We start from the raw sequence: 115,343 nt of genomic DNA, 5'->3' as shown, positions 1-115,343 counted from the left end.
GCTCTAAAAGCTGATTTTCTGTATCGTTTTGTAGATTATGTTTATTGGAAAAATTATTCTAAAAAACAAACTTTCAAGATTGCTGTTCTGGAGGAAAGCCTAATTACTACTTCATTACTTGACATTACTAAAAACAAAAAAATTGAAGTCAAGGAATATAAAAATTTGAACGAATTAGGTTTTTGCAATATTCTGTTTATTCCTTACAATTGTACCATACCAATTGAAACCATTCTTTCTAAATTTTCCGGTAAACCAGTACTGATTGTGACAGAACAAAATGGTTACGGAAAAAAAGGCACACACGTGAATTTTGTTACAGTCGACAATAAATTAAAATTTGAAGTAAATCTAAAAGCAATAAATAAATCCGGAATAGGAATCAGTTCCTTCTTGCTGAAACATGCAATTATTGTGCAATAATAGTATCAAATTACAAATTTAGATCGTTCAATTTGTGTGTGAATTTGGGTAAAGAAGGAAAAACTTACGAAAAAGTGCATTTACAGTATTAGAAAACAAAAAAAATGATGAATCTACGCAACATTTCCATTAAAAGTAAGCTGGTACTCATGCAGGTCTTCACCTCTGCATTTGTATTAGGGATTTGTATTACCGCTTTTGTATTAATAGATATAAAAGGATTTAAGGACCGGAAGGTCAAGAGTTCCTTTGCCATTGCGCAAGTGGTAGGATTTAATAGTATTTCTTCTCTTGAGTTTATGGATAATGCTTCCGCAAAAAAAATCCTGTCGGAACTAACCGCGCAAAATGATATTTTGAATGTAAACATCCTTGACAAAAAAGGCAACGTTTTTGCGTCCTATACGAAACCTGGCTCCGACCCCAGATATCGGTTTTCAGTTCCTGTGATGGGTGAAAAAAGCTTTTTATTTACCAATCAAAATCTCTTTGTGTACAGCAAAATCAAAAAAGACAAAGAGACTATAGGATTAGTCTGTATTCGCTTTGAATTGTCAGAATTGAATAAAATAAAAATGGATGTTTTACGTATGGGCATCGTATTATTAATAGTCGGAATCGGGCTCGCTTTTTTAATCGCCATTTTCATTAAAAAATACATTTCGAAACCCGTATTGAATTTGGTAACAGGGATACAACAGATTAAGGATACCGGCGATTATAAAATCCGCATGGCTGTTGAAGGGAAAGATGAAATCAGCATCCTTTCCTTGGGGCTTAATGATATGCTTTCAACTATTGAAAAAAGAGACAATGAAGTGGCGCAATCTAAAGAACAACTGAATGAACAAAACGCCCTTTTACAATCTGTTATACAAAACATGGGTGACGGGTTGATTGTAGTTGATGAGAACAGAAAATTCATTTTTTGGAATGCTGCTGGGGAAAGAATAATTGGGATTGGCCCCATGGATATTCCTCAAGAGAGATGGGCTCAAACTTATGGCTTCTTTCTGCCCGATACCAAAACAATTTTTGATACTAATGAATTCCCCTTAGTAAAAGCATTAAATGGTGAAGAGGTGGATAATATGGAAATATTTATCCAAAATTATAAAAAACCCGAAGGTCTTTTTGTTATTGTAACTGCCAGACCATTAAAAAGCCCCTCTGGGGAGATCACTGGTGGGGTTCTGGTTATTCACGACATTACGGAACTAAAAAATTCGGAAAACGAGATTAAAAAACTAAATGAAGAACTGGAACAAAAAGTAACAGAACGCACCGCCCAATTAGCAGAAGCGATTGAAACCCTCCGTAAAAGCGAAGAAAAATATCGTGAAATAGTAGAGAATATAGGCGATGTGGTCCATACATCGGATTATAAAGGTTTTTTTACCTATATCAATCCTGCTTCTATAAAACTAACGGGTTACACGCCAGATGAACTTATAGGGAAACATTTTTCAGAACTTGTAGCTCCGGAGTGGAAAGACCGTGTGGCTGAATTCTATTTAAATCAATTTAAAAATAAAATAGATGAATCCTTGTTTTCATTTCCTATCATTACCAAATCTGGAGAACAAAAATGGGTGGAGCAAACGGTCATGCAGTTACGGGAAGGGAATAAGATAACCGGGCATAAATCTATTCTGAGAGACGTTACGGAACGGAAAGCAGCTGAACAAAAATTGAAAGAAAGTGAAGGTCAATTGCAAACCATATTTAATGAAGCTCCAGATGCCTTAATTGTAATAAATGATGAAGGAATTATCATCAGATGGAATCCGCAAGCCGAAAAAATCTTCGGATGGACATTAGGAGAGGTTCTAGGAAAACCCATGCGAGATTTAATTATTCCTGTGCAACACAGAGAAGCGCATACTAAAGGTTTTGAAAATTTCCTTATAACAGCCGAGGGGCCCATTATTAATAAAACAATTGAAATTACAGCCCTTAACAAACAAAATGTCGAATTTGAGATTGAGTTAACCGTGTCACCGGCAACTATTTTAGGACGATATATCTTCATTGCTTTTATCAAAGACATATCGTTGAGAAAAAAAATGGAAAATGAAAAAATAGAAGCCGACAAATTAGTGCGTCTTAACGAGCTAAAATTGAAATTAATTCTGGAAAATATTGGCGAAGGAATTATTGTAACTGACAGCCAGAAAAGAATTGTTTTATCCAATCGCATGGCAGAAGAAATTATAGGGATAAAACAAGATTCCGCAATGCCAACCACTCTGGATTGGTCAACTAAATATGATCTCTATTATCCTGACGAAGTAACCGTTTTTCCTGCCCAAAACCTTCCATTGGAAAAAGCGTTAAAAGGTGAATCAACGGATGATGTTGAGATAATAATTGAAGATACCGAAACTAAAACCAAAAAACGGGTTGTCATTAGCGGCAGGCCCATAATAGATGAAAACAACTATGTTATAGCCGCCGTTGCAAATATAAAAGATATTACCTATTACAAAGAGCTTGAGGTCGCTTTAGAGGAAAGCGAGCAGAAATATCGGAAATTAATTGGATTTAAAAAGGGATAAAAAAAAGTATTTACTGTACTACTTTTTTAAACTTAAATGAACTTATATACCTTATATGTTAAGAAATTTAAGCCATATAAGGTATATAAGTTCATTTAAGAAAGTGCAATCATTCGCTTTTTTTGCAAGGTTTATTTTATATGAATGTCCGCTGAGCGGGTTATAGTTTTTTTACACACGAATTTTCATATTGAAATAAAAAGCTAAACACTAATTTGTGGAATTCGTGGCGAAATTTTTCTTTGGTATTATTCACGGATAATTATGTTATTTTATATACCCGATTTTTACATAATAATTTTTCGGATTGATTTTGCCCCCTTCTTTTGGATAAGGAAAAACACTAAAGCTTTTTATCTTTTTTTGTTTTTCCGGCAAATATTTAGAAAACCACTGCTTATTTTCTTCTTCGTTTTTCATCGAAAAAACCATCGTGTGATCCTCAACTAATTTTGAATCTTTGTAAACCGAAACTATAACCGAGGCTTCTCCAGCCCAAATACATGTCACACCCTCCGGGCAGCGGGAATCAGAAACGACTGCTGCCAAAACCAAATTAAATCCCTTTTTCTTAAGACACTTTTTCTGGGTTATCTTTAGGGATTGAACGTTTTCTGTTTTGGCGTTTTGTGCGAAAGTTATCGTACCAAGGATCAAAAGAAACAACAGCAATGACTTTTTCATGTTCTTTATTTTTTAAATAGTTTATCCAAAGATAACTCCAAAATAGTTACGTTAATTTTACAAAAAGGTTACTGGCAATTTTATTTGAAATGGTTAAATCTTTGTTGTCCACTTTTATTTTCAAAGACAAATCGAAACTTTCTTTTCCTATTATTTCAATTTTAGAACCCAGTGCGATTCCCTGTTTGTCCAAATATTTTAGAAACTCTGATGAGGTATCTTTAACGCCAACACATATTCCTGCCTGATTTTCGTACAATTCCGAAAGCAATTGTTTTTCGATTTTAACGATTTGACCATTTGCATCAGGAATAGGATCTCCATGTGGATCTTCGGTGGGATTGCCCAGAAAATCATCTAGTTTGTTGATGAGTTTTTCTGATTTGATATGCTCTAATTGTTCCGCAATATCATGGACCTCATCCCAAGAAAAATCTAGCTTATCTACTAAAAAAACTTCCCATAGACGGTGTTTTCTTACGATCATTTTTGCTGTAATTTTTCCGTGGTCAGTCAAAGAAACACCTTGGTATTTTTTATAATTAACCAAGTCTTTTTCGGCTAATTTCTTGAGCATATCAGTCACTGAAGAAGCTTTGGTTTCCATTTTTTCGGCAATAGCATTGGTGCTTATTTCTGAATCTGAAATAATAGTAAGGTGATATATGGTTTTAAGATAATTTTCTTCTGAAAATGTCATTTTTTTATTTTTTTAGCCCTGATTACTTCACTTATTTTTTATTTTTATTGGAGTTCAGTGAACTTCGTTTGAAGCGGTATCCTTTTCCTGCTTTTTTAAGCAGGAAAAGATATAGCGAATAGCAGGAAATAGCTCCTGAAAAATTTAATTTTTTACAATAAGTAACGGAATAGAAATTTTGTGGCGCAATTTGTCAACCGTGGTTCCAAAGACTAAATCCTTGAATCCCGTATGACCGTGAGTTCCCATAACCAAAATGTCAAATTCCCCTTTATTGATGATCTCCGGAATCACTTTATTAGGTTTTCCAAATCCTAATTGTGTTTCAACTTTAAATCCCTTTTCAGTAAGCATTACTTTGTATTCCTCTAATAATTTTTCGTCAATTAACGTTTCGTGATCATCCGTATTTTCACCATAAATCATAGCTCCAACGGTTTCTACCACGTGAATCAAAGTGTATTTTGCTTCTATTCCGCCTAATTCAAAAGCATTATTTAACGCTACCTCATCTGCACTGGAGAAATCGACGGAGACCGCAATATTCTTTCTAGTATAACTTCCCGATTTAGAAAATTGCAATTTTAAACTATGTGGCGAATGATTCTGAATATCTATTTTTGTTTTGGCAACAAAAGGATTAAATACAATATAAAGCAACAAAATCAAGAAACCTATGGCTAAGGGAACTACCGTTAACCATAACAAAAGTGGATTTTCGGAAGTTTCAAGCCATCCTGTTATTTCATCAAAAACCAGTTTAGCATTTAGTGAAACAATAATTGTTGCAATAATCCACGAAGCGATTTGGGTAATTTTACCGATATGAAATCCTTTCATCTTTGATTTATCACTTACAAAATGAATCAATGGAATAATGGCAAAACCCAGTTGCAAACTCAGGATAACCTGACTCAAAATCAGTAATTTTCCCGTTACGCTTTCTCCATAAATCGTAATTACAATAACGGCAGGGACAATGGCGACTAAGCGTGTGATGATTCTTCGAACCCAAGGCTGAATACGTAAATTAAGATAACCTTCCATCACAATTTGACCCGCCAGTGTTCCTGTAATTGTGGAACTTTGTCCGGCAGCAATCAAGGCTACCGCAAATAATATAGGCGCAAATTTGCTTCCTAAAAGCGGTTCCAAAAAGCGGTGGGCATCTTGAATTTCAGCTACATCAAACATCCCGTTTTTATAAAATGTGGCTGCAGCCAATATCAAAATAGCAGCATTCACTAAAAAAGCTAAGTTTAATGCAATCGTAGAATCTATGAAATTGTACTTCAAAGCTTGCTTAATCCCAGCTTTGCTTCGGTCGAAGTTTCTAGTTTGTACCAAAGAGGAATGCAGGTATAGATTGTGTGGCATCACTGTAGCTCCAATAATTCCTATAGTGATATACAATGCGGCTTCATTAGGCATGGAAGGAATTAATCCAAACAGTACTTTGTCGAGTTCTGGTTGAGCAAAAATCATTTCAAAAATAAAAGAAAATCCAATGATAGCAACCAATACAATAATAAAAGCTTCCATTTTACGAATGCCTTTGTTGATTAAGAACAACAACAAAAAGGTGTCTAAAACTGTAATTAACACCCCTTCGATCAACGGAATATCAAACAGTAAATTGATACCGATTGCCATTCCTAAAACCTCGGCGAGATCACAGGCAGCAATAGCAATTTCGGCAAGGAAATACAATATATAATTGATAAATGGCGAATAGGTTTCTCGGGAAGCTTGCGCCAAATCACGTTGGGTAACAATCCCCAGTCGGGCACTTAAGCTTTGCAACAACAAAGCCATAATGTTACTCATCAATAAAACCCAAAGCAAGGCATACCCAAACTGGCTTCCACCTGCAATGTCCGTCGCCCAGTTTCCCGGATCCATATAACCAACACTAATTAAATAGGCCGGCCCAAAAAAAGCAAGGATTTTTCGGAATACTGATTTCTTGTTTAGTGTGGAAACCGATTGGTTTACTTCTTCTAAGGATTTAGTCATATTATTAAGTTATTGATACAAATGTAATTAAAAAATTTGTTTTGCAAAATATAATTTTTAGCTTTGCCTAAATTTAATTTAAGTATAGTGAAAAAATTATATGTGTTATTTGTTTTTCTGATGTTTAACTTCGGCTATGCCCAAGAAAAAAGTAGTCTTTCGGGATTCGTCTCATCAGAAAAAAAGGGCGTTTCGGATGCCCGTGTGTTTTTAATTGGAACAAAATACGCCGCCCAAACAGATAGTTTAGGGAAGTATAGCATCGAAAATATTCCTCAGGGGGATTACAGAATTCAGATTACAGCAAGCGGTTTTCAAACTTTAAAAAAGAACATAACTGTCAAAATTAATGAAAATAGCATTCTGGATTTTGAACTTTCAAATACCGAAAATCAACTCAACGAAGTAGTTGTTTCGGGAACATTAAAAGCGGTAAAAAGACTAGAAAGTGCCGTTCCAGTTGAGGTTTATTCTCCAATATTTTTCAAGAAAAACCCAACGGCCAGTATTTATGAAGCCTTACAAAATGTAAATGGCGTAAGACCACAGCTTAATTGTGGCGTTTGTAATACGGGCGACATCCACATCAATGGACTGGAAGGCCCGTATACTTTGGTTCTAATAGACGGAATGCCAATCGTGAGCAGTTTATCAACAGTGTACGGGTTATCCGGAATTCCAAATTCATTGGTGGAACGAATTGAAATCGTAAAAGGTCCCGCTTCGTCTTTATACGGTAGTGAAGCCGTTGGCGGTTTGATTAATATCATTACTAAAAATCCAACAAACGCGCCCCTATTTTCCGCTGATGTATTTTCTACTTCTTGGTTGGAAACCAATGTTGATTTAGGAGTAAAACTCAATGTTGGCAAGAAAGCGACGGCACTTTTAGGTTTAAATTATTTCAAATACAATCAAAAAATAGACAACGATAATGATAATTTTACCGATGTTACTCTTTCTGACCGAATTTCCCTTTTTCAAAAATGGACTTTCAATAGAAAAGAAAATCGATTGTTCACCATTGCGGCACGTGGCGTTTATGAAGACCGTTTTGGCGGAGATCTGCGTTGGGAGAAAAAACACCGTGGCGGAGACGAAATCTATGGCGAAAGCATTTATACCAAACGGGCAGAATTATTAGGAAGTTACCATTTGCCTTTTCAGGAAAAACTGATGCTTTCATTTTCAGGAAATGTACATTTTCAAGACAGTCGGTACGGCATCACAAGCTATATTGCCAATCAAAAAATTGGGTTTTTACAATTGACTTGGGACAAGAAAATAGGAAAAAATGATCTGCTTACCGGAATTGCCGCCCGATACAATTATTACGATGACAATACGCCGGCAACTTCAAAACTCGGAAACAACAACCCAGAAAAAACCTGGTTACCGGGAATTTTTATTCAAGACGAAATTACGTTCACTGAAAAACACAAGCTGTTACTGGGAATGCGTTACGATTACAATTCTTTTCACGGAAGCATCTTAACGCCAAGACTAGCCTATAAATGGAAATTGGACGACAACAACATTATTCGTTTGAATGCCGGAACAGGTTTTAGAGTGGTAAATTTATTTACCGAAGATCATGCAGCATTAACTGGCGCTCGTGAAATTATAATCGCAAATAACCTGAAACCGGAACAATCCATAAATGCCAATTTGAATTACATCAAAAAAATAAATTTCGACAACGGCACCTTTATAGGAATTGAAACTTCCTTTTTTCATACCCGATTCAGCAATAAAATTGTTTCGGATTATGATACTGATCCAAACCAAATTATTTATGACAACATTAATGGCTATGCGATAAGCCAGGGAATCAGTACGAATATCGATTTCAATTTTCCGAATGGATTAAAAATAATCACAGGTGCTTCTTTGTTAGACAATAAAAACGTTGAAAATGGCCGAAAAGAAACACCTTTTCTAACCGAAAAGTTTACTGCAACTTGGAGCGTTTCATATAAAATTCAATCTATCGATTTAAATATTGATTACACTGGAAATGTTTACAGTCCAATGCAATTACCTCTTTTAAGTTCTTTAGATCCTCGTGCTTCAGAATCGCCATGGTACAGTTTGCAAAACATCCAATTCACGTATTCTGGTTTAAAAAACTTTGAATTTTATGCCGGAATAAAAAACCTGTTGAACTTTTTACCTAAACAAAATAACCCATTTTTAATTGCAAGAACAAATGATCCTTTTGATAAAAATGTTACGTACGATACTAACGGACAAGTGCTGGCAACGCCTGAAAATCCATATGGATTAACGTTTGACACGACTTATGTGTATGGACCCAACCAAGGAATCAGAAGTTTTTTCGGACTTCGCTATACGTTGAAATAATGAAAAAAAAGCTTGCCATACTGTTGCTTTTATGCTGTGCAATTCCTACTGGATTTGCACAGCTACATTCGGCTTCATTGGAACAAATAGACAGTTTACAAAGTGTTGAAAAGAGAAAAACGATTGTTTTCATTCAAACCGATTGGTGCCAATTTTGCCATGCGATGAAAAACACTACTTTCAAAAACGAGGCAATTATTACCGAACTCAACACTTATTTCTATTTTGTTGATTTCAACGCCGAAGAAAAACGAACGGTAGTTTTCAACAAAACCACTTTTCAATTCAAGCCCACAGGAAACAACTCCGGAACACATGAACTGGCCATAGCATTAGGGACGGTAAATAAGCAACTGAACTTTCCTGTTTTGTGTGTTTTAAACAGTGAAAATGAGATTATTTTTCAACACAGCGGATACTTAAAACCAAAAGAATTTAAGCTGATTTTAGAGAAACTAAAAGAATAAAATTGTCTATTTTTGGGAAAATATCAAATTCCCAAATGAAACACTACGATTATATTTTTACCGGTGCCGGATTATCTGCTTTGATGACCGTGTATAAAATGGTGCAATCCGGTACATTTAAGGATAAAAGTATTTTGTTATTGGATGAAAATACTAAAAAAACCAACGACAGAACCTGGTGTTTCTGGAAAACAAATGACTCAGTTTGGGAAAATTCAATCTCAAAAAAATGGGATTCGGCTTTGTTTGCCAATGAAGACTTTCGCAGAAATTTAGACTTGAAACCATATCAATACAACATGGTGAAAGGGCTTGATTTTTACACTCAAGTATTTGATTTGCTTTCGAAACAAGACAACATCACTTTCCTCCATCAGAAAGTATTGGAAATTGAAGAATCCGAAACTATAATTCTGATACAAACCGAAAACGTATCCTTTTCGTGCTCGAAATTATTTAATAGTATTTACAACAAACAAAAAGCGGAAAACCAGACGAAATATCCTTTGCTGCAGCAACATTTTATTGGTTGGTTTATCAAAAGTGAACAGCCTGTTTTCAATTCGAAACAAGCGACTTTCATGGATTTTTCGGTGGAGCAAAAAGGAAATACCCGTTTTATGTACGTGTTACCCACTTCTAAAACTGAAGCTTTACTGGAATACACCTTGTTTTCGCACAACCATTTAAAGACGGAGGAATACGAAAACGGAATAAAGGAATACATTCAGAAACTTGGCATTACCAAGTATGAAATCGTCGAAAAAGAACAAGGCAGTATTCCGATGACGTGTTATCCTTTTTGGAAAGCGAATACTAAAAACGTACTCAATATTGGGACCTCCGGCGGTTGGACGAAAGCCAGTACCGGTTATACTTTCAAAAATTCCGATAAGAAATCAAGTCAATTGATCGCATTTCTTCAAAGGGAAACCGACTTCACAAAATTTCATAAAAGAACCAAATTCTGGTTTTACGATTTGCTTTTGTTAGACATTTTAGACCGAAAAAATGAATTGGGTTCCCCTATTTTTTCTTCGATGTTCAAAAAAGGAAATCCAAGCTTAATTTTTAAATTTTTGGATGAGGAAACTTCACTTAAGGAAGACATTCAAGTGATTTTAAAATGCCCAAAATCATTATTTATTAAAGCCCTGTTTCATGTTGGTTTCAAAACAATGAAATAACAATCAAACTATAACAAAACTTTATAATTGAACTCCTGTTCTTGAATGTAAACTTTGTAACTTTGCAACTTGAAGTTATTATTGATTTAAAATAAAAAAGATATGTATCCAGAAGAAATGGTAAAACCAATGCAAGCGGAATTAACAGCTGCAGGTTTTCAAGATTTACATAGTGCTGAAGCAGTAGAGAACGCAATGAAATTAGAAGGAACAACACTTGTAGTTGTAAATTCGGTTTGTGGTTGTGCTGCTAGAAACGCACGTCCAGGAGCAAAAATGAGTTTAGATGGCGCTAAAAAACCAGACCATTTAATCACTGTTTTTGCAGGAGTTGACAAAGATGCAGTTGATGCCGCAAGACAACACATGTTCCCTTTTCCTCCATCATCGCCAAGTATGGCTTTGTTCAAAAACGGAGAATTAGTGCACATGCTAGAGCGTCACCACATTGAAGGTCGCCCCGCAGAACTAATTGCTGAAAACTTAAAAGACGCTTTCAACGAGTATTGCTAATTAGAAAAGGTTCAAAGAAACAAAGGTGCTTAGGCACAAAGTTTACAAAAAGCACTATTAATTTAGTGCTTTTTTGCTTTTACTCCCTTTCTTCTCTTCCCTTCTTAAACCTTTGCCTCTTTCTCCCTATCCTTCTTTGAACCTTTGCTCCTCTGAAACTTTTTCTCTACTTTTGCAAAAAATAAATTTCTCAACTTAAACTGTTTATAGCATGCAACTGTATAACACATTAAGCGCAGAGGAAAGAGCCATCATGATTGATGATGCCGGAAAACAACGTCTTACGCTGTCTTTCTATGCTTATGCGCAAATCTCAAATCCAACACAATTTCGTAACGAATTATTTCTGGCGTGGAACTCACTTGAAGTTCTGGGTCGAATTTATGTCGCCAGTGAAGGAATCAACGCCCAACTATCACTTCCTGCCGACAATTTCTATGCGTTTAAAGATGCTATTGAAGTCTATGATTTCATGAAAGGAATCCGATTAAATATTGCCGTAGAACAAGATGATCACTCGTTTTTGAAACTCACCGTAAAAGTGCGTGACAAGATTGTGGCTGATGGTTTGGTCGATGAAACTTTTGATGTGACCAATATTGGAATTCATTTAAAAGCAAAGGAATTCAATGAACTTCTGGAAGATCCCAACACGATTGTGGTCGATATGCGAAATCATTACGAAAGCGAAATTGGACATTTTACCAAAGCCATAAAACCAGATGTGGATACTTTTAGAGAAAGTTTACCCATTATCGAAGAACAACTTGCGGAACACAAACAAGACAAAAAACTATTGATGTATTGCACCGGAGGAATCCGTTGCGAGAAAGCCAGTGCCTATTTCAAACACAAAGGTTTTGAAAACGTGTACCAACTCGAAGGCGGAATTATTGAATACACGCGCCAGGTAAAAGCTGAAGGATTAGAAAGTAAATTCATTGGAAAAAACTTTGTATTTGATCACCGCTTGGGCGAAAGAATCACTGACGATATTGTTTCGCAATGCCATCAATGTGGCGCACCTTGTGACGTACATACCAATTGTGTGAACGAAGGCTGTCATTTGCTTTTCATCCAATGTGATTCTTGTGCAGCGAAAATGGAAGGCTGCTGTTCTGCTGAATGTGTAACTGTAATTCACTTGCCTGAAGAAGAGCAAAAAGCCATTCGCAGAGGAATCAAAAACGGAAATAAGATTTTCAAAAAAGGAAAATCAGACGTTTTGACTTTCAAAAATCAGGAAGAAACACATGGTGTTTTTGTTGCAGAAAAACCAAAAACTGCCGTTAAAAAAGAACCAAAAGTTAAGAAAGTTTATATTGGAAAAGGAACGCATTTCTTTCCAAAACCAAGTATCGGTCAGTTTTTAATCGAAGAAAACGAAATCAAAATCGGCGATACCATTCTAATTAAAGGTTCTACAACCGGCGAACAAAAATTAGTAATCGAAGAAATGCTTGTTAACGATTTAGCACAAGAAAAAGCAATTTCTGGAGACACTTGTACTTTTAAACTGCCGTTCAGAATTCGATTATCTGATAAATTATATAAAATCACAGATTAAATATTAGGATAAAATCCTATAAAATTAACTCATTACAATCTGATTTGTAATGAGTTTTTTTTATTTAAAATTTATGATTTTTTGGCGCAGATAGGCATTGTTCCGTAAAATTAAAAAATACTATCTTTACACATTAAACGTTTTAAGAACTTAAGTTGTGCTCGTCGCAACACTAGATATAAGATTATGGCATGTACAAGTTGTTCAACTTCTGATGGTGGCGCACCTAAGGGTTGTAAAAATAATGGGACTTGCGGCACCGATAGCTGCAATAAATTAACGGTTTTCGATTGGCTTTCTAATATGAGTTTACCTAATGGCGACGCCCCTTTTGACTGTGTTGAAGTACGTTTCAAAAACGGACGAAAAGAATTTTACCGCAATACAGAGAAATTAACGTTAAGCATGGGCGACATCGTTGCTACTGTTGCTTCTCCGGGTCATGATATAGGAATTGTTACTTTGACAGGTGAGTTGGTTAAAATTCAAATGAAGAAAAAAGGAGCCAATTACTTGGGTAATGAAATTCCAAAAATTTATAGAAAAGCATCCCAAAAAGATATTGATATTTGGTCCGCCGCAAGAGATCGTGAAGAGCCGATGAAGGTTCGCGCACGTGAACTGGCGATTGCTCAAAAACTGGAAATGAAAATTTCTGATATTGAATTTCAAGGTGACGGATCAAAAGCTACATTTTATTATACCGCAAATGACCGTATTGACTTTCGTGCTTTAATTAAGGATTTCGCTAAAGAATTCAGTACCCGAATCGAGATGAAACAAGTAGGTTTCCGTCAGGAAGCAGCTCGTTTAGGCGGAATTGGTTCTTGCGGAAGAGAGTTGTGTTGTTCTACTTGGTTGACGGATTTTAGAAGTGTAAACACCTCAGCGGCACGTTACCAACAACTGTCTTTGAACCCACAAAAACTGGCAGGACAATGCGGAAAATTAAAATGCTGCTTGAACTATGAGTTGGATACATACATGGATGCCCTGAAAGATTTTCCGGATTTCGAAACAAAATTGGTGACTGAAAAAGGAGATGCTATTTGCCAGAAACAAGATATTTTCAAAGGACTAATGTGGTTTGCGTACACCAATAATTTTGCTAATTGGCATGTTTTAAAAATTGAACAAGTCAAAGAAATTGTTGCCGAAAACAAACTAAAAAACAAAGTTTCTTCGTTAGAAGATTATGCTATCGAAATCATTGCAGAGCCAGAGAAAAACTTCAATAATGCAATGGGCCAAGAAAGCTTGACTCGTTTTGACCAACCAAAACCAAAGAAAAAAGCAAATAAAAAACGCAAACCAGCTGGTGAAAATGCAATTGTAGCAAATAACAACAAGCCCGCAAACAACAACAATAATAATCGTCAGAATCCAAATGACAAAAAGCCTGCGGAACCAAGAAAACCAATAATTATTACTAAAAATGTGGATAAAAAATAGCGCTTTACTTCTTTTAGTGGTGATCCTCTTTTCTTCATGTGATAAAAAAAGAGTTTTTGATGAATATAAATCTGTAGGTAGTGCGTGGCACAAAGACAGTATTGTAACGTTCAATTTACCGGAATTAGACTCCACAAAACGATATAATTTATTTGTAAACTTGAGAGCGAATAACAATTATCAATACAATAATCTGTTTTTAATTGTGGCATTGGAATTACCAAATGGTTTTACAAAAGTGGACACGCTTGAATACCAAATGGCAGATCCGGACGGAACACTTTTAGGCGATGGATTTTCGGATATAAAAGAAAGCAAACTCTTTTATAAGGAAAATGTACGGTTCCGATCTAAATACAAAGTCTATATCAAACAAGCGGTTAGAGAAAACGGTAAAGTTCCCGGCGTAACGGCTTTAGACGGAATTACAGAAGTAGGTTTTAGAATAGAAAAAAAAGAATAAAATAGTATTATGGCTATCAAAAAAAATAACAATCCAGCAAGAGGTAATGTGAAAGACATTGCGCACTATCAAAAGAAATTTTGGAAAATCTTCTTTTATGGAATGGGCGCTGTCGGTTTGTTTTTCTTATTTGCTTCATGGGGACTTTTCGGTTCGATGCCTTCTTTTGAAGATTTAGAAAATCCAGATTCAAACTTAGCTACTGAAGTCATATCGGCTGACGGAGTGGTTTTAGGTAAGTATTTCGAAAAAAATAGGTCTCAATTACGGTATTCTGACTTGCCAAAAAACTTGGTACAAGCATTAATCGCAACTGAAGATGCTCGTTTTTATGAGCATTCCGGCATTGACGGAAGAGGAACTTTGAGAGCTATTTCCAGTTTAGGAACTAGCGGTGGTGCAAGTACATTAACACAGCAATTAGCCAAACAATTATTCCACGGAGAAGGATCTAAATTTCTGCCTTTTAGAATTGTACAAAAAATAAAAGAATGGATTATCGCTATTCGATTAGAAAGACAATACACTAAAAATGAAATCATTGCCATGTATTGCAACGTATATGATTTTGGTAATAATTCTGTTGGAGTAAGTTCAGCAGCAAAGACCTATTTTTCTAAAGAACCGAAAGATTTAACCATCAGTGAGTCGGCAATATTAGTCGGTATGTTTAAAAACTCTGGTTTATACAATCCTATTAGAAATCCACAAGGTGTAAAAAACCGCAGAAACGTGGTGCTTTTGCAAATGGAAAAAGGAAAAATCATTTCAAAAGAAGAGAAAGAAAGACTTCAAAGTTTACCGATTAAGTTAAACTTCAAATTAGAAACACATAAAGACGGGACAGCTACGTATTTCAGAGAATATTTGCGTGATTATATGAAAAAATGGGCCGAGGAAAATAAAAAACCGGATGGTTCAGATTATGACATCTACAAAGACGGTCTGAAAATTTACACCACCATTGACTCCAGAATGCAATTGCATGCTGAAGAAGCGGTTACTGCTCACATGGCAAACCTTCAAGAAGAGTTTTTTAGTCAATCTAAGGGTAATAAAAACGCTCCTTTTGTTAATATTTCTTCTGTAGAAACACAACGAATTCTTAATCAGGCAATGAAATCATCTAACCGGTGGGCTGTGATGAAATCAATGGATAAAAGTGATGAAGAAATTATAAAATCGTTCAGCGAAAAAACAGAAATGACCGTCTTCTCTTGGAAAGGAGATAAAGACACGATCATGACACCAATAGATTCTATTCGATATTACAAACACTTTTTGCAATCCGGATTGATGGCAATGGAACCACAAACCGGCAATATAAAAGCTTGGGTTGGCGGTATCAATTACAAATATTTTCAATACGATCACGTAGGACAAGGAGCCAGACAAGTAGGTTCGACTTTCAAACCATTTGTCTACGCAACTGCTATCGAGCAATTGAACATGTCTCCGTGTGACTCGATTATTGATGGACCATTTGTAATCAGAAAAGGACGTCATCATGTTACTGAAGATTGGGAACCTAGAAATTCTGATAACAAATACCGCGGAATGGTTACCTTAAAAAGAGGTTTGGCTAATTCCATAAATACAATATCTGCAAAATTAATTGATAAAGTTGGTCCGGAAGCAGTAATCGACTTAACCCACAAATTAGGCGTTAAATCCGAAATTGTAAACCAACCATCCATTGCTTTAGGAGCTGTTGAAATAACCGTTGAAGACATGGTTGCCGCTTACAGCACCTTTGCCAATCAAGGTGTTTATATGAAACCTCAATTTATATCAAAAATTGAAGACAAAAGCGGCGTTATCATCTACGAACCAATTCCTGAATCGCATGATGTTTTAAATAAAGACATCGCTTATGCAGTTATCAAGTTACTGGAAGGTGTAACCGAAGGTGGTTCTGGAGACCGTTTGCGCACCACCGGTGGCGGTAACGGCGACAATCGCTGGACCGGTTATCCTTATTCGTTTAAAAATCCCATTGCAGGAAAAACAGGTACTACTCAAAACCAATCTGATGGTTGGTTTATGGGAATGGTTCCTAATCTTGTAACTGGAGTTTGGGTAGGTTGCGAGGACCGTTCGGCGCGTTTCAAGAGTATTACTTATGGTCAGGGAGCCACAGCCGCATTACCGGTTTGGGGTTATTTCATGAAACTGTGTTATGCTGATCCAGCCCTTAAAGTTTCTAAGGAAGGCTTTGAAAGACCTGCAAATCTTTCCATAAAAGTAGACTGTTATGTTCCTAAAAAAGTAATAGACACCACTGCGGTTGAACAGGATACCGAAGAATTTGAATTGTAAAATTCTTTTTAGGAGCTAATCCAGCTATCCGCTATATCTTTTAGTCTCATTAAAAAATGAGACTAAAAGGATGTCGCTTTTATCTGGGCTAGGGCGCTAGTTTTCAAAACAAAAATAACAGCAAAAATGAAAAGAATACCCGTGTTTTTAACCCTGTTTTTATTGATAAATTTAAACATAAATTGTCAAACAAAAAACAAGCATTCTAAAAATAGTCCAGAAAAAGAAGTTGTGGTTCCTGAATTCAACAAAATTTTAGATAGATTAAAAGTAAAAGGGGCAATTTTAATTTACGACGTTGCGAGTAAGACTTATTATTCCAACGATTTTTCTTGGGCAAAAACGGGATTTATTCCAGCATCGACATTCAAAATTCCAAACTCAATTATTGCACTCGAAACGGGAGTGGCAAAAAACGATTCCACTATTTTTAAATGGGATGGTGAAAAAAAATGGTCTAAAAACTGGGAAAAAGATTTAACCCTCAAAGAAGCCTATCACGTTTCTTGTGTGCCTTGTTATCAAGAAATAGCTCGAAAAATAGGATACGAAGGAATGAAAACTTATTTGAAAAAATTAAATTATACTGGGATGGTCTTTGATAATAATACCATCGATAATTTTTGGCTAGAAGGAGATTCAAAAATAACACAATTTCAACAAATAGCCTTTTTAAAAAGGCTCCACTTTTCAGAATTACCGATTTCAAAAAGAACGGAATCAATAGTCAAAAACATAATGATAATGGAGCAAACAAATGACTATGTTTTAAGAGCAAAAACAGGTTTGTCGGTAAAAAACGGAGTCGATAATGGCTGGTATGTTGGTTATTTTGTAGTAAAAAACAAAGTCTACTTTTTTGCTACAAATCTAGAGCCCAAAAAAGGCACTAATAGAGACGAATTTATATTGACTCGACTTAACGCAACAAAAGCAGCGTTCCAGAATCTTAAAATATTGAACTAAAACAACCTCTCAATTGTTTAAAATTAGAAGCTTATTATTATGATCAACAAAAAAGTAAACAACGTTAAGGATGCCCTTCAAGGAATTGAAAACGGGATGACCATCATGCTTGGCGGTTTTGGATTATGTGGTATTCCGGAAAATTCCATCGCCGAATTAGTAAAAAAAGAAACTACGGATTTAACCTGTATTTCAAACAACGCCGGTGTAGATGACTTCGGACTTGGATTGCTTTTGCAAAAGCGTCAAATCAGAAAAATGATCTCTTCTTATGTAGGTGAAAATGCGGAATTTGAACGCCAAATGCTTTCTGGAGAACTAGATGTTGAACTTATTCCTCAAGGAACTTTAGCAGAGCGTTGTCGTGCAGCACAAGCAGGAATCCCCGCTTTTTTCACACCAGCCGGTTATGGAACTGAAGTAGCCGAAGGTAAAGAAGCACGCGAATTCAATGGAAAAATGCATGTTATGGAACACGCTTTCAAAGCTGATTTTGCCATTGTAAAAGCCTGGAAAGGCGATACTGCCGGAAACTTGATATTCAAAGGAACGGCAAGAAACTTCAACCCGTGTATGGCTGGAGCAGCAAAAACAACTGTTGCCGAAGTAGAAGAATTAGTTGAAGCCGGAACTTTAGATCCAAATCAGATTCACATTCCTGGGATATTCGTTCAACGCATCTTTCAAGGAGAGCAATACGAAAAGAGAATTGAACAGAGAACCGTAAGAGAAAGAAAATAGACAATAGACAAATAGATAATAGAAATAGCGCTTTATTTATTAAACTTAATAAACCTTAATTTCTTAATGGTTTAAAAATTCTAAAACAGTTTTATTTATGTTAGACAAAATAGGAATTGCAAAACGAATTGCACAAGAACTTAAAGACCGTTATTTCGTGAATCTCGGAATCGGAATTCCAACATTAGTGGCAAATTATATCCCAAAAGGAATTGATGTTGAATTTCAAAGCGAAAACGGCGTTCTTGGCATGGGACCTTTCCCTTTTGAAGGAGAAGAAGATGCTGACATTATCAATGCCGGAAAACAAACGATTACCACCTTACCGGGCGCATCCTTTTTTGACTCGGCTTTGAGTTTCGGAATGATTCGAGGACAACATGTTGACTTAACAATTCTTGGTGCTATGGAAGTGGCCGAAAACGGTGATATTGCCAACTGGAAAATCCCTGGCAAAATGGTCAAAGGAATGGGTGGCGCAATGGATTTAGTGGCTTCAGCCGAAAACATTATCGTTGCCATGATGCATGTTAACAAAGCCGGCGAATCTAAAATTCTAAAAAGATGTACGCTCCCGTTAACCGGCGTGGGTTGCGTTAAAAAAGTAGTAACAGAACTGGCCGTTTTAGAAGTGACACCAAAAGGTTTTAAACTTTTAGAACGCGCACCGGGTGTAACCGTTGAATATATAATCGCTTCTACTGAAGCTGATTTAATTATTGAGGGTGAAATTCCTGAAATGGTTATCGACTAAACATTTTCGGTTCTGAATCGATTGAAGAAATAGGCTGTCCAAATGGACAGCCTATTTTGTTTGTTTTACATTCCTGAAAAAAATAAAACCAGGAAAAAACATCTCATCTTTTGTTAAAAAAAAACAAAGTTAAAACCCATAAAAATTAAATTATAAGTTATTTTTTTAATTAAAACGTCATTTATTTTTTAATCCTGTACTCCAGCTGTCATTGAGTTTATTTCTATTTTTTATATAAAATTGCACAAAAAAATCAAAATAAATTAAAAAAATATAACTTTTTAATGATTTTATGTTAAATTTGAAAACCCAAATTTTAATAAATAATTAACACTTAACCAAAACAAATGAAAACAAAATTACTCGGAAAAATTGCTCTCTTTGCTTCCGTTTCTTTTCTGGCATTGGAAACAACTGCTCAAGAAACTGACAAAAATGTAAAGCAAAAAATCACAGATGAAAAAGGAAAACCTACTTTAATCCTTTTTAGTGATAAATCTACCTACAAGGCTACAGATTCTCAAAAAGTACTAAAAGAACAATTAGGACTGAAAGAAAATTCAAATTTTTCAAAAGTTAAAACTGAAACAGATGATTTAGGTTTTCTGCATGAAAAATTTCAACTATTCCATAAAGGATTAAAAGTAGAATTTTCAACGTACTCGTTGCATTCAAAAAAATCAAAATTGGAATCGATGAATGGTGAGTTTTACCAACTTGAAGACATCAATACCAACCCTATTTTAACAAAAGAACAAGCCCTTAACAAAGCAATTTCTCAAATTGGAGCTAAAGAATATCTTTGGGAAACACCAACAGAAGCAACCGCAATTAACTACAAAAAACCTTCTGGCGAATTGGTTTTACTTCCAATGATGGATGACGAGAAGTCTGGTAAAAAAAACAACGACATTCGACTAGCTTATAAATTTGACATTTATGCCACAAATCCCGTAAGTCGTGGTGATGTATATGTTGACGCCATAACTGGAGAAACATTATTCTACAATGCTACCATTAAACACCTAGGCAAATACAGTCATGGAAACCATAACCTAGCTGAAAAATCAGATGAAAAAATAGAAAATTCACTATTTGTTGTCGCAAATGCAGCAACTCGTTACAGCAGTGCACAAACCATTCAAACATTATTAAGCGGTTCGTCTTATATTCTTTCTGACAATACGCGTGGTAACGGAATAAACACTTTCAACATGAAAAAAGGAACCAGCTACACAGCAGCGGTTAACTTTACAGATGTTGATAATAACTGGACTGCAGCTGAATTTGACAATACAAACAAAGACAACGGTGCTCTTGATGCACATTGGGGTGCAGAAAAAACATACGACTACTTTTCTACCAAACATGCCAGAAACAGTTATGATAATGCAGGAGCTATCATAAAAAGTTATGTCCATTTTGATAATGCATATGATAATGCATACTGGAATGGAAGTGTTATGACGTATGGTGACGGAAGCGGAACATACTTTGACATTCTAACTTCTTTGGACGTAGCAGCACATGAAATAGGGCATGCGGTATGTGAGAAAACAGCAAATCTGGCTTATCAAAGAGAATCAGGAGCCATGAACGAAGGATTTTCTGATATCTGGGGCGCTTGTGTTGAATATTTTGCAGCACCTGCAAAGTCCACGTGGTTAATTGGTGAAGATATCGAAAGAAGAGCCGGTAAAACAGCTTTGCGCTCCATGAGTAATCCAAAATTAGAAGGACAACCAGATACGTACGGCGGAACAAACTGGAAAGTTATTAACTGCGGTACACCAACTCAAACCAATGATTATTGTGGGGTTCATACTAATAGTGGGGTTTTAAACCATTGGTTTTATATTTTATCCGTTGGGAAAACAGGAACAAATGATATTGGAAGTTCATACAATGTTACAGGAATTACAATCGATAAAGCAGCTAAAATTGCCTACAGACTAGAAAGCGTTTACTTATCTGCTAACTCTACTTTTGCGAATGCTAGAACATTTGGAATTCAATCAGCTGTTGAGTTATATGGAGCCGGTTCTGCCGAAGTCATCGCCACTACAAATGCATTTTACGCAGTTGGTGTTGGAGCCGCTTATTCAGGTTCAACTGATACCGTTGCACCAACAGCCCCGGCTAGTTTAGCTGCAACAGGAACGACTTCATCTTCAACAAATTTATCATGGTCTGCTGCTACAGATAATGTAGCTGTTACCGGATATACTATTTATAACGGAGCAACTTTGGTGACAACCGTAACAGGATTGACTTACTCAGTAACAGGATTAACAGCCAGCACTGCTTATACTTTCACAGTAAAAGCGAAAGATGCTGCTGGAAATTTATCAGTTGCAAGTAATGCCGTTGCCGTAACTACCAGCGCAGCTACAGCAACGTATTGTGCTTCAAAAGGAAATAGTGTAGCTGATGAATATATCAGCAGAGTACAATTGGGAACTATCAACAATACTTCAACTGGAGGAACAGGTTATAGCGATTTTACAGCTACTACAACTAATTTAACAAAAGGAAATGCTACTGCTATAACCATTACACCAACATGGACAGGAACTGCTTATGCAGAAGGATATGCCGTTTGGATTGATTTAAACGGAGATAAAGATTTTGCAGATGCAGGTGAATTAGTTTGGAGTAAAACTGCTTCGACCACTACTCCGGCTACAGGTTCATTTACTGTACCAACAACCGCTGTTACAGGTTCTACAAGAATGAGAGTTTCTATGAAATACAACGCAGTCCCTACTTCTTGTGAAGCAATACCGTATGGCGAAGTAGAAGATTATACTGTTAATCTTGTTACCGCAACTGTCGATACACAAGCACCTACAGCTCCAACAAGCCTCGCTTCTTCAGGAACTTCATCTACAGCAACAACTCTTTCTTGGACTGCTTCTACAGACAATGTAGATGTAACAGGATACGATGTGTACCAAGGCGCAACATTAAAAGCCTCTGTTATAGGAACCACTTACGCAGTTTCAGGATTGACAGCCAGTACAGCATATACTTTCTCTGTAAAAGCAAAAGATGCAGCCGGAAACATCTCTGCTTCCAGCAATGTGGTAAATGTAACTACATCAGGAACTGCCCTTACCTATTGTGCATCTAAAGGAAACAGCGTAGCTGATGAGTATATCGATTATGTTTCAATTGGAGGAATTGCTAATACAACAGCTGGAAATGCAGGATATGGTAACTTTACCTCTCTAGTTGGTAATCTGCCTTATGGTTCCAATACAATCCTATTTAGTGCTGGATTTAGTGGTACAGCTTATACTGAATTCTGGAAAGTTTGGATTGATTACAACCAAAATGGTACTTTTGAATCTACCGAAGAAATGGTGTCTGGATCTTCTTCCAGCAGTGCAAATCTATCGGGTGCTTTTACGGTTCCTACATCAGCTTTGGCGGGACCAACTCGCATGAGAGTTTCAATGAAATACAATGCTGTACAAACGGCTTGTGAAACTTTCTCTTACGGTGAAGTAGAAGATTATACCGTTATTATTGGCGGAACTGCAATTAGCGGCTTAACTACTGTTAAAAACCCTAATGCTAAGATTGTGAATGAATTAGGAAACGAAAATTCAATTTCTGATTTCTCAATGTATCCAAACCCTACCAACAGCATTCTAAATATTAGAATGGCCGACAGTAGAAATAGTTCTTACAAAGTGTATAACTTTCTGGGTCAACAGGTTGATGCAGGTAAAGTTTCTGAAAACGGAATAAATGTTAGTAAATTAGTATCCGGAGTTTATATCCTAGAAGTTAGTGACGGTCAAAAAACTGAAGCTAAGAAATTCATTAAAAACTAATACGTTCCAACCAAAAGAAAAGCCTCACAATATTGTGAGGCTTTTTTATTTTATACCTAATCTTAAATTCCGAATGAAATCTAACTTAAACTACTCGTATTCTTAAAAAAACCAAGTCGCAACAAAAATAGCCGTAATCACACAAATCAAATCGACTATAAGCATCGTTCCCAGGGCATACCTCGTGTTTTTAATATTTACGGAACCAAAATAAACGGCTATCACATAAAACGTACTTTCGGCACTGCATTGAAAAATGCTACTCAATCTTGCTGTTAAGGAATCGGCCCCAAAAGTATTCATCGAGTCAATCAAAAATCCTCTTGATCCGGCAGAACTAAAGGGACGAAGTAAGGCAACTGGTAAAGCATCCGTAATTTGCTTGCTTACTCCCATATTAGAAAAAATAAAAGCGATCCAATTGCTAATAATTTCAAATAAGCCACTGTTTCTAAATAAAGAAATGGCAACCAGCATGCCCAATACATAAGGAAAAATAGTCACTCCTGTTTTTACACCGTTATTGGCTCCTACTACAAAGGTCTCAAAAACGGTTGTGGATGCTTCTGTAAATTTCTTCTCATGAATAAATGAAAAGATCAAGGTAAAAGCGATAATTCCAATTAATATTAAAGCGGAAAGATTAGATGTAAAATAGTTTTTTCCGATTAAGTCTAAATGATTTACATACATCAACAAACCAATAATTCCAGCTATTAATGTGATCAATACGATAACCAAAGAAGCACTTTTGAAATTGATTTTTTGTTTAACTCCAACAATTAAAAAGGCAGCAATCGTACCGATAAAAGAAGTGATAATACAAGGCAACATCACATCCGCAGGATTGCTTGCATTTGCAGCTGCACGGTATCCTATAATAGATGTAGCGATCAAAGTAAGGCCCGAAGCATGCAAACACATGAACATAATTTGTGCATCACTAGCCTTGTCTTTATCTGGATTTATTTCTTGTAAACTCTCCATGGCTTTTAAACCAAAAGGAGTTGCTGCAGAATCTAATCCTAAGAAATTGGCAGCAAAATTTAAGGTCATATAGGATATCGACGGATGGTTTTTGGGGATACTGGGAAACACTTTTACAAAAACAGGACTCAATGCTTTAGCAAGCTTTCCTGAGGCACCAGAAATGATTAAAAGTTCCATCAATCCACAGAAAAAAGCCAAATAAGCAATAAGCGGAAGGATTAAATCTAGCAAAGTGCTTTTACAAGTTGGCAATAAACCATCTGATTTTTGAACACCACTATATATTTTTACGGTTTTGTTTTTATAAACATAAGTCGTGTCAGCATTTAGCGTATCATGATCGATAATCATGGTTTGTTCTGGTGCTTTTTTGATGCTGTCTTTAATAAAGGCAGGAAGTTGCTCTGCAAATTTCTCCGAAATCAGAATTGGATCATCTTTCTTTCCGTTCAAAACGTGGTCAATAGTATAATTGTCTCCAGAAAACAAACTAAACACTACAAATACAATTGCTGAAATAAAAATGACCAACCAAAATCTACTCAATACCATAATCTATAATTTTTGTAAATGTAATTATTTAAGCATAAAAAGCATAAAAAATTCAAACACAGATTGCACGGATTAACCCAGATTAAATTTGTGTAAATCTGCGCAATCTGCGTTCCTTCATCTATACATGAATAATCTCGTCCTCAATCAATAAATCTTCTCTTCGCAATCGGAGGAAAATTTGCGCCACGGCAATGGTGTCTTTTTCACAATAGGTTACAATGCGGTCAATGTCTTTGTCTACATAAAATACATGTCCCACCTGACTGCCGTTGATGTCACCTTTTGGAGAAGGAATACCAAGGACTTTACACATTAATTTCAAAGACGTATAGTGTTTGTAATCGCCAAATTTCCATAATTCTAAGGTATCCAAATGTGGAATTTCCCATGGTTTTTTTCCAAATAAATTCAGTTTGTTCGGAATGGCAATTTGGTTAATAATCATGCGTCTGGCAAGGAACGGTATATCGAATTCCTTGGCATTGTGCCCACACAAAACATGTTGAGGCTGATTGAAATGAGTGTTCAGCAAATTATTAAAATCCAACAATATTTTCTTTTCTTCTCCAAAGAATGAAGTCACCCGAAAATTGCGAATATCGCCTTTAATCGTAAAATAACCCACCGATATACAAACAATTTTTCCAAACTCGGCCCAAATTCCTGCCCGGTCATAAAAATCCTCGGGAGTGTATTCGTCTTTGCGTTGGTACTGCGTTTTGTGTTCCCAAAGGTCTTTCATTTCGGCATCCAAAGCACTGAAATCTTCGGCTTCCGGAACGGTTTCTATATCGAGGAACAGAATGTTATTGAGGTTTATTTTTTCTATCATTAGCTAGATTTGTTAGATTTTTTGACTTCTTAGATCTTAGATTGAATACAAAACCTAAATTAGTAGACTTGATCGATTTTTTTGAATCTATGGCAATCTAAATTTCTAACAATCAAAGAAATCTAATGTGTCTAACCCTCTAAAAATCTAAGAAGTCTATTTTTAAAATAGACTTTGTTGTGTCGTTGGATTCTCATGTTCTAACAACCATTTTTTTCGCCACAATCCTCCTGCATATCCGGTGAGCGATCCATCTGTTCCAATAACTCTGTGACAGGGAACAACAATCCAAAGCGGGTTTTTCCCGTTGGCAGAAGCGACAGCCCGAATGGCTTTGACATCACCCAAAATTTTGGATTGTTCGAGATATGTTCTGGTTTTTCCATATGGAATATCCAATAATGCTTTCCAGACTTTTTGTTGGAAAGCTGTTCCTTTAGGATTAAGTGCAAAATCGAAATCCGTTCGCTTTCCCTCGAAATAGCCAGTGAGTTGTGAGACAGCTTCTTGCAAAACTGCAGGAATTGTGCTTAAAACTGTTCCTTCTTCGGCAACTGAAATTACGGATATCCCATTTTCATCGCCTATGATTGTGGCAATTCCTAAAGGCGTTTTGATGTATGCTGTTTCCATATTTTAAAGATAAAAAAAATACCCACATTGTCCTAAAGAAGTAACAAAGTTCAGAAATAAATACGCTAAAAACGTTTTGAACATAAAAAGAACCATTCGCAGAGACGAATGGTTCTTGTATGTTAGCCCCGATAGCAGCGGCATCCTTTATGTTTTTCCTTTAAAAACATAAAGATATAGCGTAGAGCGGGATTAGCTCCTGAAAAATACCAGGATTATTTCAAATTAGAATACACATACGCTTCTAAGGCTTTCAATTCGTCATCTGACATGGCTTTGGTAACTACGAAGTTTGTTTTCATCACTTCATATTGACTTGGGTCAACAATAGGCTCGCCTTCCCCTTTTAAAAACGTTACGATACTTGCGTTTTTATCTTTATAAATTTTTGCAATATCCTGTATACTTGGCCCTATCACTTTCTTGTCTACTTGATGACAGGCAAAACAATTTCCTTTTCCTTTGAAAATTTCGGCTCCCAATTCCTCTGGAATTTGGGCAACCTCCTCGGTAGAAGTTGGGTATAAAGGTTCTTTTTTGACCTCTTCTTTTTTACAAGAAGCTACCGCTAAAACGGCTAATAAAAATAGCGTCTTTCTCATGTTAATTTCTTTAATTGTAGGCGTCTCAATGACTAAAAATTACCAGCCGATATATTTGGGTGGCTGAATTTGATTCAGATTCAAATATACTAAAATTTGTGCTCTGTGATGGGTAACGTGGTCTTGCATCAAATTAAGTATTTGTAATTTTGATTTTGGACCGGCAAAAAAGTCTACTTTTTGGGATAATTTAACATCCTTCGTTTTTTGTACAAATGTCTTTGCTGTATCAAAAGAGGCTTCTATTTCTTGAATTATTTGCGCTTTTGAAAGTCCTTTTGCTGCTTCTTTTTTCACATATTTCTCTTCAGAAAAATGAGTTGTGCTCAACCATTTCATGTTGTCTTGTATGTGAAATAATTGTTCTCTAAAGGACATTTCTTGCGCTGTAGGCTTGTAATCATACTTATCCTCCGGCATGGCTTGTGCAACAGCTATTAAATAATCTTTGGAATTATCCCACTTTTCGATGAAAGTGGAAACTACCTCAACTTGTGCAAAAATGCTGCTTGAAAGCAACAAAACAGTTATTATTAAATATTTTTTCATTTTCTATTTGTTTAAAAGTATCGCCGCTTCTTTGGCAAAATAAGTTGAAATCAAACTTGCCCCTGCTCTTTTGATACACATTAATTGTTCCATCATAATTTTGTCATGATCGAGCCAGCCTCTTTCGGCAGCGGCTTTAATCATCGCATATTCCCCCGAAACATGATAAACCGTAACGGGAACATTTACCGCATTTTTAACTTCACGAACGATGTCTAAATAGGCAATGCCGGGTTTTACCATGACCATATCGGCACCTTCTTCTACATCCCACAACGCTTCTTTGATGGCTTCAATGCGATTGGCATAATCCATTTGGTATGTTTTTTTGTCTTTTGGAATTTCAGTCGCATCAACAGGAGCACTATCTAAAGCGTCACGAAACGGTCCGTAAAAAGCAGATGCGTATTTTGCAGAATAACTCATGATGCCTACATTATGAAAACCCGCAGCGTCAAGACCTTCACGCAAACGCAATACACGTCCATCCATCATGTCCGATGGCGCTACAAAATCGGCACCTGCTTGCGCATGAGAAACGGCCATTTTTACCAAGGCGTCCACAGTCGAATCATTTTCTACATCGCCATTTCCAATTATTCCGTCATGTCCATAAATAGAATAAGGATCCAAAGCTACGTCTGGCATTACAATCATTTCCGGACAAGCAGCTTTGATGGCACGAATGGCATTTTGCATCAATCCGTTTGGATTCCATGCTTCCAGTCCCGTATTGTCTTTTAAATTTTCACTGACTTTTACATAAATGTTTACCGCACGAATGCCTAAATCAAATAATTCTTTGATTTCTTTTACGGTTAAATCGATAGAACGACGAAATATACCTGGCATAGAAGGAATTTCCACTTGTACATTTTCGCCTTCAGCAACAAACATAGGAAACATAAAATCCGATGGACTTAAACTGGTTTCACGAACTAAACTTCTAATAGATTCGCTCGTTCTTAATCTTCTGCCTCTGTGTAATGGGAACATATGATTTGTGATTTTAGATTAGCGATTGCTGATTTATGATTTGAAACGAAATATTGATATTGATGTCAGAAAATCTGAAATCAAAAATCGTTAATCATCAATCTGCAATCCAACTTTTTGGATTTTCTAATACGTTTACTAATTTTTCTTCGTCGCTTCCTGCTTCTGCGTGATGATCGTATACCCATTGCACATGCGGCGGTAAACTCATCAAAATACTTTCGATTCTTCCGTTGGTTTTTAGACCAAATAAAGTGCCTTTATCGTGAACTAAATTGAACTCTACGTAACGACCGCGGCGAATCTCCTGCCACATTCTTTGTTCTGGAGTATACGGTAAATCTTTTCTTTTTTCAACAATGGGAACATACGCTTGCAGAAAACTATTACCAACTTCGGTTACAAAGTTGTACCAATCTTGCATTGACATTGTATCTGTTGCTTTGCAATAATCGAAAAACAATCCGCCAATTCCACGCGCTTCATTCCTGTGAGCGTTCCAGAAATAGGCATCACATTGTTTTTTGTATTTGGGATAAAATTCTGGATTATGTTTGTCGCAAGCTGTTTTACAGGTTTGATGAAAATGGATTGCATCTTCTTCAAACAAATAATACGGTGTTAAATCTTGTCCACCGCCAAACCATTGCTGAATCACGTTCCCGTTGTCATCGTACATTTCGAAATAACGCCAGTTGGCATGAACAGTTGACACCATTGGGTTTTTTGGATGCAACACCAAACTCAATCCGCATGCAAAAAAATCAGCTTCACCCACGTTAAACATCTTTTGCATGGCTTCGGGTAATTTCCCGTGAACGGCCGAGATGTTGACTCCGCCTTTTTCAAAAACTTCGCCGTTCTCCATCACGCGGGTTCTTCCGCCACCACCTTCCGGACGTTCCCAAAGATCTTCACGGAATTTGGCTTGACCTTCAACTGCTTCCAATCCTTTACAGATTTGATCTTGAAGGTTTTGTATGTAGGTGTAAAATTGTTCTTTCATTATAAATTAGTTTTCAGCAGCAATTTTTTAATTCCAAAAATGGAAAGTAAAACTGTGACTGTGACTGACTACTGATTGTATTCCTTCACTGCATCAATAAACGCTTTCGCGTGATCCACAGGAATATTCGGTAAAATTCCGTGACCTAGATTTACAATATATTTATCTTTTCCGAATGCGTCAATCATTTCGTGCACCATTTTCTTAATCACCGGAATTGGCGATAATAATCTAGACGGATCAAAGTTTCCTTGCAACGTAATGTTTCCGCCCGACAAGTATCTTGCGTTTCTTGGCGAACAAGTCCAATCCACACCAAGTGCCGAAGCTCTACTTTTCCCCATTTCACCCAAAGCAAACCAACATCCTTTTCCAAAAACAATTACAGGTGCATCATCTGCCAATGCTTCAATGATTTGGTTAATGTATTTCCAAGAGAATTCCTGATAATCAACCGGAGACAACATTCCGCCCCAAGAGTCAAAAATTTGAACGGCGTTTACTCCCGCTTTTACTTTTTCTTTTAGGTATAAAATCGTGGTATCGGTGATTTTTTGCAATAAAACATGAGCAGCTTCTGGATGTTGGAAACAAAATCCTTTGGCCATGTCAAAACTTTTAGAACCTTTCCCTTCCACGGCGTAACACATAATTGTCCAAGGAGAACCTGCAAAACCAATTAATGGTACCTCATCGTTCAACATTTCTTTAGTCAATTTGATAGCGTCAAAAACGTATCCTAATGTTTCATGAACATCTGGAACGATTACTTTTTCCACATCCTGAATCGTACGAATTGGATTTGGTAAAAACGGACCAAAATTTTCTTTCATCAACACCTCAATTCCCATTGCTTGTGGAATTACCAAAATATCCGAAAACAAAATCGCAGCATCAGGAGCAATTCTTCTTATTGGTTGTACGGTGATTTCGGCAGCTAATTCCGGAGTTTGACAACGGGTAAAAAAATCATATTTATCACGCAAAGCGATAAATTCCGGTAAATATCTTCCCGCTTGACGCATCATCCAAACTGGTGGGCGTTGTACTGTTTCTCCTTTTAGTGCTCTTAAAAATAGGTCGTTCTTAATCATGTATTTAGATTTTAGCAGATTGCTAGATGCTTTCCGTTGTATAATATTCAATAACTTCCAAAATCACCTCTTCGATAGTTGGCGTTTCGGCAATTACTATGTTTTTAATTTTCTTTGTTTCTAATGCTGATGCTGTAGTGGTGCCTACGCAAAAACAAACTTCATTCTTGATTTTATTATTTGTCAAATAACTTTCAACGGCAGATGGGCTAAAAAAAAGAATTCCGTCAAAATTTTCTTGGTCTGATATTTTAAAAGGCGCAAGTGTTGTTTGATACACTTCGATTTCGTTAAAAGTTATTCCAGCGTTTTTTAATGCTTCAGGCAACGTTTCTTTACGCAAATTTCCGCTTAAAAAAGTATAGCTTTCCTTATTGTAAATTAAAGTGATTATTTCGGCTAATTCAAATGCATAATCCAAGTAAACATCCACAGTAAAGCCATGCGATTCCAGTAATTCTTTGGTTTTAATACCTACACAAAAAACAGGTTTAGTCTTTAAAACTTCCCAACCGTTTTGTTCTATCAAACTTAAAACAGCATTTTGACTACTAAAAATCAAGTTGTTGTTGATTGTATTCAGTTCAAAAAGGTTGTTTTTAATTTCGATAAAATCTTGTTCTAAAAGATCAAAATTAGCATCAATAAATACTTGCCTTTGCTCTGCCGACAATGTTTTGGTGGATAAAATGCTTGTTTGGCTCATTATTTCTTCAAATTAATTTTAATTTCCCTCATCAATTCTGCTCCGCCATTCTCTAAAATTTCTTGGGCTGATGCAAATCCTAATTTTTTCCATTCTTGCAAGGGAACGGTTTTTTCTATTTCGATTTTTTGTTTTCCATCAATAGAAAACAAAACGCCCTTAAACACTATTTCATCTTCTATAAATACGGCCAAACCTCCAATTGGTGCCGTACAACCACCTTCGAGTGTTTTTAGAAACTGTCTTTCGATATGGGTACACACTTCAGTTTCGATATCATTCAATTCAGAAACAGCTTCTCTGCAAAAATCATCATTTGCCATGGCTACAATCACCATAGCGCCTTGAGCCGGCGCCGGAATCATCCAATCCAGATCGATATAATTTGAGGGTTTCAAGTTGATTCTTTCCAATCCTGCTGCCGCAAAAACAGCTCCATTCCAATCGCTGTCCTGCAATTTCTGCAATCTCGTATTGACGTTTCCACGCAAATCAACTACATTGTGATTGGGATATTTATTGAGCCATTGTGCCTGACGGCGCAAACTACCTGTCGCAATTGTGCCTTCTCCATTAAGAAAATCAAGGTTTCCTTTGTGTACCAAAATATCTAACGTATTCGCTCTTTCCAAAACTGCTGCTTGCACAATTCCTATTGGCAAAGCCGTAGGAACATCTTTCATCGAATGTACTGCAATATCCACTTGACCATTAATCATAGCGATATCCAGTGTTTTAGTAAAAATTCCTGTGATTCCTAATTCGTAAAGTGGTTTGTCGAGAATAAGATCTCCTTGTGATTTTACCGCTATAATTTCGGTTTTATACCCTAAATCATTTAGTTTTTTTTCGACGTTATGGGCTTGCCAAAGTGCGAGTTCGCTGTCGCGGGTTCCTATGCGTATGGTTTTATTCATTATTTTGTAGTCACTCCGATTTTAAAAACTTTTTCAATCCATTCGATACTTTCATCCACCATCGTATCATCATCTTTCAAATGGTTGGCAAAGTGTGTCGTTATTTTTTGAATAATTCTATTGCTGATTATTTCGGCCTGTTCTTCGTTGAAGTTTGAAATTTTCTTGCTTTGGAAATCCAATTCGGATGTTTTTATCGCATTCAATTTTGCTTTTAAAGCATTGATTGTCGGGGCAAATTTTCTGCCTTTGGTCCAGGTAATAAATTCTTCTTTGATTTCTTCAATGATGGCTTCAGCAGCAGGAATGTGTTTTTTTCTGTTTTCTAAAGTTTCGTCTGTCATTTGAGACAAATAATCCATGTGAATCAGCGTAACGCCTTCTAAATCCTGAACATCTTCATTTACATTTTTCGGAATGGACAAATCTAAAATCAAAAGTGGTTTCTTCAAATTCAGAATCGCTTTGTCAATAGTTGGATTTTGTGCACCGGTAGCTACCACAACAACATCTGCTTTTTGTAATTCCAAATGCAGTTCCGAATAATCTTTTACAATTAAATTCAATTTTCCGGCTAATTTTTCTGCTTTCTCTTTAGTTCTGTTAATTAGCGTAATATGCTCGTTTTTAGTATGTTTAACTAAATTTTCACAGGTATTTCTACCAATTTTACCAGTACCAAACAATAGAATATTTTTGTTTCCAATGTCTTCTACATTCTTGAAAATATATTGAACCGCAGCAAAAGAAACCGAAGTTGCTCCCGAACTAATTTCCGTATCGGTTTTTATTTTTTTACTGGCTTGTATAACGGCATTCACCAATCGTTCCATAAAAGCATTGGCTAAACCCAACGATTTTGATTGTGAAAAAGAATTTCTTATTTGGGCGATAATTTCAAAATCACCTAATATTTGGCTGTCCAAACCTGTCCCTACACGAAACAAATGACTGATTGCTTCTTGATTTTTATAGACAAAACCTACTTTTTGAAATGCTTCAACAGACCCTTGACTATTCTCACAAATTAATTTGATTAATTGAAAGGGATGTTCCGCATACCCATAAATTTCAGTACGGTTGCAGGTAGAAGTAACTATTAAACTCTCTATTCCTTCATTCTTAGCTTGTTCGAGTAAACGCGTTTTTGCAGCAGCGTCTAAACTAAACTTGCCTCTAATCTCAGCATCCGCTTTTTTATAGCTCAATCCAACTGCGTAAAAATAGTGATGCTTTAATGTTTTATTGTTTTCCATATTTGCACTTTTCCAGAAAGTGTGACAAAATTATGACTATAGTATTTATAAAAGTAACGCTAGAAGTTCTTTTTGTATCGCTAAGTGATTTTTTGGTTTTAAATCGTTGTTTTATTATAAAAACCCTTATTTTTGTAGCAGAAATGGGTTTTTTTAATCGCTCTATTTAGAGTGTTTCTAAATAAAACAATCTGATAATTATCATTTTTAAGTAAAAAAAACATCGCTATGAGTTCTCAAGAAATTATAAAAATTGAAGATGACTTTACCTTAATTCGCTTTCAGAATGACGGCACCGATGTCTTTCAAGCCCAACGCGAAGTAAGCAGCGGATTGATTCAATTTCATTTTGGATTAAAAGGAAGTGCCAAGTTCATCTTCAATCAAGGGAATTATGCTTTGGAATTAAAAGAAGAAAAATCATTGCTTTTATACAATCCTCAGAAAGAATTGCCTTTAAATCTGGAGTTAGCGCCAAATTCCTGGGTGATTTCTGTGATTATTTCGATCAAGAAATTCCACGCTTTATTTTCGACAGAAGCAGATTATATCACCTTTTTAAGTGCCGATAATAAGGACAAAAAATATTACAACGAAGGAAATATCAGCCCGTCGATGGCAATTGTTTTATCTCAATTGTTTCATTACAGTTTGCATCCGTCCATAAAAAACCTATATTACAAAGGCAAAGGATACGAATTATTGAGTTTGTATTTCAATAGAACTGAAGATCCAAACGCAGAACAATGTCCGTTTTTAATAGATGAGGATAATGTAATGAAAATTAAAAAAGCCAAAGAAATTATCATTGCTAATATGGCTGAACCGCCAGGATTACAGGAATTAGCAGATGAAATAGGGTTGAATCTAAAGAAGCTAAAAATGGGTTTCAAACAAATTTATGGCGATACCGTTTATGGGTTTCTGTTTGACTACAAAATGGATTTTGCCCGAAAATTGCTCGACAGCGGTTCCTATAATGTAAACGAAGTGGGATTGAAAATTGGATACAGCACCGGAAGTCATTTTATAGCAGCATTCAAAAAGAAATTTGCTACCACGCCAAAGAAATATTTGATGTCAATCAACCCAAATATGCAGTAAAGAATCGATTCCTTATATTAAACAATAAATAAAAAATAGTTAATCACAATTTATAAAAAAGTAAGTTTATTTACTTTTGTACCAACAAAAACCAGAAACATGAAAGGTGTATTATTAGTTAATTTAGGTTCTCCGGAAAGTCCAACTCCTAAAGATGTTAAACCGTATTTAGATGAATTTTTAATGGACAAATACGTAATTGACGTTCCGTTTTTGTTGCGAGCATTGTTAGTTCGTGGAATAATTTTACAAACAAGACCTAAAAAATCAGCCGCCGCTTACGCAAAAATATGGTGGGACGAAGGTTCCCCACTTGTGGTCATTTCCAAAAGAATGCACGCCAAAGTAAAGCAATTAGTTGATATTCCTGTTTCCTTAGCGATGCGTTATGGAAATCCTTCTTTATTGTCTGGTTTACAAGAATTGCATGACAAAGGCGTAAATGAAGTGCTGCTTTTTCCATTGTACCCGCAACATGCGATGGCGTCTACAACTACAATATTAGAACTGGCCGAAGAATTGCGTAAAAAGCACTTCCCGGAAATGAAATTCACCATCGTTCCCGCATTTTATAACAAACCTGATTATATAAAAAATCTGGCCGATTCTATCAAAGATCATTTAAAAGGTTTTGATTATGATCATTTATTATTCTCCTACCACGGAATTCCGGAGCGACACATTCGTAAAACGGATATCACCAAATCGCATTGTAAAATTGACGGTTCTTGTTGCAACACACCTTCACCGTCACATGAGTTTTGTTACCGTCACCAATGTTACGAAACTACCAAACAAGTAGTAAAATTACTGGGAATCCCAGAAGGAAAATACAGCCAGACTTTTCAATCACGCTTAGCAGGAGACAAATGGCTAACGCCTTATACTGATGTGGAAATAAATAAAATGCCTGACCGCGGTATTAAAAATCTGGCAGTTGTAACGCCGGCATTCGTATCAGATTGTTTGGAGACTTTGGAAGAAATTGCCATGGAAGCCAATCATCAGTTTAAAGAACATGGAGGTCAAGAATTTTTAGCAATTCCCTGTTTAAATGATGGTGACGACTGGTGTAAAACTGTAAGCAATTGGATTTCAAACTGGTCGAATGCCTCTTCATCCATTAAAGTTGACTCAGAAAAAATAAACGCTTAAATGGCTGTTACCGCCGATGAGTTAGGAACTCAGGACATCAAAAAACTCTTGATAAAACAAGCGGTTCCATCTTCTATTGGGATTTTATTCATGTCAGTTAATATTTTAATTGACACCATTTTTGTTGGGCAATGGATCGGAACTTTAGCTATTGCAGCGGTAACAGTAGTCTTGCCTATCACCTTTTTGATTTCTTCTTTGGGAATGGCGATTGGTGTGGGCGGAGGTTCTGTACTTTCCAGGGCATTGGGAGCCAACCACAAGGAAAAAGCATTGCATACTTTTGGCAATCAAATCATGATGACTTTTTTATTGGCATCTGTTTTTGTGTTATTTGGTCTTTTTTTTAGCGAAGAAATGTTGATGCTTTTTGGTGCGAAAGGAGTCATAATGGAACCCGCAAAAGAATTTTTCTTTCCCATAATTATAAGCGTTCCGTTTTTAGCACTTTGCATGATGGGAAACAACGTAATTCGTGCAGAAGGCAAGGCAAAATTTGCCATGGTAGCGATGATTATTCCCGCTTTTATAAATATTTTACTAGACATTATTTTTATAAAATACATGGATTTAGGAATGTTTGGTGCTGCTTTGGCTACAGCCATATCCTATTTTACGTGCTTCTTATTTGTGTTTTGGTTTTTTTATTTTAAAAGTGAACTAAAACTAAAAGCCAGACATTTCAAATTCAACATTCCTATTGTAAAGGAAATAACCGAATTGAGTTTTGTAACTTTTTCTAGACAAGGTGTGGTGAGTATTTTAGCCATAATATTGAATCATACTTTATACACGTACGGCGGTGAACATTCCGTTGCTATTTATGGAATTATCAGCCGAATGTTGATGTTTGCTTTGTTTCCAATTCTGGGAATTACGCAAGGATTTCTACCAATTGCAGGTTTTAATTACGGCGCAGGAAATTATGAAAGAGTCAAAGAAAGTGTGCTGCTTTCGATAAAATATTCAATTTTTTTAGCTACTGTTATTTTTGTGGTTATTTTGATTTTTGCCAAACCTATAGTCGCCATTTTTACCACAGATCCACTCGTGATTGCCCAAACTCCGGAAGCGTTGCGTTACGTTTTTGCGGCTTCACCAATCATAGCCGTACAACTAATTGGCGCGGCTTATTTTCAAGCGGCGGGAAAGGCGAAAAAAGCACTGCTTTTGACCTTAAGCAAACAAGGATTTTTCCTGATTCCGTTAGTGCTGATTCTACCAAATTTTTTAGGTATTTTTGGAGTGTGGATTGCATTCCCAATTGCTGATATTTTATCAACACTATTGACTGGCTATTTTCTAAAAAAAGAAATGAACACAAAATTGATTCAAACTAACGATGGAATACTATAATTACCTTAAATCCTTACACCTCATCTTTGTAATCACATGGTTTGCAGGATTATTTTATATTGTTCGCTTGTTTGTTTACCAAATTGAAGCGGCTCAAAAACCATCGCCAGAGAAAGAAATTTTACAAAAACAATACAAAATAATGACCTATCGCTTGTGGTACATTATCACTTGGCCATCAGCAGTTTTAGCCAGTATTTTTGCTTTTTGGATGTTGTTTTTTACTGATTTAGGACGTTCTTGGTTACAAATGCCTTGGATGCACGTAAAACTTGGCTTCGTATTTGTGTTGTATTTATACCATGGAAAATGCCATCAAATATTTAAGCAATTGCAAAATGACGAGGTGAAACATTCAACAAATTTCATGCGAATGTGGAACGAAGGCGCGACAATTATCCTTTTTGCAGTGGTTTTTTTAGTAATTTTAAAAAATGCTGTCAACTGGATTTATGGTGTAATTGGAATCTTTCTCTTTTCCATTTTAATCATGCTAGGTTTTAAATTTTATAAAAAAATCAGAGAAAGAAATCAATCTTAATATGTTTAAAAGCTTCAAAATAGCAATGCTTTCATTACGAATCAGGATTTTCCTTTCGATGATTGTATTGATAGTAATGGCTTCCGTTTTATTGGCTTCCATTTCTATTTTTCAGTTTAAAAACGAAGCCAAGGAATACCATCAAGAACGTCTGGAGCGAAAAGAAAATGCTGTAAAAGAGCATATCTATTATGTGCTTTCCACAACTACATATCCGTTGACATCAGGGAATTTAGATTTAATTTTTAAAGATAAAATTCACGAATTAGCACAAATTCATAACATTGAAATCAACATTTACAGTCTGGATGGAAAGTTACTAAAATCCTCCAAAGAATCGTTTTCTGTAGATAAAGTAGCTCCTCCTATCCCAAAATACATCCTGAAATTAGTTCGTTCCTCTATTGAAAAAAGATACGTGGACATTAAAACCATTGATGGGATAAAGAGTCTTTCCTCTTACAGCCAAATAAAGGACGACAAGTTTAAACCGCTTGGTATTTTAAATTTACTCTATATTGAAGACGATCAATTTTATAAAAATGAGTTAAATAGTTTTCTTATCAGTTTGGGACAAGTATATTCTTTTATGCTAATTGTAGCTTTTGCATTGGCCTATTTTCTCTCTTCTTACATTACTAAATCGTTGAAAACAATCTCAGACAAATTAAGCGAAACGAGTTTGAATCAAAAAAACGAAAAAATTGTTTTGGAAGCCAGCAGCAAAGAAATTAATCTTTTAATAAAAGCATACAACGGAATGGTGGATGAACTGGAGAAAAGTGCCATCAAACTAGCGCAAAGCGAACGTGAAGAAGCTTGGCGCGAAATGGCGAAACAGGTGGCGCATGAAATCAAGAATCCGCTTACGCCAATGCGATTAACAGTGCAGAGTTTTCAGCGGAAATTTGATCCGACTGATCCCAATGTAAAACAGAAAATGAATGACTACTCCGAAACTTTAATTCAACAAATTGATACGATGAGTGCAGTTGCTTCGGCTTTTTCGAACTTTGCATCGATGCCGGCCCAGCAAAATGAAACCTTAAACGTAGTGGGAGTAGTAGAACTTGCAATGGATATTTTCAACGAAGAATACATTGAATTTCACAGTGATTCTCCCGAAATTATTTCGAAAATTGACCGAACACAACTTATCCGAATTATCACGAATTTAGCAAAGAATGCCATTCAGTCCATTCCGGAACAACAGGAAAACAAGTCTATCATTGTATCGGTAAAAAAAGAATTAAACAACGTTCTAATTACTGTTGCTGACAACGGGATTGGCATTCAACCCAAAGACATAAGCCGGATATTTGAACCAAAATTCACCACTAAAAGCAGTGGAATGGGTCTTGGTCTTGGTATTATAAAAAACATTATTGAAAATTATAAAGGAACAATTACCTTTGAAACTGAATTTGGAAAAGGAACTACTTTTATTGTATCACTTCCAATAATTAACACTTAAAAATACAATTATGAATTACGAAAGTATTTTAATTTCTACCGAAAACAACATTGCAACGGTTACCATTAATCGTCCGACTAAACTAAATGCTTTGAATGTTGCAACCATTTCTGATTTGCATAAAGCTTTCAAAACATTAGGAAAAAATGATGAAATTCGTGCTATTATTCTAACTGGAAGTGGTGAAAAAGCTTTTGTGGCTGGAGCAGATATTTCTGAATTTGCTCATTTTTCGATTGAAGAAGGGATGCAACTGGCAGCTGAAGGGCAAGAAAAATTATTTGATTTTATAGAGAATTTAAAAACTCCGGTTATTGCGGCTGTCAATGGTTTTGCATTGGGTGGCGGATTAGAATTAGCGATGGCGTGTCATTTCAGAGTGGCTTCGGAAAATGCAAAAATGGGATTACCTGAAGTTTCTCTGGGTGTAATTCCCGGTTATGGAGGAACACAGCGTTTGCCACAATTGATAGGAAAAGGACGCGCAATGGAAATGATAATGACCGCAGGAATGGTAACCGCGCAAGACGCTTATAGAACTGGGCTGGTGAATCACGTAGTCCCAGAAGCAGAACTTCTAGATTACTGTGTGAGCGTGGCAAATAAAATAATAAAGAACTCTCCGTATGCTATTGGCAAAGCCATAAAAGCAGTCAATGCTAATTTCAAAGAAGGCAAAAACGGTTATGAAACCGAAATAAAAGCTTTTGGAAAATGCTTTGGAACCGAAGATTTTAAAGAAGGAACAACGGCTTTCTTGGAGAAAAGAAAAGCAGTGTTTACTGGGAAATAATAACAAAAGAGAGCCACATTGGTTCTCTTTTTAGTTTACAAGTGATTGCATTTAAAATAATCTTTCCTCAAAAACGGATTGTTTGCTTTACAACACTTAATTTTACAGACCCGTTTCGAAATATAACACACCATCTAAAATTAAACTTATGTCCTTCCAACCTGTATTTGCACTTTTCTGGGAAAAGGTAAAAGAAAGCATCCAAAATGGAACTTACGCCAAATTAACACTTGCCAAAACCATTGGTGATACGGAACTGAAAAATATTTATGTGCGTCCCGTTTTACTGGAAAATGACGTTTTTAGTCTTTCGGTTACGGCGCGTTACAAAACCGAAGAAGTAGAAAGTTTCCATTCGCTTGACGAAGCTTTTATCATATTGGCTCCGTATATGAATAACCCGTTTTTAACCGCTTTGCTGTTTACAACAGAGAATGATATCACCTTTAAGCTCAATAAAAAAAGAGTGGGAACTATTATTGAGCAAGCACCAACTTTTAAAAACGCTTCGGATGTGATTCTTGAAATGAAGGCAAAAGGGATTATATAAAAAAATGATTCACGTTGTAGAGACGCACTGCAGTGAGTCTCTACGGTGCGTCTCTACAACACAAATACCTATTTCTCCCCTTCCCATTCCGCATAAAACTGCGCCAGAAATCTTTCCATATAACGGTGTCTTTCTTGTGCGATTTGTTTTCCGGTCTCGGTATTCATCTTATCTTTCAAAAGCAATAACTTTTCATAAAAATGATTGAGTGTTGGAGAATCATTCTTCTTGTATTCTTCCTTGGTCATGCTGGAATTTGGAGCAATTTTAGGGTCGTAGAGCGCTCTGTTTTTAAATCCGCCATAATTGAATGTTCTGGCAATTCCAATGGCACCAATAGCATCTAAACGGTCTGCGTCCTGAACCACATCCAATTCTATGGATGAGAATTTCTCTTGGAAATTACCGCCTTTGTACGAGATGTTTTCAATGATATTCACCACATGCGTTATAATTTCTTTGTCAACATTTTCTGATTCCAAAAATGCTCTTGCTATTCTGGGACCCACGGTTTCATCACCATCGTGAAACTTACTGTCGGCGATATCGTGCAGCAAAGCCCCAAGTTTAACAACAGTAGTATCACAAGCTTCATTTTTTGAAATCAGAACAGAATTTTTAAACACTCTTTCGATATGAAACCAGTCGTGTCCGCCTTCGGCATTTTCTAGTTTTGCTTTTACAAAAAGAATCGTTTTGCTTATTAAATCAGGGTTTATCATTGTTTATATACTTTAAAAAAAATGTTGAATTTCAAAGTTCTACAACTTCAAAATTCAACATTTTTATTCTTTATTTAGAACTCAAAATCTATCTTACTAAAGCTGGCTCTACCCATTTGAAGATATGTGACTCTTGTGGAATTACCAATCTTTCTGAAATTCTTGCCATTCTACCCGGTAATTTCATCAAGTAATCACGGGCTTTTTCTGCTTCATCTGTCAAACCGGAAATTTTGTCAATTTCCCATTTGTCGATTAGTTTTTGCATTATATCCACATAATCCGCTGCGGTATAAACCCCAATTCTTTGTGCCGAATCAGAAAACTGTTCGAAAGCAGTACTGATTTTTTCACCGGATTCTCTCAAGAAATGCGCAGGCATAACGATTTTTGCTTTCATCATGTATTGAAACGCAAGCATCATTTCACTTGGATCAACCTGAAAAATACGAGTTACAAATTCGCTGTACGCATGATGATGGCGCATTTCGTCACCAGCAATCATTTTACACATTTTAGACAATTTGTTATCGCCATATTTCTTAGCCATTTGCGCCACTCTGTTGTGAGAAACATAGGTCGCTAATTCTTGAAAACTGGTATACACAAAGTTTTTGTATGGATCTCTTCCTGTTCCAATATCAAAACCGTCGTTGATCAGGTGTTGAGTTGTCATTTCTACTTCACGCATGTTTACGCGGCCTGATAAATACAAGTATTTATTCAGTAAATCACCGTGACGATTTTCCTCTCCAGTCCATTGTCTGATCCATTTAGACCAACCGTTTCGCTCTACATTATCAATTCCGTCTACGTCCATTAACCAGGATTCGTAGGTTGGTAAAGCTTCCTCAGTAATGGTATCACCTACTAAAGTTACCCAGAAATCATACGGTAATTCTTTTGCGATTTCACGTAATTCTTTCACCTCATCAAAAAAAGTATCACTTTGAGAATTAGGCAAAAAATCCGTTGGTTGCCATATTTTTTCTACTGGAATTAGATACTGATCGACAAAGCTGTCTACGTTTTTTTCCAAAAACTGCATTACTTCTAATCGAATGTTTTTTATTGACATTATATATAAATTAAATTTTTATTCCTTGAACAACTGCTTTTTCTGTTTGTGCGATTAAGTCAGCAAAAGCATAATCTTTAACCGCCAATGGTTTATGAACTACAAAGGTAAGGCGATTTCCTAAACCTAAAGGGAAAAACCCGTATTTAACTATTTTCCAAGAATTGTTTATGCTTACTGGAACTACGTATGCCGATGGCGCATATTTACATAAAATTTTCAAACCGCTTTGAGCAAACTCTTTTGGTCTACCAGTCTTACTTCTTGTTCCTTCCGGAAAAATAACTGCGGAGCGGTTGTGTTTTTCAATATATTCTGACAATCCTTTGATAGCCGGAATGGCTTGTTTGGGATCTTTACGATCGATAAGAGCAGAGCCTCCATGACGCAAATTAAACGATACACTTGGGATTCCTTTTCCTAATTCTTTCTTACTGACAAATTTACAATGAAATCGGCGGAAAAACCAAATCATAGCAATAATATCGTACATACTTTGATGATTGGACACAAAAATCAACGGAACATTTTTAGGAATACTTCCTATGTTTTCAAATTTGTACGTTGTTCCCAAAAGATTCGTGCATTTCAATAAGAAAAAATTCAAATAATCGACACTTTTTTTATGGGCTTGATAACCAAAAACATTGAAGCAAACCCATTGAATTGGATGAAAAATAACCAATGTAAGACCGAAACATAAATAATAAATTACGGAAATGGGATACGAAATTAGTTTTTGCATGCTTTAAAAATTTGCCACAAAAGTAAGAAATATATTTTTAGCCCGATTTAAATCCGAAACAATATACAGGCTCAACGTTTAATCGTAACTTTGCCAATCAAAATCTATGTCTTTTTTCTATTAAAATGAACTTCACTTACCCAAAAAACGAAAAGCTAAAAAGTAAAATCACCATTGGATTATTGTTTACCGAAGGGAAATCAGTATCTAAATATCCGTTGCGATTGGTATATAAAGCCGGTTCCTTTGACAAAAGTGAAAAAATAAAAATGGGCGTTTCGGTTTCCAAAAAGAATTTTAAGAAAGCCGTAGACCGCAATTATTTCAAACGTGTGTTGCGCGAAACCTACCGTCTCAACAAACACTTATTGATTGACAATCTGGACCAACCATATTCCTTTATGTTTTTTTACCAAACTAAAGACCGGTTGGCATATGAGGAAATTAATACCAAAACCATTCAATTGTTCGAGAAGTTTTTGCTTCAAATAAAAAAAGAAGAGTAGCAATTCTATTTTTTGTATTTTTAGCATTAAAATTTAATGTTTATGAAGTCAATAGCCTTGTTTTTTCTATTAATACTTTCTTTTTCCAGTTGTAAAAAAGCTGAGGCTGATTTAGATATGAAAGTATCGGCTATCAAACTTCCTCCAAAAGAAGCTTCGGCCGGCAATGCTCTTTATGACAAAGCCGATTTAAATGCGCCGGCAAAAGAAACTCCTCAAAGTATTGAACAAAAAATCATCAAAGAAGGCAGTCTTCGTTTTCAAACCAATGATTTAACAGCCACTTATAATCAAATACAAAATGCAGCAAAGAGCCATAATGCTACTATTCAAAATGATACCGAAGGCAAGGATTACGAGTCAGTTTTTAGAAAATTAATCATTAGAGTTCCTAGCAAAAATTTCGACTTGTTTTTGAAAGACATTTCAAAAGGAGTTGCTTATTTTGACAATAAAGAAATATCATCTCAAGATGTAACTGCTGAATTTATTGACATTGATGCTCGATTAAAAGCTAAAAAAGTACTGGAAAACCGTTATCTCGAACTTTTGAAAAAAGCAAATAAGGTTACAGAAATGTTGGAAATTGAAAAACAATTGTCCTCCATTCGTGAAGAAATCGAAGCAAAAGAAGGACAGTTGAACTATATGCAAAACCGAGTTTCATTTAGTACAATTACTGTAGAATTTTATAAATCCATCGCTGAAGAAAGTGGCGTAACAGCCTCTTATGGAATGAAAATTTGGACTGCTATCAAATCGGGATTCAATAGTATGTCGAGTTTATTTATAAATTTACTCAGTATTTGGCCGTTTATCATTATCCTGTTTGCTATAGGTTACTTTATTAGAAAAAGATTTAAGACAAAAAAAATATAAAACAATGTATTCTTTCTTCAAAAAAAAATTCATAATTCCCGTTGTCGCTTCGGCATTTCTGTTCATTGGTGCTAGTTTCAAAGACGATTTTTTTGAAATCGCAAAGCAAATCGAGATATTCACAACCCTTTTCAAGGAATTGAACAGGAATTATGTCGATGAAACCAATCCCGGTGAATTAATGGACAAAGCCATCAAAGGGATGTTAGCTAATTTAGACCCTTACACCGTTTATTTCAACGAGCAGGATGTCGTGCGATTCAAGATAAACAACACTGGAGAATATACCGGAATAGGCGCTTTATTGACTCGAAAAGAAGATAAATTAATAGTCAAGGAAGCGTATAAAAATTTCCCTGCGGATAAAGCGGGTCTTAAAGCGGGTGATGAAATTACTCAAATAGGCGATGTATTACTATCTGATTTCAAAGAAGATGCTTCACAGCTTTTTAAAGGTGCGAAAAACACTAAAATCGACATCAAATACATCCGACAAGGAAAAATGAACACTACTCAAATTGTCCTTGACGAAGTCGAAATCAAATCGGTTCCCTTTTTCGCAAAAATAGACGACAAGACCGGATATATTGTATTGTCTCATTTTAACAAAAAAGCGTCCTTCGAAACCAAAGAAGCATTGGAACAATTAAAAAAAGACGGTGCTGAACGAATTATATTGGATTTAAGAGATAATCCGGGTGGGCTTTTGAATGAAGCGGTGAATATCTGTAATCTCTTTGTTCCAAAAAATGAAATCATTGTTACTACAAAATCAAAAATAGAAAAACACAACAGCACCTATAAAACGAGTAAAGACCCTGTAGACACTGACATTCCTTTGATCATTATTGTCAATGGCAGAAGTGCTTCGGCATCAGAAATTGTGGCTGGCGCCTTGCAGGATTTAGATCGCGCTGTGGTGGTAGGAAGCCGAAGTTTTGGAAAAGGATTAGTACAAAGGCCGGTGGATTTAACGTATGGAACGCAACTAAAAGTAACCATTTCGCGCTATTACACGCCATCAGGAAGATGCATTCAAGCCTTGGATTACACCCGAAAAGACATAAATGGCAAAGCTGTAAAGACAGACGAGAAAAATTACAATGCATTTAAAACCCGAAAAGGAAGAATGGTTTATGATGGCGGTGGTATTCAACCCGATGTGGAATTGGAAGAAGCAAAATCAAGTCCAATAACCGATGCTTTGATAAAAAATGACGGGATTTTTAATTACGTAACTAGTTATTATTATAAAAACCCCGATTTAGGGAATCGTATTCCTACCATTTCTGATGCGGATTTTCTGGATTTCAAGCAGTTTTTAAAAGTGCAAAAATTCTCCTTTGACACCGAAACAGAACTCGCGTTGAAAAACACTTTGGCTGTAGCCAAAAAAGAAAAAATAGAGGAATCCATCCTTGTCGAATACCAACAATTGCTTACTGCACTTCAGAAAAGTGAGAATGCTTTATTGGATAAAAACCAAAAAGAAATTAAAAATCTGATTTTGGATGAAATCATTAAACGCTATCAATATCAAGAAGGATTGTATCAGTATTACATAAAAAATAACTCCGAAATTAAGAAAGCCGTAAGTATTTTGAACAACAACTCCGAGTATAAGACTATTTTAAAAATATGATGAAAAACTTATTTAGTCTACTATTCCTGTTGTTTTTTGGTTATCTATCGGCACAGAGTAAAACTGCAGAGACCGTATATTTTGAATTTGACAAATACAATCTTTATAATGACCAAGTACAAATTATAATCGATTTTATAAAAAAAGTAGATACCTCAAAAGTCGAATCCATACAAATTTATGGGTATTGTGACGATAGAGGCGATAATGATTACAATTATAAATTATCGGACAACAGAGTAAAAACCGTCCAAGATATCCTGACTTCTAATGGTTTTAATAAAAATAAAATTGTTATTATCGAGGGTAAAGGTCGGGTGATTTTAAAAAATGATGCTTTTGAAAATTTAAACGAAACCCGTTCCAAAAATAGGCGTGTTGACTTGTTTCTTGTTAAGAAAAATAGTTTTGGAAAAGGAATTTATAACTCTTTTCAGGATAATCATAAAGTTGGGGATCGAGTCTACTTAGACAATATTTTATTTCCTTTGGGAAGCAGTAAATTAACGGAACAATCCAAACTGGAATTAGACAAAATTTCAAAAATCCTACAAAAGCAAAAAAATGTACAATTTGACATTAAAGGACACGTATGTTGTACTCCCAATTATTATGATGATGCCGTCGATAAAGACAGTCACGAAAGGAAACTATCTTTGAATCGAGCCAAAAGCGTATACAAATACCTAATATCTAAAGGCATAAACAGTCTTAGAATGAAGTATATTGGAAGTGGTAACAAATTCCCTACGGGTCTGGGGGAAGCGCTAGACCGAAGAGTCGAATTTCTTATTATGAAAATTTAATTACTCTCTTTTCATCTCAATATGCGGAATATCATCTTCCAGATACATTTCGCTGGTTTGTACAAATCCGTGGTTTTCGTAGAATTTTTTTAGATACAATTGCGCTCCAATAGTGATTTTGTTTTCGCCAAAATGCAAAGCTATCCCGGCAATTGATTCTCGCATTAAGTCATGACCCCATTTTCTGTCACGGTAATTTGCATCAACAGTTACCCTTCCGATAGAAGCATTATCAAAACTGATTCCGGGTTTGAATAATCTGGAATGAGCGACAATTTTACCGTCAAATTCGCCTATAAGATGTAACGCTACTTTATCTTTGCCGTCAAGATCAAGATAAACGCAATTTTGCTCCACTACGAAGATCTCACTTCTTAATTGCAACAAATCGTATAGTTCGTGAACCGTTAATGCATCAAACGCCTTAATTTCCCATTGTAATATCATGCCTGTTTTTATGTTTTTTGTATCGTACAAATAAAAGAAAATAAGATTATCTTTTCAATACATTTACTGATTTTATAATAGATTCGAGTTCATGCATGAGATCGCGTTTTTCTTTGGATGGCGCGTAACAAAATCCTTCTAAAACCAGAATTCGATTGTATTCCTTATCGATAATGGCATAATTGATAAAAGGACCTGACATGAAATCATTATTTAACTCCCAAGTTCCCTTCGTTTCAAAGGTTTCTTTATCATCAAGAGTAATCTTGAAAAGGTAAGGAGCATACGCCTCTTCAGTAGTCATATTAGTATCAGGCTCCGTTCCCCTAATGTATAATTTACCAATGGAATCTCGCATTTTAATAATGTTGGATATTAAATCGGCGTCTTTATTAATCGTGTTTAAAGGAACTTGATAAATTAAAAGACTTGTGTTTCCTCCGATAATTTCCTTTTTTAACCACATAAAATTGCTTTTGTGAAGCACGTATGCGTAACCGGAAGGCACCTGCAATGTGAGATGGAATTTATTCGAAATTACCTTCGGATCAATATGAGATTGGCTATTGATTTTCTGGCTTTCGGCTATTTCTGCCTGCTTGATAAGCTGAATCATTTTAGGCGCATTTTTTTCCATGGTTGTTATAATATCCGTACTTGTTTTGCCGGAAATATGAAATACATTCTGAGGAGATGCATATTGGTCTTTAACAATCTCAAATTTATTTATTTCCCCTTTTTTTACCACAATAATCGCTCTGGTATCGGTCATAAAACCTTCCAAAAGCTTAACTGGATATTGATTTATGTTGAACAATGGTTCTTCTTGTGGCAAACCAATTACTGGCGATGCAAACTTGTTTCGAATGCTGTCTCCCACATCACCATTCCATAATTGATCGTCAATAATGACCGAAATAGTATTGATTTTTCCCGAAGTTTTTCGTGGCAAAGATTCATTTTCCTTTTTACAGGAAAACAACATCAAAGAAATCAGAAGAAATAAAAAATGGGCTTTATTCATTACTATACAATTATAAAATAAAACCCAAATTTATAGAAGTTTATCGTATTATCCGTTTATTTTTAACTTCATTCCGGGCTTGAGTTCTTCACTGCGAATACCGTTCCATTTTTTTAAGTCCGAAATGGTTACTCCTGGATATTTTTTAGAAATACTATACAAGGAATCTCCTTTTTTCACATAGTAATCAATTGCTTCTTTTTTATAGGATTCAGCGATATTTGTTTTTCTCTTAAATGAACTTACCGTTGCTTTATTTGTATTGATAACTATTTCATCTTTGGCAACAATCAAAGTGGCACCTATGCCAATAGTATTGTCCGGTAAATTATTCCATTGTTTTAAATCCGCTAATGAAGCGCCGAATTTCTTACCTATACTCCCTAAATTATCTCCTTGCAGAACAACATATTCAATGTCTTTTCGTTCGGGAACTGAAACTAATTCTTCTTTACTGTCTGACGCTTTTTTTACAACTTGCAATGTAACTCCTAACTGTACATTATCATTTGAAAGGTGATTCCATTCTTGGATTTCGGCTACGGTAACATCATATTTATTAGCAATGCTTCCTAAATTATCTCCTTTTTGAACCACGTAAAATGCTGTTGCATTAGAAGAAAATGTGTTTGGTTCTACCGTTTTTTTCGTTTTATCATCCTTATTTGCTTTCATTTCAGAAGCAACTACTCTTTGATTGCTCGAAATTTTATCTGAAGGAACTTGATCCATTTTAGGCTCTTTCTTAACGGCCGCTACATCAGTTTGACCCATCACTATTTTTAAACTTTTACCATAAGCCAAAGCATTCCCTCTGAGTTTATTCCATTTTTTTATATCAGCAACATCAACGTCATATTTACCGGCAATTATACTCAGATTATCTCCACGTTTAACTTTATAATATGTTGTTTTGGCAAGCGCAACTCTTTGAGCCATATAATTAGCAGTGTCCTTTACGACCATTGTTTTTTCAACCTGAAATGGCTTTTCACGTTTGCTTAATTCATATTGAGTGTAGGCGTAAATCTGGTTTTCATTTGACACAAAAACGGCTATTTTTTCTTGTGGTAATCTCAAATAATGATTTTCATCGTGATAAAATGGAATCACATTTAGCTTATAAGATGGGTTCAAAACCTGCAATTGCGCCACCGGAACATCTAACAAATCCGATATTTGCTTGAACGTCATCTGTTTCTTAATCATAATAGTATCCGTGGCAAAATGTTTTACTGACGCTCTGTTAGGAATAATTCCGTGCTCTTTGTGGTATTCATAAATGTACATTGTAGCGAGAAAAGCGGGTACATATCCTTGAGTTTCTTTGGGAAGATTTTTTCTGATATTCCAATAATTCTGTTGCCCTCCAGAACGTCTAATGGCTTTAGCAACATTCCCAGGACCAGAATTATAAGAGGCCAAAACTAAGTCCCAATCGCCAAATATTTTATACATATTTGTCATGTATTGCGCCGCGGCTTCACTGGCTTTCAATGGGTCGCTACGTTCATCAATATAGGAGTCAATTTTCAACCCGTATTGTTTTCCGGTTTGATACATAAACTGCCAAAGTCCTGTGGCACCCATTTTAGAAACTGCTTTTGGATTTAAAGCCGATTCTACAATAGCCAAATATTTGATCTCCAAAGGAACATTTTGTTTCGCCAAAGCTTCTTCAAAAAGCGGAAAATAATATTCTGATGTGCCCATCAAGCGCTCAAAAGATTTCTTTCTGTTTTTTAGAAATGACTTAATGATATTTTCCAGACCTTGATTGTACTCAATATTGAAAGGTGATTTGGCATCCATTGCCGCCAATCTTTCTTTCAAAAGCGCAGTAGGTAATTCATAATCCACCATTTGGTCCATATTAATGTTCTTAATATCATCCGATAGGTTGTTGTATAAATCCAGATTTGTTAATTCTTTCATCCACAAACTGTCAACACAAGATGCTAAGTCATCTTTTACGAAGGTATTCTTGATGGAATCTAAATAAGATAGTTTTGTTTCTACTTTTGCGAAGTCTTTATTTACAACTGTTTCTTGCGAAAATAAATGCGCTGATGCTAATAGAAAAAACGATAAGGCGGTATTTTTTATATTCATATTTTTACGATCAATGACCTATATTTCAAATGATTACAAAGCTTGTTTTTACAAACTTAACAGGTTTAAACTAAAAAATTCCATAAATATTGTTAAAAGTGCAATCTTTCACGCATTTGTAAAGAATTTTCATTGATTTTGGAGGTGAAAATCCCTTTAAAAAAACAATTCTTAAAATTTAATGTAAAAAAACCTCAGCGATAAATAGTATCACTGAGGTTTTCATTTAATTCTGATACCGTTTTTGTATTTGAAATCATTACAAATCAAACGGTTTTTATTTGTTTAGCAATGCCTTTATTAGTCAAGAATAGCTGCTATTCCTGGCAATACTTTACCTTCGAGCATTTCTAACATAGCACCACCACCAGTTGATACGTAACTCATTTTGTCCTCCAGACCAAATTGTTTTACTGCTGCTACAGAATCTCCACCACCTACAAGTGAGAAAGCTCCGTTTGCCGTTGATTCAGCAATGAAGTTCCCCAAAGCGATCGTTCCATTAGCAAAATTTTCCATTTCAAAAACGCCTAATGGGCCATTCCAAAGGATTGTTTTAGAATCCATAATTACTTTTTTGAAGTTTTCCAACGATTTTGGTCCTGCATCAAGTCCTTGCCATCCATCAGGAATTGCTGAAACGTCAACAATTTGAGTATCGGCAGTATTTGAAAAAGCATTTGCTGCTACAACATCAACAGGAATGTGAATCTGAACTCCTTTTTCCTTAGCCAATCTCAAGATTTCCAATGCCAATTCTTGTTTGTCATCTTCACAAATAGAATTACCAATTTTACCTCCTAATGCTTTTACAAAAGTAAATGTCATTCCACCGCCAATAATCATGTGGTCTACTTTGTCCAAAATATTCTCGATAACCGTAATTTTAGAAGAAACTTTAGACCCCCCAAGAACTGCTGTTACTGGTTTTTCACTGTTTTTCAAAACTTTGTTCAAGCTTTCGATTTCTTTAGCTAGTAATAATCCGAAACATTTTTCAGTAGGAAAAAATTGTGCAATTATTGTAGTCGATGCGTGTGCTCTGTGTGCTGTTCCAAAAGCGTCGTTTACATAAATATCACCAAGTGACGCTAATTCTTTTGCGAAAGCAACATCTCCAGCTTCTTCTTCATCATGGAAACGTAGATTTTCTAATAATAAAACTTCACCTGCCTGTAATTTTTCAGCAGCAGTTGCAGCTTCTGAACCAATACAATTCGAAGCAAACTGAACTGGTACTCCAAGCACTTCAGAAGTTGTTTTCAGAATGTGTTTCAATGAATATTTCTCTTCAACACCTTTTGGTCTGCCTAAATGTGACATCAAGATTACGCTTCCGCCTTGAGCAAGAATGGCGTCAATTGTAGGTTTTGCCGCTTCGATACGAGTGGCATCCGTTACATTGAAATTTTCGTCCAAAGGCACATTAAAATCGACACGTATTATTGCTTTTTTAGCTGCAAAATCAAAATCATTTAAAGTTTTCATCAGGTATTTTTTTAGTTTGTTTTTTGAAAGAATAACAAATATAGAACTTTTAAATTATTAATAAATTTGAAAAAAATAGCTTTTGTCAACGAAATCGTTGTAAACCAACAATTAATTCGCTTTTTTAACGCTTTAACTATTTTTAATCCCATAGAAGTTAAAATAAATTTGAAAAAAAAACGTGTTTGATAGCATTTTGAAACGTGCTTTTCCTGAAACTTTGCATCCGAAAATTTTAGACTAAACCATTTTCTGCTATCTTTGCTTTATGCAATTTTCAGAAATTTTAGGGCAGGAACACATTAAAAGTCATTTGACAAGAAGTGCTGATTTGGGAAGAATTCCACATGCGCAGTTGTTTGTTGGCCCTGAAGGAAGCGGTACTTTACCCATGGCAATTGCTTATGCACAATACATTATTTGCAGCAATCAAAACGGGGAAAACTCCAGTTTAAACGAGGCCTGTAACATCAAATTTCAGAAAACTTCGCATCCTGATTTGCATTTCATTTACCCAACCGTAAGTACTGAAGATGTAAAAACAAAACCCAAAAGCATCGATTTTATCACGGAATGGAGAGCATTTTTAAACCAAAACCCGTACGGAAGTTTGTTTGATTGGTATCAAACTCTAGGCGTTAAAAATAAACAAGGCGAAATTAGGGTTGATGATGCTCAGGAAATCTTGAAATCTCTCGCTTTAAAATCCTACGAAGGCGGATACAAAGTAATGATTATTTGGATGGCCGACAAATTGAACATTGCCGCTTCCAATAAATTATTGAAACTACTCGAAGAACCTACGGACAGAACGGTTTTTATCCTGATTTCAGAAAACGAAGAAGATATAATTCAAACCATTCGTTCCCGATGCCAAGTCCTGCATTTTAACGGATTAAGTGAAACCATTATTGCAGAGGCTTTGGTTTCAAAAGAAAATACGGATTCTAAAATAGCTTTAAAAATAGCACATCAAGCACAAGGAAATTACAACAAAGCATTGCAATTATTACAACCGGACAGCGAATCTGTTTTTTTTGAAAAATGGTTTGTTGATTGGGTTCGTGCTGCTTTTAGAGCCAAAGGAAATGCCGCCGCCATTCAGGATTTGATTCAATGGAGCGAGCAAATTGCAGGTTTGGGAAGAGAAACCCAAAAGAAATTTTTACATTTTTGTATCGATATGTTCCGTCAGGCATTGTTACTGAATTACCAAACTCCAAGCTTAGTTTACATGGAGCCACAAGTAGAAAAATTCAAATTGGAGAATTTTGCCCCTTTTGTAAATGGCAACAATATAAATGATATTTTTAAAGAACTTTCGGATGCCATGTATCACATAGAGCGCAACGGAAATGCTAAAATTATTTTAACCGATTTATCTATAAAACTCACGCGTTTAATTCACAAAAAATAAAAAAATGAACAACATTACTTCGATTTTAATTTTAATTTTTCTAGCCATTACTTTTCTACAATCCGGTTACGACAAACTGTTTTATTGGAAAGACAATGTAGGCTGGTTAAAAGGTCATTTTGCCAAAACTCCATTAAAGAATCATGTGCCATTAGCATTACTTAACATTTTAATTTTAGAATTAATCTCTGGTATTTTATGTGTAGTTGGCTGTATTGAATTATTCATAAACAACGGAAGAATATTCGGTTTTTACGGAGCAGTATTCTCCTGTATCACTTTATTGATGTTGCTTTTCGGACAAAGAATGGCTAAAGATTATGATGGCGCCAGAACAATTGTCATCTATTTTATCCCTGCAATATTGGCCGTTTATTGGTTAAACTAAAACTATCATTATACAAAACAACAATTCCATTTTATATAAAAATATGAGTCCAAAACATCCTTCTGAATCCCTGACGATATTAACTGATTTGGTTTTACCAAGTGAGACCAATCCTTTAAATAATCTTTTTGGTGGTGAATTATTGGCCCGTATGGATCGCGCAGCGAGTATTGCGGCACGAAGACATTCCCGAAGAATTGTAGTTACGGCTTCGGTAAATCACGTAGCCTTTAACAGAGCCATTCCGCTGGGAAGTGTCGTTACTGTTGAAGCAAAAGTTTCAAGATCTTTCAAAAGTTCTATGGAAATTTTTATTGATATTTGGGTAGAAGACCGAGAATCTGGTAACAAAACTAAAGCCAATGAAGCGATTTATACTTTTGTTGCAGTTGATGATACCGGAAGACCTGTAGAAGTGCCGCAAATAGTTCCGGAAACAGAGCTGGAAAAACAACGTTTTGATGCTGCATTAAGACGCAAGCAACTCAGCTTACTTTTGGCTGGAAAAATAAAACCTGAAGATGCTACAGAGCTGAAAGCTTTATTCATATAACAAGTAGGATTAACTTATTTTTTTACTGAAATTTAAAATATTTTTGAAAGAGAAAATTCACATTAAAAAAAGAAGTATTTTTACGAAAACAAATATTCGTACACAAATAAAATTTTCAAGATAATTATTCATCCTGTCAGTTTTTAGAGTTATAAAATAATACAAATCGATGAAAGAAAAGGTAAAAGAGAAGATGAGTACAGAGAAAGAATCCAAATTAAAAGCGCTACAGCTTACGCTTGACAAACTAGACAAAACGTACGGAAAAGGAACGGTGATGAAAATGGGCGATAAAGCCATTGAGGAAGTGGAAACCATCTCATCAGGATCTTTAGGAATCGATTTAGCCTTAGGCGTTGGCGGGTATCCAAGAGGTAGAATTATTGAAATATACGGTCCGGAATCTTCTGGAAAAACAACCTTAACACTTCATGCCATTGCCGAAGCTCAAAAAGCGGGTGGAATTGCTGCTTTTATTGATGCAGAACACGCTTTCGATAGAAATTATGCAGAAAAGCTAGGCGTAGATATCGAAAATCTAATCATATCGCAACCAGATAATGGGGAACAAGCTTTAGAAATTGCAGAAAACTTGATTCGTTCAGGCGCAATTGACATTGTAGTAATTGACTCGGTTGCCGCATTGACTCCAAAAAGTGAAATTGAAGGAGAAATGGGAGATTCTAAAATGGGTCTTCACGCTCGTTTAATGTCTCAAGCATTACGTAAATTAACAGGGACCATCAGCAAAACAAATTGTACTGTTTTCTTTATCAATCAATTAAGAGAGAAAATTGGTGTAATGTTTGGTAATCCCGAAACTACTACGGGAGGAAATGCATTGAAGTTTTACGCTTCGGTTCGTTTAGATATCCGTCGTTCTACGCAGATTAAAGATGGTGATAATGTCCTTGGAAACAGAACCAAAGTAAAAGTGGTGAAAAACAAAGTCGCTCCGCCTTTTAAAATTGCTGAATTTGACATCATGTATGGTGAAGGAATTTCAAAAACAGGAGAAATTTTAGATCTTGCAGTAGAATTTGAAATCATCAAAAAAGCGGGATCTTGGTTCAGTTATGGTGAAACCAAATTAGGACAAGGCCGTGATGCTGTTAAGTCATTAATAAAAGACAATCCAGAATTAGCCGATGAGCTTGAAGCAAAAATTAAAGCTAGAATAAAAGAATTAGCAGAAGCATAAAAACTAAAACCCGAAAATTTTCGGGTTTTTTTGATTTATAACGCAACCTTTTTAAAAAATTTCATCTATTAAGAAAACCGTCACTAAAAACTTTTAAACTGACGGAATAGTATTAACTTTTAAATTATTAAAGATGAAAAAAATTGTTTTACTCACCCTCTTTTTATTGACCCTAACGGGTTGTAGTATTGACGATGATCAACCTAATTACAGTTATGAAGTACTCCCGATAGACAGTTACATATTGCCTCAATCTTTCACCTTAGGACAAACCTATGAAATAAAATTGAAGTACAAAAAACCTTCAGATTGCCATTCTTTTCAAGGAATCTATTACGATAAAAATTTGAACGTAAGAACAATTGGTATACAAACTACCGTTCTTGAAAGTACAAATTGCAAACCTTTAACTACGGAGCCAATAGAGGTTTCTTTCAATTTTTACGTAACCAATACCGGCTCCTATATTTTTAAGTTTTATAAAGGTGAGGACGCCAATGGTCAAAATATATTTGAAGAAGTTGAAATTCCAGTGACTAATTAATATCGGTAAAAACTGTGGTATTGGATCAAATAATTAATCAATGTAAAAAAAACTGCCCCAAAGCGCAAGAGCAATTGTACCAATTGTTTTCTAAAAAATTCTTTGGGGTATGTTTAAAATATTCCAGAGATTATGCAGATGCCGAAGACAATCTACAGGATGGGTTTTTAATTATTTTTGGTAAAATTGAACAATATAATTTTAAAGGTTCTTTTGAAGGATGGGCAAAGAGAATATTAATTAACAACGCCCTTCAAAAATTCAGAGGCGTTAGATATATGGAGGTTATAAACGACAATATTCCTGAGGAAGAAGTCGAAATTGAAGACGAAAATATTTCTATCGATTATCTCATGCAAATCATTCAAGAGTTACCAGACCAGTATCGATTAGTTTTCAGTCTCTATGTACTTGATGGATATTCCCATAAAGAAGTCTCCGAAATGCTCAAAATAAGTACTGGAACCACAAAGTCAAATCTTGCGAGAGCAAGAACTATTTTGAAAGAAAAAATTGATCATCATACAAAAATTAAAATAAATTCATTGGCAAAATGAACGATAAAAAAAATATAGACCGATTGTTTCAAGAGCGATTCAAAGATTTTGAATCAGAGCCAAGTAAACAGGTTTGGATAAATATTCAGGCCTCTTTAAAAGAAAAAGAGGAAGACAGAAAAGTAATTCCGTTTTGGATAAAATCTTCTGGGATTGCTGCTGCTTTTCTTTTAGGTTTTTTTGCATTGAACACCGTTGTAAACAATACCATTGAAATAAAAAACGGTGTCGTTATAGACACGAAAATTTTAAAAAATTCGTTTGATGGAAAGGATTCTACTCTTGATAAAACAAAAAAAGAGCGTAATCCTTTAGAAGTGAAAACAATTCCCCAGGTCGTAGTAAACAAAATTAAAACAGGAAAAACAGATGAAAAAGAAATTATATCTCCTAATAGATTTAAAATCAATTCGAACAAAGAGAAGAATCAGAACGGTTCTGTTGTTTATTTCCAAAAAAATAATTCACCGCTAAAACAAACAGCAGCAAATACTAACAACCTAAAATTTACGGCTGTTAACGCTGAAAAAAACAGCACAAAAACCCATGATCCATTTGAAAATATTCCGCAAAATCAAACACTCGAAAAAAGTGGTTTAAAAGAGGGTGAAAACTCTAAAATTGCCATCATAGATTCTAAAAAACAACCATCAAATAGTGTTGAAACTCCAAACGAATTAGAAGAAATCCTTAAAAATAAAAAAGGAGAAGAAAAAGAAGTTGTGGTTCTTAACCAGAAAAACAAGTGGCAAATTACGCCAAACATCGCAGCTGTATATCTGAATTCGAATTCAGGCGGTTCCGCCATTGACCCTCAATTTTCAGAAAATCAAAAAACAGCCGATAACAGCTTAAGTTTTGGTATTGGGGTAAATTATGCTGTTTCTAAAAAAGTAGCCTTACGAAGCGGAATTAACAAGCTCTCATTGGGATATAACACCAATAACGTAGTCTACTCAACCGGTTTGGCAAACAATAATCTTGCAAATATTAATTATTCTTCAAATGCATTAATTGAGATTAAAAACAAATCCGCTCTGAACGGCTTAATCACTTTTGAAAAAGGCTTGCAAAAAACGAATACAGGTGCTATCAACCAAAAAATGGGCTATTATGAAATCCCTTTGGAAGTTTCCTATGCTGTTTTGGATAAAAAATTTGGAATCAACATTATTGGAGGCTTAAGTACTTTATTTCTCAGCCAGAATAAAATATCGTTAGTTTCATCTGAAACCAATGTAAAATTAGGAGAAGCAAAAAACTTGAATCAAGTCCATTTTAGTACTAATGTGGGTTTAGGATTTAAGTACCAAATTATAAAATCATTCCAAATTAATGTGGAACCAATGGTTAAATATCAATTGAATACATTTTCAAACAACTCAGGTGACTTTAAACCACTATTTATCGGATTGTATTCCGGTATTAGCTATAGCTTTTAATTGGATTAGAATCGAAAGCTATTAGTTGATTGTATATTATTTCGCGTACTTCTTCGCGAATTTCTTTCCGGTCAACGCCAGTTTTCCCCAAAGTTTCTATGTGTGAATGCATTTTTACACGCATAATCCCTGGGCTTCCGCTGAAAAAAGTATAGGAAAATCTTTTCTTATTGTCGGCAAAAGTAATAGGAACGATGGGAATTTCATGTTCTATCGCCAATCGGAAAGCACCGTCTTTGAAAGTGTCCAACAAAACCGATTCGTCATCTGGAACACCGCCTTCTGGAAAAATACAGATACTCAATCCTTGATTGATTCTTTTTTGTGCCCGATTAAAGACTTCCATTTTACTTTTAGAACAACTTCTATCCACCAAAATACACGTTCTTTTGTAGAAAAATCCAAACAAGGGAATTTTTGACAATTCTTTTTTACCTACAAAAACAAATGGATTTTTAATTGTGACAAGCATCAGCATAATATCGGCCATTGAGGTATGATTTGCAACAATCATATAGCTTTTATGAGGTTCCAGTTCTTCACTTTTATCTATTTTATAATAAAATCCCATCCCGAAAAGAATACATTTTGCCCAAATACGAGCCATCTTAAAAAAATAAGGATAACCGCTTTCCGTCAAAATAGACAAAACCAAAAAAGGAAACATCACCAATATGGGAATGGCCATCAAAATATAAAACCATATCCGCCACAGTACCCAAAAAACAATTTTTAATCCTCTCATAAGTTCAAAAGTAAGAAATCGTAGGCGAATAATAATAAAAGAATTAAATTTGCTAAAAAACTTTGCGTCTCGATAGCTATCGGGATTACGGTTAAGAAAAAATAAATAATGGCAAAAATACTTACAGGCGTTCAAAGTACAGGAACACCGCATTTAGGAAACTTACTTGGTGCAATCATTCCCGCAATAGCATTATCAAATAAACCTGAAAACGAATCGTTTCTTTTCATTGCCGATTTACATTCGATAACACAAATAAAAAACGGCGAAACCTTACGAACCAATACCTACAGTACCGCTGCAGCTTGGCTTGCTTGTGGTTTGAATGTGGACAAAGTAGTTTTCTACAGGCAATCAGATGTGCCACAAACAGCGGAATTATCATGGTATTTGAGTTGTTTTTTTCCTTTTCAACGCTTGACATTAGCGCATTCTTTCAAAGACAAGGCGGATAGACTGGAAGACGTAAATGCCGGTTTGTTTTCGTATCCAATGTTGATGGCTGCCGATATTTTATTATACGATGCTGAACTGGTTCCGGTAGGAAAAGACCAATTGCAACACCTTGAAATTACTCGTGATGTAGCATCCCGTTTCAACCATCAAATGGGAGAAACATTCGTAATTCCCGAAGCCAAAATTCAGGAAGACAACATGTTGATTCCGGGAACCAATGGCGGGAAGATGAGTAAATCAGCCAATAACATTATCAATATTTTTTTGGACGATAAAACACTACGCAAACAAGTGATGAGTATTGAAACAGATAGCACACCGCTGGAAGATCCTAAAAATCCGGATACCTGCAATGCTTTTGCAATTTATTCATTACTTGCTAATCAAGAACAAATCGCAGCGATGAAAGCGAATTACCTTGGCGGAAATTATGGCTACGGTCACGCCAAACAAGCGTTGTTTGAATTGATTACTGAAACTTTCAAAACCGAAAGAGAAAAATACAATTACTACATGAATAACCTTCCCGAAGTAGATGCTTTACTCAAGAAAGGAGCCGAAAAAGCAGCCGTTGTTGCCAATGGCGTTTTAGCAAGAGTGAGAGAGAAATTGGGGTTTGAGGTGTAACAATAAATTTTTTAAACCATATAAGTCATGTAAGTTTTTTTTAGCTACTATATCATTATTTTCAAAAGCTTATATGACTTATATGTTACAATTATATCGCCTCAAACAATTTTCCCGGTAAAGGTCGAATCACGCCTTTCAGTTCCATATTCAACAGCATTCCTGAGATTTTATAAATAGGAAAATCACAGCGCAAAGCAATAATATCCATCAGTTCTTTTCCAGTTTTTAACAGGTAATCGTATACTTTTTGCTCGTCTTCCTCTAAGCTTACAAACAATTGTTTTTGTACTGGTTTTGTTTCCTTCTGAATGTCCCAATTCAAAATATAAATCAAATCGGCAACACTCATCAAGACATTTGCTTTTTGGGTTTTTATCAGATTGTTGCAACCCTGGCTGTACTTATCCGTAACACGTCCCGGAACCGCAAAAACATCACGGTTGTAGTCATTGGCCATATTTGCCGTGATTAATGAACCACCTCTATCGGCTGATTCAATAACGATTGTCGCTTCAGACATACCAGCAACAATTCGGTTTCTTCGAACGAAATTTTCTTTATCCGGATTGGATGAACTCCAGAACTCAGTCATAAAACCACCGTTTTGTTCTACTTTGGCAACATACTTTTTATGGGTTTTCGGGTAAATTTGGTTCAAACCATGTGCCACCACTCCTATTGTCTGCAAATTATTTTCCATCGCCGCTTGATGTGCGACAATATCAACACCATACGCAAATCCGCTTACGATTATAGGATCCAGCGGAGCCAAATCTTCAATTAGTTTTCTACAAAATTCAGTTCCATACGACGTAATTTGTCGCGTTCCTACAATACTGATTATTTTCCTGTTTTTTAAATTGATATTTCCTGAGGTGAATAATAAAAGCGGTCCGTCAATACAATGTTTCAACCGTTCCGGATAGTCGTAGTCCTGAAAATAAACCACATTGATTTCATTCGCTTTTATAAACTCCAATTCCTGTGTTGCTTTTTCGAAAACTGATTTATCCTTCAAATTTTTCAGCAAAACAGATCCTACTCCATCAATAGCAGTAAGTTGCGATGCCTTCACATTAAAAACGGCTTCTGCACTACCAAAATGGGTAAGCAGTTTCTTGGCCATGATGTCGCCTACTCCATCTATTCTTTGCAATGCCAATAAATAAAATAAATCCTGCTCTTTCATGCTAATTATTTGAAAGTGAAATGTATAAATTTTTATGCGGATTGTTAATAAAAATTGTGAATAAAATTTTGATAACTATTTTCGTTGTATAACTTTGTAAATATGAAAATCGAACTATACATCGCGCAGCTTTTATACCGTTATCAATGTGTAACCGTTCCGGGTTTCGGAGCTTTTTTGACCGAAATTCAATCGGCTCAGTTAAACGAAAGCACGAATTCGTTTTCTCCACCCAAAAAAATGATTGCTTTCAATGCTAATTTGAAAAACAATGATGGGTTATTAGCCAATCATATCGCTTCAGCAGAGAAAACTTCTTATGAATATGCCGTAAGCGCGATTCAATATGAAGTTTTTAATTGGAAAAAAGCATTAGAAGAAAACGAACTTTTTTCTATAAAAAATGTGGGAGATCTTCGTTTGAATGCGGATAAAAATATAGTTTTCACTCCGTACGATCAAACGAATTATTTAATCAGTTCTTTTGGATTGGCACCTTTTGTTTCCCCACTTGTAAAAAGAGAAATCTTCGAAAAAGAGTTAGAAGCAATTGAAGATAAAGCGCCAATCGCTTTGGTTCCTGAAACTAGAACAGCAAATCCGTATTTAAAATACGCCGCTATTTTTGTATTAGGATTAGGTCTTGCAGGAAGTGTTGGTTATCCAATGTATCAAAACCAAATCGCCTCAGAAACGATTCTTGTTGAAACTGCCGTTCAAAAACAAGTTCAAAATAAAATTCAGCAAGCCACTTTCTTCATCGAAAGTCCAGTTCCGGCTGTAACACTATCCGTTAAATCGACTACCGAAACAAAAATGCCGTATCACATTATGGCTGGTGTGTACCGAGAAGAAAAAAATGCCAATAAGACGTTGCGAATTTTAAATCGCTTAGGATATGATGCCAAACGTATTGCTCCTAACAAAAACGGTTTTTTTCCGGTTTTATATGGTAGTTATTCTACAATTGCAGAGGCCGAAAAAGCAAAACAAGAAATTCAAGAAAAACACAATCCAGAAGCTTGGATATTGATTGAGTCACTATAAAAACAAAAACCCTATTCTTACCGAATAGGGTTTTTTAGTTTTAGCGCTTTCCGGTTTTTAATTCAAACTCGCTTTATACATTCTGGCTTCTTCCCAAGAGAATTTATGACCGTGTTTTTCCATCATGGTATTCAGTGATTCTTCTTTATATCCTGCAAAAGCAGCTGCCAAATCCTGCATTTTATCCTCCGGTAAAACTTCCGAAATGGATACTGCTTTGGTTTGGATCAGTTTTACAAAATGCGAGTAAATCGTTTGTTTCGTCAACACTCTGATTATCGCAATATCCGCAATTGATTTCTTTTCCACCCACAATTCATAGGTTTCCTGAACCGTTGATTTTTTAGGTGCTGCTGTTTTGGATTTTTTCGAAGTATAACGTTCCACGTCTTTATCGTCTTCAATCAGCGTGATATTTACTTCCTTGAATTGATTTTGTATGGCTTCCGTTTTTCGGCTGATGTATTTTTTTATTTCTGACGAAGTTAATTTCTCTTTCGAAATGGTTTCTCCAGCAACAACGGTTTCTATCAATAATTTGGCTTTCATTAATCGCAGAACGGCTTTGGTTTGCAATTCTTCCAGAACGATTAATTCATCATAAAACGCTTTTACTTTCTTGATGCGCTTTACTTCTTCCAGTTTCCAAAGGATTTCAAAAACCAAATCATCCATAGGTTTTAAAAAATAACTGAATGCGGCTTGAATGCGTTCAGAAACATGATTTAAATCGACCGTTTCCTGACCAAAAAGGGTATTCAATTGCGAAATAAATTTCTTGGACGGGTCCAAAAGCTGTTCGATGATTTCCGTTTGCTTTTTGGCCCAAACGGCATGTTTGGATTTTTCTGAAATTTCTGATTTTTCGTTGTAACTGAATTTATGATTGCGCCATTCCTGAGCCAAATCATTCCAATCAAACGTGTTTATCAGATAGTTATGAATGAAATTTTTGGTTTCAAAATGCAAGGCACTCTCTAAAAACGAATCCGAGGCTTTGTTTAATGAATAATCCATCACATCCTGATCGTTTGAAATGCCATTCATACGCAACGGAGAAAGCAAAACAAGCCCTTCTAACGAGCGCAAACGCGATAATGCGACATAAGCTTGCCCCGGAAGAAAAACTTGCGAAACATCAAGTGCCGCTTTGTCAAATGTCAATCCTTGGCTTTTATGCACCGTAATTGCCCATGCCAATTTGATGGGATAATGCACAAAAGTACCCAAAACCTCTTCTTCAATTTCTTTAGTGGTTTCATCTACTTTGTAGCGGATGTTTTGCCATTCGTATTTTTCGACTTCTATGGTTTTGTTTTCTTCCGGAAAATGAACCAGGATTTCCTGACTCGAAAGCGATTTAATAATTCCCATTTTTCCGTTGAAATAGTGTTTATCAAAGGACAAATCGTTTTTTACAAACATAATTTGTGCGCCTACTTTCAACTGCAATTGTTGTTCCACAGGAAATATCTTGTCCGGAAAATCTCCTGTTATTTCTGGTTTGTACGTCACCAACTTTCCTTCTAAATCTTCCAAAGCCTGCGCATTCATCGTATCGGCTTTGTTGTTATGCGTGGTTAACGTGATGTACCCTTTATTTGCTTTTAAATCAAAATCGGGTTTTACGTATTGGTTTAAAGTTTGAATGTCTTGCTGGGAAATCTGATTGTTACGTAGATTATTCAAAACCGAAATAAACGTATCATCCGTCTGGCGAAAAATCTTGGACAGTTCAATATATAAAGGCGGATTTTGCTGTACCACATGCGAATGAAAAAAGAATTTTCCTTTGTAATACGTTTTCAGCGTACGCCATTCTTCTTCCCGAATTACCGGTGGCAACTGCAATAAATCGCCAATATACAAGACTTGGACGCCACCAAAAGCACTATTTTTTTTACGTACGGTTTGCATCATATAATCCATAGCGTCCAGTAAATCAGCGCGAAGCATACTGACTTCATCAATTACCAACAATTCCATATTGCGAATCACTGATTTCTTCAAACCGCTCATTTTGAAATGCCTGCGCAACGTGGCTTTGGTTTCAAATTTGGTGTTCTCGGAAAATTGAGGCGATGAATTATCCGGAATAAATCCTCCAAACGGCAACTGAAACATGGAGTGAATCGTAACGCCGCCGGCATTTAACGCGGCTATTCCCGTAGGTGCCACAACAACGGTATTCTTGTGCGTGGTTTGGATAATTTCCCGTAAAAGGGTGGTTTTTCCCGTTCCTGCTTTTCCGGTGAGGAAAACCGATCGATGGGTTTGATTGATGAATCGTAAAGTATAAACGGCGGCTTCTGAAATGGTTTGCATTGGGCGAGTATATATAAAGCTAAAGTATCGAAAATTAGGAATACTATTTTAATTTATGGAAAACATTTTAGAATTGTAATTCGAATGTTTTTTAGCCCCGATAGCAACGGAAATCCTCGAAATTTAGAAAATGATTTTTTTCTGGCCGGAAAATAGCGACTAAAAGAAGCTCCTTTTATGGGTACGAAAAAACACTTTCTAAAAGAGAGATTGAAGCAGAAGCGGGAAATAGCTTTAAAAAAAATGCCTTCAATCTAACTATAGACGAAGGCAATTTTTTGAATTAATATAAAAATTTATTTTTTAGCAGCTGCTTTTTCTTCCGTTTTAGCAGGTGCTTTGTATTTGTCGTTCAAGGCTTTGATGATTTCTTTTGTGATATCAAATTTGTCTTCAGCGTATAAAATTGAAGCTGCGTCACCTGTACCGTAGATGTATGCGTATCCTTTTTCTTTACCGTACACTTTGATGAATTTTTTCACTCCGCTTACTAAAGAATCCATTTCTTTTCCACTTTCTTGTTGCAATTCTTGAGACAACGCTTGTTGCGCGTAACTCAATTGTTGCTCTCTTTTTTGCAATTCAGCACCTTTTTGTTGTGCCCAAGCCTGACCGTTTGCTTGTGCTTGAGATTGAAAACTTGCCGCTTCTTGTTTGAAACGATTAATTTCAGCTTCTAATTGTCTTCCTTTTTCTTCTGCTTTTGTTTTATATTTTGCTTCAAGGTCTTTTGCCTCTGTATATTCTTTCATTAATTCAGAAGTGTCTACGTAAGCTGTTTTTACTTCCTTAACTTCTGCAGATTTATTACAAGCAACAAGTGAAATTGAAAGTGCGATAATTACTAATGCTTTTTTCATTTTGGTTAATTTCTAATTTTTAAGTATTGGTGACAAAAATATAAAAAAATAAATAGCATTGACATAAAGTTTAAAAAATGCTGCTTTTTTATGATATAAGATTTTATTATTGTGATTTATAAATGCATAATTTATGCCTATTAAAAACAACTTACATATCTTTTAAGTAAACGAATTAGTTCAAAAAACCAACAACTACCCTCGATTTCATCAAAAAATACGCTTAAATACGCTTAAAATGATTTTTAGTTGTTTTTCAGGATGTAAATGTGTGAAGAATACTCAAAATTCTTCTTGGCTTTCCAATTTGATTGCAATCCAACATAAAAGGCTGTTATATAATTCATTTTACCAGTTTTGTATTTTTCCGAAAGTAAGCTCACATAAAAAGAATCAAATTTCATAGGAAGCACTTTAACCAATTTCATTTCTTCTTTTTCGAAAAGCATTTTTATAGCCGTTTTTGAAAAATGCCAAAAATGAATCGGCACATCATAAGCAGCCCAAAACTTTCCGTAATGTTTTGCATCGAAAGATTTGAAATTTGGGACAGCAATTATTAAAGTTCCATTTGGTTTTAATAATCGTTTCAATTCTTTGATTTGGTTATCCAAATTAGGAACGTGTTCCAAAACATGCCACATCGAAATTACATCAAAAGAATGATTGTCTAATTCACTTGTTGCCCCAACAAACGAAACGCCTTTCTTTTTTGCAATGGCTTTTGCTTTTTCGCTTGGCTCCACTCCTGTGGCATACCAACCGTTTTCTTTGGCCACAGACAAAAAATCTCCTGTTCCGGCACCAATGTCTAAAATACTTCCTTTATTAGATTGCAATGAATTAATTAGATTCAACTTATTTTTAAGTGCAATAGTTTTTACAAAATGATATGCTTTTTCAAATAGAGACCTTTTGCTGTCTGTGTGCGAAATATAATCAACGCTTTCGTAATACTTTCCTAAATTTTCTAAACTGGGTTGCGGAGACGTAATCAGCATGTCTAATTTCTCATCATGGTATAAATCGAAAATTTCCTGAGAGACAGAATAATCTTTAACGGTTAAAAAAGGCTGTTGGTTTAAAATGTCCATTAATTAATAGTGCTTTTATATTTTAATTTTAAACTAAACCCTGAAAACACCGACAGATACTTTCAGGGCTGAATTCTTTATTTTTGTGATTCTTCAATTGTAACAAGGCTTCACAGCGTAGTTTCACGTGGAACAAATTGATTGCAGATTGAGGATTAACGATTTTAGATCCCAGATTTAAATCTAAAACCCTAACGTCCCATATAAATTAACAACACCGAAACATCACTTGGCGAAACACCACTGATTCGTGAAGCTTGAGAAATAGTTACCGGACGAATCTTGCTTAATTTTTGTTTAGCTTCAATCGACATGGACTTTATTTTCTCATAGTCGAAATTATCCGGGATCTTTACATCTTCCAATCGAAGTAATTTATCCGCATTATTTCTTTCCTTTTCGATATAACCAGAATACTTCACCTGAATTTCGGCTTGTTCTAAAATCTCCTGGTCAACATCATTTTCCGCAATATAAGCTGCAACCTTTTCAAATTTTATCATGTCGTCCAAATCAATTTGCGGACGAGAAAACACTTTGAACATTTTATCCCCTTGCGAAATCAGTGCCGTATCTTTAGATTCTAAAATAGGATTTGCTTCCGCAACAGAAACGCTTGTTTCTTTGAAGAAAGCGACCATTTTTTCAGATTCCTTTAGTTTGTGTTCCATTCTACGCAAACGCGCTTCTGAAGCCAAACCAATTTCATACGACATTGGCGTCAATCTGAAATCGGCATTATCCTGACGCAATAATGTTCTGTATTCCGCACGAGACGTAAACATCCGGTATGGCTCTTCTGTTCCTTTCGTAATTAAATCATCAATCAGAACTCCGATGTAGGCTTCGTCTCTTTTTAAAATTAATGGCGCTTTTTCATGCACTTTTAAATGCGCATTTATTCCAGCCATCAATCCTTGAGAAGCCGCTTCTTCATATCCCGTTGTTCCATTTATTTGTCCGGCGAAATATAATCCTTCAACCAACTTTGTTTCCAAGGTGTGTTTCAATTGTGTCGGCGGAAAATAATCATATTCGATTGCATAACCCGGACGAAAGAATTTTACTTTCTCAAATCCAGCAACAGAACTCAACGCTTTGAATTGAATGTCCTCAGGAAGTGACGTAGAAAATCCATTTACATAAACCTCGCACGTATTCCATCCTTCCGGCTCCACAAACAATTGGTGTCTTTCCTTATCTGCAAAACGATTAATTTTATCTTCAATTGACGGGCAATATCTTGGCCCAAGACTTTTTATTCTTCCATTGAACATTGGCGAACGATCAAAACCTTCTCTCAAAATATCGTGAACCTCAAGAGACGTATAGGTCATGTGACAAGACTTCTGATGAATCAATGGCGACGTCACATCCGAATATGAAAATTTATCCGGCTTAGCATCTCCTTTTTCTTCGTTCATTTTCGAATAATCCAAAGAACGTCCATCGACTCTTGGAGGTGTTCCTGTTTTCATTCGTCCCGATTGAAAACCAGCAGCAACTAAATCTTCGGTAATTCCATACGCAGCACTCTCGCCTGCTCTTCCGCCACCGAATTGTTTTTCGCCAATATGAATCAAACCATTCAGAAAAGTTCCATTTGTCAACACAACCGATTTAGAACGAATCTCTACTCCAAGCGAAGTACGGATACCTTTTATTTTTCCGTTTTCAAGAATCAAACCTTTGACCATTTCTTGATAAAAATCAAGATTTGGAGTTCCTTCCAGCATCATTCTCCACTCCTCAGCAAAACGCATACGATCACTTTGAACGCGTGGCGACCACATTGCAGGTCCTTTGGATTTGTTCAGCATTTTGAACTGGATTGCAGTCCTGTCCGAAACAATTCCAGAGTATCCACCCAACGCATCAATCTCACGTACAATTTGTCCCTTGGCAATTCCACCCATCGCTGGATTGCATGACATTTGGGCAATGTTCTGCAAGCTCATTGTAACCAGCAAGGTTTTTGAACCGAGATTTGCAGCAGCAGCCGCAGCCTCAGAACCAGCATGTCCTGCGCCCACAACGATTACATCATATTCATCTAGAAACATTTTCTTTTATAATTTAACCCCTATTCAGGATTGTAATTTTGAAATCTATTTTTTTGTTCCACGTGAAACATTGCATACATATTCTTCAAACCTAAACGATATGTTCCACGTGAAACACTTTAGGTTTGGAATTTAAAAACCGTATTATTGTTCCACGTGAAACATAGCAATCTTTTCGTCTTCTTTAGAACGCATCAAAAGCTCTTCGGCTTCCCCTTTGTCTTTATAGCCGCAGTAGTGCAAAATTCCGTGTACTAAAACGCGCTTTAATTCTTCCTCAAAAGAAACCTTGAAATCAGCAGCATTGTCTTTTACTCTTTCGACAGAAACAAAAATATCCCCATGCAATTCATTACCCATAGAATAATCAAAGCTGATGATATCCGTTAATGTATCGTGATCCAGATACTCAACATTAATTTTGTGCAGATACTCATCATCACAAAAGATGTAATTTATCTCTCCTTCTTTCTTGTTTTCCGAAGCAATAACATTCTCCAACCAAGTCGTAATATCTTCTTCGTTGTCTAAATTAAAGTCGGTTTCGTAATTAAAATTGATCATTTTTTATTAAAATATTCTTGAACCTTTTGATTAAAATTCGAGCGCAAAGGTAAGGATTGTCTATTTAATATTTCAATGCTATTTAAATAATCTAATAAAGCAGCTGGCAGCGCATTAGATTGATTATTAAACTCCTTCTTGTTCGTTTCAGACTGACGCTTGTTTTCTTCGCCTTGTTGTTGAATGGCGGAATTCAATTTCAATAATTCCTGTTTCACATTCAGTATCTTTTGAAGCGTTTCGTTCTTAAAACCTTTATTCAATAATTGCTTTTCAATTTGCTTCATTTGTTCCAAAGCACTTTGTCCATTACCGCCCAATCCTTGTTTATTCAATTCGTTTTGCAATGCTTCGCGTAATTGCTTTTGCTCTTTATAAATTTCCATTATAGCTTGCGCATCACCTTCGCCACCCTCTCCGTCTTGACCCGATTCTCCAGGCTTACCTTGTTTCCCGTTTTGACCTTTTTCACCATCGCCCGGCTTCTCTCCTTTTTTAATTCCGTCCTTCATTTTCTCGCCAAGACCTTCTTGCTTTTTAATAATATCCGGCAGTTGCATTCCTTGACCTTGACCCGGCTTCGGTTTCCCAGAACCCATTCCTGACATTTGCATTTGCATATTGTTAAGCATATCGCTTAGAAAATCCGCTAGTTTATTAGCTGCTGAGATAGTGTATTGTTGGTGTGACAAACCTTTTGGCACTTGAGCATCAGTTAAACTGGACAATGATTTATCGACGTTGTAAATTACATTGCCAATTTCTTTGGTGATGTCCTCCGCAATTTTTGGATTACGTAATGACATCGCAAATAAACTGTCGTCAACATGCTTGAACTGTTGTTTTAAATCCTGTTGAATTTTAATGTTTTTATTAAACGCCGGAGATCCGGATTTGTGCTTTTTAAACTGGTTCATCAAGTCTTCCTGTGATAAAGAAAACGCTAATAAGTTGTCAAGAATTTGTCGCAACATTGCAACGTCTTCCTGCAACTGTTCCATATCTCCATCCTCCAAAGTTTGTGCCATTTTTTGCGCCATCTCTTTCATTTTTTTGGAAGCGCTTTTTTGATTTGGCTTGGCCTTTTCTTTTTTATCTTTCTTCAATTCCTCAGAAGCTTTCTTTAAATCTTCATCAATGCTTTTTTCTTTAGCATCATCTTTAGGCAAGTCCAAAGGTGATTTCAATTCCTTGTTTTCTTTTTTTAAATCATTTAAATCATCTTGGATTTTGTCAAACTCAGCATTGATGTCTTCTTGTTTGTCTAGTTTATTTTCCTTTTCTTCATCAGATAATTTATCTTGTTTTTCAGAAAGCTTGTCTAGTTTGTCACCTAATTGTTCTGCTTTCTTTTCTATATAAAACCTCTTGGTCAATTCCACTAACTGTTCTAAATTCTTGGTTTGGTTTTTACTGTTTTGTTTGAATTTATCCAATTTAGACAACAACTCTTCATTCTGAATTTTATCGTTCAGTTCTTTCAGTTCGTCTAAAAGCTTCTGGTTTTTTTCCAATTCTTTTTCGGCTTTGTCCATTCGTTTTTGAAGCTCCTCTTTTAACTCATCCTTTTTGTAGGTTTTGAATTGCTCCAAATTATCATTCATTTTTTTTGTAAATTCTTTCATCATCTCATCCTGTTTCATTTGACGTTTGATGAAATCATTTACTTTTTGCTGGTCTTTGAAATCCAGATTTTCTTTCTCTTTTCCGGTTTTTTGCAATTTCTCCATTTCAGAGATTTGCTTATCCTGGTTTTTTAAAGACTTCTCTAAACTGTTGATGTTGCCATTTTGCTGTTGCAAAATTTGATCTTCCTTCTCTTCATCTGTAGCCACCCGATTAGAGAAAACGGAAGACTTCGTGCTTTTGAAATTATGTATCGCATCATTATCAAAAACTTCAAAATAATAATCATACGATACGCCTTGCTCTACCGGAAGATTACTTGGAAACGAAAATACGAATTGGTCAAAAGCACTTTTCTTAATAGCAATTGTTCCACGTTTGGCAGTTTTAGGTTTCTCTCTTTCGTAATACACAATCTGAAGCCTAGACAAACCATAATCATCAGAGATTTGACCTAAAACATAGTTCTTAGCCACCTTCAAACTGTCCGGTGCATTGTTCACATTAATCGTAGGGAACTGATCTTTAACAATAGTAAGCTGATAATTGAGTTTTTCGTAGTTTTTTACCTTCTCATTTGAAGTAAGGATTTGATAATCTGTATTTTGTAGTATATTTTTGGACAAAATAAAGGTATTTTCTGTTTTCGAAAAAGAAGCTTTTGAAATTCCGTCCATCCACGCTACATTTTGTGTCGCTTGCGTATTCATTTTCCAAGTTACACGCGTTCCTTCCGGAATAACCGCATTTCCTGTTCCTTTGATTGTTTCCGGTTTTTTATTCAAATACGATGGAAAGTTCAACTGCATTTCAAAATTAGCTATCGAAGGAACGGTTATCACTTTCAATTCATAATCCGGAGAAGAAATAGCATTTCCCTCCACGTGGAACAAAATGTTTTCTGAAGGCTTCCCAATCTTAAATTGAAATTCACCCGCTTTAGCCGATTCCATAAAATAACTTTCGTCATCAATAAAAATCATTGCATTCTCAGGAACTATTTTTCCTTCGGTTTTAATTCGAAGTATAAAATCCTTTCCTTGTTCCGTTTGTAAATTCGGATTTAGAATCACAAATTTAAAAGGAGCCGGCGGTAGAAAAGCCGAATTGAAATGCACTACTCTATTCAAACTTTGTGAAATCATGCTGCTGTTTCCGGAGAAATAAAAGAAAGCAAACAACAATATTGGAATTAAAGCCAAAGGAAAATACTTTTTGTTTCCGTTATAATTTATGGCATTCCCAAAAGGGATTGGTTGTAATGCGTTTGCTTTTTGCTCAATTGATGCGACTAATAATTCCGATTTATTCTGATGAATATCAGAATCTGATAATTGCAAAAAGTTAGTCAACTTGTCACTCACTTCCGTAAAATGATTTCCAATAATTGCAGAAGCCTGGTTGTAATCTATTCCTTTTTGAAGTTTGAATAATTTAAAAATTGGAAACAAAATAAAACGAAACAACAAATACACTTCTACTCCAACGAAAGTCCAAAATAAAATGGTTCTTCCTATTGGCTTGAGCCAAAGAAAATATTCGACAAAAAGCGTAAATAGAAAATACAACAATCCTAAACCGATAAAGAAAATAGTTCCCCGTATCAATTCGTTGGTATAAAACTTCCTGATGAAAGCTTCTAATTTTTGATAAATAAATTGCTGATTTTCCAAAATGTATGCTTTGTTTTTTGTAACCAATAAAAGTAATAATTTATATGACTAAAGAAATGTTAAAAATCATCAAACTCATTAATCTTACATTATCTCATTTTCAGATAATCCAATTGAGTAATCGAATTTGTATCTTCGCAAAAAATTTACAGCAATGTCTAAACAAGTTCGGGTGCGTTTTGCACCAAGTCCAACTGGACCTTTACATATTGGCGGAGTTCGTACCGCATTATTCAATTATTTGTTTGCCAAAAAAAACAATGGTGTTTTCTTCCTGAGAATTGAAGATACCGATCAAAACCGTTTTGTTCCAGGTGCCGAAGAATATATCATGGAAGCGCTGGAATGGTTAGGAATTGCACCAGATGAGACTATTGACAAAAATGAAAAATTTGGTCCATACCGTCAAAGCGAAAGAAAAGATTTGTACCAACAATATGCTGCTGAATTAATAAATTCCGGGAATGCTTATTATGCTTTTGATACGGCCGAAGCTTTGGATGCAGCAAGAAAATTAGAAGAAGAACAAGGAAAAACCTTTATATACAATCACCATAACCGAGAAAAATTAGACACTTCGTTAGTGATTTCTGCAGGCGAAACTGCTAAAAGAATTGCTGATGGCGAACATTATGTAATCCGTTTTAAAACTCCGGTGAATGAAACGTTGCATTTGCATGACATTATTCGTGGCGATGTGAAATTTGAAACGAATCTTTTAGACGATAAAGTATTGTTCAAAAGTGACGGAATGCCAACCTATCATTTGGCTAATATTGTGGATGATCATTTAATGGAGACGTCGCATGTAATTCGTGGTGAAGAATGGTTACCATCGATGCCTTTACACGTTTTATTGTACAGAGCATTTGGTTGGGAAGCACCGGAATTTGCACATTTACCATTGATTATGAAGCCTGTTGGAAACGGAAAATTATCCAAACGTGACGGTGACAAAATGGGATTTCCTGTATTTCCATTGGATTGGAAAACCGCAGAAAGCGTTTCATCAGGTTACAGAGAAAAAGGATTTTTCCCGGAAGCCGTAATCAACTTTTTAGCATTATTAGGTTGGAATGACGGAACGGATAAAGAATTATTCACGCTGGAAGAACTAGTTGCAGCATTTGATTTAAACAGAGTTCATAAAGCTGGCGCTAAATTTGATCCGGAAAAAAACAAATGGTTCAATCATCAGTATTTAATCAAACAGGAAGATATAACTTTGGCGAAAACCTATGCTCCTATTTTGGCTGAAAAAGGTTTTTCTGTAGCTGATAATGTTCTAACAAAAGTGGTTTCTTTAATCAAAGAACGTGCGCATTTTGTTTCTGAATTTTGGGAAATGAGTGATTTCTTTTTTGTGGCTCCAACAGCGTATGATGAAAAAGCCAGCAAAAACTGGAAGGAAGAAACACCGGCATTAATGCAGGAATTAATCTCTGTTGTGGAAGAAATAACCGATTTCACTTCTATGAATATCGAAACGATTGTAAAAGACTGGATGACAAAAAATGAAATTGGAATGGGAAAAGTAATGCAACCCTTTCGTTTGAGTTTGGTTGGCGCGCTGAAAGGTCCTCACCTATTTGATATTGTTGAAGTAATTGGAAAAGACGAAACTATTCAAAGAATTCAAAAAGCAATAGCTGCTTTGTAGTTTTTAAATACAAAGTTCATCAAGAAGCCTCAAAGTTCACTAAATAAACGTAGTGAACTTTGAGCCTTCTTACTTTCATTCTTATGTAATTCGTTACAAATAAATAATCAAATTTCCATTTACTATTCCAGGATTTCCCTTGAAATTGACCCCTAAATTCTTGTTATTTAAGTTTTCAAGCATGTTATTAACTCCATATTGATAGGAAACATTGGCTCTGAAATGACGAACTCCAAAAGTGATTCCTACTGTTGGATAAAAATTAAACTTGGAAATATCTACAATATCTTTGGCTAACAAGGTTGTCCCAGAAATAACATTGTTTGCGTCATTATTATCGATATTTAATTTTCCGTTTACTTGAACAATGGGTCCAAACTCCAAACTCAAATGATTTTCAATAAGTCTGTAACTCACTTGTAAAGATACTTGAGCTGACGCCAATTTATAGTTCACATCTTCCTTTGCCAAAGTCAAAGTGTTCGTAGCAACAGAAAAATTATTCTCACTAAATTGAATAGTATATACCATATCCCAATCATTATAGAAATTTCCTCGCATAGAAAGTCCTGCATTCCAACCCAATTCAGGTTTAGTTTGAAAGTTATTCGTGTTTAAAGTAAATTGATTGATTCCGAAACTGATTCCTATCCTATTTGAATCCCTATATTCATATTGAGAAAAGGCTGTGATGGAAATGAAAACAAAAAGTAAAGTAAGCAATATCTTTCTCATATATTTAAAATTTACAAAGACAAACCTAAAGTTTTTTTGTAAATTGTGAGATAATTTTTAACTAAAAACAAAAATATTATGAACATTGCATTAATTATCCTACTGGTCTTTGGACTTTTCATTTTGCTGTCTTCGTTTTTTACGGTAAAACAACAAACAGCTGTTGTTGTAGAACGATTTGGAAAATTTTTAAGTATCAGACAATCCGGTTTGCATTTGAAAATTCCTTTAATAGATCGAATTGCAGGACGTGTGAATCTTAAAATTCAACAATTAGATGTTATCATTGAAACAAAAACCAAAGACAACGTTTTTGTGAAACTAAAAGTTTCAGTTCAATTTATGGTAATTCAAGAAACCGTTTATGATGCTTTCTATAAACTGGAATATCCGCACGATCAAATTACTTCTTATGTGTTTGATGTGGTTCGTGCCGAAGTTCCAAAATTAAAACTGGATGATGTTTTTGAAAGAAAAGACGACATTGCCATTGCGGTAAAAGGGGAATTAAATGAGGCTATGACTACGTATGGGTATACTATTATTAATACTTTGGTAACGGATATTGATCCGGATATTCAAGTAAAAAATGCCATGAACAGAATTAATGCTGCTGATAGAGAAAAAACAGTAGCTGAATTTGAAGCGGAAGCCTCCAGAATTAGAATTGTAGCCAAAGCCGAAGCTGAAGCTGAAAGCAAACGATTACAAGGACTAGGTATTGCCAACCAAAGAAGAGAAATTGCCAAAGGTTTAGTAGAAAGTGTGGATGTTTTGAACAGAGTTGGGATAAACTCCCAAGAAGCCTCGGCTTTAATCGTAGTAACACAACACTATGATACGTTACAAGCCATTGGTGCTGATGCAAATTCAAATTTGATTTTATTGCCTAATTCTCCACAAGCCGGAAGTGACATGCTCAACAATATGATTGCGTCCTTCAGTGCTTCCAATCAAGTAGGCGAATTGATGAAAAAAAGAAATGGAAAAAGAGTTTCCAAAAGAGAAAATAATATAGAATCACCTGAAAAACCGGAAGCTCCAGAAGCCCCGGAAACGGAAGAATAATTTACTTGAATTCATAAAAAAAGAGGCTTAATTGCCTCTTTTTCTTTTTGTTATCCAATTTTTAATAAATGGAACTGCTTTATTCAATATAAAAGGAACCGCTGTAGAAACGATTGCTCCATAAGGAATAGCAGAACTATACGATCCTATTAAATCACTTACAATATGCTGAGGCGAAAAGCTTTCTTTGGTTTTCTTTACTCCAAAAACCAATTTTTGATAACTGATTTCTTTTTCAATCTTTAAAATCTCAAGTTCCCTATCAATTTGAGCATAGGATGAATATTTTTTTGTTTCCATAATTTAGTCGTCGTTAAAAAATATTTCAGAAAATTTCTCCAATACTGATCCTTCAAAAAATTTATCTCTAATTGTGAATAAAAGGCCCGATAATAAAAGGTATATTCCTCCAATAATCAAAAATCCTAAACAATAACTATCTAAATATTTACCAATTGCTAAAGCTCCAGCAATAGAACAAAATAATAAAACCATGCTCAAACATAAAAAAATCAAGGTAAACTTAAGAATCATTGTGGTTGATTTCATTGCTACTTTGAAACCCCATAATTTATAATAAGATACATTGCTCTGGATATAAGCTTGTATTTGTTCTTGTATATCCTCTGTATTTTCTTTTAATTCTTCAAAAGCCATACGCTTAGTTTTAAGATTTGTTAGATGGGTAAATCAAGATTATTTTTGAAGCTTTGCGTTTTGTCTTTTTAACTCCGCTAATTTTTCTTCCAAAAAAGAAATTACATCTTCGGTCTTGTGACTCATATTTGAAACTAATTCTTCGTATGTTCCCTCTAAGTCATATTTTGCACTTGTGAATTTATCTTTCAATTCTAAAGATGCAGTATCCAATTTATTTTTCAATTCACATTTAGCATCATCAAAACCTTCTTTTAATTTCTCTCTTGTTTTTGAACCTTTATCTGGTGCAAACAAAATTCCTATTCCAGCTCCAATAGCTGCTCCAGTCAAAAGAGCCAATAATGTATTTCCTGAATTATTCGACATGATTCTTAATTTTAAAAGTTTGTTTCATAAAGATACAGATTTATTAACAAGAACCCGTTAACAACTCGTTAAAGTGCAATTTTACAAGACAAAAAGCAAATAAAAGCAAGCTATCGCGCGTTTATTTGAATTTTGTATTGAGTGTTGTTTATTCCAAAAAATTGTCTTAAAATCAATTTATGGACGTCATTTTTAATTGAAAAAAAATATTAAAAACAGTATTTTTATAAGAAATTACAATAATAAAAAAAGCCCTCTAAAAAGAGAGCTTTTGATTGATAAAATCTATTTAAAAAATAAACCTTATATTTTAAGGTCATTTAATAATTGTAACACTTTTTCGTTTTTCTCGTTCGTTTTTAATTCTGAAAGTTGAACTTTAAAAAGATTAAAATTATTCAAATCATTTTGTAAATTTTCAATGGCTAAAATTCTAACGGCTGCCATTTGACTTTTTAATGACATCGTATATAATTTTGTCAAAGCTTCTTCTTCGATATCTTTTACCTGCACTTTATCTGAATGATGCAAAATCAAATTAGAAAACAACAACGAGTTATTATCATTCTTGATATTTTTGACAATAGTCTGAATGATTAAACTGTAATTATCAATACTTTTAATGTTCTCAACAATACTGTTTAGAATCAAATTAGCATTATTTTCATCCTTTTCTTTTACATATTTATTGATTTCTTTTTGAGTATTCATCAATAAATTTTCTTCTTTTTTACCTTTTTCTTCCCATGCATCTTTCAATCCAACGGTTTTATTAAAGACAATTTTACCTTCGGTTGTATCTTTATCAACATTGAAATAACCCAATCGTTGAAACTGGAATTTCTCTCCGGATTGAACCGTTGCCAAACTTGGTTCTACAAATCCTTTTACAATTTGTAACGAACTAGGATTCATGAATTCCAAGAAGTTTTTCTCTTTATGACTGTCCGGTGCTTCATCGATAAACAAGCGATCGTAAAGGCGAACTTCTGTTTCTAAAGCATGTTTTATAGAAACCCAATGCAAGGTTCCTGCCACTTTACGTTGACTCGCTTCACTCCCACTTCCGCTTCTGCTGTCTTCATCATATGTTACATGAATTTCAGTGATATTTCCAGCGGCATCTTTTATAACACTTTCTCCTTTAATGATATAGGCATTTTTTAGACGTACTTCTCTGCCTAAACTCAATCGGAAAAACTTCGCCGGAGCATCTTCTAAAAAGTCTTCTCTTTCAATAAATAATTCTTTTGAAAAAGGAACTTTTCTAAATCCGGCACTTTCATCTTCCTGATTATTTTCAGCTTCCAACCATTCTTCTTTGTCTTCAGGATAATTCGTAATTACTAATTTTATCGGATCTAAAACCGCCATAACTCTTGGCGCCGTTTTATTCAAATCTTCGCGCAAGCAAAATTCTAAAAGCGAAAAATCAATTATATTTTCTCTTTTGGCAACACCAATAATTTCACAAAATTTACGAATAGAATTCGCTGTATATCCTCTCCTTCTCAATCCTGAAATAGTTGGCATTCTTGGATCATCCCAACCGTTTACAATATTTTCCTGAACCAATTGCAACAGTTTTCGCTTGCTCATTACGGTGTAATTCAAGTTCAAACGCGCAAATTCATATTGATGGGGTTTTACTTTTGAGTCATCATAAATTTGGTCCAAAAACCAGTTGTACAATTCCCGGTGCATCACAAATTCTAGCGTACAGATAGAATGCGAAATTTGTTCTATATAATCACTTTCGCCATGTGCAAAATCATACATTGGATAGATTTTCCAATCGTTTCCGGTTCTATGGTGATGACGGTGTAAAACACGATACATCAATGGATCACGCATTAACATATTAGTCGAAGTCATATCAATTTTGGCACGCAAAACATGGCTTCCTTCCTGAAAATCTCCATTTTTCATTCCTTCGAATAAAGTAATATTTTCTTCAACCGAACGGTTTCTATAAGGTCCATCAACTCCTGGTTGTGTAGGCGTTCCTTTTTGTTCCGCCATTTCTTCGGAAGATTGACTGTCAACGTAAGCTTTACCGTTTTTAATCATTTTTACAGCCCAATCGTACAATTGTTGGAAGTAATCCGATGCATACCTTTCTTCGGCCCAATTGAAGCCCAACCATTGCAAATCTTCTTTTATAGCATCTACATATTCCTGCTCTTCTTTGGCTGGATTTGTATCGTCAAAACGCAAGTTAATTGGCGCATTGTACTTTAATCCTAATCCAAAATTCAAGCAAATCGATTTAGCATGACCTATGTGTAAATACCCATTAGGTTCTGGTGGAAAACGGAAACGTAATTTATCTTGGGGAAAACCGTTTGATAAACTGTCTTCAATGATTTGTTCTATAAAATGGAGTGATTTTTCTTCAGTTGACATTTTTTTGTTTTATTTTAGCAAAGATAAAAAAAGTTTAAGGTTTAAGGTTTAAAGTTCTCTAGAAACCTATAAAAAGTTAAAAGACCGTGCCACCAACCTTACACTTTAAACAAAAATAAAAATGGGAATTATAAAACTTAAAAATATCAGAACCTACTCCTACCACGGTTGTTTAATCGAGGAAGGTAAAATTGGGTCTGATTATTCAGTAAACTTAGAAATCAAAACCGATTTAAGAAAATCCAGTATATCAGATGATTTGAAAGATACAGTGGATTATGTGCTTTTAAATAGCATTGTTGAGGAGGAAATGGCCATACGATCGAACTTATTAGAGCATGTTGCAAATCGTATCGTAACCCGAATTTTTCGTGAAATTCCTGAAATTTCACGAATTATTTTACAAGTTTCTAAACTAAATCCTCCTATTGGTGGTGATGTTGAAGCAGTTACTATAGAAATGGAAGAATATAGAAGTTAAATAAGAGATGTTTAAAAAGGGTAAAAAAATATTTTTTGAAACTTTTAAACTTTAAGCTTTTAACTTTTAAACTTTTTAAGTACTTTTGCCATCCGTTTAAGAATGGCGTCGTGGCCGAGCGGCTAGGCTGGGCTCTGCAAAAGCTCCTACTCCGGTTCGAATCCGGACGATGCCTCAAGAAGAGATACAGAAATGTATCTCTTTTTTTTATGTTAATTTTTAAGAAAATTAGCGAGTGTAATTGCTTCGTTCCTCGCAAAGACGTGTGTTAAGTCTTTGCGAGGAACGAAGCAATCACATTAAAATAAGTCATAAAAAAAGAGACTACTAATAGTCTCTTTTTGTAAATATTTTTGAAGATAAATTATTTGTCTATTTTCTCAAATGCTTTTTTAACCATTGCTTTTTCTTCCGGAAACCAACCTTGGGTGATTAAAACCATCCCAAAAACCATCATTACAATACTGATTCCTTTCTTAATTTTAAGAATATTTACAGGTGTTAGTTTTGTTTTTAATTGCTTGGCTAATAGTATTTTAATACAATCAATAAATAAATAAGAAGCTACTACTGATATAAAAAAAGTTATCATTCTAGAGGTTTGCATTTCTAGTTTTGGTCCTACTGAAATAATAATAGCCAACCAAAAACCAAGAACACCAATATTGATAATGTTTAACAGAAATCCTTTTATGAAAAGGCTTAAATAGTTTTTTTTCACTATTTCCCTGTCAATAATATCCGTATTTATTTTTTCTTCTTTTTTTAATTGTATAAAGGAAATTATACCATAAGCTACCATCAATACACCTCCAAAAATAAAAAGTGCCGGTTGATCTTTTAAACTTTGAATCAACCTGTAACTGCCTAAATAAGCAATTCCAATAAAAACAATATCTCCTAAAACTACGCCTAAATCAAATACTAAAGCAGCTCTAAATCCTTTTATAATACTTGTTTCCAGTAAAATAAAAAAAACAGGACCAATCATAAAACTTAAGAAGATTCCCCAAGGAATACCAGATAAAATATCGTTTATCATTAAAAATTTAAATTTATTACCAAAAATCTAAACCAAAGTACTAATTTTTTTCTGAAATAGTACCGCCAATGAAAACTTCCTTATTAATCTGTTTTGGTTTACCATAGATAAAAATAGAGCCTCCTGCTTTCACTTTTGCATCAACCAATGTAGTTGCATGTATTTCAGATTTTCCTCCTGCAGCAACGCTTATTGATGTTTGTGTTGTATGTAAATCCTTTGCTTTTAGAATTCCGCCTGAAGTAATAACAACATCTTGATTTGTGGCTTTACCTGAAATATCAATTATTCCTCCAGAATTTGCCTTTACATTAACTTTGTCAACATCTATTTCAATTTTTATCTCTGCTCCAGATTTTGCATTCAAATCCAACATTGTTTGTTTAAAATCAGCTTCACTTGAAACATAACTTCCCTCGCTTGCACTGATGCTTTCAATATTTTTAAAATATAATTTCACAATAATGTTGTTCCCTGATAATAATTGTGGAAATGGCATTCTGACTTTTAATTCTCCATTTTTATTAACCGTTTCTACTTCATCAGCTCGGTCTCCTGTTATAACAACTTTGTTTTCTGAAGCTGAAATTAATTTTACATTGATTTTATCAAATACTTTTACTTCATCAAAATCTCCTAAGTTTCTGGATACCTGAGCATTTGTTATTTGAGTTAACAATACAAAGGTAATAATCACTAATTTTTTCATTTTTTTTATTTTATTGGTTCTTCAATTCTTCTTAAAAAATTAAAATCCAGTTGTTTTTTAACCAAATCGGCATTTTTTACTTTAACGTAAATTTCATCTCCTAATTGTAATAATTTACCCGAAGTTGCGCCAGTTAGTGCATATTGTTTCTCATCAAAAGTGTAATAATCGTCCTTTATATCTCGAATTCTACACATTCCTTCACATTTATTCTCAATAATTTCCACATAAATTCCCCATTCTGTCACACCAGAAATTACTCCTAAAAATTCTTGATCCTGATGATCTTGCATGTATTTTACCTGCATGTATTTGATAGAATCTCTTTCCGCATTTGTTGCTAAACCTTCCATAGTGGAAGAATGAACACATTTCGTTTCATACGTTTCTTCATCAGCTGATTTTCCTCCGTCAAGATAATGCTGTAATAATCGGTGCACCATTACATCAGGATAACGGCGAATTGGCGATGTAAAATGTGAATAATAATCAAAAGCCAAACCGTAATGTCCTATGTTATCCGTAGAATATTTGGCTTTACTCATACTTCTAATTGCCAAAGTATCAATTAAGTTTTGTTCTTTTTTACCATTTACTTCTTCCATCAAAGCATTCAATGATTTCGAAATATCACCTTTGTTTCTAAAATCGATTTTGTAACCAAACTTTGCAATTACCGTTTGCATGGCAATTAATTTATCTTCATTTGGCTCATCATGAATTCTGTAAATGAAGGTTTTCTTTTGTTTACCAATGTATTCTGCTACTTTTTTATTCGCTAAAAGCATGAATTCTTCAATCAGATGATTGGCATCTTTGGAAACTTTAAAATAAACACCTTGAGGCTCTCCTGCTTCATCTAAATTGAATTTTACTTCTACTTTATCAAAAGAAATGGCTCCATCGGCCATTCTTCTTTTTCTGAAAATTTTAGCTAATTCATCCATTTTTAGCGTCGCTGAGACAATTGCTTCCGAAACTTGATACGAACTACCGGTTATCGAAATTTCTTCTGGAATAACATCGTCCTTCGTTTCTATGATGTATTGCGCTTCCTCGTAAGAAAATCGTTGGTCAGAATAAATTACTGTTCTACCAAACCATTGATTCACTACTTGTGATTTTTCGGTAATTTCAAATATAGCCGAAAACGTATATTTTTCTTCGTTAGGTCGTAATGAACAAGCAAAATTTGATAATACTTCCGGTAACATTGGCACTACTCGATCCACTAAATAAACCGAAGTCGCTCTTTGATACGCTTCATCATCCAGGATTGTTCCTTCTTGAAGATAATGCGAAACATCGGCAATGTGAATACCAATTTCGTAATTACCATTCTCTAATTTTTTAAATGATAAAGCATCATCAAAATCTTTAGCATCTTTTGGATCAATGGTAAAAGTCAACGTATCGCGCATGTCACGTCGTTTAGCAATTTCACTTTCTTCTATTGAGGTATCAATTTTTTGTGCAAATGTTTCTACTTCAATAGGAAACTCTGATGGCAATCCATATTCTGCAAGGATAGCATGAATCTCCGTATCGTGTTCTCCAGGTTTTCCTAAAACTTTTATTACGGAACCAAAAGGGCTATCGGCTCTGGCTGGCCAATCTTCGATATGAACCAAAACTACATCGCCTTGCTCCGCCTCGCCTATTTTATCCTTTGGAATAAAAATATCAGTATACATTTTTGGATTGGCTGTAGAAACAAAAGCAAAATTAGCTTGAATGTCGATTACACCAACAAAGTCGGTTTTGTTTCTTTCAATCACTTCAATCACTTCACCTTCAGGTCTTTTCCCTTTTCTTCGATTATAAACATACACTTTGACAATATCTTTGTCTAAAGCATGATTCAAATTATTGGTAGGAATAAAAACATCTTCTTCCATTTCAGGACAAACAAAATAAGCTGTTTTACGTCCCGTCATGTCAATTTTACCTTCATAGTAATCCTGACTCACTGCTTTTACTAAATATTTGCCAGGTTCTGATTCTATAATTTTATTTTGCGAAGCCAGAATCTTCAAATCTTTTATAATTTGATTTCTGCTTTGGGTATCGTCGAGTTCCAGATTTGCTCCTATTTGTTTGTAGTTGAATGCTTTATTAGCACTTTGCGATAATATTTTTAGTATTTTATCAGAGAAATCTTTCTCTTTTTTTATCGGCTTTCTTAATCTTTTACTCATAAATCTGTTCTTAAAAGTCTAAAATTACAAAATACTAAACTGTTATCGTTAAAGAGTTCACAGTTTTAAAGAAAATATAACTTTAAAGAATAGTTGTATCTTTATAAAAACAATCAAAATGGAAGACTTTCAAACAATTGCAATTTTTAATTATTCACATGAAATTGTAGTGCTGAAGCATTTATTGGAACAAGAAAAAATTAACTATTTTTTTGAAAACGAAACCTTAGTTTCAGTCGATCCATTTGGGAGTTTTGCATACGGTGGAATCAAGCTAAAAATTCACATCAGTGATTTTGAAAAAGTACAAAAATTTTTAGACGACTTGAATAACAATCTAACGATCGTTTAAAACAAATTAAAACGCTAAAATCTATTTTTTGAATTCTAATTTTTTTTAAGTTGTCAACATATATTTAAATAAACAAAAAGAAAAATTAAATTTAAATTCTTTCTTGGTTGTTATTATAGTGTGTTAATAGTCGCAATAAATTTATTTTAAAATGTGTTGAAACCAAGTTTAAAGATGTTATACGGACTTATCAACATAGTTATTTTATACTAAAGTCTTCGTTTTAAAGTCTTTTCTAATTTTAATTAACAATGGTTAATAATCTAAAATGAATTGATTTTGTAGATAAGTAATTTTTTAAAATTTGTTGATAAACTACTTTTTAATATTGATAACTATTCTAAAAATTCAACGAACTAAATTTGGATTTCTAATATGGGTTTTGGATTACTTATTTTTTGGTTACAACCCAAAAAAACTTCTAATATTCTATCTAAAGTTATGAACATTGTATGTTAATTTAAGGTTAACTGAATATCAGTGAATTGCGTTTTACTATTAACAATGTAAATTTTTAACATTTTATAAATAAAATACGTATTGATTTATAGCTATTTATAGATTTATTAAGATTGTTGATAACCGCTAATCAAATAATAATCTGATAGTTATAAAATCTACTGTTAATTTTATTTTTAATGACTTTTATCAATTGTAATAATCAATTAAAGAAGCGAGATTTAAATTCGGCAAAACTAGATTTCTTTATTTAAATTTGCACCACACAACTTAATACATATAAGATGAAAATCTCCATAGGAAACGATCACGCAGGACCAGATTACAAAAAAGCTATTGTCGAAATGCTTAAAGCAAAAGGACATGAGGTTACTAATTACGGAACGGATTCAGCAGATAGTGTAGATTACCCAGATTTTGGTCATCCTGTTGCTACTGATGTTGCTGAAGGAATAGCTGATTTTGGAATTGTTATTTGCGGAAGTGGTAACGGAATTTCTATGACAGTAAACAAACAGTCTAAAGTTCGCGCTGCTTTATGTTGGATGAAAGAAATTGCGGTTTTGGCACGTCAACATAATGATGCGAATATTATTAGTATTCCTGCTCGTTTTACTTCAATTCCACAAGCAGTAGAAATGGTAGAGGCTTTCTTAAATACCGAATTTGAAGGTGGAAGACACCAAAATCGTGTAGATAAAATTTCTTGCTAGAAACTTTTAATTGACTGAAATTACATTAATTCAGTCAGTGTATTGACTGAATTAATGTTAATTCAGTCAATACACTGACTGAATTAATGTTTTTTGATTATATTTGGTTTAGATTTCTAAATCAAATAGAATGGAAAATTATTTAAAAAGAGCGTTATTTCAAGATTTTGGTAAAAAAGTACTTCCTAATAAAGTATTAATTTTACTGGGCGCACGTCGTGTTGGAAAAACCGAACTACTAAAAAATTACCTTCAAACTATTCCTGACGGAAGTTATTTACAACTGAACGGAGAAGATATCAATGACTCTAATTTACTCAAAGAACGTTCCGTAGCGAATTATAAGCGATTATTACACAATATTGATTTATTGGTTATAGACGAAGCCCAAACTATTCCTGATATTGGACTTATTTTAAAACTAATTGTGGATTCTATTGAAGGAATCAAAATCATTGCAACAGGTTCCTCCATATTTGATTTAAACAATACTCTTGGCGAACCATTAGTAGGACGAAAAAACACTTTGTTTCTTTTTCCATTAGCACAAATGGAATATTCCCAATACGAAAATTACAAACAAACTGCAGAAAAATTAGAGGAAAGATTACTCTTTGGAAGCTATCCGGAACTGATTCAATATTCAGATTGGGAGGATAAAAAAGAGTATTTGTATGAAATCATCAATTCGTATTTACTTAAAGATATTTTAGTATTTGATGGAATAAAACACGCCGATAAAATATATGATTTGCTGCGATTGATAGCCTATCAATTAGGGAAAGAAGTTTCGTTGCAGGAATTAGCAAATCAGTTGCAAATGTCTAAAAATACAGTTGCTACTTATTTAGATTTGCTTTCTAAAGTGTTTATTATCTTTAAGGTAGAAGGGTTCAGTCGCAATCTTCGAAAGGAAATTGTGAAATCCAGTCGTTGGTATTTTTACGACAATGGTATTAGAAACGGTATCATTAATAATTTCAATCGATTAGATTCCAGAACAGATGTAGGTGATTTATGGGAAAATTATTTGGCAGTAGAACGCGTTAAAAAGCAAAATTATTTAAAAATAAAAAACAATAATTATTTCTGGCGCACTTATGATCAGCAAGAACTAGACTGGCTTGAAGAAAAGGGAGAAGAACTGGCTGGATTTGAGTTTAAGTGGAGTGAAACCAAAAAAGTTAAAATTCCTACCGCTTTCGCAAAAGCCTATCCGGATGCTACTTTTGAAGTCATTAACAAGAGTAATTATTTAGATTTTATAACATAGAAATATGCTATAAAAACCTGCAGTATACCAATTAAAAAAAATTTCCATAAGAAAGATGTTTTTGAAGTTTTATGTCGGAAAACAAGCATCGCTAATCCAGAACCAATTGTTCCGCCAATTACACTCGTAAGCAATAAATTACGTTCTGAAATACGCCATTTTTGCTGTATGGCCAGTCGTTTGTCAACTCCTATTATTGAAAAAGCAACTAAATTAATAAGCGGAAAATACCAGAATAAAAAAGACATAAATAAGGAGTTTTGACTCAAAGATACTATTTTAGCAACATGATTTTATAATCTTAAATTTAAAATGACTAATATACAATTCATATCAAAAGTCGTTGCCACTGCAGCGATAAACATTCAAAACACAGTTCAATTATTACAAGAAGATTGTACCATTCCGTTCATTTCGCGTTATCGAAAAGATACAACAGGAAATCTCGATGAAGTACAAATAGAACAAATTGCCAAACTCCAAAAGGAGTATGAAGTAATCGTAAAACGCAAAGAAGCGATTTTAAAATCGATTCAGGAACAAAATGCGCTTAGTCCAGAATTAGAGAAAAAAATCCAGCAAAGTTTTGATTTACAAGAACTGGAAGATTTTTATCTGCCTTTCAAAAAGAAGAAAAAAACCAAAGCCGATGTTGCCCGTGAAAACGGATTGGAACCGTTAGCCAAAATCATTATGGCGCAAAATAATGACGATGTCGATTTTATATCCACACAATATTTGAATGAAAATGTCATCAATGAAGAAGCAGCGTTGCAAGGAGCCAGAGAAATTATTGCCGAATGGATTAATGAAAATATTTATGTTCGAAAGCAACTCAGAAGATTGTACGAACGCAAAGCAACCATCACCACCAAAGTAGTAAAAACTAAAAAAGACGAAGAAGCAGCCCAGAAATTCAATCAGTATTTCGAATGGTCAGAACCGTTGACGAAAGCGCCTTCGCATAGATTGTTGGCGATGCTTCGTGCCGAAAACGAAGGTTTTATCAAGTTTAAAGTAGAAGTTGATATCAATGAAGCATATGATATTATTGATGCGTTAGTTTTAAAAGGTCAAAATAAAACCACGCCACACGTACAATTAGCTATCGAGGACAGCTATAAAAGATTATTGAATCCGGCGATTTCAAATGAAGCCTTGCAAGAAGCAAAAGCCAAGGCTGATGCCAATTCTATTCAGGTTTTTGCGAACAATCTCGGACAATTATTACTAGCTCCTCCATTGGGTGAAAAACGAATTCTGGCAATCGATCCGGGATTTAGAAGTGGTTGTAAAATTGTTTGTTTAGACGAAAAAGGAGATTTGTTATACAATGAAACCATTTATCCGCATGCGCCACAAAAAGAGGAAGCCATGGCGATGAAAAAAATTCGTTCGATGGTGAATTCGTATAAAATTGATGCCATTTCAATAGGAAACGGAACGGCTTCACGTGAAACGGAATTCTTCATCAAGAAAATAGCTTTTGATAAACTGGTTCAGGTTTTTATCGTTTCCGAAGCAGGAGCATCTGTGTATTCTGCTTCAAAAATTGCCAGAGATGAATTTCCTAATTATGATGTCACAGTTCGAGGTTCAGTTTCTATCGGACGGCGATTGTCAGATCCATTGGCCGAATTGGTAAAAATTGATCCAAAAGCCATTGGCGTAGGCCAATACCAGCACGATGTGGACCAAAATAAGCTAAAAGAAGAATTAGACAGTACGGTGATTCGGTGCGTGAATTCTGTTGGAGTAAACATCAACACGGCGAGTAAACATTTGTTGAGTTATGTGAGTGGAATAGGAGAGAAGCTGGCCGAAAATATTGTACAATATCGTTCTGAAAACGGCCCTTTCACTGATCGGAAACAACTGAAAAAAGTACCCAGATTAGGTGAAAAAGCATACGAGCAAGGTGCTGCATTTATTCGAATTTCGAATGCAAAAAATCCTTTGGACAATTCAGCAGTGCATCCCGAGGCGTATGGAATTGTAGAGAAAATAGCAAAAGATTTGAAACTTACAGTGAATGATTTGATTGCCAACAAAGAAAAAACGGCTTTGATAAAACCCGAAAATTACATTACGCCCGATATTGGAGTTTTGACTTTGAAAGACATTATTAAAGAGCTCGAAAAACCGGGATTAGACCCTAGAAAAGCAGCTAAAGTATTTGAATTTGACCCGAATGTAAAAACGATTAAAGATGTAAAAACAGGAATGGTTTTACCTGGAATTGTCAATAACATTACCAATTTTGGTTGTTTTGTGGATATTGGAGTGAAAGAAAGTGGTTTGGTTCATATTTCCCAACTCAAAGCGGGTTTTGTAAGTGATGTCAATGAAGTAGTTAAATTGCACCAACACGTTCAGGTAAAAGTCACTGAGGTTGATGAAGGCAGAAAACGTATCCAGTTGAGTATGATACTTTAAAAAATAAAAAAAAGGCTTTTCAAATTATGAAAAGCCTTTTTTTATTTTGTTTCTTCTTCTTTTTTATCAGCTGGTTGACTGTCTTTGGCTGCGTTTTTAAACTCTTTAATTCCGCTTCCTAAACCTTTCATTAATTCTGGAATTTTTTTACCTCCAAAAAGTAATAAAACAATGGCCAATATAACAAGGATTTCTGTAACACCTATACTACTCATAATATGATAATTTATGCCGAAGCAAATTTGTAATAAATCTAAAGGCAAAGGTAAATAGAATTTGTTAACGGAATCTCATTTTGGTACATTTATTTGGTTTTAAAAGCGTTAAAAATTTATTAAAAATAAATTTAGTTTAAGAAAAGTGAACAAAAACAAGCGAATACAATCAACGACAATAATTGTTATATTTGTTCAATAATAAAAAAGTATGTCAAAAAAACGACTAAAACGACGCAAAATCAAAGAAAATTTATTCAATAAACGACGTTTAATAATACTTAACGAAGATACTTTTGAAGAGACATTTTCTTTGAAACTTACTTTAATGAATGTTTTTGTGGTAGCGACTCTAGGGGCAATAATAATTACAATCATTACCACTTTTGTTATTGCTTTTACTCCTTTACGAGAATTTATACCAGGCTATTATTCCTCAAAATTAAAGAAAGACGCAATGGGACTGGCTTTAAAATCAGATTCTTTGTCACGAGCCTTAAAGAAAAACGAAGCCTATATCCAGTCGATTCAAAAAGTGTTGACAGGAGAGTTAGAATATGCAAAATTCAATAAAGATTCGATACTTTCGGCAGCAGATGAAGTACCTTCTCAAGCTGATTTATCTGCATCAAAGCAAGAATTGGAATTGAGAGAGCAAGTAGCGAAAGAAGAAAAAAATCCCCTCCCAACTTCCCCGAAGGGAAGGAGACAAGACACAAAAAAATAACTCTAATAATGTCAATAAAATCTACTGCTGCAAAATTATTTGCACAAAAAATATTCAAAAAAACACAACTTTGGGCCAATAATCCTATTGAAACTCAAAAGAAGGTCTTACAAAAATTAATCAAAGAAGCGAAGAAAACACAATTTGGCATTGACCATCATTTTGACCAAATAAAAAATGAGAAAGATTTTGCAAAACAGGTACCGGTTCGGGATTATGAGGCATTGAAACCTTATGTTGATAAGGTGGTAAAAGGCCAGGAAAATATCCTTTGGAAAGGAAAACCGCTTTATTTTGCCAAGACTTCCGGAACTACTTCCGGAGCTAAATATATTCCGTTGACTAAGGAATCCATGCCTTTTCATATTGAGGCGGCTCGAAATGCAATTCTACATTATATACATGAAACAGGAAACGCTGATTTTGTTGACGGCAAAATGATTTTCTTGCAAGGAAGCCCAATATTGGAAGAAAAACATGGAGTTAAATTAGGAAGATTGTCTGGAATTGTGGCGCATTTTGTTCCAAAATACCTTCAAAAAAACAGGATGCCATCTTGGGAAACAAACTGTATCGAGGATTGGGAAACCAAAGTAAATGCGATTGTAGAGGAAACATTTAATAAAGACATGAGGGTCATTTCTGGTATTCCATCTTGGGTTCAAATGTATTTTGAGAAATTACATCAAAAAGGAGGGAAGCCCGTGGGAGACATTTTCAAAAACTTCAATTTGTTTATTTACGGCGGAGTAAATTACGAACCGTATCGCGCTAAATTTGAGAATCTGATAGGAAGAAAAGTAGACAGTATTGAGTTATTTCCTGCTTCGGAAGGTTTTTTTGCGTATCAGGATTCCCAAAAAGAAAAGGGAATGTTACTGCTTTTGAACTCCGGAATTTTCTATGAATTTATAAAAAGTGATGAATTCTATACTGAAAATCCAAGACGATACACCATCGGAGAAGTGGAACTGGGGGTGAATTATGTCTTAATTATTTCTACAAATGCGGGACTTTGGGGGTATAATATTGGAGATACCGTTCAGTTTACCAGTTTAAAACCATACCGAATCATAGTATCGGGAAGAATCAAACATTATATTTCGGCTTTTGGGGAACATGTGATCGGTAAAGAAGTGGAAAGTGCGTTGCAGGAAGCAATTATCGGAACGAATATTCGCATCAATGAATTTACGGTGGCGCCTCAAATTACACCAGCAGAAGGATTGCCGTACCACGAATGGTTCATAGAATTTGAGAACGAACCAGAGCACAGTGTGATTTTTGCGGAAGCGTTAGACAATGCGATGCGCAAACAAAACATGTATTATGATGATTTAATTGTGGGGAAAGTGTTGCGGAAAGTGGTTGTCACCAAAGTGGCTAAAAATGGATTCCAAGAGTATATGAAATCGATAGGTAAACTGGGTGGACAAAATAAAATCCCAAGACTTTCTAATGACAGAAATATCGTAGATTTATTAAAAAATAAATAAAAAAGTTACCTTTGAAGGTTAGAAAATAATTAGAAAATGAAAGAAACCAAAAATATATCACGCTCTAGAGCGCAAGAATCATCGGCGGCAATTGAAAAAATGTACATCACCATGCGTCATCTTTTCAATAGAGGATTTTATAAGCCAATGGGTGTTTCTGGAGATACATTGAGAGAAGCATTATTGGCATTAAGCCCAGAAATATATGGAAATATTGCAGATGAAAAAGTAGAATTAAATGGGCTTTTGTACGTTATAGAGCGTCTTCCGGTAGGAATTGAAGAATGTCGATTTATCAATTTAACTTCGGAAGAAGGCTATTCAAAATCTCATTTTCAAGCGATTGTTCCGCCAAAAAGACGACGCAATTGTTACCGTATCGATGAGGAACAAATGAACGTGGAAATCACCCGAGGACGCTCGGATATTTATGATATTTTGACGCATTTGACGTTTATTTTCATCGAATCACACAAAATTAGAAACAGAGTTTTACTGGATGACGCCGGAGAAGTATCCCGCGATTGGTTCAAACTGGAACAAGCCGTTTCTCAAAAGAAAAAATTGACCCTTGTAGAAAAAGAAAAAGCCATATCCCATGCTGCGAATATTCTGGGGAGAACATTTGAGGAAGTGTTGGATATTTATGATGCATTTGGTTCAACGGCGGCGCCAGATCGATTTTTGCACGTTATTTTTTGGTTAGGAAAACTCGCTATTGAAGAAATAGTAGACGATAATAAGAGAACGATTACCTTTAGTCCTATTTTAAGAGAACGATTGGGACATCATATTCACGGCGAAATTTGGGCTACTAACATCAAGGAGGTTTTAAAAGACAACCAACTTTTAGACCGTCAGATTCATGTGATTAGTGCGAACATGCACAGTGTGATGAACTCTATTTTTGCCACTGAGGTTTTAAAAACGAAGTTTATAGACAAATCTGATTTCTTTATTTATGAAGAGTTGAGCAAGTCTGGCGCTCATGAAGTTCGAAATCAGGTTTCGGCGGTAGCTTTGAAACACGGAATGATTTCGTTGCCGGATACATCGGGAACAAATATTGACGTTCAGATTTTTGATACAGCCAAAATTGATTGGTCCAAAACATCATTTCCTAAGGCAAATACCGGAGATAAAAAACCAGTATTGATTGTTATGGATTACGCTTTTGGGGAGCAAGCTTATGAAACGATAGATGAGTTATTGAAACCGTATAAAAAAGCGACTTTACTTAATGTAGAATCAGTTTCTATCATGGGAAAAGCGGGAATTCTGGAAGGTGGAAAAGGAGATATTATGATTCCGAACGCACATATCAATGAAGGAACTGCGGATAATTATTTTTTCGAAAATGAATTGACTGCAGATATGTTTGAAGGGAATGATATTGCTGTTTTTGCCGGACCAATGGTTACTGTTTTGGGAACTTCATTACAAAACAGAGATTTATTGAAGTTTTTCTATGAATCAACTTGGGGAGTTATTGGATTGGAAATGGAAGGTTCTTATTACCAAAAAGCCATTCAATCGGCATCAAAAATTAGAAAAAGTGTTCCTCATGATATCAAAGTGAGATATGCGTATTATGCATCAGATAATCCTTTGGAAACCGGAAGTACATTGGCTTCAGGCGGGCTGGGAACTACGGGTGTAAAACCTACTTATTTGATTACCATTAAAATATTAGAACAAATTTTCAACGCAAAATAAAAACATAGGATGAGCAAAAACCAACCCAACAACCAAGAGGATCAGGAAATTGATTTGATGCAAATTTTTAAAAAAATAGGAAGTTTTTTTAAAAATATTAATACGTTTTTATTTAGATGTATTCAATTTTTTGTAAAAAATGCGATTGTAGTCTCAATTTTGCTGGTAATTGGAGTTGGATTAGGGTTTTATTTAGACGCAACAAAAAAAATCTATAATCATCAAATTATTGTTACTCCAAATTTTGGGAGTACGGATTATTTATATTCAAAGATTGATTTGGTAGAATCAAAAATCCAAGAGGGAGACACCGTTTTTTTAAAAGAAGTTTTAGGTATAAAAAAGCCTAAAGAATTAATAAAAATTGAAATTAATCCAATAGCGGATGTTTATAAATTTATTGAAAATAAACCGGAAAATTTTGAATTAATCAAGTTGATGGCGGAAGATGGTGATATTAAAAAGACGGTCGAGGATAATTTGACCAGTAAAAATTATACGTTTCATAAGGTATCATTTATCACAGGAAAATTAACCAACAATAAAGAAACAGTTCAGCCATTATTAGACTTTTTGAACGAAACCGATTATTACAAGATAATTCAAAAAGAAGAAATAAACAATATTCAAATTAAGATGATCCAAAATGACTCTATGATTTCACAAATAAATGGAGTTTTAAACGGATTTTCTAACAGGGTAAATGGCGCTGCAAAAAGTGAGAAACTGGTTTATTATAATGAAAACACACAGTTGAATGATATTATCAAGACTAAAGAAGTTCTAATTAATGAGCAGGGAACCCATAGAGTTAGTTTGATAGGTTTAGATAAAATTGTAAAAGAAAACAGTTCAACACTGAATATTGAAAATAAGAGTTCTGTCAACGGAAAATTAAAATTTGTTCTGCCAATGTTGTTTATTCTGGGCTTTATTTTTTTCCGATTGTTTATCGCTTTTTATAGAAAACAAGCTTTAAAAGCATTACAAAACAGCTAATAAGTAGGGTAAAACGATTGTAAAGTAAAAAATAATTCAAGAACAGATAAATATATAAAAACAAATTTCTCTTTAAGAAATAAAATATATTTTTGTAAAAAAGCACAAATGAAAATAAAAGTAATAGCAGCAAGTTTTTTCTTAACATTAGCATTAGTTTCTTGTAAAAAGGAAGATAAGAAAGAAGTGGCTGCCCCAGTTGAAGAAGTAAAAGCCAACACATTTGATGTTACAGTTGAGTTGGTGATTAAAAAAGATGACGAATTAATCCTTTTTTATAAAGACCCTTCAATTAATTATTTTGACGAAAAAAATACCGTTTATTATGGTTTGAAAGGTAAACAAGAGCCTCAAACCGTAATATTCAGCATTCCTGAAGGAGTTATACCAAATGATATTCGTTTTGATATTAGTTCGAAAAAAGATCAAGAACCGCTAAAAATTAACGCCATAACTTTAAGTTTTGAAGGCAGAACATTTAGAGTTGATCAAAAAGATTTGCTAAAATACTTTACGCCTAATGAATTTATAGCATTTGATGAGACTTCGTCGACAGTGACTTTCCTTCCAAAAGGAGATCAATACGACCCGATTTTTAATACAAAACCAGCAATTTATATAGCGCTTGAAAAAGTTAGCGGGGTTAAATTATAGTTTATAATGAGCAAAATTTTCAAAGGCTATTCCTGTTAAGGTATAGCCTTCTTTTTATATAAAACACACGAAACAAATGTTTAGTTTTTTTAATAATGTCCCATACGATAAAAAGCACAAAATATTAGTTTCTAATTTTGTTTACCTTGCTATACTCCAAGGTCTAAATTTGTTATTACCCTTAATTACCTTACCTTATTTGGTCAGAGTTTTGGGAATAGAAACTTTCGGATTACTGTCTTTTTCATTAGCATTAATCACCTATTTTCAGATTGTTACAGATTTTGGATTCAACGCAATCGCTACCAGAGATATTTCGGTTGCAATCGATGACAAAAAAATGCAACAAGATATTTTTAACGATGTAATGTCTACAAAATTATTTTTGCTTGTTTTCTGTTTCCTTTTGATGTCAATTATTGTTTTTAGTTTTGAAATATTCAGAAATCATTGGGAAATTTATTTTTTCTCCTTTGGATCGGTTCTTGGTCAGGCTATTTTTCCAGTTTGGTTTTTCCAAGGAATGCAAAAAATGAGATATATTACCTATATAAATTTATTCACAAAAATTATTTTCACCATCGCAATTTTTGTTTTTGTTAAAGAACAAGAGGATTATTTTTTAGTTCCTATTTTTAATGCTTTAGGCTTTATTAGCGCCGGAATCATATCTTTTTATTTTGTGAAGAAGCACTTTGATTTACCATTAAAACTACAATCCTTTCAAAGAATTAAAAACCAATTAATTAAAGGGAAATATGTTTTTTTGTCCGAATTAAAAATTTCTTTATTTACCAATACCAATACATTGATATTAGGGATTTTTGTAGGCAATCAAGCAGTTGGTTATTTTAGTGGTGCAGAAAAATTAGCGAGAGCAATTGGGAATTTCCAAACTCCCATTTCGAATGCCTTGTTTCCTTTTTTGGCTAGTGAAATGATTTCAAATAAAATACAGACGATTAAGAAAATAAATAAGATTACAATAATTGGAGGAATATTTTTTTCGGCTATAGTGCTCTTGGGATTCTTTTTTTCTAAAGAAATAATAACATTAGTTTATGGACAAGCGATGAATCCAGCCATCATTTTATTTAAAATATTGATAATCATACCACTTGCATCATTCTTAGACACGATGTTTGGTAAACAAATTTTACTAAATTTAGGGAAGGATAATTTATATTTTCGGGTCATCTTATGGGCAACCGTTTTAAACATCAGTATAAATTTAGGATTAACCTACTTTTATAAAGAACTTGGAACGGCAATTGCGCTTACTATTACACAAATTTTTATCGTATTAGGAATGTGGTTTTATGCAAAAAGAGAAACGGATAAATTCTGCTAATAAAAGAGCCATGACACAAATTAAAGTAAGCGTCATAATTCCTGTATACAATGCAGAAGAATTTTTGGCTGATTGTATTCAATCGTTGATAAGTCAAACATTAGAGGAATGTGAGTTTATTTTTGTCAATGACGGCTCAACTGATTCCAGCCAGCAAATTATAAAACAATTTCAAGAAAAGGACCATAGGATTATCCTAATAAATCAAGAGAATGTAGGACGAAGTGCCGCTAGAAATATAGGGATAATTGATGCTACGGGGAGATACATTGGTTTTGTAGATTCAGATGATTTTGTTTTGGAGGAGATGTTTGAAAATTTATACAATAGAGCAACTGAATTTGATACTGACATAGTTATCTCTAATTATTTTTTGGGAAGAGATGATAAGTACATTATTAAAAATGCAATATTTCCAGTGAATATATTGTATGATCAAAATTTCATTCAAAAAAATGTTATTCCAAATTTATTAGAAAGAGAAGATTTGTTTGCAGTTTGGAATAAAATTTACAAAAGAGAGCTTATTATTTCTCATAGCATTGTTTTTCCAAATGAATATGAAGAAGATCAAATGTTTAATTTATGGGTTTTTAACACGGTTTCGAATGTGCTTTTTATAGATTATGCAGGCTATTTTTATAGAGAAGTTTTTAATGGAGTATCTAAGAATATATTTAAAATAGATTATTTTGGGATAGCTCGTCAAAAACTTCATGTAGATTATAAAAAAAGATATAACCTAACGATTCCTTACGGGGAATTTGAGAAACTAAAAGCAATTCGATTTATCCAGAAGGTTTTTTATTTACTATTTAAGTATGCCACAGCAGAAATTTCTTTTAGTGATAAACTTAAAAAAATACAAATAATGGTTTTTGATCCAGAAGTCAATATGCTATCAAAGAAATACCATAAAGACATTTTAAAAAACCAAGGAATATTTGAAGCATTGGTTTTGAAAATTATAAAAAACAAATCTGTAGCTGGTTTATATTTATTAGTTTTAGCGGTTAAATTGACCTATCACCCAAAAACTTCAGAGATTATTCGAAATTTAAATAATTTTAAATTCAAAAAAACTTAAAAATATTGCTCAGAAAATTATATACAATATTATTTTTTTTAGGACTTTTCTTCTTTCCGTTCAACGAGTATGAAGGGATTCCTTTTTTGGGAGAATTTAAAAGTGAAGCAGGAGCCCTTTTTTTGATGTTAGGGTTTTTATTTTTGCTTCTTGAAGTTGTAGTGACAAAAAGAATATTTGTACCATACAAAAGTCCTATTTTTCAAATAGGTGCAATTTTTTTAATCTGGTGTTTTATAAGCACTTTACTCAATGTAGTTTCGGTTTCAACTAATTATTTTAAACATACTGGAGGTATAAATAGGTTTATTAGACAATACTTTGCATTGCTGATTTCCGGTTGTTTTTTCTTGATTTTATATTGTAATGTCTTTATAAAAATGGATCTAAAAGAAATCCTTTTTAAAATTAGAAAGGCATTTTTCTATTCGTTAGTTATTGCTTCAATTTACGGATTTTTAGAAATTTTGGTTTCTTATTTTGGCATAAATTCAGTGTTTCCAGTTTTAAAACTTTTTGATTATTTTCCTTTTTTAGAAGTTAAAATTGCAGGATTAGGTAGAATCTCATCTATAGCTTATGAACCGCCTTTTCTAGCTATTTATTTAATTACAATTGCTGGCTGGATGTTTAGTTATATTCTGACAGAAAAAGGAATTTGGAAGTTTTTTCCAACAATTGCAATACTGCTACTGACTTTTTTCTCAGGTTCAAGAACAGGTTTAATAGTAGTTTTTTTTCAGCTATTTATTTTTACGACAATATTGTATAAGGATAAAAGATTCAAAGTTTATGTTGTTTATTCTTTGATTGGTTTTTTTGCACTTTTTTCGGTAATGCTTATTTTTAATGGAGAAAAAGTTACTAAAGCATTGACTGAAAAAGTAGAATCATTAGATTTTCAAGGAAATTTAAAGAATAATATTTCAAATAAATCCCGATTTGGAATGCAATATGCTTCGTTACAGGTTTTTAAGGAAAATCCTATTGTTGGGGTTGGTTTTGGACAACAAACGTATCACAGCAGAACACATTATCCAACTTGGGCTACAAAAGATAATTATGAGTTTGATTTGATATATAAGAATAAGAATGTAAAATCATTCCCTCCGGGATATAATCTTTATACCAGATTGTTGGCAGAAACGGGTATAATTGGGTTTTTGATTCTATTGGCATTAATTTATTATTCTATAAAACAAACAAAAATATTCATAAAAAACAGTAGTGGAGAGAAGCAAATCCTGTCTTATATACTATTAATTTCATTTTCAGGTTTATTTATTAATTGGTTGCAGATAGATACTTTTAGAATTTATGGTATTTGGCTTTCCTTAGCAATTTTGATGCGATTGTCTCAAGAAAAAATAACGATAAATGAATAAGGTTATTCTTTTAATTCCTCACTATAATAATCCGCTTGGATTAATGGCATCTGTGGCATCAATAGAAGCTTCAGAAGCATTGGATGTCGTCATTGTGGATGATGGGAGCATCAATGAAAGAATTAACGAAACAGCTATAAATAGCGCTTTCAAATCAACAGGAAAAATTACTTATATTTATTTAGAAAATAATGAAGGGGTTGAATCTGCGCTGAACCATGGCTTAGATTATATTGTAAAGACAAATCTATATCATTTTATTGCTCGATTGGATTGTGGGGATACTTGTATTGGTAAACGGTTTGAAATACAAGAAAAATTTCTGGTTGAAAATTCTGAAATAAAATTAGTAGGTTCGAATGCTATTGCGGTGGATCCAAAAGGTAATTTTTTATACAAGACTTTACTTCCAGAAAAGAACCAAAAAATAAAGAACAAAATGTTTACTAACAATATGTTTCTTCATCCAACAGTTATGTTTGCAGAAAACATTATAGCTATTGTTGGGAAGTATCCCACAAATTATAAAGCTGCTGAGGATTATGCTTTTTTCTTTAAAATTGTAAAAGAATTCAAAACGGCTAATCTGCCAGAATTTCTGCTACAATATGAAATTAATCCATCAGGGATTTCGTTTTCAAAAAGGAAAGTACAAGTCTGGAGCAGAATAAGGATTATTAAAGATAATTTTTATCTTGGTTTTTGGCCTGTTTACGGAATTATTAAAAATCTGATTTTGTATATTTTACCCCATTCGATAATTCAAAAAATAAAAAGGCTCAAAGAATGATTCAAAGAATGAGTGTGTTTTCAAAGGAAGAAAGCTATCGCAATATTATTCTATTATTAGTATTGGCGTTGTCTTTTTCAAAATCAATACCCAATATTATTTTAGGTGTTGCTCTGTTGTTTTATGCCGTATTGCTTTATCAAAAAGAAATAGTTTTTCCAAAAAAGCACTATTTTTATCCTTTTGGGTTACTTTTCCTGTATCTCCTAGTTAAGTCTATTTTCAGTTCATCAATTGGTAACGAAGTAAATATTTTTAGTCGATTTTTAATAGTAATTGCACTTCCAATAGTATTTATTCCCGTTCCAAGAAATAAAATAATTTGGGTTTTTATAACATCGGTTTTTATCGCTACGATTATTGCTCTAATTAACACTTCAGTTTATTATTTAAAGGATAAAACGCTTCCTTTCAGTAATGGAGAAGACGTAAATAGAATTTTGATAATAGAAAGGCCATACATGGGATTTATGTGCCTTGTCGCATTAATTTTATGCCTATATATGGTAAAAGAATTTCCAAAATTTAAGAAAGGACTATTGGTTTTGGGTTTGTTTTTTGGAATTTTTATCTTTTTTATTGCGGCAAGATTGTCTTTAATCACATTAATTGGAGTCGCTTTAATTTATCTATTATTCTATTCGGGTTTATCCGCTATAAAAAAAGCAATAATTATTACAGTTTGTTTTCTAGCCTTATTTACTGCTTTGTTGAGTTATAAAAATTTGTCAAACAGATTTTTTGTCGCCGACAGTTTTCAAACGATGAAAGATTATGAACCAAGAGTTGTAATCTGGAGTTGTGCATCAGAGATAATTCGTTCGTCTGATTTTAATTTAATTTTTGGAAGTAAAAGCTTCAATTGGATGCAGGAACAATACGTTGAATGTTATGCTGATTCTATTACAAATGAAAGTAAAAAAGCATGGTTTTTAGCTAAAAAATATAATTCTCATAACCAATTTATTGATTTTTTTCTAGTTGGTGGTTTTTTAGGATTGGGACTGTTTTTATTTTTTATTTTTTCTATGATGAAAAATGCTATAGGAAATTTTTACTTTTTTTCAATCGTTGTTTCTTTAACGTTATTTTTTTTAATGGAAAATGTATTAAACAGACAATTTGGCTGTTATTTAACCGCAATCGTATTTTCTATAACCGCAAAATATAGGGATGAAAAAAATTAAAATTGCCCATATTCTCCATTCCGTAGGAGGTGTTGATGTTTCGTTGCGACTAATTCTTGAAAACAGCAATCCATTACAGTTTGAAAATATCGTAATCCATGGAATTGTTGATACAAAAGAAGGATTTTATGATAAAAATAAAGTACTTGTTGCCGAATATAAATTTCCTATATCGAGAGAAATAGCGATTGCAAATGATTTTATCTCAATAATAAAAACATACAGAATACTAAAAAAGGAAAAACCAGACTTAATTCATTGTCATAGTGCAAAAGGCGGTGTAATTGGAAGGATGGTTGCAATTTTAACGGGAATTCCGGTTGTATATACTCCGCAGGCATTCTCCTATTTAAGTACAAATAATAACTTTAAAAGAATGGTTTTTCTGTTCATTGAAAAATTATTATCCAAAGGGAATGTCACTCTTTTAGCTTCTTCAAAGTCCGAAATGAATCGAGCTATTAATGAAGTAGGATTTGATGAAGAAAACGTATTGCTTTTTAACAACGCCATACGACCTTTAACAGAAATAAATTCTTTATCCATAAAGAAAACTTGGCCCGATAACTATATCTGTACGGTGGGAAGACCATGTTATCAAAAAAATATTGATGAAATGATTCGCGTTTTTTATGAAGTAAAAAAACAGCAGGATATTCATTTAGTGATTATGGGTGTTGGTCATTATGCGAGCCAGTTGCGAATGATAAAAAAAATGATTTCAGAATTTGATTTATCAAATAACATAACACTATTAGATTGGGCCTCGCGAGAAGATGTGCTTCACATAATAAGTAAAACACAATTGTATATTTCAACTGCACGGTATGAAGGTTTGCCTTATTCTGTAATTGAAAGTTTGGCGCTATCGATTCCTTGCATTGTATCAAATTGTGATGGGAATAAGGACTTAATAGTAGATAATTATAACGGATATTTAATCAATGAAAACGATACAATTAGGTTTAGTAAAAAAGTCATTCAATTATTAAACGATAAAAATAAACATGCAGTGTTTTCAATAAATGCAAAGAAAACCTTTGAATTGAATTATAATATTATTGAAAAAATAAAAGACTTAGAAGCCATTTATTTATCACAAAAAGTTAAATAATGAAAGTGTTTTTTATAATTAGCAATTCAACTACATTTGTTCAGTATAAAAATCACTTATGAAAAGAATACTTATCACCGGAGCCGCAGGGTTTTTAGGATCACATCTTTGTGACCGTTTTATCAAAGAAGGTTATTTTGTTATAGGGATGGATAATCTCATTACTGGAGATTTAAAAAATATTGAGCATTTGTTTAAACTCGAACATTTCGAATTTTATCACCATGATATCACGAAGTTTGTTCATGTTCCGGGTAATTTAGATTATATACTTCATTTTGCATCACCGGCAAGTCCGATAGATTATTTAAAGATTCCGATACAAACTTTAAAAGTTGGTTCTTTAGGAACACATAATCTTTTAGGATTAGCAAGAGTTAAAAAAGCGAGAATTCTTATAGCATCTACTTCCGAAGTATATGGAGATCCATTGGTTCATCCTCAAACCGAAGAATATTATGGAAATGTAAATACCATTGGACCAAGAGGTGTTTATGATGAGGCGAAACGCTTTCAGGAATCTATAACTATGGCGTACCATACTTTTCATGGAGTAGAAACTAGAATTGTTAGAATTTTCAACACGTATGGGCCAAGGATGCGATTAAATGATGGCCGAGTAATTCCGGCTTTTATCGGTCAGGCTATTAGAGGTGAAGATCTAACTATTTTTGGGAATGGAATGCAAACGCGTTCTTTTTGTTTCGTAGACGATCAAGTCGAAGGTATTTTCAGATTATTGCACTCGGATTATGTTTATCCGGTAAATATTGGAAATCCAGATGAAATTACCATCAAGGATTTTGCCGAAGAAATTATAAAATTGACAGGAACTAATCAAAGGGTAGTGTATCATCCCTTACCTATAAATGATCCTTTACAGCGTCAGCCTGACATCACGAAAGCAAAAGAATTACTGGGATGGGAAGCCAAAGTAGGTCGTGCCGAAGGAATGAAAATCACCTATGATTACTTTAAATCATTATCTAAAGAAGAGCTTTCCAAAGAAGAGCATAAAGATTTTTCTAAGTACATAAGCTAGTGAAAACCAAAACAGGGAGATACTCGGGCTATATTCGCCCATTTTCATTTTTAATAGACCTTATGGTTATCAATATACTATTGGTATATTTGACAGATTTCCCTGTTAATAAAGTTTTTTATTCAGTTTTCATTAGTGCTGCATGGTTTATTATAGCGGCCAGTTTAGGTTTTTATGAGGTATATAGATACACTAAAGTAATTTCTATACTAAATTGTGCAATGAAACAAGGGATTTTATTTACACTATTTTGTCTTGCATTAGCTTTCTCAGATTCTGAAGATTCGAGTTTCAAAAAGATTATTTTATTTACTTCGACTTCATTATTTATAATTCTGATTATCAAATTATTTATCTATTTTTTTCTAAAGAAATACAGAGTACTTTTTGGAGGAAATTTTAGGACAGTAGTGTTATTGGGAAATAATAAAAGTATCAATCCACTGCAACTTTTTTTTACAGAAAATCCAGATTATGGGTATAAATTAGAGAAAGTTTTCGACTTAGGACATGATAAAAGGAATCATCTGTCAGAAAGTTTTGCATTTGTTTTAGAGCATAAAATAGACGAAATATATTGCTCTATGGGTGATTTGACACAAAAACAGATTAACGACATTGTCTATTTTGCGGATAACAACTTAAAAACTTTAAAATTTATTCCTGACGAAAAACAAATCCTTTCCCGAAATTTTACATTTGAATATTATGACTATATCCCTGTAATTTCGTTAAGAAATATATTGCTTGACGATACCTTAAACAAGGTCGTTAAGCGTGTTTTTGACCTTTTGTTTTCTGTAATAATAATTTTGGGTGTACTATCTTGGCTCATACCAATTTTAGCGATTGTCATAAAATGGGAATCTAAAGGACCTTTGTTTTTTGTACAAAAGAGGAATGGATTAAATTATAAAGAATTCAACTGTTACAAATTCAGATCGATGGAACTAAATGATCAAGCTGATTTGGAACAAGTTTCCAAAAACGATATTCGAGTTACCAAAACAGGACGGTTTATACGAAAAACAAGTATCGATGAGTTACCACAATTTTTCAATGTTTTATTAGGTCAAATGTCAGTCGTTGGTCCTAGACCCCATATGGTTAGCCACGCTAAAATGTATGCGCTAAAAATTGATAAGTTCATGGTGCGTCATTTTATTAAACCAGGAATCACGGGACTTGCTCAAACAAAAGGGTTTCGAGGTGAAGTCGAAACAGATGTGGATATTATAAATAGAGTAAAATTCGATATTTTTTACATGGAAAATTGGTCTATTTTATTAGATATAAAGATTATTTTTATCACGGTATACAATACTTTAAAGGGAGAAGAAAAAGCATATTAAGATGGAAAAACCGCTTGTGTCCATAATAACGCCATCCTTCAATTGTGAAAAATTTATCGCAAAAACAATCTTGTCAGTACAGAATCAAACCTATAAAAATTGGGAAATGATTATTGTAGACGATTGTTCTTCCGATCAAACGGTTTCAATAATAAAAGAAATTTCCAGTCGAGATAATAGAATTCAACTTTTTCAGCTCGATACAAACTCCGGAACCGGAATTGCCAGAAATACCGCTTTGAATAAAGCAGCCGGAAAATATATAGCCTTTTTAGACGCAGACGATTTGTGGAAACCATTCAAGTTAGAGCTACAAATTGATTTTCTCAAAAAACATAATTTACCGTTTACTTTTTCGTTTTACGAATGTATTAATGAAGCAGGAGAATCGCTCAATAGGAGAGTCGAATCACCAAGAAACCTCTCTTATCGTCAGTTGTTTTTTTGTAATTATGTTGGGAATCTAACAGGGATCTATGACGTAAATTACTTCGGAAAAATAACTGTTTCTTCTATTCGAAAACGCCAGGATTGGATACATTGGCTTATAATTCTTAAGAAAATAAAAACCGCACAACCCGTTCCGGAAAGTTTAGCTTTTTACAGAATCAGAGAAAACTCAATTTCGGCTTCTAAATATGAGCTGTTAAGACATAATTTTGCCGTTTACAGAACGTTTCATGGGTTTAATGTAGTTGTCTCAATACTTTGTATGACGGGGTTTTTGTTTACGCAATTAATGATAAAACCACGTTACGTTAAATCATTGATTTAAACTGCTTCAATTTTCCTCTGTTGCTTCTTTCTAAAGATTTTTTTCTAAGAAAATTAAATTTTAAATTGGGTTCCAGATACAAAGAAATCGCCTCTTCAATTTTTTGAATTTGTGCCAAATTTAATTCGGTTTCGCTCACATATTCTATTTCAAAAGTATCAATTTTCGTTTGCTTGATTATGAACTCTTTTACATTTCCGTCGTCTTCAATAATACTTTTTGTCACATAATAGAAAGTAAGTCCAGGGGATTTTTTCCCACTTGGTAAAATAGCGACATCATTGGTCCGGCCTATTAATTTTTTGAGAATCGGTTTTTGTAACGTGCTTTTTTCGTCCAGAATTCCAATATCGCCAATGTCATATCGAATGAACGGATGCGCCTTATTGAACAAGGAAGTGATTACAATTCGGCCTGCAGTGCCGTTAGGAACGGCTTTGTTATTGTCATCCAAAATTTCTACAAACAGCGTTTCGGAATTAATTTGCCATTCATCTTTAGGATTTTGAAAAGCAATTAAATCCAATTCAGAAGCACCGTATTCATTGACAATAGGAATGCCAAATTGTTTTTCTAAAAGTATTTTATCTTCTTCAAAAAGCATTTCAGAAGTTACCATGCATACTTTCAAAGTGGGACAAATTGTGGTTAATATGATGTTTCTCTTTAGTAAAAACTTAGCAAATAAAACAATCGAACTGGTATATCCATTGATATAATCGAATTTTTTATTCTGAAATTTTTTCAGAATCTTTTCTAAAACGTCATCCGATAAATCGAAAATGGAAAACCGAAACCGATGACTCAAAAAATCCTTGAAACGTTCTTTTTTGTTTCCAATAAAATCCATTGGAATTCCATAAAAACGCGCTTGGTAGGAAGTATTAAAATCAATTCCATACCAACCAAAGCGGTACTTGTTAGAAGCCCAAGTCAACGCATGACAATATTTATCTTTGGCAAAAATAAACGGAGTCCCGCTGGAACCGGATGTTTTATTAACATAACAGTTTTTAGGAGAATAATTTTTAGAAAGCCTTTCAAGCAATGGTTTTTGTAAGTTTTTTTTATTCAAAACGGGCAAGTCTTCCCAGTTTGTAAAAGTTGTCATTCCTGCTAAATCTTTATAAAAAGTATTATTTTGCAAATGAAAATTGACAATTTCCGTTTTTTTATTTTCAACGAAAACTTCATGTTCCTTTTCAGAAAATGCTACAATTTTCCGCAATTCGGCTTTAGCTTCCTTCATTTGGAAGCCATTTAGCTGCAGCGATAAGTCGAATAGTGGAAACATCACGCTACTTTTGGAATGTCAAAACGTTTGATAGATTGCAATTCTTCGGCTTTATTTTCCTTTTCTTCTTCAATATCAAAATCATCTTGAAGACCCAACCAAAATTTTGCCGAGTTACCAAAATACAGACTCAACCGCAAAGCGGTATCAGCCGTAATTCGTCGGTTTCCTTTAGTGATTTCAGAAATTCTGGTTTGCGGAATTTTCAAATCTTTAGATAATCGGTATGCTGTTATTTCCAAAGGAATAAGAAATTCTTCTAATAAAATTTCACCCGGATGTATGTTTTTTAATTTTTCCATTTTGACTATTTTAATGATAATCTATAATTTCTACCTCAGTTGCATTTCCGTCTTTCCAAATGAAAATAATCCTCCATTGATTATTAATTCGAATGCTATAATAGTCTTTTAAATTGCCATTTAATTTTTCTAATCGGTTAGACGGAGGAATTCTTAAATCGATCAAATCTTGAGAATTGTTTAGCATTCTTAATTTTCTTCTACCAATTTGCTGTATTTCTATTGAAGGTTTCTTTACAACAATTCCATTCCATATTTTTTCGGTTTCTTTAGATCCAAATGAAATTATCATATCTTTTGCGTTACTAACGTCAAAAGTAAGTAAAAAAAATTATTATTTCAACATAAAACGAACTATTTTTGCACCACAACTAAAGAAAACTACACCATGACAATTTTACTACTAGGTTCAGGCGGAAGAGAACATGCTTTTGCATGGAAAATGATTCAAAGTCCGCTATGTGATACCCTTTTTGTAGCCCCAGGAAATGCTGGAACAGCAACAATAGCCAAGAATATTGATATTAGTCCAACTGATTTTGAAGCTATAAAAACGTTTGTTATTCAGGAAAAAGTGGAAATGGTTGTGGTAGGACCAGAAGATCCTTTGGTAAAAGGGATTTATGATTTTTTTCTAAACGATGCGGCATTAAGTCATATTCCGGTTATCGGTCCTTCAAAAATTGGTGCGCAACTGGAAGGAAGTAAAGAATTTGCTAAAGAATTTCTAATCAAGCATAAAATTCCAACAGCTGCTTACGATAGTTTTACTGCGGAAACAGTAGAGAAAGGATGCGAGTTTTTGGAAACATTGCAACCTCCGTATGTTTTAAAAGCAGATGGTTTAGCCGCCGGAAAAGGAGTTTTGATTATTCAGGATTTGGCAGAAGCCAAAGAAGAATTAAGAAACATGTTGGTTCATCAAAAATTTGGTGACGCCAGTTCTAAAGTGGTAATCGAAGAATTTCTTGACGGTATAGAATTAAGCTGTTTCGTTCTTACGGATGGGAAAAACTACAAAATATTGCCAACAGCCAAGGATTACAAACGCATTGGCGAAGGCGATACAGGATTAAATACAGGCGGAATGGGAGCTGTTTCTCCAGTTCCTTACGTTGACGCCGTTTTGATGGAAAAAATCGAAACACGCATTGTAAAACCTACTATTGATGGTTTTCAAAAAGACGGAATTCCGTATAAAGGTTTTGTTTTCATTGGGTTAATCAATGTGAATAACGAACCAATCGTAATAGAATACAATGTGAGAATGGGCGATCCGGAAACCGAAGTGGTTATCCCAAGATTGAAAACCGATTTAGTAGAGTTATTTTTGGCTGTAGCCAATGAAAAACTGGACGAAATTAATCTGGAAATTGACGAAAGAAGTGCAACTACAATTATGGTTGTTTCTGGCGGATATCCGGAGGATTTCGAAAAAGGAAAAGTGATTTCAGGATTAGAAACCATTGAGGATTCTATTGTTTTTCACGCAGGAACTAAACTTGATAACGGAAACATAGTGTCAAACGGAGGAAGGGTTTTAACAGTAACTTCGTATGGGAATGATTTCGAAGAGGCCATAAAAAAATCTTACCAAAACATAGCTAAACTAAATTTTGATAAGATGTATTTTAGAAAAGATATTGGAAACGACTTAAAATAGTTTCCAATTATCGTTCACTTTTTTTTAATTCTTATTTTAAGAAAGAGTGAGCGGTAGTATCTTGCTTCTCAGTTCCGGCGTCTTCAAAAATTTTCAATTGTTTGATCCAATATACCATTGCCGAAGCACAAATAATCATGAAAATCCAGTTGATTGTATTAGCAGCAAACCAAGATGTAAGCTCTAATGAGCGTAAAAAGTCTAGTGGAGCAAATAAAATCTTTACAAATAAGTATTCTATTCCTTCGAAAAATGATTTCATAATGTATAAAATTAATTTTATTAATTGTTTTTGAGGAACTCTGGGTATTAAAAACTCTTATTTTGAAGAATCTTTTTGAACTTCCAGGGTTTACTTTTTAAACAAGTATTATATTTACGAACACAAAAGTATAAAATATCCTTATGATAACAAGTATTTTTAGAAAATCTACACCATTAAATTTTTCATTGGTCGTAATTTTAATGCTGGTTTTCTTTTCTATATACCAATTTCAAGATTTATTCTGGATGAATTCCTTTTTATTAATTTTAAAAAAAGGAATGTTGTTTTGTGTTTTATTGGCTTCTGTTTTTATCACGAATTTTGTTGCTAAGAAAAACGGATTGAGTAAAGACAGTAGTTACACGGTTTTTTTTTATTTTTTGTTTCTACTTTTTTTTCCTTCAATATTAGATAATTTAAACCTGATTTTGTCTAATTTCTTTATTCTATTGGCGCTTCGCCGATTGATTTCATTGCAATCCCTGAAAGCTTCCAAAGAAAAAATATTTGATGCTTCGTTATGGATTTTTCTGGCTGCACTATTTCATTTTTGGAGTATAATTTTCATAGTGCTGGTTTTCATATCAATAATTTTCCATGTTTCCAGAGATTATAGAAACTGGATATTACCTTTTATCGCTTTCTTTATTGTTGGAATCCTGTTCATGATTTATGCAACGGTTTTCGATTTGAATGTCATTGAATACATCATTAAAAGTGTACAAATTAATTTTGAAATCAACTATTTTACGAATAATTATCAAAACGGTGCTTTGTCAATCTATGCCACAATCGCTTTGTTTTTTCTGGTTTCTATGTTTGCCACATTATCAAACAGACCACAATTGTTGCATACTTCTTTCAAAAAAATCATCGCATCTTTCTTTATCGGAGTACTGATTTTTTTAATTTCGGCTAATAAAAGTAATGATTTGTTGCCGTTTACATTTGCGCCTTTGGCCATGATGGCAACCAGCCATATTGAAATTCCTCAAGAAAAATTAAATCAAGAATTAGTTATGTATGTGGTGACTGCCTGCAGTCTTTTTGCTTTTTTCTCCCAATTATAATTTTTCACCGTACGCTAAATCTCCTGCATCTCCTAGTCCGGGAACGATATAACTATGCTCATTAAGTTTTTCGTCTAATGTAGCAACCCAAAGATGACAGTTTTCCGGCAAATGTTTTTCAAGATAAGCAATGCCTTCTGGTGCGGCAATTACAACTGCAATGTGAATTTCTTTTGGCGTACCTCTTTCCATTAATTTATTGTAAACAGCAACTATTGATTGTCCAGTAGCAAGCATAGGATCGACTAATACCAGATTTTTTTCATTTATATCAGCAATAGCTTGATATTGCACCAATATATCAAAATAGTCGTCATTGTTGGGATGATGTCTAAGGGCGGAGACGAAACCATTTTCGGCATTGTCAAAGTAATTCAAAAACCCCAAATGCAAGGGTAATCCAGCTCGTAAAATGGAACATAAAACCAATTGATCTTTAATTTCGGTTGTTTTTTTTATACCTAATGGTGTTTCAATTTGTATGTTTTTGTAATGTAATTTTTTACTTAATTCATACGCCATTATTTCGCCAATACGTTCAATATTTCTTCGGAAACGCATGCTGTCATTGTGAATATTTACATTTCGAATTTGTCCCAAAAAATGATTTAGGATGCTATTGCCTTCTGATAAATAATGAATTTGCATATTTTTATTTTGTAATTAAACTTATACTTAATTTTATAATCTATAAAAGTATAAAAAAGTATCTTTGTCCTTTAAAATATAAAGATATGTTTTCAAAATTAGCGTACTCCGTATTCGAACAAAGTATTAAAGATTATCATCAGTTTGATAATGTTGACCAACCGATTAATAATCCTTTTCCAAAAGATAAATTCGAACATTTATTGTATCATAAAAACTGGATTGATACCGTGCAATGGCACTTTGAGGATATTATTCGTGATCCAAATATTGATCCTGTTGCTGCTTTGACTTTGAAAAGAAGAATCGATGCTTCTAATCAAGAACGCACTGATATGGTGGAATATATTGACAGTTATTTTCTTCAAAAATACAGTCATGTAAAGGTAAAAGACGAAGCGAAAATCAACTCAGAAAGTCCGGCTTGGGCTTTTGACAGATTGTCTATTTTGGCATTGAAAATTTATCACATGAATGAAGAAGCCACTCGTGCCGAAGCTTCACAAGATCACAGAGACAAATGTCAAGCTAAATTGAATATTTTATTGGAACAAAGAACAGACTTGTCTTTGGCCATTGATGATTTATTGACAGACATCGAAAATGGGAATAAATTCATGAAAGTGTACAAACAAATGAAAATGTACAACGATGATGATTTGAATCCTGTTTTGTACCAAAACAAGAAGTAATTTTTGACAAACTTAGCATTGTCAAATACTATCAAACATATAGCCGTCATGAGACTTTCCGCAATGGGAGATGTCGCTATGACGGTTCCTGTTTTACGCGCTTTTGTAAAGCAGCATCCCGAAGTTAAAATCACGATCATCTCCAGACCTTTTTTTAAACCTTTTTTCGAAGGAATTCCCAATGTTGCTTTTTTTGCTTTCGATGAAAAAGAAAAACACAAAGGGTTTTTAGGATTGTTGCGTTTGTTCCAAGATTTAAAATGTTTAGAAATCGATGCTTTTGCCGATTTACACAACGTTTTGCGTTCTAAAATCGTCCGAAACCTTTTTGCTTTTAGGGGAAAAAAAACAGCTTCAGTTGATAAAGGCAGAGCGGAAAAAAAAGCCTTAACCCAACCCGAAAATAAAGTTTTCAAACAACTGCCAACCATGTTTGAAAGACATGTTAAAGTATTCGAACAACTCGGTTTTACAGTTGATTTATCATCACCAAGTGTCGAGACACTTTTTCCTGAAAAAGCAGTTTTGAGTCTAGAAATTCTAGCGATAATTGGACAAAAAAATCACAAACTAATAGGAATTGCTCCTTTTGCACAATATGATTCTAAAGTGTATCCGTTGGATTTAATGCAGGAAGTTATTAATCAATTATCAGAATCCCGAAGTTTCGGGACAGCATATAAAATTTTGCTTTTTGGTGGCGGAAAAAAAGAAATTCAACTGTTGGATTCGCTTGCTTCCAACAAAGAAAACGTCATCAACATGGCGGGGCAACTCACATTTCAGCAGGAATTACAGCTCATCAGCAATCTGGATGCGATGCTTTCGATGGATTCCGGAAATGCACATATAGCAGCCATGCTCGGAGTAAAAGTGATTACGCTTTGGGGGGTCACACATCCTTATGCGGGATTTTCACCTTTCAATCAACCTTTAGAAAATGCTTTGATTTCGGACAGAAATCAATTTCCAAAATTACCTACTTCGGTGTACGGAAATAAAAAAGTGGAAGGTTATGAAAACGCCATGCGAACGATTACTGTTGATTCTATTATAAAGGTTTTAAATGCCGGCAAACAATAAGTAAGATTTTAATTTCTTCACTTTTTTGTTGTTTTTATGTAAGAATAACTTTAACATTTTAATAACAAAATAATTCTAAATTTTTAGTGGGAATAATACTATTTTTGGCTTAAGTGCGTAAGGTTTTGCACTCAAAGCTAACTTGAGACGAAAGAGGATTGTTCTTTTCGGTTAAGTTGCTTTTAGAAATCTCGAAATGCTAATACAATAAAATAGAAATTATTTATGCCAAAAATTACTGTAACAATTGCAATTTTGTTCATATTCTCTTTTTCAGCGTTTTCTCAAAAAACAAACCTTTCGGGTCTTTTAACCGATGGTAGCGAAAAAAAACCCATTTACAATTCGGTTGTTGCTTTATTAACTCCCAAAGACTCTATTTTATACAAGTTTACCCGATCAAATAAAGAGGGGAACTTTAGTTTCAAAAATGTAAAAGCAGGAAATTATATATTGATGACGGCTCATAGCCAATATGCCGATTATGTAGATGCTATTATTATTGAAGAAGGCGAAAAAAAAATGGGGACAATTGCCTTGATGAGCAAAATTAATGCGCTTAGAGAAGTAATTATAAAGTCGGGTTCTATTAAAATTAAAGGCGATACGACCAGTTACAGAGCAAGTGATTTTAAGGTAGATGCCAATGCCAATGTAGAAGAATTACTAAAAAAACTGCCGGGGATTCAAGTTGATAAAAATGGTGTTATAAAAGCCATGGGTGAAACGGTAGAAAAAGTATTGGTAGATGGAGAAGAATTTTTTGGCGATGACCCGGGTATGGCGGTAAAAAACCTGCGAGCCGATGCAGTGAAAGAAGTACAAGTTTTTAATAAGAAAAGCGATCAAGCCGAGTTTACAGGAATTGATGATGGCGACACAAAAAAAACAATTAACCTAAAATTAAAGGAAGATAAAAAGAAAGGTTATTTTGGTAAAATAGATGGTGCAAATCAGCCATTTACAGATGCGGATTCCAGATACAATACCAATTTGATGTTTAGCTCTTTTAAAGGCAAAAGAAAACTATCTGCTTTTTTATTAAATGGGAATACTGGGCAAGATGGACTTGGCTGGCAAGACAGCGAAAAATTTGGAGCACGGGATGATATAAGCATGAACATGGATGACGATGGAAATGTAAGTTATGAATGGACAGGTGGCAATAATGATGAAGAACCTTATGTTGACACTCAAAATGGGTTTATCAAAAACACCAACGCAGGATTGCAGTACAGCAACAAGTGGAATGATAAACAAACATTGAATCTATCACCAAAATACAACAACCAAATTTATACAAACAATAAAAGCAGGGTTACCCAAACACAAGTGGGAGAAACCCAATTAAACGAAAACAGATCAACGGTAAGCAATGTAAACAGAAGTAATTTTAAACTAAATGCTATTTACGATGTAAAATTAGATTCTATAAATTCGATAAAATTTACCGCCAAAACTAATTTTTATAATACCGAAAGTGATGAATTTACAAATGGTGAGACAACGGGAGGTGATGGATTATTAAAAAACAAACAGGAAAAAATATTTAATACAAATTCGGATAAGGAATCTTTGTCTGCCAGTATTTTGTATAAACATAAATTCACCAAAGCCCGTCGTACATTTTCTGTAAACGGTAGTTGGAACACGTTGAATACAGATTCAAATAATTTCTTAAAGTCTTCCAACGAAAGTTATGATGGAGGTGTTTTTTCTTCTAGGGATGATGTAGACCAAAATAAAATAGGAGAAAAAACAAGTCAAAACCTTGCTGTAAATGTTACCTATACAGAGCCTATTGGTAAGAAATTTGCAATGCAAATTGCCTATCAGGTTGCTCATAACACGGGCGAAAGTAACTATTTAACGTATGATTATTCGGATGTTACAGGCAAGTATGATGTGGTTGTAGATTCTTTATCTAACCAGTTCAAACAGACAATAACAACTAACAAGCCCAATATAAAACTGAGTTACAATGCTAAAAAAATAAATTATAGCTTTGGAAGTGGTTTTGGTTTTACTTCGTTTGATTTGCAAGATCAAACTTTAAATAAAGAATATAAGCGCAGCTATACTAACTTTTTTCCAACTGCAAATTTTTCTTACAAGTACAAAAGCAATAGTAACTTGCGTTTCAATTATCAAGGCGCAACCAGACAGCCTACCATCGATCAATTACAGCCTTTGAGAAACAATCAAGATTTTTTCAATCAAACTTTAGGTAATCCAGATTTAAAGCAATCCTTTACCAATAGTGTAAACATATCACACAATAGTTATAGTATTTTGACAGAATCGCATTTTTACCAAAGTATTTCTTTTAGAACAACTTCCAATTTAATTACTTACAACAAAGATATAGATCCAGAAAGTGCTAAAACAATTAGCACACCCATAAATACAAACGGAAATTTTTCAGGAAATTTTTATTTTGGATATGGATTTAAGATAAAAAAAATAGATTTACACGTTAATCTTAATCCATCTGTTAACTATAACAAATCGGTACTTAGTATTAATAACAAAATCAATAATTCCAATACTTTAAATTCAGGATTTTCAATTTATTTAAATAAATCAAAAGAAAAGAAATACGAATTTAGTTTAAGTAATTATTTTTCAAACAACAGAAACAGTACTTCTCAAAACGATGAAATAAAATCATTTAACACTAATAATTTAGGCTTGGACATAGGGGTTTATTTCAGAGAAAAATGGAAATTGTCCACAGACTATAATTTATATTCCCGACAAAAAACGGTCGATTTTAAAACCAACCTCACCAATCAATTGTGGAATGCAAGGCTACAACGGACCTTTAAAAACGATGAGTTTACAGCTTATATCCTAGTGCGGGATATTTTGAATCAAAATATAGGCATAAATAGATATGTTTATGAAAACACAATAGGTGAGGAACGAAACGATAGGCTCAAAAGATATGCTATGATAGGCTTTACCTGGAATTTTAAAAACAAAGGCGAAACAGTAAAAAAATAAGTTAAACATTTATTGGGATGTAACTACGGGAAACTTCAATAAAACTCACAATTCACAACATATGAAATCAATACTTTTTTTTATAGCAGCACTAATTTTTACAACTACATCAAAGGCACAGCAATTTATAGATAAAGCTGTAATTGAATATGAAGTCAATACCAACCTCAAAAAAACGATGAGTAATGACAGCTGGGATGAGATGATGAAAGACAACCTGTCTGACCTAAAAATATCCTATTTCACCTATACTTTTGCAGACAACAAAAGCATATATAAATTTGATAGATGGAGTCCAAAAACAAGAATACCAAAACACGAAAAAGATGCAGATGAAGAAAACACTTGGTATTTTGATTTTACGACAAGAAAAATGAACATGCAAAAACAAATAGTAGGAACTAATTTTGTAATAGCAGACAGCATACCAAATATACAATGGAAAATCACAAATGAACATAGAGAAATAGCCGGTTATAATTGCCGAAAAGCTGTAGGCAAAATAATGGATGACGTATATGTATTTGCTTTTTACACAGACGATATTACCATTTCTGGGGGTCCATGTTCTATAAATGGTTTACCGGGTATGATTTTGGGACTTTCAATACCAAGATTATACACCTCATTTATAGCTACCAAAATAGATTTAACAATCAGTAACCCATCCGACATAAAACCCATTACAGCCAAAAAAACCTATGACTTAACGGGTCTAAAATCGTTGATAGAAGAAAGAACAAAGGATTGGTTCACCTATGGTGAGGATAAAGAAGAAAATAAAAGACAAAAAAATATGTTTTTGTGGAATGCTTTTTTATAGTTGATTCTGAATTAAAGCTTAGATTTCAAATCCATTCTTTCATGAAGTATTCTTAATATTTTTATTTCTTTGACTAAAATAATTCTAAAAAAAATAATGTG

General features: G+C 34.3%; 106 protein-coding genes and 1 tRNA gene (2 of these 107 running past the window's edge). 62 read left to right on the top strand and 45 right to left on the bottom strand.

Annotated elements, in window-relative coordinates; genetic code table 11:
• Nucleotides 1-423, top strand: the 3' portion of a protein-coding gene (locus tag E0H99_RS02770; protein WP_131990949.1) for a YfiR family protein. The gene continues 99 nt to the left of window position 1, outside the view; the window shows 423 of its 522 coding nt (coding positions 100-522); its start codon lies off the left edge, out of view; its stop codon occupies nucleotides 421-423.
• 104 nt (nucleotides 424-527) lie between these two features.
• Nucleotides 528-2,981 carry a PAS domain S-box protein gene (locus E0H99_RS02765; protein ID WP_131990947.1) on the top strand — a complete coding sequence of 818 codons (2,454 nt, stop codon included), beginning with the start codon at nucleotides 528-530 and terminating at the stop codon, nucleotides 2,979-2,981.
• A 267-nt stretch (nucleotides 2,982-3,248) separates the two neighbouring features.
• Here the strand turns inward: E0H99_RS02765 and E0H99_RS02760 are convergent, their stop codons facing one another.
• The 3 genes from E0H99_RS02760 to E0H99_RS02750 form a co-directional block, all read right to left on the bottom strand.
• Nucleotides 3,249-3,665, bottom strand: coding sequence for a hypothetical protein (locus tag E0H99_RS02760; protein WP_131990945.1), 417 nt, complete (start codon nucleotides 3,663-3,665; stop codon nucleotides 3,249-3,251).
• A gap of 46 nt (nucleotides 3,666-3,711) precedes the next feature.
• On the bottom strand, nucleotides 3,712-4,365 hold the full coding sequence (locus E0H99_RS02755) for a metal-dependent transcriptional regulator (RefSeq protein WP_131990943.1): 654 nt from the start codon (nucleotides 4,363-4,365) through the stop codon (nucleotides 3,712-3,714).
• 144 nt (nucleotides 4,366-4,509) lie between these two features.
• Nucleotides 4,510-6,381 carry an Nramp family divalent metal transporter gene (locus E0H99_RS02750; protein ID WP_131990941.1) on the bottom strand — a complete coding sequence of 624 codons (1,872 nt, stop codon included), beginning with the start codon at nucleotides 6,379-6,381 and terminating at the stop codon, nucleotides 4,510-4,512.
• Between the two features lie 120 nt (nucleotides 6,382-6,501).
• On the opposite strand from E0H99_RS02750, the gene E0H99_RS02745 reads away from it, so the two are divergent.
• The 12 genes from E0H99_RS02745 (at nucleotide 6,502) to E0H99_RS02690 (ending at nucleotide 23,016) form a co-directional block, all read left to right on the top strand.
• On the top strand, nucleotides 6,502-8,745 hold the full coding sequence (locus E0H99_RS02745; RefSeq protein ID WP_131991623.1) for a TonB-dependent receptor: 2,244 nt from the start codon (nucleotides 6,502-6,504) through the stop codon (nucleotides 8,743-8,745).
• Nucleotides 8,745-9,212 (top strand): thioredoxin family protein, encoded by a 468-nt coding sequence (locus tag E0H99_RS02740; RefSeq protein ID WP_131990939.1) that lies wholly within the window; start codon nucleotides 8,745-8,747, stop codon nucleotides 9,210-9,212. The genes E0H99_RS02745 and E0H99_RS02740 overlap by 1 nt, the downstream gene beginning before the upstream one ends.
• Before the next feature lie 35 nt (nucleotides 9,213-9,247).
• Nucleotides 9,248-10,399 (top strand): lycopene cyclase family protein, encoded by a 1,152-nt coding sequence (locus tag E0H99_RS02735; RefSeq protein ID WP_131990937.1) that lies wholly within the window; start codon nucleotides 9,248-9,250, stop codon nucleotides 10,397-10,399.
• Between the two features lie 102 nt (nucleotides 10,400-10,501).
• The gene (locus E0H99_RS02730; RefSeq protein ID WP_091172289.1) at nucleotides 10,502-10,912 is read left to right on the top strand and encodes a BrxA/BrxB family bacilliredoxin; all 411 of its coding nucleotides are present in this window, start codon (nucleotides 10,502-10,504) and stop codon (nucleotides 10,910-10,912) included.
• 211 nt (nucleotides 10,913-11,123) lie between these two features.
• Nucleotides 11,124-12,479 carry a rhodanese-related sulfurtransferase gene (locus E0H99_RS02725; protein WP_131990935.1) on the top strand — a complete coding sequence of 452 codons (1,356 nt, stop codon included), beginning with the start codon at nucleotides 11,124-11,126 and terminating at the stop codon, nucleotides 12,477-12,479.
• A 186-nt stretch (nucleotides 12,480-12,665) separates the two neighbouring features.
• The gene (locus E0H99_RS02720; RefSeq protein WP_131990933.1) at nucleotides 12,666-13,931 is read left to right on the top strand and encodes a stage 0 sporulation family protein; all 1,266 of its coding nucleotides are present in this window, start codon (nucleotides 12,666-12,668) and stop codon (nucleotides 13,929-13,931) included.
• Entirely contained in the window at nucleotides 13,915-14,394 is a 480-nt protein-coding gene (locus E0H99_RS02715; RefSeq protein WP_131914517.1) for a gliding motility lipoprotein GldH, read from the top strand. The genes E0H99_RS02720 and E0H99_RS02715 overlap by 17 nt, the downstream gene beginning before the upstream one ends.
• Before the next feature lie 9 nt (nucleotides 14,395-14,403).
• The gene (locus tag E0H99_RS02710) at nucleotides 14,404-16,713 is read left to right on the top strand and encodes a penicillin-binding protein 1A (protein WP_131990931.1); all 2,310 of its coding nucleotides are present in this window, start codon (nucleotides 14,404-14,406) and stop codon (nucleotides 16,711-16,713) included.
• A 126-nt stretch (nucleotides 16,714-16,839) separates the two neighbouring features.
• The gene (gene blaOXA / locus E0H99_RS02705; protein WP_131990929.1) at nucleotides 16,840-17,679 is read left to right on the top strand and encodes a class D beta-lactamase; all 840 of its coding nucleotides are present in this window, start codon (nucleotides 16,840-16,842) and stop codon (nucleotides 17,677-17,679) included.
• Nucleotides 17,680-17,718: 39 nt separating this feature from the next.
• Nucleotides 17,719-18,420: a CoA transferase subunit A gene (locus E0H99_RS02700; protein ID WP_131990927.1), complete on the top strand. Its 702-nt coding sequence runs from the start codon at nucleotides 17,719-17,721 to the stop codon at nucleotides 18,418-18,420.
• 97 nt (nucleotides 18,421-18,517) lie between these two features.
• Nucleotides 18,518-19,174, top strand: a complete 657-nt coding sequence (locus E0H99_RS02695) for a CoA transferase subunit B (protein ID WP_131990925.1) — start codon at nucleotides 18,518-18,520, stop codon at nucleotides 19,172-19,174.
• 347 nt (nucleotides 19,175-19,521) lie between these two features.
• Nucleotides 19,522-23,016, top strand: a complete 3,495-nt coding sequence (locus E0H99_RS02690) for a M4 family metallopeptidase (protein ID WP_131990923.1) — start codon at nucleotides 19,522-19,524, stop codon at nucleotides 23,014-23,016.
• A 102-nt stretch (nucleotides 23,017-23,118) separates the two neighbouring features.
• On the opposite strand, the gene E0H99_RS02685 is transcribed toward E0H99_RS02690, so the two are convergent.
• From E0H99_RS02685 to hemA, 11 genes are all read right to left on the bottom strand, one after another.
• Complete coding sequence (locus tag E0H99_RS02685) at nucleotides 23,119-24,558, bottom strand: nucleoside recognition domain-containing protein (RefSeq protein ID WP_131990921.1); 1,440 nt, start codon at nucleotides 24,556-24,558, stop codon at nucleotides 23,119-23,121.
• 121 nt (nucleotides 24,559-24,679) lie between these two features.
• Nucleotides 24,680-25,393 (bottom strand): 3'-5' exonuclease, encoded by a 714-nt coding sequence (locus E0H99_RS02680; RefSeq protein WP_131990919.1) that lies wholly within the window; start codon nucleotides 25,391-25,393, stop codon nucleotides 24,680-24,682.
• Between the two features lie 162 nt (nucleotides 25,394-25,555).
• Complete coding sequence (locus E0H99_RS02675) at nucleotides 25,556-26,026, bottom strand: methylated-DNA--[protein]-cysteine S-methyltransferase (protein ID WP_131990917.1); 471 nt, start codon at nucleotides 26,024-26,026, stop codon at nucleotides 25,556-25,558.
• A 215-nt stretch (nucleotides 26,027-26,241) separates the two neighbouring features.
• Nucleotides 26,242-26,628: a c-type cytochrome gene (locus E0H99_RS02670; RefSeq protein WP_131990915.1), complete on the bottom strand. Its 387-nt coding sequence runs from the start codon at nucleotides 26,626-26,628 to the stop codon at nucleotides 26,242-26,244.
• A gap of 39 nt (nucleotides 26,629-26,667) precedes the next feature.
• Nucleotides 26,668-27,177: a DinB family protein gene (locus tag E0H99_RS02665; RefSeq protein WP_131990913.1), complete on the bottom strand. Its 510-nt coding sequence runs from the start codon at nucleotides 27,175-27,177 to the stop codon at nucleotides 26,668-26,670.
• Nucleotides 27,178-27,180: 3 nt separating this feature from the next.
• On the bottom strand, nucleotides 27,181-28,173 hold the full coding sequence (gene hemB / locus E0H99_RS02660; protein WP_131990911.1) for a porphobilinogen synthase: 993 nt from the start codon (nucleotides 28,171-28,173) through the stop codon (nucleotides 27,181-27,183).
• 97 nt (nucleotides 28,174-28,270) lie between these two features.
• Nucleotides 28,271-29,179, bottom strand: a complete 909-nt coding sequence (hemF, locus tag E0H99_RS02655) for an oxygen-dependent coproporphyrinogen oxidase (RefSeq protein ID WP_131990909.1) — start codon at nucleotides 29,177-29,179, stop codon at nucleotides 28,271-28,273.
• A 68-nt stretch (nucleotides 29,180-29,247) separates the two neighbouring features.
• Nucleotides 29,248-30,273 carry a uroporphyrinogen decarboxylase gene (gene hemE / locus E0H99_RS02650; protein WP_131990907.1) on the bottom strand — a complete coding sequence of 342 codons (1,026 nt, stop codon included), beginning with the start codon at nucleotides 30,271-30,273 and terminating at the stop codon, nucleotides 29,248-29,250.
• Nucleotides 30,274-30,295: 22 nt separating this feature from the next.
• Entirely contained in the window at nucleotides 30,296-30,979 is a 684-nt protein-coding gene (locus tag E0H99_RS02645) for a uroporphyrinogen-III synthase (protein WP_131990905.1), read from the bottom strand.
• Nucleotides 30,979-31,899 (bottom strand): hydroxymethylbilane synthase, encoded by a 921-nt coding sequence (gene hemC / locus E0H99_RS02640; RefSeq protein WP_131990903.1) that lies wholly within the window; start codon nucleotides 31,897-31,899, stop codon nucleotides 30,979-30,981. The genes E0H99_RS02645 and hemC overlap by 1 nt, the downstream gene beginning before the upstream one ends.
• Complete coding sequence (gene hemA, locus E0H99_RS02635) at nucleotides 31,896-33,152, bottom strand: glutamyl-tRNA reductase (RefSeq protein WP_131990901.1); 1,257 nt, start codon at nucleotides 33,150-33,152, stop codon at nucleotides 31,896-31,898. The genes hemC and hemA overlap by 4 nt, the downstream gene beginning before the upstream one ends.
• 228 nt (nucleotides 33,153-33,380) lie before the next feature.
• On the opposite strand from hemA, the gene E0H99_RS02630 reads away from it, so the two are divergent.
• The 7 genes from E0H99_RS02630 to E0H99_RS02600 all read left to right on the top strand — a co-directional run bounded on the left by E0H99_RS02630 (nucleotide 33,381) and on the right by E0H99_RS02600 (nucleotide 40,125).
• Nucleotides 33,381-34,256: a helix-turn-helix domain-containing protein gene (locus tag E0H99_RS02630; protein ID WP_131990899.1), complete on the top strand. Its 876-nt coding sequence runs from the start codon at nucleotides 33,381-33,383 to the stop codon at nucleotides 34,254-34,256.
• 99 nt (nucleotides 34,257-34,355) lie between these two features.
• Nucleotides 34,356-35,411, top strand: a complete 1,056-nt coding sequence (gene hemH / locus E0H99_RS02625; protein ID WP_131990897.1) for a ferrochelatase — start codon at nucleotides 34,356-34,358, stop codon at nucleotides 35,409-35,411.
• Nucleotides 35,412-36,767: an MATE family efflux transporter gene (locus E0H99_RS02620; protein ID WP_131990895.1), complete on the top strand. Its 1,356-nt coding sequence runs from the start codon at nucleotides 35,412-35,414 to the stop codon at nucleotides 36,765-36,767. It abuts the gene before it with no gap.
• Complete coding sequence (locus tag E0H99_RS02615; protein WP_131990893.1) at nucleotides 36,754-37,308, top strand: CopD family protein; 555 nt, start codon at nucleotides 36,754-36,756, stop codon at nucleotides 37,306-37,308. The genes E0H99_RS02620 and E0H99_RS02615 overlap by 14 nt, the downstream gene beginning before the upstream one ends.
• A gap of 58 nt (nucleotides 37,309-37,366) precedes the next feature.
• Entirely contained in the window at nucleotides 37,367-38,782 is a 1,416-nt protein-coding gene (locus E0H99_RS02610; RefSeq protein ID WP_131991620.1) for a sensor histidine kinase, read from the top strand.
• A 10-nt stretch (nucleotides 38,783-38,792) separates the two neighbouring features.
• Nucleotides 38,793-39,575, top strand: a complete 783-nt coding sequence (locus E0H99_RS02605) for an enoyl-CoA hydratase/isomerase family protein (protein WP_131990891.1) — start codon at nucleotides 38,793-38,795, stop codon at nucleotides 39,573-39,575.
• 148 nt (nucleotides 39,576-39,723) lie between these two features.
• Nucleotides 39,724-40,125: a hypothetical protein gene (locus E0H99_RS02600; protein ID WP_131990889.1), complete on the top strand. Its 402-nt coding sequence runs from the start codon at nucleotides 39,724-39,726 to the stop codon at nucleotides 40,123-40,125.
• 68 nt (nucleotides 40,126-40,193) lie between these two features.
• Here the strand turns inward: E0H99_RS02600 and E0H99_RS02595 are convergent, their stop codons facing one another.
• From E0H99_RS02595 to E0H99_RS02585, 3 genes are all read right to left on the bottom strand, one after another.
• Entirely contained in the window at nucleotides 40,194-40,847 is a 654-nt protein-coding gene (locus E0H99_RS02595) for an HD domain-containing protein (protein ID WP_131990887.1), read from the bottom strand.
• Nucleotides 40,848-40,935: 88 nt separating this feature from the next.
• The gene (locus E0H99_RS02590) at nucleotides 40,936-41,925 is read right to left on the bottom strand and encodes an acyl-ACP desaturase (protein ID WP_131990885.1); all 990 of its coding nucleotides are present in this window, start codon (nucleotides 41,923-41,925) and stop codon (nucleotides 40,936-40,938) included.
• A gap of 10 nt (nucleotides 41,926-41,935) precedes the next feature.
• Complete coding sequence (locus E0H99_RS02585) at nucleotides 41,936-42,670, bottom strand: lysophospholipid acyltransferase family protein (protein ID WP_131990883.1); 735 nt, start codon at nucleotides 42,668-42,670, stop codon at nucleotides 41,936-41,938.
• A 125-nt stretch (nucleotides 42,671-42,795) separates the two neighbouring features.
• Between E0H99_RS02585 and rnpA the strand changes: the two genes are divergently transcribed.
• The 4 genes from rnpA to E0H99_RS02565 are packed head-to-tail and all read left to right on the top strand — an operon-like array spanning nucleotide 42,796 to nucleotide 46,503.
• On the top strand, nucleotides 42,796-43,176 hold the full coding sequence (gene rnpA / locus E0H99_RS02580; RefSeq protein ID WP_131990881.1) for a ribonuclease P protein component: 381 nt from the start codon (nucleotides 42,796-42,798) through the stop codon (nucleotides 43,174-43,176).
• Nucleotides 43,177-43,218: 42 nt separating this feature from the next.
• Entirely contained in the window at nucleotides 43,219-44,055 is an 837-nt protein-coding gene (locus tag E0H99_RS02575; protein WP_131990879.1) for a DUF4349 domain-containing protein, read from the top strand.
• A 4-nt stretch (nucleotides 44,056-44,059) separates the two neighbouring features.
• A complete protein-coding gene (locus tag E0H99_RS02570) occupies nucleotides 44,060-45,697 on the top strand; it encodes a S41 family peptidase (protein WP_131990877.1) in 1,638 nt (545 codons plus the stop codon).
• The gene (locus E0H99_RS02565) at nucleotides 45,694-46,503 is read left to right on the top strand and encodes an OmpA family protein (protein ID WP_317128644.1); all 810 of its coding nucleotides are present in this window, start codon (nucleotides 45,694-45,696) and stop codon (nucleotides 46,501-46,503) included. Before E0H99_RS02570 ends, E0H99_RS02565 begins: the two co-directional genes overlap by 4 nt.
• Here E0H99_RS02565 and E0H99_RS02560 read toward each other — a convergent pair whose 3' ends face one another.
• From E0H99_RS02560 to E0H99_RS02545, 4 genes are all read right to left on the bottom strand, one after another.
• A complete protein-coding gene (locus E0H99_RS02560; RefSeq protein ID WP_131990875.1) occupies nucleotides 46,504-46,950 on the bottom strand; it encodes a GNAT family N-acetyltransferase in 447 nt (148 codons plus the stop codon).
• Between the two features lie 46 nt (nucleotides 46,951-46,996).
• Nucleotides 46,997-47,974 (bottom strand): DUF4837 family protein, encoded by a 978-nt coding sequence (locus tag E0H99_RS02555; protein ID WP_131990873.1) that lies wholly within the window; start codon nucleotides 47,972-47,974, stop codon nucleotides 46,997-46,999.
• A 48-nt stretch (nucleotides 47,975-48,022) separates the two neighbouring features.
• Nucleotides 48,023-50,086 (bottom strand): LysM peptidoglycan-binding domain-containing protein, encoded by a 2,064-nt coding sequence (locus E0H99_RS02550; protein ID WP_131990871.1) that lies wholly within the window; start codon nucleotides 50,084-50,086, stop codon nucleotides 48,023-48,025.
• A gap of 300 nt (nucleotides 50,087-50,386) precedes the next feature.
• Nucleotides 50,387-51,574: a phosphoglycerate kinase gene (locus E0H99_RS02545; protein WP_131990869.1), complete on the bottom strand. Its 1,188-nt coding sequence runs from the start codon at nucleotides 51,572-51,574 to the stop codon at nucleotides 50,387-50,389.
• A 268-nt stretch (nucleotides 51,575-51,842) separates the two neighbouring features.
• Here E0H99_RS02545 and E0H99_RS02540 point away from each other — a divergent pair, with 268 nt between their 5' ends.
• From E0H99_RS02540 to E0H99_RS02510, 7 genes are all read left to right on the top strand, one after another.
• Nucleotides 51,843-52,991 carry an ATP-binding protein gene (locus E0H99_RS02540; protein WP_131990867.1) on the top strand — a complete coding sequence of 383 codons (1,149 nt, stop codon included), beginning with the start codon at nucleotides 51,843-51,845 and terminating at the stop codon, nucleotides 52,989-52,991.
• Nucleotides 52,992-52,995: 4 nt separating this feature from the next.
• Entirely contained in the window at nucleotides 52,996-53,379 is a 384-nt protein-coding gene (locus E0H99_RS02535) for a DoxX family membrane protein (RefSeq protein ID WP_131990865.1), read from the top strand.
• Nucleotides 53,380-53,422: 43 nt separating this feature from the next.
• The gene (locus E0H99_RS02530) at nucleotides 53,423-53,932 is read left to right on the top strand and encodes an acyl-CoA thioesterase (RefSeq protein ID WP_131990863.1); all 510 of its coding nucleotides are present in this window, start codon (nucleotides 53,423-53,425) and stop codon (nucleotides 53,930-53,932) included.
• A 193-nt stretch (nucleotides 53,933-54,125) separates the two neighbouring features.
• Complete coding sequence (recA, locus tag E0H99_RS02525) at nucleotides 54,126-55,133, top strand: recombinase RecA (RefSeq protein WP_131991614.1); 1,008 nt, start codon at nucleotides 54,126-54,128, stop codon at nucleotides 55,131-55,133.
• Between the two features lie 133 nt (nucleotides 55,134-55,266).
• Nucleotides 55,267-55,677, top strand: coding sequence for a lipoprotein (locus tag E0H99_RS02520; protein ID WP_131990861.1), 411 nt, complete (start codon nucleotides 55,267-55,269; stop codon nucleotides 55,675-55,677).
• A 14-nt stretch (nucleotides 55,678-55,691) separates the two neighbouring features.
• Complete coding sequence (locus tag E0H99_RS02515; RefSeq protein WP_131990859.1) at nucleotides 55,692-56,234, top strand: RNA polymerase sigma factor; 543 nt, start codon at nucleotides 55,692-55,694, stop codon at nucleotides 56,232-56,234.
• A complete protein-coding gene (locus tag E0H99_RS02510; RefSeq protein ID WP_131990857.1) occupies nucleotides 56,231-57,676 on the top strand; it encodes a hypothetical protein in 1,446 nt (481 codons plus the stop codon). The genes E0H99_RS02515 and E0H99_RS02510 overlap by 4 nt, the downstream gene beginning before the upstream one ends.
• Here E0H99_RS02510 and E0H99_RS02505 read toward each other — a convergent pair.
• Nucleotides 57,660-58,421, bottom strand: a complete 762-nt coding sequence (locus E0H99_RS02505; RefSeq protein WP_131990855.1) for a lysophospholipid acyltransferase family protein — start codon at nucleotides 58,419-58,421, stop codon at nucleotides 57,660-57,662. The genes E0H99_RS02510 and E0H99_RS02505 overlap by 17 nt on opposite strands.
• Before the next feature lie 108 nt (nucleotides 58,422-58,529).
• On the opposite strand from E0H99_RS02505, the gene trpS reads away from it, so the two are divergent.
• Complete coding sequence (gene trpS, locus E0H99_RS02500; RefSeq protein WP_131990853.1) at nucleotides 58,530-59,504, top strand: tryptophan--tRNA ligase; 975 nt, start codon at nucleotides 58,530-58,532, stop codon at nucleotides 59,502-59,504.
• A 91-nt stretch (nucleotides 59,505-59,595) separates the two neighbouring features.
• On the opposite strand, the gene dprA is transcribed toward trpS, so the two are convergent.
• Complete coding sequence (dprA, locus tag E0H99_RS02495) at nucleotides 59,596-60,696, bottom strand: DNA-processing protein DprA (RefSeq protein ID WP_131990851.1); 1,101 nt, start codon at nucleotides 60,694-60,696, stop codon at nucleotides 59,596-59,598.
• A gap of 102 nt (nucleotides 60,697-60,798) precedes the next feature.
• Between dprA and E0H99_RS02490 the strand changes: the two genes are divergently transcribed.
• Nucleotides 60,799-61,743, top strand: coding sequence for an SPOR domain-containing protein (locus E0H99_RS02490; RefSeq protein ID WP_131990849.1), 945 nt, complete (start codon nucleotides 60,799-60,801; stop codon nucleotides 61,741-61,743).
• Between the two features lie 57 nt (nucleotides 61,744-61,800).
• Here E0H99_RS02490 and E0H99_RS02485 read toward each other — a convergent pair whose 3' ends face one another.
• From E0H99_RS02485 to E0H99_RS02460, 6 genes are all read right to left on the bottom strand, one after another.
• Nucleotides 61,801-64,068, bottom strand: coding sequence for a helix-turn-helix domain-containing protein (locus E0H99_RS02485; RefSeq protein ID WP_131990847.1), 2,268 nt, complete (start codon nucleotides 64,066-64,068; stop codon nucleotides 61,801-61,803).
• Between the two features lie 296 nt (nucleotides 64,069-64,364).
• Nucleotides 64,365-64,928, bottom strand: coding sequence for an OmpH family outer membrane protein (locus E0H99_RS02480; protein WP_131990845.1), 564 nt, complete (start codon nucleotides 64,926-64,928; stop codon nucleotides 64,365-64,367).
• 245 nt (nucleotides 64,929-65,173) lie between these two features.
• Entirely contained in the window at nucleotides 65,174-66,022 is an 849-nt protein-coding gene (locus E0H99_RS02475) for a class I SAM-dependent methyltransferase (RefSeq protein WP_131990843.1), read from the bottom strand.
• A 191-nt stretch (nucleotides 66,023-66,213) separates the two neighbouring features.
• A complete protein-coding gene (gene mnmG / locus E0H99_RS02470; RefSeq protein ID WP_131990841.1) occupies nucleotides 66,214-68,085 on the bottom strand; it encodes a tRNA uridine-5-carboxymethylaminomethyl(34) synthesis enzyme MnmG in 1,872 nt (623 codons plus the stop codon).
• A gap of 144 nt (nucleotides 68,086-68,229) precedes the next feature.
• Nucleotides 68,230-68,649, bottom strand: a complete 420-nt coding sequence (gene ybeY, locus E0H99_RS02465) for an rRNA maturation RNase YbeY (protein WP_131990839.1) — start codon at nucleotides 68,647-68,649, stop codon at nucleotides 68,230-68,232.
• Complete coding sequence (locus E0H99_RS02460) at nucleotides 68,646-71,975, bottom strand: DUF4175 family protein (protein WP_240723427.1); 3,330 nt, start codon at nucleotides 71,973-71,975, stop codon at nucleotides 68,646-68,648. Before E0H99_RS02460 ends, ybeY begins: the two co-directional genes overlap by 4 nt.
• 127 nt (nucleotides 71,976-72,102) lie before the next feature.
• Here E0H99_RS02460 and gltX point away from each other — a divergent pair, with 127 nt between their 5' ends.
• Nucleotides 72,103-73,608 carry a glutamate--tRNA ligase gene (gene gltX / locus E0H99_RS02455; RefSeq protein ID WP_131990837.1) on the top strand — a complete coding sequence of 502 codons (1,506 nt, stop codon included), beginning with the start codon at nucleotides 72,103-72,105 and terminating at the stop codon, nucleotides 73,606-73,608.
• Between the two features lie 93 nt (nucleotides 73,609-73,701).
• On the opposite strand, the gene E0H99_RS02450 is transcribed toward gltX, so the two are convergent.
• The gene (locus E0H99_RS02450; protein WP_131990835.1) at nucleotides 73,702-74,343 is read right to left on the bottom strand and encodes an outer membrane beta-barrel protein; all 642 of its coding nucleotides are present in this window, start codon (nucleotides 74,341-74,343) and stop codon (nucleotides 73,702-73,704) included.
• Between the two features lie 78 nt (nucleotides 74,344-74,421).
• On the opposite strand from E0H99_RS02450, the gene E0H99_RS02445 reads away from it, so the two are divergent.
• Nucleotides 74,422-75,411, top strand: a complete 990-nt coding sequence (locus E0H99_RS02445; RefSeq protein WP_240723426.1) for an SPFH domain-containing protein — start codon at nucleotides 74,422-74,424, stop codon at nucleotides 75,409-75,411.
• 27 nt (nucleotides 75,412-75,438) lie between these two features.
• Here E0H99_RS02445 and E0H99_RS02440 read toward each other — a convergent pair whose 3' ends face one another.
• The 4 genes from E0H99_RS02440 to E0H99_RS02425 all read right to left on the bottom strand — a co-directional run bounded on the left by E0H99_RS02440 (nucleotide 75,439) and on the right by E0H99_RS02425 (nucleotide 78,843).
• A complete protein-coding gene (locus E0H99_RS02440; RefSeq protein ID WP_131990833.1) occupies nucleotides 75,439-75,711 on the bottom strand; it encodes a DUF6327 family protein in 273 nt (90 codons plus the stop codon).
• Nucleotides 75,712-75,714: 3 nt separating this feature from the next.
• On the bottom strand, nucleotides 75,715-76,068 hold the full coding sequence (locus E0H99_RS02435; protein ID WP_131990831.1) for a competence protein: 354 nt from the start codon (nucleotides 76,066-76,068) through the stop codon (nucleotides 75,715-75,717).
• Between the two features lie 39 nt (nucleotides 76,069-76,107).
• Nucleotides 76,108-76,437 (bottom strand): YtxH domain-containing protein, encoded by a 330-nt coding sequence (locus E0H99_RS02430; protein WP_131990829.1) that lies wholly within the window; start codon nucleotides 76,435-76,437, stop codon nucleotides 76,108-76,110.
• Nucleotides 76,438-76,740: 303 nt separating this feature from the next.
• Nucleotides 76,741-78,843 carry a glutamine--tRNA ligase/YqeY domain fusion protein gene (locus E0H99_RS02425; RefSeq protein WP_131990827.1) on the bottom strand — a complete coding sequence of 701 codons (2,103 nt, stop codon included), beginning with the start codon at nucleotides 78,841-78,843 and terminating at the stop codon, nucleotides 76,741-76,743.
• Between the two features lie 121 nt (nucleotides 78,844-78,964).
• Here E0H99_RS02425 and folB point away from each other — a divergent pair, with 121 nt between their 5' ends.
• Nucleotides 78,965-79,324: a dihydroneopterin aldolase gene (gene folB, locus E0H99_RS02420; protein WP_131990825.1), complete on the top strand. Its 360-nt coding sequence runs from the start codon at nucleotides 78,965-78,967 to the stop codon at nucleotides 79,322-79,324.
• Between the two features lie 104 nt (nucleotides 79,325-79,428).
• Nucleotides 79,429-79,499: transfer RNA gene (locus tag E0H99_RS17130), tRNA-Cys, on the top strand.
• Nucleotides 79,500-79,688: 189 nt separating this feature from the next.
• Here the strand turns inward: E0H99_RS17130 and E0H99_RS02415 are convergent.
• From E0H99_RS02415 to rnr, 3 genes are read right to left on the bottom strand one after another with little or no spacing between them, the layout of a single operon-like run.
• Nucleotides 79,689-80,366, bottom strand: coding sequence for a LysE family translocator (locus tag E0H99_RS02415; protein WP_131990823.1), 678 nt, complete (start codon nucleotides 80,364-80,366; stop codon nucleotides 79,689-79,691).
• Between the two features lie 40 nt (nucleotides 80,367-80,406).
• Complete coding sequence (locus tag E0H99_RS02410) at nucleotides 80,407-81,075, bottom strand: head GIN domain-containing protein (protein WP_131990821.1); 669 nt, start codon at nucleotides 81,073-81,075, stop codon at nucleotides 80,407-80,409.
• A gap of 5 nt (nucleotides 81,076-81,080) precedes the next feature.
• Complete coding sequence (gene rnr, locus E0H99_RS02405; protein ID WP_131990819.1) at nucleotides 81,081-83,273, bottom strand: ribonuclease R; 2,193 nt, start codon at nucleotides 83,271-83,273, stop codon at nucleotides 81,081-81,083.
• A 118-nt stretch (nucleotides 83,274-83,391) separates the two neighbouring features.
• On the opposite strand from rnr, the gene E0H99_RS02400 reads away from it, so the two are divergent.
• The 3 genes from E0H99_RS02400 (at nucleotide 83,392) to E0H99_RS02390 (ending at nucleotide 86,070) form a co-directional block, all read left to right on the top strand.
• On the top strand, nucleotides 83,392-83,625 hold the full coding sequence (locus E0H99_RS02400) for a DUF2007 domain-containing protein (protein WP_131914594.1): 234 nt from the start codon (nucleotides 83,392-83,394) through the stop codon (nucleotides 83,623-83,625).
• Between the two features lie 743 nt (nucleotides 83,626-84,368).
• Nucleotides 84,369-84,797 carry a ribose 5-phosphate isomerase B gene (gene rpiB, locus E0H99_RS02395; protein ID WP_131990817.1) on the top strand — a complete coding sequence of 143 codons (429 nt, stop codon included), beginning with the start codon at nucleotides 84,369-84,371 and terminating at the stop codon, nucleotides 84,795-84,797.
• 130 nt (nucleotides 84,798-84,927) lie between these two features.
• On the top strand, nucleotides 84,928-86,070 hold the full coding sequence (locus E0H99_RS02390) for an ATP-binding protein (protein ID WP_131990815.1): 1,143 nt from the start codon (nucleotides 84,928-84,930) through the stop codon (nucleotides 86,068-86,070).
• Here the strand turns inward: E0H99_RS02390 and E0H99_RS02385 are convergent.
• Nucleotides 86,049-86,318: a DUF1294 domain-containing protein gene (locus E0H99_RS02385; protein ID WP_131990813.1), complete on the bottom strand. Its 270-nt coding sequence runs from the start codon at nucleotides 86,316-86,318 to the stop codon at nucleotides 86,049-86,051. The two genes, E0H99_RS02390 and E0H99_RS02385, sit on opposite strands and share 22 nt — an antisense overlap.
• 64 nt (nucleotides 86,319-86,382) lie before the next feature.
• On the opposite strand from E0H99_RS02385, the gene E0H99_RS02380 reads away from it, so the two are divergent.
• Entirely contained in the window at nucleotides 86,383-88,506 is a 2,124-nt protein-coding gene (locus E0H99_RS02380) for a Tex family protein (protein WP_131990811.1), read from the top strand.
• 41 nt (nucleotides 88,507-88,547) lie between these two features.
• On the opposite strand, the gene tatA is transcribed toward E0H99_RS02380, so the two are convergent.
• A complete protein-coding gene (tatA, locus tag E0H99_RS02375) occupies nucleotides 88,548-88,721 on the bottom strand; it encodes a twin-arginine translocase TatA/TatE family subunit (RefSeq protein ID WP_131914599.1) in 174 nt (57 codons plus the stop codon).
• Nucleotides 88,722-88,932: 211 nt separating this feature from the next.
• On the opposite strand from tatA, the gene E0H99_RS02370 reads away from it, so the two are divergent.
• The 14 genes from E0H99_RS02370 to E0H99_RS02305 all read left to right on the top strand — a co-directional run bounded on the left by E0H99_RS02370 (nucleotide 88,933) and on the right by E0H99_RS02305 (nucleotide 104,396).
• Nucleotides 88,933-89,448: a peptidase gene (locus tag E0H99_RS02370; protein ID WP_131990809.1), complete on the top strand. Its 516-nt coding sequence runs from the start codon at nucleotides 88,933-88,935 to the stop codon at nucleotides 89,446-89,448.
• An 8-nt stretch (nucleotides 89,449-89,456) separates the two neighbouring features.
• The gene (locus tag E0H99_RS02365) at nucleotides 89,457-90,944 is read left to right on the top strand and encodes a GH3 auxin-responsive promoter family protein (protein ID WP_131990807.1); all 1,488 of its coding nucleotides are present in this window, start codon (nucleotides 89,457-89,459) and stop codon (nucleotides 90,942-90,944) included.
• Between the two features lie 36 nt (nucleotides 90,945-90,980).
• The gene (locus tag E0H99_RS02360; RefSeq protein WP_131990805.1) at nucleotides 90,981-92,660 is read left to right on the top strand and encodes a DUF6909 family protein; all 1,680 of its coding nucleotides are present in this window, start codon (nucleotides 90,981-90,983) and stop codon (nucleotides 92,658-92,660) included.
• Nucleotides 92,661-92,669: 9 nt separating this feature from the next.
• A complete protein-coding gene (locus E0H99_RS02355; RefSeq protein ID WP_131990803.1) occupies nucleotides 92,670-93,659 on the top strand; it encodes a hypothetical protein in 990 nt (329 codons plus the stop codon).
• A 108-nt stretch (nucleotides 93,660-93,767) separates the two neighbouring features.
• Nucleotides 93,768-94,313: a hypothetical protein gene (locus tag E0H99_RS02350; RefSeq protein WP_131990801.1), complete on the top strand. Its 546-nt coding sequence runs from the start codon at nucleotides 93,768-93,770 to the stop codon at nucleotides 94,311-94,313.
• A 76-nt stretch (nucleotides 94,314-94,389) separates the two neighbouring features.
• Entirely contained in the window at nucleotides 94,390-95,664 is a 1,275-nt protein-coding gene (locus E0H99_RS02345; protein WP_131990799.1) for a flippase, read from the top strand.
• Complete coding sequence (locus E0H99_RS02340; RefSeq protein ID WP_131990797.1) at nucleotides 95,633-96,751, top strand: glycosyltransferase family 2 protein; 1,119 nt, start codon at nucleotides 95,633-95,635, stop codon at nucleotides 96,749-96,751. Before E0H99_RS02345 ends, E0H99_RS02340 begins: the two co-directional genes overlap by 32 nt.
• Nucleotides 96,752-97,131: 380 nt before the next feature.
• Nucleotides 97,132-98,136, top strand: coding sequence for an O-antigen ligase family protein (locus E0H99_RS02335; RefSeq protein ID WP_165930244.1), 1,005 nt, complete (start codon nucleotides 97,132-97,134; stop codon nucleotides 98,134-98,136).
• Complete coding sequence (locus E0H99_RS02330) at nucleotides 98,129-98,926, top strand: glycosyltransferase (protein ID WP_131990793.1); 798 nt, start codon at nucleotides 98,129-98,131, stop codon at nucleotides 98,924-98,926. Before E0H99_RS02335 ends, E0H99_RS02330 begins: the two co-directional genes overlap by 8 nt.
• Entirely contained in the window at nucleotides 98,923-100,113 is a 1,191-nt protein-coding gene (locus E0H99_RS02325; RefSeq protein ID WP_131990791.1) for an O-antigen ligase family protein, read from the top strand. The genes E0H99_RS02330 and E0H99_RS02325 overlap by 4 nt, the downstream gene beginning before the upstream one ends.
• Nucleotides 100,100-101,227, top strand: coding sequence for a glycosyltransferase (locus E0H99_RS02320; RefSeq protein WP_131990789.1), 1,128 nt, complete (start codon nucleotides 100,100-100,102; stop codon nucleotides 101,225-101,227). Before E0H99_RS02325 ends, E0H99_RS02320 begins: the two co-directional genes overlap by 14 nt.
• Nucleotides 101,228-101,285: 58 nt before the next feature.
• On the top strand, nucleotides 101,286-102,269 hold the full coding sequence (locus E0H99_RS02315; protein ID WP_131990787.1) for a UDP-glucuronic acid decarboxylase family protein: 984 nt from the start codon (nucleotides 101,286-101,288) through the stop codon (nucleotides 102,267-102,269).
• A 62-nt stretch (nucleotides 102,270-102,331) separates the two neighbouring features.
• The gene (locus E0H99_RS02310; protein WP_317128643.1) at nucleotides 102,332-103,621 is read left to right on the top strand and encodes an exopolysaccharide biosynthesis polyprenyl glycosylphosphotransferase; all 1,290 of its coding nucleotides are present in this window, start codon (nucleotides 102,332-102,334) and stop codon (nucleotides 103,619-103,621) included.
• A gap of 1 nt (nucleotide 103,622) precedes the next feature.
• Complete coding sequence (locus E0H99_RS02305) at nucleotides 103,623-104,396, top strand: glycosyltransferase family 2 protein (RefSeq protein ID WP_131990783.1); 774 nt, start codon at nucleotides 103,623-103,625, stop codon at nucleotides 104,394-104,396.
• On the opposite strand, the gene E0H99_RS02300 is transcribed toward E0H99_RS02305, so the two are convergent.
• From E0H99_RS02300 to E0H99_RS02290, 3 genes are read right to left on the bottom strand one after another with little or no spacing between them, the layout of a single operon-like run.
• Nucleotides 104,380-105,690 carry a phenylacetate--CoA ligase family protein gene (locus tag E0H99_RS02300; protein WP_131990781.1) on the bottom strand — a complete coding sequence of 437 codons (1,311 nt, stop codon included), beginning with the start codon at nucleotides 105,688-105,690 and terminating at the stop codon, nucleotides 104,380-104,382. The genes E0H99_RS02305 and E0H99_RS02300 overlap by 17 nt on opposite strands.
• Nucleotides 105,690-105,992 carry a HigA family addiction module antitoxin gene (locus E0H99_RS02295; RefSeq protein ID WP_131990779.1) on the bottom strand — a complete coding sequence of 101 codons (303 nt, stop codon included), beginning with the start codon at nucleotides 105,990-105,992 and terminating at the stop codon, nucleotides 105,690-105,692. The genes E0H99_RS02300 and E0H99_RS02295 overlap by 1 nt, the downstream gene beginning before the upstream one ends.
• A 10-nt stretch (nucleotides 105,993-106,002) precedes the next feature.
• On the bottom strand, nucleotides 106,003-106,284 hold the full coding sequence (locus E0H99_RS02290) for a type II toxin-antitoxin system RelE/ParE family toxin (RefSeq protein ID WP_131990777.1): 282 nt from the start codon (nucleotides 106,282-106,284) through the stop codon (nucleotides 106,003-106,005).
• Nucleotides 106,285-106,380: 96 nt separating this feature from the next.
• Here E0H99_RS02290 and purD point away from each other — a divergent pair, with 96 nt between their 5' ends.
• Nucleotides 106,381-107,655, top strand: coding sequence for a phosphoribosylamine--glycine ligase (gene purD, locus E0H99_RS02285; RefSeq protein ID WP_131990775.1), 1,275 nt, complete (start codon nucleotides 106,381-106,383; stop codon nucleotides 107,653-107,655).
• A 31-nt stretch (nucleotides 107,656-107,686) separates the two neighbouring features.
• Here purD and E0H99_RS02280 read toward each other — a convergent pair whose 3' ends face one another.
• Nucleotides 107,687-107,917, bottom strand: a complete 231-nt coding sequence (locus E0H99_RS02280; RefSeq protein ID WP_131990773.1) for a DUF6341 family protein — start codon at nucleotides 107,915-107,917, stop codon at nucleotides 107,687-107,689.
• Nucleotides 107,918-108,060: 143 nt separating this feature from the next.
• Between E0H99_RS02280 and E0H99_RS02275 the strand changes: the two genes are divergently transcribed.
• The gene (locus E0H99_RS02275; protein WP_131990771.1) at nucleotides 108,061-108,990 is read left to right on the top strand and encodes a DUF6427 family protein; all 930 of its coding nucleotides are present in this window, start codon (nucleotides 108,061-108,063) and stop codon (nucleotides 108,988-108,990) included.
• Here E0H99_RS02275 and upp read toward each other — a convergent pair.
• Complete coding sequence (gene upp / locus E0H99_RS02270; RefSeq protein ID WP_131990769.1) at nucleotides 108,985-109,638, bottom strand: uracil phosphoribosyltransferase; 654 nt, start codon at nucleotides 109,636-109,638, stop codon at nucleotides 108,985-108,987. The two genes, E0H99_RS02275 and upp, sit on opposite strands and share 6 nt — an antisense overlap.
• Nucleotides 109,639-109,724: 86 nt before the next feature.
• Here upp and E0H99_RS02265 point away from each other — a divergent pair, with 86 nt between their 5' ends.
• The 4 genes from E0H99_RS02265 to E0H99_RS02250 all read left to right on the top strand — a co-directional run bounded on the left by E0H99_RS02265 (nucleotide 109,725) and on the right by E0H99_RS02250 (nucleotide 115,242).
• Complete coding sequence (locus tag E0H99_RS02265) at nucleotides 109,725-110,330, top strand: DUF4254 domain-containing protein (RefSeq protein WP_131990767.1); 606 nt, start codon at nucleotides 109,725-109,727, stop codon at nucleotides 110,328-110,330.
• Between the two features lie 48 nt (nucleotides 110,331-110,378).
• The gene (locus tag E0H99_RS02260) at nucleotides 110,379-111,413 is read left to right on the top strand and encodes a glycosyltransferase family 9 protein (protein WP_131990765.1); all 1,035 of its coding nucleotides are present in this window, start codon (nucleotides 110,379-110,381) and stop codon (nucleotides 111,411-111,413) included.
• A gap of 225 nt (nucleotides 111,414-111,638) precedes the next feature.
• Nucleotides 111,639-114,419 (top strand): outer membrane beta-barrel protein, encoded by a 2,781-nt coding sequence (locus E0H99_RS02255; protein ID WP_131990763.1) that lies wholly within the window; start codon nucleotides 111,639-111,641, stop codon nucleotides 114,417-114,419.
• Nucleotides 114,420-114,480: 61 nt separating this feature from the next.
• Nucleotides 114,481-115,242, top strand: coding sequence for a GLPGLI family protein (locus E0H99_RS02250; protein WP_131990761.1), 762 nt, complete (start codon nucleotides 114,481-114,483; stop codon nucleotides 115,240-115,242).
• An 11-nt stretch (nucleotides 115,243-115,253) separates the two neighbouring features.
• Here the strand turns inward: E0H99_RS02250 and E0H99_RS02245 are convergent, their stop codons facing one another.
• Nucleotides 115,254-115,343 carry the 3' portion of a type II toxin-antitoxin system RelE/ParE family toxin gene (locus E0H99_RS02245; RefSeq protein WP_240723425.1) on the bottom strand. It continues 180 nt past the right edge of the window, so 90 of the gene's 270 nt are visible here — the last part of the coding sequence; the start codon falls outside the window, past its right edge — the gene reads right to left on this strand; the stop codon is at nucleotides 115,254-115,256.

The organism is Flavobacterium sp. GT3P67 (assembly GCF_004349155.1).
GTDB lineage: Bacteria > Bacteroidota > Bacteroidia > Flavobacteriales > Flavobacteriaceae > Flavobacterium > Flavobacterium ranwuense.
The sequence above is the reverse complement of the archived record's forward strand: the minus strand, read 5'-3'. Positions and strand labels throughout refer to the sequence as shown.

Excerpts from the sequence above, each read along its gene's own strand:
- E0H99_RS02575 (WP_131990879.1), top strand. The coding sequence starts at position 43,219 with ATGAAGTCAATAGCCTTGTTTTTTCTATTAATACTTTCTTTTTCCAGT.
- E0H99_RS02450 (WP_131990835.1), bottom strand. The coding sequence starts at position 74,343 with ATGAGAAAGATATTGCTTACTTTACTTTTTGTTTTCATTTCCATCACA.
- E0H99_RS02535 (WP_131990865.1), top strand. The coding sequence starts at position 52,996 with ATGAACAACATTACTTCGATTTTAATTTTAATTTTTCTAGCCATTACT.
- E0H99_RS02505 (WP_131990855.1), bottom strand. The coding sequence starts at position 58,421 with ATGAGAGGATTAAAAATTGTTTTTTGGGTACTGTGGCGGATATGGTTT.
- E0H99_RS02570 (WP_131990877.1), top strand. The coding sequence starts at position 44,060 with ATGTATTCTTTCTTCAAAAAAAAATTCATAATTCCCGTTGTCGCTTCG.
- E0H99_RS02750 (WP_131990941.1), bottom strand. The coding sequence starts at position 6,381 with ATGACTAAATCCTTAGAAGAAGTAAACCAATCGGTTTCCACACTAAAC.
- E0H99_RS02630 (WP_131990899.1), top strand. The coding sequence starts at position 33,381 with ATGAGTTCTCAAGAAATTATAAAAATTGAAGATGACTTTACCTTAATT.
- rpiB (WP_131990817.1), top strand. The coding sequence starts at position 84,369 with ATGAAAATCTCCATAGGAAACGATCACGCAGGACCAGATTACAAAAAA.
- E0H99_RS02385 (WP_131990813.1), bottom strand. The coding sequence starts at position 86,318 with ATGTCTTTTTTATTCTGGTATTTTCCGCTTATTAATTTAGTTGCTTTT.
- E0H99_RS02755 (WP_131990943.1), bottom strand. The coding sequence starts at position 4,365 with ATGACATTTTCAGAAGAAAATTATCTTAAAACCATATATCACCTTACT.
- E0H99_RS02295 (WP_131990779.1), bottom strand. The coding sequence starts at position 105,992 with ATGGAAAAATTAAAAAACATACATCCGGGTGAAATTTTATTAGAAGAA.
- E0H99_RS02350 (WP_131990801.1), top strand. The coding sequence starts at position 93,768 with ATGAAAATAAAAGTAATAGCAGCAAGTTTTTTCTTAACATTAGCATTA.
- E0H99_RS02585 (WP_131990883.1), bottom strand. The coding sequence starts at position 42,670 with ATGCAAAAACTAATTTCGTATCCCATTTCCGTAATTTATTATTTATGT.
- E0H99_RS02335 (WP_165930244.1), top strand. The coding sequence starts at position 97,132 with ATGGATCTAAAAGAAATCCTTTTTAAAATTAGAAAGGCATTTTTCTAT.
- purD (WP_131990775.1), top strand. The coding sequence starts at position 106,381 with ATGACAATTTTACTACTAGGTTCAGGCGGAAGAGAACATGCTTTTGCA.
- E0H99_RS02250 (WP_131990761.1), top strand. The coding sequence starts at position 114,481 with ATGAAATCAATACTTTTTTTTATAGCAGCACTAATTTTTACAACTACA.
- hemH (WP_131990897.1), top strand. The coding sequence starts at position 34,356 with ATGAAAGGTGTATTATTAGTTAATTTAGGTTCTCCGGAAAGTCCAACT.
- rnpA (WP_131990881.1), top strand. The coding sequence starts at position 42,796 with ATGAACTTCACTTACCCAAAAAACGAAAAGCTAAAAAGTAAAATCACC.
- E0H99_RS02520 (WP_131990861.1), top strand. The coding sequence starts at position 55,267 with ATGAAAAAAATTGTTTTACTCACCCTCTTTTTATTGACCCTAACGGGT.
- E0H99_RS02645 (WP_131990905.1), bottom strand. The coding sequence starts at position 30,979 with ATGAGCCAAACAAGCATTTTATCCACCAAAACATTGTCGGCAGAGCAA.
- E0H99_RS02605 (WP_131990891.1), top strand. The coding sequence starts at position 38,793 with ATGAATTACGAAAGTATTTTAATTTCTACCGAAAACAACATTGCAACG.
- E0H99_RS02330 (WP_131990793.1), top strand. The coding sequence starts at position 98,129 with ATGAATAAGGTTATTCTTTTAATTCCTCACTATAATAATCCGCTTGGA.
- E0H99_RS02365 (WP_131990807.1), top strand. The coding sequence starts at position 89,457 with ATGTCAATAAAATCTACTGCTGCAAAATTATTTGCACAAAAAATATTC.
- E0H99_RS02715 (WP_131914517.1), top strand. The coding sequence starts at position 13,915 with ATGTGGATAAAAAATAGCGCTTTACTTCTTTTAGTGGTGATCCTCTTT.
- E0H99_RS02315 (WP_131990787.1), top strand. The coding sequence starts at position 101,286 with ATGAAAAGAATACTTATCACCGGAGCCGCAGGGTTTTTAGGATCACAT.
- E0H99_RS02510 (WP_131990857.1), top strand. The coding sequence starts at position 56,231 with ATGAACGATAAAAAAAATATAGACCGATTGTTTCAAGAGCGATTCAAA.
- E0H99_RS02675 (WP_131990917.1), bottom strand. The coding sequence starts at position 26,026 with ATGGAAACAGCATACATCAAAACGCCTTTAGGAATTGCCACAATCATA.
- E0H99_RS02745 (WP_131991623.1), top strand. The coding sequence starts at position 6,502 with ATGTTTAACTTCGGCTATGCCCAAGAAAAAAGTAGTCTTTCGGGATTC.
- E0H99_RS02490 (WP_131990849.1), top strand. The coding sequence starts at position 60,799 with ATGAAAATCGAACTATACATCGCGCAGCTTTTATACCGTTATCAATGT.
- mnmG (WP_131990841.1), bottom strand. The coding sequence starts at position 68,085 with ATGTTTCTAGATGAATATGATGTAATCGTTGTGGGCGCAGGACATGCT.
- E0H99_RS02595 (WP_131990887.1), bottom strand. The coding sequence starts at position 40,847 with ATGATAAACCCTGATTTAATAAGCAAAACGATTCTTTTTGTAAAAGCA.
- E0H99_RS02555 (WP_131990873.1), bottom strand. The coding sequence starts at position 47,974 with ATGAATAAAGCCCATTTTTTATTTCTTCTGATTTCTTTGATGTTGTTT.
- E0H99_RS02430 (WP_131990829.1), bottom strand. The coding sequence starts at position 76,437 with ATGTCGAATAATTCAGGAAATACATTATTGGCTCTTTTGACTGGAGCA.
- E0H99_RS02265 (WP_131990767.1), top strand. The coding sequence starts at position 109,725 with ATGTTTTCAAAATTAGCGTACTCCGTATTCGAACAAAGTATTAAAGAT.
- E0H99_RS02370 (WP_131990809.1), top strand. The coding sequence starts at position 88,933 with ATGTCAAAAAAACGACTAAAACGACGCAAAATCAAAGAAAATTTATTC.
- E0H99_RS02260 (WP_131990765.1), top strand. The coding sequence starts at position 110,379 with ATGAGACTTTCCGCAATGGGAGATGTCGCTATGACGGTTCCTGTTTTA.
- E0H99_RS02700 (WP_131990927.1), top strand. The coding sequence starts at position 17,719 with ATGATCAACAAAAAAGTAAACAACGTTAAGGATGCCCTTCAAGGAATT.
- E0H99_RS02425 (WP_131990827.1), bottom strand. The coding sequence starts at position 78,843 with ATGTCAACTGAAGAAAAATCACTCCATTTTATAGAACAAATCATTGAA.
- E0H99_RS02325 (WP_131990791.1), top strand. The coding sequence starts at position 98,923 with ATGATTCAAAGAATGAGTGTGTTTTCAAAGGAAGAAAGCTATCGCAAT.
- gltX (WP_131990837.1), top strand. The coding sequence starts at position 72,103 with ATGTCTAAACAAGTTCGGGTGCGTTTTGCACCAAGTCCAACTGGACCT.
- dprA (WP_131990851.1), bottom strand. The coding sequence starts at position 60,696 with ATGAAAGAGCAGGATTTATTTTATTTATTGGCATTGCAAAGAATAGAT.
- E0H99_RS02485 (WP_131990847.1), bottom strand. The coding sequence starts at position 64,068 with ATGCAAACCATTTCAGAAGCCGCCGTTTATACTTTACGATTCATCAAT.
- E0H99_RS02730 (WP_091172289.1), top strand. The coding sequence starts at position 10,502 with ATGTATCCAGAAGAAATGGTAAAACCAATGCAAGCGGAATTAACAGCT.
- E0H99_RS02600 (WP_131990889.1), top strand. The coding sequence starts at position 39,724 with ATGTCCTTCCAACCTGTATTTGCACTTTTCTGGGAAAAGGTAAAAGAA.
- E0H99_RS02680 (WP_131990919.1), bottom strand. The coding sequence starts at position 25,393 with ATGATAGAAAAAATAAACCTCAATAACATTCTGTTCCTCGATATAGAA.
- E0H99_RS02255 (WP_131990763.1), top strand. The coding sequence starts at position 111,639 with ATGCCAAAAATTACTGTAACAATTGCAATTTTGTTCATATTCTCTTTT.
- E0H99_RS02560 (WP_131990875.1), bottom strand. The coding sequence starts at position 46,950 with ATGATATTACAATGGGAAATTAAGGCGTTTGATGCATTAACGGTTCAC.
- E0H99_RS02690 (WP_131990923.1), top strand. The coding sequence starts at position 19,522 with ATGAAAACAAAATTACTCGGAAAAATTGCTCTCTTTGCTTCCGTTTCT.
- E0H99_RS02360 (WP_131990805.1), top strand. The coding sequence starts at position 90,981 with ATGAAAGAAACCAAAAATATATCACGCTCTAGAGCGCAAGAATCATCG.
- E0H99_RS02355 (WP_131990803.1), top strand. The coding sequence starts at position 92,670 with ATGAGCAAAAACCAACCCAACAACCAAGAGGATCAGGAAATTGATTTG.
- E0H99_RS02530 (WP_131990863.1), top strand. The coding sequence starts at position 53,423 with ATGAGTCCAAAACATCCTTCTGAATCCCTGACGATATTAACTGATTTG.
- E0H99_RS02380 (WP_131990811.1), top strand. The coding sequence starts at position 86,383 with ATGACTAATATACAATTCATATCAAAAGTCGTTGCCACTGCAGCGATA.
- E0H99_RS02410 (WP_131990821.1), bottom strand. The coding sequence starts at position 81,075 with ATGAAAAAATTAGTGATTATTACCTTTGTATTGTTAACTCAAATAACA.
- trpS (WP_131990853.1), top strand. The coding sequence starts at position 58,530 with ATGGCAAAAATACTTACAGGCGTTCAAAGTACAGGAACACCGCATTTA.
- E0H99_RS02390 (WP_131990815.1), top strand. The coding sequence starts at position 84,928 with ATGGAAAATTATTTAAAAAGAGCGTTATTTCAAGATTTTGGTAAAAAA.
- E0H99_RS02765 (WP_131990947.1), top strand. The coding sequence starts at position 528 with ATGATGAATCTACGCAACATTTCCATTAAAAGTAAGCTGGTACTCATG.
- E0H99_RS02310 (WP_317128643.1), top strand. The coding sequence starts at position 102,332 with ATGGTTATCAATATACTATTGGTATATTTGACAGATTTCCCTGTTAAT.
- E0H99_RS02275 (WP_131990771.1), top strand. The coding sequence starts at position 108,061 with ATGATAACAAGTATTTTTAGAAAATCTACACCATTAAATTTTTCATTG.
- hemE (WP_131990907.1), bottom strand. The coding sequence starts at position 30,273 with ATGATTAAGAACGACCTATTTTTAAGAGCACTAAAAGGAGAAACAGTA.
- E0H99_RS02550 (WP_131990871.1), bottom strand. The coding sequence starts at position 50,086 with ATGAATATAAAAAATACCGCCTTATCGTTTTTTCTATTAGCATCAGCG.
- E0H99_RS02620 (WP_131990895.1), top strand. The coding sequence starts at position 35,412 with ATGGCTGTTACCGCCGATGAGTTAGGAACTCAGGACATCAAAAAACTC.
- E0H99_RS02740 (WP_131990939.1), top strand. The coding sequence starts at position 8,745 with ATGAAAAAAAAGCTTGCCATACTGTTGCTTTTATGCTGTGCAATTCCT.
- hemB (WP_131990911.1), bottom strand. The coding sequence starts at position 28,173 with ATGTTCCCATTACACAGAGGCAGAAGATTAAGAACGAGCGAATCTATT.
- E0H99_RS02415 (WP_131990823.1), bottom strand. The coding sequence starts at position 80,366 with ATGATAAACGATATTTTATCTGGTATTCCTTGGGGAATCTTCTTAAGT.
- E0H99_RS02400 (WP_131914594.1), top strand. The coding sequence starts at position 83,392 with ATGGAAGACTTTCAAACAATTGCAATTTTTAATTATTCACATGAAATT.
- E0H99_RS02615 (WP_131990893.1), top strand. The coding sequence starts at position 36,754 with ATGGAATACTATAATTACCTTAAATCCTTACACCTCATCTTTGTAATC.
- E0H99_RS02695 (WP_131990925.1), top strand. The coding sequence starts at position 18,518 with ATGTTAGACAAAATAGGAATTGCAAAACGAATTGCACAAGAACTTAAA.
- E0H99_RS02320 (WP_131990789.1), top strand. The coding sequence starts at position 100,100 with ATGAAAAAAATTAAAATTGCCCATATTCTCCATTCCGTAGGAGGTGTT.
- E0H99_RS02440 (WP_131990833.1), bottom strand. The coding sequence starts at position 75,711 with ATGGAAACAAAAAAATATTCATCCTATGCTCAAATTGATAGGGAACTT.
- E0H99_RS02720 (WP_131990933.1), top strand. The coding sequence starts at position 12,666 with ATGGCATGTACAAGTTGTTCAACTTCTGATGGTGGCGCACCTAAGGGT.
- E0H99_RS02435 (WP_131990831.1), bottom strand. The coding sequence starts at position 76,068 with ATGGCTTTTGAAGAATTAAAAGAAAATACAGAGGATATACAAGAACAA.
- folB (WP_131990825.1), top strand. The coding sequence starts at position 78,965 with ATGGGAATTATAAAACTTAAAAATATCAGAACCTACTCCTACCACGGT.
- E0H99_RS02340 (WP_131990797.1), top strand. The coding sequence starts at position 95,633 with ATGCAAAAAGAGAAACGGATAAATTCTGCTAATAAAAGAGCCATGACA.
- hemA (WP_131990901.1), bottom strand. The coding sequence starts at position 33,152 with ATGGAAAACAATAAAACATTAAAGCATCACTATTTTTACGCAGTTGGA.
- hemF (WP_131990909.1), bottom strand. The coding sequence starts at position 29,179 with ATGAAAGAACAATTTTACACCTACATACAAAACCTTCAAGATCAAATC.
- E0H99_RS02710 (WP_131990931.1), top strand. The coding sequence starts at position 14,404 with ATGGCTATCAAAAAAAATAACAATCCAGCAAGAGGTAATGTGAAAGAC.
- rnr (WP_131990819.1), bottom strand. The coding sequence starts at position 83,273 with ATGAGTAAAAGATTAAGAAAGCCGATAAAAAAAGAGAAAGATTTCTCT.
- recA (WP_131991614.1), top strand. The coding sequence starts at position 54,126 with ATGAGTACAGAGAAAGAATCCAAATTAAAAGCGCTACAGCTTACGCTT.
- E0H99_RS02345 (WP_131990799.1), top strand. The coding sequence starts at position 94,390 with ATGTTTAGTTTTTTTAATAATGTCCCATACGATAAAAAGCACAAAATA.
- E0H99_RS02290 (WP_131990777.1), bottom strand. The coding sequence starts at position 106,284 with ATGATAATTTCATTTGGATCTAAAGAAACCGAAAAAATATGGAATGGA.
- E0H99_RS02590 (WP_131990885.1), bottom strand. The coding sequence starts at position 41,925 with ATGTCAATAAAAAACATTCGATTAGAAGTAATGCAGTTTTTGGAAAAA.
- E0H99_RS02300 (WP_131990781.1), bottom strand. The coding sequence starts at position 105,690 with ATGTTTCCACTATTCGACTTATCGCTGCAGCTAAATGGCTTCCAAATG.
- ybeY (WP_131990839.1), bottom strand. The coding sequence starts at position 68,649 with ATGATCAATTTTAATTACGAAACCGACTTTAATTTAGACAACGAAGAA.
- E0H99_RS02670 (WP_131990915.1), bottom strand. The coding sequence starts at position 26,628 with ATGAGAAAGACGCTATTTTTATTAGCCGTTTTAGCGGTAGCTTCTTGT.
- E0H99_RS02480 (WP_131990845.1), bottom strand. The coding sequence starts at position 64,928 with ATGAAAAAAGCATTAGTAATTATCGCACTTTCAATTTCACTTGTTGCT.
- E0H99_RS02760 (WP_131990945.1), bottom strand. The coding sequence starts at position 3,665 with ATGAAAAAGTCATTGCTGTTGTTTCTTTTGATCCTTGGTACGATAACT.
- E0H99_RS02735 (WP_131990937.1), top strand. The coding sequence starts at position 9,248 with ATGAAACACTACGATTATATTTTTACCGGTGCCGGATTATCTGCTTTG.
- E0H99_RS02280 (WP_131990773.1), bottom strand. The coding sequence starts at position 107,917 with ATGAAATCATTTTTCGAAGGAATAGAATACTTATTTGTAAAGATTTTA.
- E0H99_RS02565 (WP_317128644.1), top strand. The coding sequence starts at position 45,694 with ATGATGAAAAACTTATTTAGTCTACTATTCCTGTTGTTTTTTGGTTAT.
- tatA (WP_131914599.1), bottom strand. The coding sequence starts at position 88,721 with ATGAGTAGTATAGGTGTTACAGAAATCCTTGTTATATTGGCCATTGTT.
- E0H99_RS02475 (WP_131990843.1), bottom strand. The coding sequence starts at position 66,022 with ATGGACATTTTAAACCAACAGCCTTTTTTAACCGTTAAAGATTATTCT.
- E0H99_RS02445 (WP_240723426.1), top strand. The coding sequence starts at position 74,422 with ATGAACATTGCATTAATTATCCTACTGGTCTTTGGACTTTTCATTTTG.
- E0H99_RS02665 (WP_131990913.1), bottom strand. The coding sequence starts at position 27,177 with ATGAAAAAATATTTAATAATAACTGTTTTGTTGCTTTCAAGCAGCATT.
- E0H99_RS02685 (WP_131990921.1), bottom strand. The coding sequence starts at position 24,558 with ATGGTATTGAGTAGATTTTGGTTGGTCATTTTTATTTCAGCAATTGTA.
- E0H99_RS02305 (WP_131990783.1), top strand. The coding sequence starts at position 103,623 with ATGGAAAAACCGCTTGTGTCCATAATAACGCCATCCTTCAATTGTGAA.
- E0H99_RS02725 (WP_131990935.1), top strand. The coding sequence starts at position 11,124 with ATGCAACTGTATAACACATTAAGCGCAGAGGAAAGAGCCATCATGATT.
- blaOXA (WP_131990929.1), top strand. The coding sequence starts at position 16,840 with ATGAAAAGAATACCCGTGTTTTTAACCCTGTTTTTATTGATAAATTTA.
- E0H99_RS02540 (WP_131990867.1), top strand. The coding sequence starts at position 51,843 with ATGCAATTTTCAGAAATTTTAGGGCAGGAACACATTAAAAGTCATTTG.
- E0H99_RS02610 (WP_131991620.1), top strand. The coding sequence starts at position 37,367 with ATGATTGTATTGATAGTAATGGCTTCCGTTTTATTGGCTTCCATTTCT.
- upp (WP_131990769.1), bottom strand. The coding sequence starts at position 109,638 with ATGCAAATTCATTATTTATCAGAAGGCAATAGCATCCTAAATCATTTT.
- E0H99_RS02545 (WP_131990869.1), bottom strand. The coding sequence starts at position 51,574 with ATGAAAACTTTAAATGATTTTGATTTTGCAGCTAAAAAAGCAATAATA.